The 109,067-nt window shown below is 71.0% G+C and carries 113 protein-coding genes, 3 tRNA genes, 1 other RNA gene and 1 pseudogene; 75 read left to right on the top strand and 43 right to left on the bottom strand.

Translation table 11 applies throughout. The features are described from left to right. Positions 1–398: 398 nt before the first annotated feature. Genes IRX98_RS16730 through IRX98_RS16745 form a run of 4 tightly spaced genes read right to left on the bottom strand, consistent with a single transcriptional unit; the run spans position 399 to position 4,629 of the window. The gene (locus tag IRX98_RS16730; RefSeq protein ID WP_224278691.1) at positions 399–2,189 is read right to left on the bottom strand and encodes an AAA family ATPase; all 1,791 of its coding nucleotides are present in this window, start codon (positions 2,187–2,189) and stop codon (positions 399–401) included. Beyond that, entirely contained in the window at positions 2,182–3,288 is a 1,107-nt protein-coding gene (locus IRX98_RS16735) for a hypothetical protein (RefSeq protein ID WP_224278692.1), read from the bottom strand. The genes IRX98_RS16730 and IRX98_RS16735 overlap by 8 nt, the downstream gene beginning before the upstream one ends. Then, on the bottom strand, positions 3,285–4,241 hold the full coding sequence (locus IRX98_RS16740) for a hypothetical protein (RefSeq protein WP_224278693.1): 957 nt from the start codon (positions 4,239–4,241) through the stop codon (positions 3,285–3,287). The genes IRX98_RS16735 and IRX98_RS16740 overlap by 4 nt, the downstream gene beginning before the upstream one ends. A 1-nt stretch (position 4,242) precedes the next feature. Beyond that, entirely contained in the window at positions 4,243–4,629 is a 387-nt protein-coding gene (locus IRX98_RS16745) for a hypothetical protein (protein WP_224278694.1), read from the bottom strand. A gap of 326 nt (positions 4,630–4,955) precedes the next feature. Here IRX98_RS16745 and IRX98_RS16750 point away from each other — a divergent pair, with 326 nt between their 5' ends. The 4 genes from IRX98_RS16750 to IRX98_RS23590 all read left to right on the top strand — a co-directional run bounded on the left by IRX98_RS16750 (position 4,956) and on the right by IRX98_RS23590 (position 9,141). After that, positions 4,956–5,186 (top strand): hypothetical protein, encoded by a 231-nt coding sequence (locus IRX98_RS16750; RefSeq protein ID WP_224278695.1) that lies wholly within the window; start codon positions 4,956–4,958, stop codon positions 5,184–5,186. Between the two features lie 2 nt (positions 5,187–5,188). Beyond that, on the top strand, positions 5,189–6,949 hold the full coding sequence (locus IRX98_RS16755; protein WP_224278697.1) for a ThiF family adenylyltransferase: 1,761 nt from the start codon (positions 5,189–5,191) through the stop codon (positions 6,947–6,949). After that, complete coding sequence (locus tag IRX98_RS16760; RefSeq protein ID WP_224278699.1) at positions 6,946–7,299, top strand: Mov34/MPN/PAD-1 family protein; 354 nt, start codon at positions 6,946–6,948, stop codon at positions 7,297–7,299. Before IRX98_RS16755 ends, IRX98_RS16760 begins: the two co-directional genes overlap by 4 nt. Before the next feature lie 708 nt (positions 7,300–8,007). Next, entirely contained in the window at positions 8,008–9,141 is a 1,134-nt protein-coding gene (locus IRX98_RS23590) for a DUF5677 domain-containing protein (protein WP_224278701.1), read from the top strand. A gap of 72 nt (positions 9,142–9,213) precedes the next feature. Here the strand turns inward: IRX98_RS23590 and IRX98_RS16770 are convergent, their stop codons facing one another. The 4 genes from IRX98_RS16770 to IRX98_RS16785 form a co-directional block, all read right to left on the bottom strand. Beyond that, on the bottom strand, positions 9,214–10,374 hold the full coding sequence (locus tag IRX98_RS16770; protein WP_224278703.1) for a helix-turn-helix domain-containing protein: 1,161 nt from the start codon (positions 10,372–10,374) through the stop codon (positions 9,214–9,216). Further along, the gene (locus tag IRX98_RS16775) at positions 10,371–10,988 is read right to left on the bottom strand and encodes a hypothetical protein (RefSeq protein WP_224278705.1); all 618 of its coding nucleotides are present in this window, start codon (positions 10,986–10,988) and stop codon (positions 10,371–10,373) included. Before IRX98_RS16775 ends, IRX98_RS16770 begins: the two co-directional genes overlap by 4 nt. A gap of 312 nt (positions 10,989–11,300) precedes the next feature. Continuing rightward, on the bottom strand, positions 11,301–11,456 hold the full coding sequence (locus IRX98_RS16780) for a hypothetical protein (RefSeq protein ID WP_224278707.1): 156 nt from the start codon (positions 11,454–11,456) through the stop codon (positions 11,301–11,303). Positions 11,457–11,538: 82 nt separating this feature from the next. Continuing rightward, the gene (locus IRX98_RS16785) at positions 11,539–12,255 is read right to left on the bottom strand and encodes a hypothetical protein (RefSeq protein WP_224278710.1); all 717 of its coding nucleotides are present in this window, start codon (positions 12,253–12,255) and stop codon (positions 11,539–11,541) included. 677 nt (positions 12,256–12,932) lie between these two features. On the opposite strand from IRX98_RS16785, the gene IRX98_RS16790 reads away from it, so the two are divergent. Then, positions 12,933–13,448, top strand: a complete 516-nt coding sequence (locus tag IRX98_RS16790) for a hypothetical protein (RefSeq protein ID WP_224278712.1) — start codon at positions 12,933–12,935, stop codon at positions 13,446–13,448. Between the two features lie 116 nt (positions 13,449–13,564). Here IRX98_RS16790 and IRX98_RS16795 read toward each other — a convergent pair whose 3' ends face one another. Continuing rightward, complete coding sequence (locus tag IRX98_RS16795; RefSeq protein ID WP_224278714.1) at positions 13,565–16,144, bottom strand: hypothetical protein; 2,580 nt, start codon at positions 16,142–16,144, stop codon at positions 13,565–13,567. A gap of 189 nt (positions 16,145–16,333) precedes the next feature. Between IRX98_RS16795 and IRX98_RS16800 the strand changes: the two genes are divergently transcribed. From IRX98_RS16800 to IRX98_RS16905, 22 genes are all read left to right on the top strand, one after another. Beyond that, positions 16,334–16,621, top strand: a complete 288-nt coding sequence (locus IRX98_RS16800) for a P-loop NTPase family protein (protein WP_224278715.1) — start codon at positions 16,334–16,336, stop codon at positions 16,619–16,621. Next, complete coding sequence (locus tag IRX98_RS16805; protein WP_224278716.1) at positions 16,621–17,475, top strand: type II secretion system F family protein; 855 nt, start codon at positions 16,621–16,623, stop codon at positions 17,473–17,475. The genes IRX98_RS16800 and IRX98_RS16805 overlap by 1 nt, the downstream gene beginning before the upstream one ends. After that, entirely contained in the window at positions 17,472–18,413 is a 942-nt protein-coding gene (locus tag IRX98_RS16810) for a type II secretion system F family protein (RefSeq protein WP_224278717.1), read from the top strand. The genes IRX98_RS16805 and IRX98_RS16810 overlap by 4 nt, the downstream gene beginning before the upstream one ends. Positions 18,414–18,465: 52 nt before the next feature. Further along, positions 18,466–18,663, top strand: coding sequence for an RNA-binding protein (locus tag IRX98_RS16815; protein ID WP_224278718.1), 198 nt, complete (start codon positions 18,466–18,468; stop codon positions 18,661–18,663). An 8-nt stretch (positions 18,664–18,671) separates the two neighbouring features. Beyond that, on the top strand, positions 18,672–19,073 hold the full coding sequence (locus IRX98_RS16820) for a TadE/TadG family type IV pilus assembly protein (protein WP_224278719.1): 402 nt from the start codon (positions 18,672–18,674) through the stop codon (positions 19,071–19,073). Then, on the top strand, positions 19,070–19,537 hold the full coding sequence (locus IRX98_RS16825) for a hypothetical protein (RefSeq protein WP_224278720.1): 468 nt from the start codon (positions 19,070–19,072) through the stop codon (positions 19,535–19,537). The genes IRX98_RS16820 and IRX98_RS16825 overlap by 4 nt, the downstream gene beginning before the upstream one ends. Continuing rightward, positions 19,534–19,974 (top strand): pilus assembly protein TadG-related protein, encoded by a 441-nt coding sequence (locus tag IRX98_RS16830; protein WP_224278722.1) that lies wholly within the window; start codon positions 19,534–19,536, stop codon positions 19,972–19,974. Before IRX98_RS16825 ends, IRX98_RS16830 begins: the two co-directional genes overlap by 4 nt. A 215-nt stretch (positions 19,975–20,189) precedes the next feature. After that, positions 20,190–21,755, top strand: a complete 1,566-nt coding sequence (locus tag IRX98_RS16835) for a M20/M25/M40 family metallo-hydrolase (RefSeq protein ID WP_224278724.1) — start codon at positions 20,190–20,192, stop codon at positions 21,753–21,755. A gap of 184 nt (positions 21,756–21,939) precedes the next feature. Next, positions 21,940–24,120: a glycogen debranching protein GlgX gene (gene glgX / locus IRX98_RS16840; RefSeq protein ID WP_224278726.1), complete on the top strand. Its 2,181-nt coding sequence runs from the start codon at positions 21,940–21,942 to the stop codon at positions 24,118–24,120. Next, positions 24,117–26,426 (top strand): malto-oligosyltrehalose synthase, encoded by a 2,310-nt coding sequence (treY, locus tag IRX98_RS16845; protein ID WP_224278728.1) that lies wholly within the window; start codon positions 24,117–24,119, stop codon positions 26,424–26,426. The genes glgX and treY overlap by 4 nt, the downstream gene beginning before the upstream one ends. Before the next feature lie 5 nt (positions 26,427–26,431). Further along, entirely contained in the window at positions 26,432–28,168 is a 1,737-nt protein-coding gene (gene treZ, locus IRX98_RS16850) for a malto-oligosyltrehalose trehalohydrolase (protein WP_224278729.1), read from the top strand. 61 nt (positions 28,169–28,229) lie between these two features. Beyond that, the gene (locus IRX98_RS16855; protein ID WP_224278730.1) at positions 28,230–29,006 is read left to right on the top strand and encodes a hypothetical protein; all 777 of its coding nucleotides are present in this window, start codon (positions 28,230–28,232) and stop codon (positions 29,004–29,006) included. Positions 29,007–29,151: 145 nt separating this feature from the next. Beyond that, positions 29,152–30,267 (top strand): peptide chain release factor 2, encoded by a 1,116-nt coding sequence (gene prfB, locus IRX98_RS16860; RefSeq protein WP_224278731.1) that lies wholly within the window; start codon positions 29,152–29,154, stop codon positions 30,265–30,267. Between the two features lie 61 nt (positions 30,268–30,328). After that, a complete protein-coding gene (gene ftsE / locus IRX98_RS16865; RefSeq protein ID WP_224278732.1) occupies positions 30,329–31,018 on the top strand; it encodes a cell division ATP-binding protein FtsE in 690 nt (229 codons plus the stop codon). Between the two features lie 57 nt (positions 31,019–31,075). After that, positions 31,076–31,987, top strand: coding sequence for a permease-like cell division protein FtsX (gene ftsX / locus IRX98_RS16870; RefSeq protein ID WP_207082249.1), 912 nt, complete (start codon positions 31,076–31,078; stop codon positions 31,985–31,987). A gap of 54 nt (positions 31,988–32,041) precedes the next feature. Continuing rightward, a complete protein-coding gene (locus IRX98_RS23595; protein ID WP_224278733.1) occupies positions 32,042–33,325 on the top strand; it encodes a peptidoglycan DD-metalloendopeptidase family protein in 1,284 nt (427 codons plus the stop codon). Positions 33,326–33,356: 31 nt separating this feature from the next. Further along, entirely contained in the window at positions 33,357–33,836 is a 480-nt protein-coding gene (gene smpB, locus IRX98_RS16880) for an SsrA-binding protein SmpB (RefSeq protein ID WP_224278734.1), read from the top strand. A gap of 4 nt (positions 33,837–33,840) precedes the next feature. Beyond that, positions 33,841–34,719, top strand: coding sequence for an amidohydrolase family protein (locus IRX98_RS16885; RefSeq protein ID WP_224278735.1), 879 nt, complete (start codon positions 33,841–33,843; stop codon positions 34,717–34,719). A gap of 34 nt (positions 34,720–34,753) precedes the next feature. After that, positions 34,754–36,514, top strand: a complete 1,761-nt coding sequence (locus tag IRX98_RS23600) for a hemolysin family protein (protein WP_224278736.1) — start codon at positions 34,754–34,756, stop codon at positions 36,512–36,514. A gap of 76 nt (positions 36,515–36,590) precedes the next feature. Continuing rightward, positions 36,591–36,960: a transfer-messenger RNA gene (ssrA, locus tag IRX98_RS16895) on the top strand. Positions 36,961–37,136: 176 nt separating this feature from the next. Next, on the top strand, positions 37,137–37,628 hold the full coding sequence (locus IRX98_RS16900) for a peptidase associated/transthyretin-like domain-containing protein (protein WP_224278738.1): 492 nt from the start codon (positions 37,137–37,139) through the stop codon (positions 37,626–37,628). An 18-nt stretch (positions 37,629–37,646) separates the two neighbouring features. After that, entirely contained in the window at positions 37,647–39,734 is a 2,088-nt protein-coding gene (locus tag IRX98_RS16905) for a prolyl oligopeptidase family serine peptidase (RefSeq protein WP_224278740.1), read from the top strand. A gap of 58 nt (positions 39,735–39,792) precedes the next feature. Here IRX98_RS16905 and IRX98_RS16910 read toward each other — a convergent pair whose 3' ends face one another. Both IRX98_RS16910 and IRX98_RS16915 read right to left on the bottom strand, forming a co-directional pair. Beyond that, positions 39,793–41,079 (bottom strand): glycosyltransferase, encoded by a 1,287-nt coding sequence (locus IRX98_RS16910; protein ID WP_224278742.1) that lies wholly within the window; start codon positions 41,077–41,079, stop codon positions 39,793–39,795. Between the two features lie 13 nt (positions 41,080–41,092). Then, positions 41,093–43,210 carry a glycosyltransferase gene (locus IRX98_RS16915; protein WP_224278744.1) on the bottom strand — a complete coding sequence of 706 codons (2,118 nt, stop codon included), beginning with the start codon at positions 43,208–43,210 and terminating at the stop codon, positions 41,093–41,095. Between the two features lie 89 nt (positions 43,211–43,299). On the opposite strand from IRX98_RS16915, the gene IRX98_RS16920 reads away from it, so the two are divergent. Continuing rightward, on the top strand, positions 43,300–43,791 hold the full coding sequence (locus IRX98_RS16920; RefSeq protein ID WP_224278746.1) for a GNAT family N-acetyltransferase: 492 nt from the start codon (positions 43,300–43,302) through the stop codon (positions 43,789–43,791). Positions 43,792–43,798: 7 nt separating this feature from the next. Here IRX98_RS16920 and IRX98_RS16925 read toward each other — a convergent pair whose 3' ends face one another. Continuing rightward, entirely contained in the window at positions 43,799–44,986 is a 1,188-nt protein-coding gene (locus IRX98_RS16925) for a glycoside hydrolase family 6 protein (protein ID WP_224278748.1), read from the bottom strand. Positions 44,987–45,171: 185 nt separating this feature from the next. Here IRX98_RS16925 and IRX98_RS16930 point away from each other — a divergent pair. Then, positions 45,172–45,542, top strand: a pseudogene (locus IRX98_RS16930) (PH domain-containing protein). A gap of 26 nt (positions 45,543–45,568) precedes the next feature. Further along, the gene (locus IRX98_RS16935) at positions 45,569–46,066 is read left to right on the top strand and encodes a hypothetical protein (RefSeq protein WP_224278750.1); all 498 of its coding nucleotides are present in this window, start codon (positions 45,569–45,571) and stop codon (positions 46,064–46,066) included. 21 nt (positions 46,067–46,087) lie between these two features. On the opposite strand, the gene IRX98_RS16940 is transcribed toward IRX98_RS16935, so the two are convergent. Then, a complete protein-coding gene (locus IRX98_RS16940) occupies positions 46,088–46,960 on the bottom strand; it encodes a cobalamin-binding protein (protein WP_224278752.1) in 873 nt (290 codons plus the stop codon). A gap of 77 nt (positions 46,961–47,037) precedes the next feature. Here IRX98_RS16940 and uvrA point away from each other — a divergent pair, with 77 nt between their 5' ends. Continuing rightward, positions 47,038–49,470: an excinuclease ABC subunit UvrA gene (uvrA, locus tag IRX98_RS16945; protein WP_224278754.1), complete on the top strand. Its 2,433-nt coding sequence runs from the start codon at positions 47,038–47,040 to the stop codon at positions 49,468–49,470. A 16-nt stretch (positions 49,471–49,486) separates the two neighbouring features. Continuing rightward, a complete protein-coding gene (locus tag IRX98_RS16950) occupies positions 49,487–49,903 on the top strand; it encodes an HIT family protein (RefSeq protein WP_224278756.1) in 417 nt (138 codons plus the stop codon). On the opposite strand, the gene IRX98_RS16955 is transcribed toward IRX98_RS16950, so the two are convergent. After that, positions 49,900–50,946, bottom strand: coding sequence for a phosphatase PAP2 family protein (locus IRX98_RS16955; protein WP_224278758.1), 1,047 nt, complete (start codon positions 50,944–50,946; stop codon positions 49,900–49,902). The two genes, IRX98_RS16950 and IRX98_RS16955, sit on opposite strands and share 4 nt — an antisense overlap. A 71-nt stretch (positions 50,947–51,017) precedes the next feature. On the opposite strand from IRX98_RS16955, the gene fabG reads away from it, so the two are divergent. The 3 genes from fabG to IRX98_RS16970 all read left to right on the top strand — a co-directional run bounded on the left by fabG (position 51,018) and on the right by IRX98_RS16970 (position 53,814). After that, positions 51,018–51,785, top strand: coding sequence for a 3-oxoacyl-ACP reductase FabG (gene fabG, locus IRX98_RS16960; RefSeq protein ID WP_224278760.1), 768 nt, complete (start codon positions 51,018–51,020; stop codon positions 51,783–51,785). A 372-nt stretch (positions 51,786–52,157) separates the two neighbouring features. Continuing rightward, positions 52,158–52,715 carry a C40 family peptidase gene (locus IRX98_RS16965; protein ID WP_224278762.1) on the top strand — a complete coding sequence of 186 codons (558 nt, stop codon included), beginning with the start codon at positions 52,158–52,160 and terminating at the stop codon, positions 52,713–52,715. 88 nt (positions 52,716–52,803) lie between these two features. Then, the gene (locus tag IRX98_RS16970; RefSeq protein ID WP_224278764.1) at positions 52,804–53,814 is read left to right on the top strand and encodes a DUF3048 domain-containing protein; all 1,011 of its coding nucleotides are present in this window, start codon (positions 52,804–52,806) and stop codon (positions 53,812–53,814) included. Here IRX98_RS16970 and IRX98_RS16975 read toward each other — a convergent pair. Then, complete coding sequence (locus IRX98_RS16975) at positions 53,798–54,427, bottom strand: TetR/AcrR family transcriptional regulator (RefSeq protein ID WP_224278766.1); 630 nt, start codon at positions 54,425–54,427, stop codon at positions 53,798–53,800. The two genes, IRX98_RS16970 and IRX98_RS16975, sit on opposite strands and share 17 nt — an antisense overlap. Positions 54,428–54,542: 115 nt before the next feature. On the opposite strand from IRX98_RS16975, the gene IRX98_RS16980 reads away from it, so the two are divergent. The 6 genes from IRX98_RS16980 to IRX98_RS17005 all read left to right on the top strand — a co-directional run bounded on the left by IRX98_RS16980 (position 54,543) and on the right by IRX98_RS17005 (position 59,797). Next, on the top strand, positions 54,543–55,073 hold the full coding sequence (locus tag IRX98_RS16980) for a hypothetical protein (protein ID WP_224278768.1): 531 nt from the start codon (positions 54,543–54,545) through the stop codon (positions 55,071–55,073). A gap of 13 nt (positions 55,074–55,086) precedes the next feature. Next, positions 55,087–55,641, top strand: coding sequence for a YqgE/AlgH family protein (locus tag IRX98_RS16985; protein ID WP_224278770.1), 555 nt, complete (start codon positions 55,087–55,089; stop codon positions 55,639–55,641). A gap of 177 nt (positions 55,642–55,818) precedes the next feature. After that, on the top strand, positions 55,819–57,039 hold the full coding sequence (locus IRX98_RS16990; RefSeq protein ID WP_224278771.1) for a hypothetical protein: 1,221 nt from the start codon (positions 55,819–55,821) through the stop codon (positions 57,037–57,039). Positions 57,040–57,050: 11 nt separating this feature from the next. Further along, a complete protein-coding gene (locus IRX98_RS16995; RefSeq protein WP_224278772.1) occupies positions 57,051–57,332 on the top strand; it encodes a DUF3039 domain-containing protein in 282 nt (93 codons plus the stop codon). Beyond that, entirely contained in the window at positions 57,329–59,107 is a 1,779-nt protein-coding gene (locus IRX98_RS17000; protein WP_224278773.1) for a DEAD/DEAH box helicase, read from the top strand. The genes IRX98_RS16995 and IRX98_RS17000 overlap by 4 nt, the downstream gene beginning before the upstream one ends. A 54-nt stretch (positions 59,108–59,161) precedes the next feature. Further along, entirely contained in the window at positions 59,162–59,797 is a 636-nt protein-coding gene (locus IRX98_RS17005) for an IclR family transcriptional regulator (protein ID WP_224278774.1), read from the top strand. Positions 59,798–59,806: 9 nt separating this feature from the next. Here IRX98_RS17005 and IRX98_RS17010 read toward each other — a convergent pair whose 3' ends face one another. Further along, positions 59,807–60,286, bottom strand: coding sequence for a winged helix-turn-helix transcriptional regulator (locus IRX98_RS17010; RefSeq protein ID WP_224278775.1), 480 nt, complete (start codon positions 60,284–60,286; stop codon positions 59,807–59,809). Between the two features lie 55 nt (positions 60,287–60,341). Here IRX98_RS17010 and IRX98_RS17015 point away from each other — a divergent pair, with 55 nt between their 5' ends. Beyond that, positions 60,342–60,872: a PaaI family thioesterase gene (locus IRX98_RS17015; protein ID WP_224278776.1), complete on the top strand. Its 531-nt coding sequence runs from the start codon at positions 60,342–60,344 to the stop codon at positions 60,870–60,872. Here IRX98_RS17015 and IRX98_RS17020 read toward each other — a convergent pair. Continuing rightward, positions 60,853–61,338 (bottom strand): Lrp/AsnC family transcriptional regulator, encoded by a 486-nt coding sequence (locus IRX98_RS17020; RefSeq protein WP_224278778.1) that lies wholly within the window; start codon positions 61,336–61,338, stop codon positions 60,853–60,855. The two genes, IRX98_RS17015 and IRX98_RS17020, sit on opposite strands and share 20 nt — an antisense overlap. 82 nt (positions 61,339–61,420) lie before the next feature. Between IRX98_RS17020 and hppD the strand changes: the two genes are divergently transcribed. The 4 genes from hppD to IRX98_RS17040 all read left to right on the top strand — a co-directional run bounded on the left by hppD (position 61,421) and on the right by IRX98_RS17040 (position 64,527). Next, positions 61,421–62,653 (top strand): 4-hydroxyphenylpyruvate dioxygenase, encoded by a 1,233-nt coding sequence (hppD, locus tag IRX98_RS17025; protein WP_224278779.1) that lies wholly within the window; start codon positions 61,421–61,423, stop codon positions 62,651–62,653. Positions 62,654–62,830: 177 nt separating this feature from the next. Beyond that, positions 62,831–63,463 (top strand): DUF2975 domain-containing protein, encoded by a 633-nt coding sequence (locus IRX98_RS17030; protein ID WP_224278780.1) that lies wholly within the window; start codon positions 62,831–62,833, stop codon positions 63,461–63,463. Beyond that, the gene (locus tag IRX98_RS23175; protein WP_224278781.1) at positions 63,463–63,717 is read left to right on the top strand and encodes a helix-turn-helix domain-containing protein; all 255 of its coding nucleotides are present in this window, start codon (positions 63,463–63,465) and stop codon (positions 63,715–63,717) included. Before IRX98_RS17030 ends, IRX98_RS23175 begins: the two co-directional genes overlap by 1 nt. Positions 63,718–63,729: 12 nt before the next feature. Then, positions 63,730–64,527 (top strand): helix-hairpin-helix domain-containing protein, encoded by a 798-nt coding sequence (locus tag IRX98_RS17040; protein WP_224278782.1) that lies wholly within the window; start codon positions 63,730–63,732, stop codon positions 64,525–64,527. Positions 64,528–64,542: 15 nt separating this feature from the next. Here the strand turns inward: IRX98_RS17040 and IRX98_RS17045 are convergent, their stop codons facing one another. Continuing rightward, entirely contained in the window at positions 64,543–65,142 is a 600-nt protein-coding gene (locus tag IRX98_RS17045; RefSeq protein WP_224278783.1) for a LysE/ArgO family amino acid transporter, read from the bottom strand. 72 nt (positions 65,143–65,214) lie between these two features. Here IRX98_RS17045 and IRX98_RS17050 point away from each other — a divergent pair, with 72 nt between their 5' ends. The 3 genes from IRX98_RS17050 to IRX98_RS17060 all read left to right on the top strand — a co-directional run bounded on the left by IRX98_RS17050 (position 65,215) and on the right by IRX98_RS17060 (position 67,619). Continuing rightward, the gene (locus IRX98_RS17050) at positions 65,215–66,126 is read left to right on the top strand and encodes a LysR family transcriptional regulator ArgP (protein ID WP_224278784.1); all 912 of its coding nucleotides are present in this window, start codon (positions 65,215–65,217) and stop codon (positions 66,124–66,126) included. A 110-nt stretch (positions 66,127–66,236) separates the two neighbouring features. After that, positions 66,237–67,043: a hypothetical protein gene (locus tag IRX98_RS17055; RefSeq protein WP_224278785.1), complete on the top strand. Its 807-nt coding sequence runs from the start codon at positions 66,237–66,239 to the stop codon at positions 67,041–67,043. A 36-nt stretch (positions 67,044–67,079) separates the two neighbouring features. After that, positions 67,080–67,619 carry a DUF1697 domain-containing protein gene (locus IRX98_RS17060; RefSeq protein WP_224278787.1) on the top strand — a complete coding sequence of 180 codons (540 nt, stop codon included), beginning with the start codon at positions 67,080–67,082 and terminating at the stop codon, positions 67,617–67,619. A gap of 3 nt (positions 67,620–67,622) precedes the next feature. Here IRX98_RS17060 and IRX98_RS17065 read toward each other — a convergent pair whose 3' ends face one another. Both IRX98_RS17065 and IRX98_RS17070 read right to left on the bottom strand, forming a co-directional pair. Continuing rightward, on the bottom strand, positions 67,623–68,198 hold the full coding sequence (locus IRX98_RS17065; RefSeq protein ID WP_224278789.1) for an isochorismatase family protein: 576 nt from the start codon (positions 68,196–68,198) through the stop codon (positions 67,623–67,625). 22 nt (positions 68,199–68,220) lie between these two features. Further along, complete coding sequence (locus IRX98_RS17070; protein WP_308045298.1) at positions 68,221–69,534, bottom strand: nicotinate phosphoribosyltransferase; 1,314 nt, start codon at positions 69,532–69,534, stop codon at positions 68,221–68,223. Between the two features lie 26 nt (positions 69,535–69,560). On the opposite strand from IRX98_RS17070, the gene clpS reads away from it, so the two are divergent. The 3 genes from clpS to IRX98_RS17085 are packed head-to-tail and all read left to right on the top strand — an operon-like array spanning position 69,561 to position 71,645. Continuing rightward, positions 69,561–69,857: an ATP-dependent Clp protease adapter ClpS gene (gene clpS, locus IRX98_RS17075; protein ID WP_224278793.1), complete on the top strand. Its 297-nt coding sequence runs from the start codon at positions 69,561–69,563 to the stop codon at positions 69,855–69,857. Position 69,858: 1 nt separating this feature from the next. Continuing rightward, a complete protein-coding gene (locus tag IRX98_RS17080; RefSeq protein ID WP_224278795.1) occupies positions 69,859–70,449 on the top strand; it encodes a DUF2017 domain-containing protein in 591 nt (196 codons plus the stop codon). Continuing rightward, on the top strand, positions 70,446–71,645 hold the full coding sequence (locus IRX98_RS17085; RefSeq protein WP_224278797.1) for a DUF429 domain-containing protein: 1,200 nt from the start codon (positions 70,446–70,448) through the stop codon (positions 71,643–71,645). The genes IRX98_RS17080 and IRX98_RS17085 overlap by 4 nt, the downstream gene beginning before the upstream one ends. Here the strand turns inward: IRX98_RS17085 and IRX98_RS17090 are convergent. Further along, positions 71,632–72,189, bottom strand: a complete 558-nt coding sequence (locus IRX98_RS17090; protein WP_224278799.1) for a hypothetical protein — start codon at positions 72,187–72,189, stop codon at positions 71,632–71,634. The two genes, IRX98_RS17085 and IRX98_RS17090, sit on opposite strands and share 14 nt — an antisense overlap. Positions 72,190–72,341: 152 nt before the next feature. Then, on the bottom strand, positions 72,342–73,592 hold the full coding sequence (locus tag IRX98_RS17095) for an MFS transporter (protein ID WP_224278802.1): 1,251 nt from the start codon (positions 73,590–73,592) through the stop codon (positions 72,342–72,344). Between the two features lie 86 nt (positions 73,593–73,678). On the opposite strand from IRX98_RS17095, the gene IRX98_RS17100 reads away from it, so the two are divergent. The 4 genes from IRX98_RS17100 (at position 73,679) to IRX98_RS17115 (ending at position 77,022) form a co-directional block, all read left to right on the top strand. Further along, a complete protein-coding gene (locus IRX98_RS17100) occupies positions 73,679–74,131 on the top strand; it encodes a M67 family metallopeptidase (RefSeq protein WP_224278804.1) in 453 nt (150 codons plus the stop codon). Continuing rightward, positions 74,131–74,427 carry a MoaD/ThiS family protein gene (locus tag IRX98_RS17105; RefSeq protein WP_224278806.1) on the top strand — a complete coding sequence of 99 codons (297 nt, stop codon included), beginning with the start codon at positions 74,131–74,133 and terminating at the stop codon, positions 74,425–74,427. The genes IRX98_RS17100 and IRX98_RS17105 overlap by 1 nt, the downstream gene beginning before the upstream one ends. Next, positions 74,427–75,392, top strand: a complete 966-nt coding sequence (locus IRX98_RS17110) for a PLP-dependent cysteine synthase family protein (RefSeq protein ID WP_224278808.1) — start codon at positions 74,427–74,429, stop codon at positions 75,390–75,392. The genes IRX98_RS17105 and IRX98_RS17110 overlap by 1 nt, the downstream gene beginning before the upstream one ends. An 85-nt stretch (positions 75,393–75,477) precedes the next feature. Further along, on the top strand, positions 75,478–77,022 hold the full coding sequence (locus IRX98_RS17115) for a CotH kinase family protein (RefSeq protein ID WP_224278809.1): 1,545 nt from the start codon (positions 75,478–75,480) through the stop codon (positions 77,020–77,022). Positions 77,023–77,025: 3 nt separating this feature from the next. Here the strand turns inward: IRX98_RS17115 and IRX98_RS17120 are convergent, their stop codons facing one another. Beyond that, positions 77,026–77,868, bottom strand: coding sequence for a DUF3152 domain-containing protein (locus IRX98_RS17120; protein ID WP_224278810.1), 843 nt, complete (start codon positions 77,866–77,868; stop codon positions 77,026–77,028). Between the two features lie 14 nt (positions 77,869–77,882). Further along, entirely contained in the window at positions 77,883–78,929 is a 1,047-nt protein-coding gene (locus IRX98_RS17125; RefSeq protein ID WP_372456095.1) for an alkaline phosphatase family protein, read from the bottom strand. A gap of 104 nt (positions 78,930–79,033) precedes the next feature. On the opposite strand from IRX98_RS17125, the gene murI reads away from it, so the two are divergent. Together murI and IRX98_RS17135 are read left to right on the top strand one after the other, a co-directional pair. Beyond that, positions 79,034–79,846, top strand: a complete 813-nt coding sequence (murI, locus tag IRX98_RS17130; RefSeq protein WP_224278864.1) for a glutamate racemase — start codon at positions 79,034–79,036, stop codon at positions 79,844–79,846. Further along, positions 79,843–80,613 (top strand): MBL fold metallo-hydrolase, encoded by a 771-nt coding sequence (locus IRX98_RS17135; protein WP_224278811.1) that lies wholly within the window; start codon positions 79,843–79,845, stop codon positions 80,611–80,613. The genes murI and IRX98_RS17135 overlap by 4 nt, the downstream gene beginning before the upstream one ends. A gap of 1 nt (position 80,614) precedes the next feature. Here the strand turns inward: IRX98_RS17135 and IRX98_RS17140 are convergent, their stop codons facing one another. Both IRX98_RS17140 and IRX98_RS17145 read right to left on the bottom strand, forming a co-directional pair. Further along, the gene (locus tag IRX98_RS17140; protein WP_224278812.1) at positions 80,615–81,283 is read right to left on the bottom strand and encodes a response regulator; all 669 of its coding nucleotides are present in this window, start codon (positions 81,281–81,283) and stop codon (positions 80,615–80,617) included. After that, on the bottom strand, positions 81,262–82,431 hold the full coding sequence (locus IRX98_RS17145; RefSeq protein WP_224278813.1) for a sensor histidine kinase: 1,170 nt from the start codon (positions 82,429–82,431) through the stop codon (positions 81,262–81,264). The genes IRX98_RS17140 and IRX98_RS17145 overlap by 22 nt, the downstream gene beginning before the upstream one ends. Positions 82,432–82,662: 231 nt before the next feature. Here IRX98_RS17145 and rph point away from each other — a divergent pair, with 231 nt between their 5' ends. After that, a complete protein-coding gene (gene rph / locus IRX98_RS17150) occupies positions 82,663–83,394 on the top strand; it encodes a ribonuclease PH (protein WP_224278814.1) in 732 nt (243 codons plus the stop codon). Then, positions 83,391–84,005 carry an RdgB/HAM1 family non-canonical purine NTP pyrophosphatase gene (gene rdgB, locus IRX98_RS17155; RefSeq protein ID WP_224278816.1) on the top strand — a complete coding sequence of 205 codons (615 nt, stop codon included), beginning with the start codon at positions 83,391–83,393 and terminating at the stop codon, positions 84,003–84,005. The genes rph and rdgB overlap by 4 nt, the downstream gene beginning before the upstream one ends. On the opposite strand, the gene IRX98_RS17160 is transcribed toward rdgB, so the two are convergent. From IRX98_RS17160 to bcp, 3 genes are all read right to left on the bottom strand, one after another. Continuing rightward, a complete protein-coding gene (locus IRX98_RS17160) occupies positions 83,997–84,869 on the bottom strand; it encodes a bile acid:sodium symporter family protein (RefSeq protein WP_224278819.1) in 873 nt (290 codons plus the stop codon). The two genes, rdgB and IRX98_RS17160, sit on opposite strands and share 9 nt — an antisense overlap. A gap of 54 nt (positions 84,870–84,923) precedes the next feature. Beyond that, positions 84,924–84,999 (bottom strand) — tRNA-Leu (locus tag IRX98_RS17165). 10 nt (positions 85,000–85,009) lie between these two features. Continuing rightward, on the bottom strand, positions 85,010–85,480 hold the full coding sequence (bcp, locus tag IRX98_RS17170) for a thioredoxin-dependent thiol peroxidase (protein WP_224278820.1): 471 nt from the start codon (positions 85,478–85,480) through the stop codon (positions 85,010–85,012). A gap of 169 nt (positions 85,481–85,649) precedes the next feature. Here bcp and IRX98_RS17175 point away from each other — a divergent pair, with 169 nt between their 5' ends. The 9 genes from IRX98_RS17175 to IRX98_RS17215 all read left to right on the top strand — a co-directional run bounded on the left by IRX98_RS17175 (position 85,650) and on the right by IRX98_RS17215 (position 90,866). Continuing rightward, complete coding sequence (locus IRX98_RS17175) at positions 85,650–86,339, top strand: energy-coupling factor ABC transporter permease (protein ID WP_224278822.1); 690 nt, start codon at positions 85,650–85,652, stop codon at positions 86,337–86,339. Then, positions 86,336–86,656: a PDGLE domain-containing protein gene (locus tag IRX98_RS17180; RefSeq protein WP_224278824.1), complete on the top strand. Its 321-nt coding sequence runs from the start codon at positions 86,336–86,338 to the stop codon at positions 86,654–86,656. The genes IRX98_RS17175 and IRX98_RS17180 overlap by 4 nt, the downstream gene beginning before the upstream one ends. Beyond that, positions 86,656–87,339, top strand: a complete 684-nt coding sequence (gene cbiQ, locus IRX98_RS17185; RefSeq protein ID WP_224278827.1) for a cobalt ECF transporter T component CbiQ — start codon at positions 86,656–86,658, stop codon at positions 87,337–87,339. The genes IRX98_RS17180 and cbiQ overlap by 1 nt, the downstream gene beginning before the upstream one ends. After that, on the top strand, positions 87,336–88,091 hold the full coding sequence (locus tag IRX98_RS17190; protein WP_224278829.1) for an energy-coupling factor ABC transporter ATP-binding protein: 756 nt from the start codon (positions 87,336–87,338) through the stop codon (positions 88,089–88,091). Before cbiQ ends, IRX98_RS17190 begins: the two co-directional genes overlap by 4 nt. Next, on the top strand, positions 88,088–88,336 hold the full coding sequence (locus IRX98_RS17195) for a DUF3618 domain-containing protein (RefSeq protein WP_207082198.1): 249 nt from the start codon (positions 88,088–88,090) through the stop codon (positions 88,334–88,336). Before IRX98_RS17190 ends, IRX98_RS17195 begins: the two co-directional genes overlap by 4 nt. Before the next feature lie 17 nt (positions 88,337–88,353). Beyond that, positions 88,354–88,653: a GroES family chaperonin gene (locus tag IRX98_RS17200; RefSeq protein ID WP_207082197.1), complete on the top strand. Its 300-nt coding sequence runs from the start codon at positions 88,354–88,356 to the stop codon at positions 88,651–88,653. A 31-nt stretch (positions 88,654–88,684) separates the two neighbouring features. Further along, positions 88,685–90,058, top strand: coding sequence for a flavin-containing monooxygenase (locus IRX98_RS17205; protein WP_224278831.1), 1,374 nt, complete (start codon positions 88,685–88,687; stop codon positions 90,056–90,058). Beyond that, positions 90,045–90,605 carry a 1-acyl-sn-glycerol-3-phosphate acyltransferase gene (locus IRX98_RS17210; RefSeq protein WP_224278832.1) on the top strand — a complete coding sequence of 187 codons (561 nt, stop codon included), beginning with the start codon at positions 90,045–90,047 and terminating at the stop codon, positions 90,603–90,605. The genes IRX98_RS17205 and IRX98_RS17210 overlap by 14 nt, the downstream gene beginning before the upstream one ends. A gap of 117 nt (positions 90,606–90,722) precedes the next feature. After that, positions 90,723–90,866: a GPGG-motif small membrane protein gene (locus IRX98_RS17215; RefSeq protein ID WP_207082194.1), complete on the top strand. Its 144-nt coding sequence runs from the start codon at positions 90,723–90,725 to the stop codon at positions 90,864–90,866. 72 nt (positions 90,867–90,938) lie between these two features. Here the strand turns inward: IRX98_RS17215 and ulaA are convergent, their stop codons facing one another. From ulaA to IRX98_RS17255, 8 genes are all read right to left on the bottom strand, one after another. Continuing rightward, the gene (gene ulaA, locus IRX98_RS17220; protein ID WP_308045308.1) at positions 90,939–92,471 is read right to left on the bottom strand and encodes a PTS ascorbate transporter subunit IIC; all 1,533 of its coding nucleotides are present in this window, start codon (positions 92,469–92,471) and stop codon (positions 90,939–90,941) included. A 19-nt stretch (positions 92,472–92,490) separates the two neighbouring features. Continuing rightward, entirely contained in the window at positions 92,491–93,306 is an 816-nt protein-coding gene (locus IRX98_RS17225) for a PTS sugar transporter subunit IIAB (protein ID WP_224278834.1), read from the bottom strand. Then, a complete protein-coding gene (locus IRX98_RS17230) occupies positions 93,303–94,586 on the bottom strand; it encodes an alcohol dehydrogenase catalytic domain-containing protein (protein ID WP_224278836.1) in 1,284 nt (427 codons plus the stop codon). The genes IRX98_RS17225 and IRX98_RS17230 overlap by 4 nt, the downstream gene beginning before the upstream one ends. After that, on the bottom strand, positions 94,573–96,051 hold the full coding sequence (locus IRX98_RS17235) for a PTS mannitol transporter subunit IIBC (protein ID WP_224278838.1): 1,479 nt from the start codon (positions 96,049–96,051) through the stop codon (positions 94,573–94,575). The genes IRX98_RS17230 and IRX98_RS17235 overlap by 14 nt, the downstream gene beginning before the upstream one ends. Next, a complete protein-coding gene (locus IRX98_RS17240) occupies positions 96,051–96,806 on the bottom strand; it encodes a nucleoside/nucleotide kinase family protein (protein WP_224278840.1) in 756 nt (251 codons plus the stop codon). Before IRX98_RS17240 ends, IRX98_RS17235 begins: the two co-directional genes overlap by 1 nt. Before the next feature lie 156 nt (positions 96,807–96,962). Beyond that, the gene (locus IRX98_RS17245) at positions 96,963–97,898 is read right to left on the bottom strand and encodes a sugar-binding transcriptional regulator (RefSeq protein WP_224278842.1); all 936 of its coding nucleotides are present in this window, start codon (positions 97,896–97,898) and stop codon (positions 96,963–96,965) included. 75 nt (positions 97,899–97,973) lie between these two features. Beyond that, a tRNA-Lys gene (locus tag IRX98_RS17250) sits at positions 97,974–98,049 on the bottom strand. 55 nt (positions 98,050–98,104) lie between these two features. Continuing rightward, positions 98,105–99,676, bottom strand: coding sequence for a phytoene desaturase family protein (locus IRX98_RS17255; protein ID WP_224278844.1), 1,572 nt, complete (start codon positions 99,674–99,676; stop codon positions 98,105–98,107). A 137-nt stretch (positions 99,677–99,813) separates the two neighbouring features. On the opposite strand from IRX98_RS17255, the gene IRX98_RS17260 reads away from it, so the two are divergent. Then, positions 99,814–100,734 (top strand): universal stress protein, encoded by a 921-nt coding sequence (locus tag IRX98_RS17260; protein WP_224278845.1) that lies wholly within the window; start codon positions 99,814–99,816, stop codon positions 100,732–100,734. Between the two features lie 131 nt (positions 100,735–100,865). Here IRX98_RS17260 and IRX98_RS17265 read toward each other — a convergent pair whose 3' ends face one another. The 4 genes from IRX98_RS17265 to IRX98_RS17280 are packed head-to-tail and all read right to left on the bottom strand — an operon-like array spanning position 100,866 to position 103,636. After that, entirely contained in the window at positions 100,866–101,051 is a 186-nt protein-coding gene (locus IRX98_RS17265) for a DUF8730 family Cys-rich protein (protein ID WP_224278846.1), read from the bottom strand. Between the two features lie 40 nt (positions 101,052–101,091). Beyond that, positions 101,092–101,922, bottom strand: a complete 831-nt coding sequence (locus IRX98_RS17270) for a sulfite exporter TauE/SafE family protein (RefSeq protein WP_224278847.1) — start codon at positions 101,920–101,922, stop codon at positions 101,092–101,094. Then, positions 101,922–103,319: an MBL fold metallo-hydrolase gene (locus IRX98_RS17275; protein ID WP_224278848.1), complete on the bottom strand. Its 1,398-nt coding sequence runs from the start codon at positions 103,317–103,319 to the stop codon at positions 101,922–101,924. The genes IRX98_RS17270 and IRX98_RS17275 overlap by 1 nt, the downstream gene beginning before the upstream one ends. After that, positions 103,319–103,636 carry a rhodanese-like domain-containing protein gene (locus tag IRX98_RS17280; protein WP_224278849.1) on the bottom strand — a complete coding sequence of 106 codons (318 nt, stop codon included), beginning with the start codon at positions 103,634–103,636 and terminating at the stop codon, positions 103,319–103,321. The genes IRX98_RS17275 and IRX98_RS17280 overlap by 1 nt, the downstream gene beginning before the upstream one ends. A 140-nt stretch (positions 103,637–103,776) precedes the next feature. Here IRX98_RS17280 and IRX98_RS17285 point away from each other — a divergent pair, with 140 nt between their 5' ends. Together IRX98_RS17285 and IRX98_RS17290 are read left to right on the top strand one after the other, a co-directional pair. Beyond that, a complete protein-coding gene (locus IRX98_RS17285) occupies positions 103,777–104,040 on the top strand; it encodes a metal-sensitive transcriptional regulator (protein WP_224278850.1) in 264 nt (87 codons plus the stop codon). Positions 104,041–104,097: 57 nt separating this feature from the next. Next, positions 104,098–105,213 carry an FUSC family protein gene (locus tag IRX98_RS17290; protein ID WP_224278851.1) on the top strand — a complete coding sequence of 372 codons (1,116 nt, stop codon included), beginning with the start codon at positions 104,098–104,100 and terminating at the stop codon, positions 105,211–105,213. Between the two features lie 51 nt (positions 105,214–105,264). Here IRX98_RS17290 and IRX98_RS17295 read toward each other — a convergent pair. After that, a tRNA-His gene (locus IRX98_RS17295) sits at positions 105,265–105,340 on the bottom strand. 46 nt (positions 105,341–105,386) lie between these two features. Next, positions 105,387–106,031 (bottom strand): oligoribonuclease, encoded by a 645-nt coding sequence (gene orn / locus IRX98_RS17300; RefSeq protein WP_224278854.1) that lies wholly within the window; start codon positions 106,029–106,031, stop codon positions 105,387–105,389. 75 nt (positions 106,032–106,106) lie between these two features. Between orn and IRX98_RS17305 the strand changes: the two genes are divergently transcribed. Genes IRX98_RS17305 through IRX98_RS17315 form a run of 3 tightly spaced genes read left to right on the top strand, consistent with a single transcriptional unit; the run spans position 106,107 to position 108,436 of the window. Continuing rightward, positions 106,107–106,643 (top strand): MauE/DoxX family redox-associated membrane protein, encoded by a 537-nt coding sequence (locus IRX98_RS17305; protein ID WP_224278856.1) that lies wholly within the window; start codon positions 106,107–106,109, stop codon positions 106,641–106,643. Further along, on the top strand, positions 106,609–107,382 hold the full coding sequence (locus IRX98_RS17310) for a DsbA family protein (RefSeq protein ID WP_224278858.1): 774 nt from the start codon (positions 106,609–106,611) through the stop codon (positions 107,380–107,382). Before IRX98_RS17305 ends, IRX98_RS17310 begins: the two co-directional genes overlap by 35 nt. A 22-nt stretch (positions 107,383–107,404) precedes the next feature. Continuing rightward, the gene (locus tag IRX98_RS17315) at positions 107,405–108,436 is read left to right on the top strand and encodes an adenosine deaminase (RefSeq protein ID WP_224278860.1); all 1,032 of its coding nucleotides are present in this window, start codon (positions 107,405–107,407) and stop codon (positions 108,434–108,436) included. Positions 108,437–109,067 lie beyond the last annotated feature (631 nt).

The raw sequence follows: 109,067 nt of genomic DNA on the forward strand, positions 1-109,067 counted from the left end.
GGGTTCTACAACCACCAACGCCGGCACAGCTCGGCGGGCATGATGAGCCCGGTCAACTACGAGGACACAGCGGCCCCCGACCGGGAAGCCGCATAGAGAAGCCCTCCACGATTCGGGGGGAACCACACTTCGGTGCGAGCGCGCACCTGCGGCTTGCGCAGACTCGAACAACGCAGCGTCGAAGCGTGTCGGCGTGGTGGACGTAGTGGCCACTGGAACCTCCCGGGGCGTCTAGCTGCTCACAAGCGTAGCAAACTGCTACAACTTTCAGGCGTGAATGAGTCGGTGGGCGCCGACGCGGGATAGATCACCAAGCTCCCTCTCCCACACGATGACGTGTGGGCATTGAGATTGCCCGACTTCGGGCGCGACCGATACGAGATGCCCCTCGACATGGCTCAGCCGTGATCGTCGCGGCGCTCGAGCATCGCCGTGAGCAGCGCATAGGAGTCGTGAGCCGCCTCCTCGAAGAAACCGGCCGGCCACGTCGCCATGGATCCGTCTCGAGCCGGAGCCGCTTCGTGGTAGCTGGTTACGCCGTTCGTTCTCTCCGCAAACACCACCCGGATGAGCTCCTGAGTCGACTCGTCGTCGTCCTCGGCTGCCCTCAGCCGCAGTCGGGAAACCAGATAGTCGCTGTGAGTCTCGAGGAGAAGTTGCCGCCCGCTTCGAGCGATCGCCAAGAAGAAGTCTGCGAGCCGCTGCTGGACGCCCGGGTTGAGGTGCAACTCGGGCTGCTCGATGAGCAGCAGCGACCCAGGCGGAGCATGAAGGCACATCACCAGCACCGGCAATAGCTGGCTTACGCCAGTCCCGACGCTGGTCAAGTCGAGCTCGATGTCGACGTCGGGTTGCTTGACGAACAGCTGTAGACCCAACCGGCCCTGGTCGGTGGTCTCGAACGAGTCTCCGATGCCAAGGTGCGCGGCCCAGGCATTCACTGCTTGGGACAACGTCGGCCTGTGGTGGCGCGGCGCAGACCAATCGGGCGGCATGGGCGCGCCGGAGGTCATCTGGCGCCCGCTGGTCTGAAGAACAGACGCGGAGTACTCACCCTTGGCGCCGATGAACCCCGGCTGCGATGCCGGTGACGACCGGTAAACCACCTGAGGGTCCATACGAAGCGGACCGAGGTGTTGCACCCGGTTCGCGAGAAAGAAACGCACTTCATCCAACGCGTCGTCCATGAGGTCGGGCATGGACATCGAACGCGTGCCGCGAGCGTGCCACCCAAGCCGTTCCGAGACGGCGGTCGCCACCTTGACCACCAGGTCTGTGGTCCAACTGACCGAGACCGGATCGGAGTAGATGAGTTCTCTCAGTCGCACGCTCAGCAGACGCTCTGCGGTGTGTCGCGACGCCGCCTGAGGCGAATCGTCGACGGCCTTCCTCAGATCACTCACGATCCGGTCGACCAGGACGCCTTCATCCACCTCACGCGGCTCGGCGCGCTCTTCAGACCCAGCGAGCCTGCTGACGTTCGAGCGGACAGACAGGCTTTGCGTTTCCTGCCACTTCCAGAACAGGTCGTTGGCCAAGTCGACTTCCCTGAGCAGCTCCTGCGGGAAACCTCCACTCAGACTAACGTCCTCCACCGGCTCGAAGTGCTCGCCATAGTTGACGGTACCCGTGTACCGCTGGTCACGTCCGAATCCGCGGTCGCGTGCTCCGCGAATCGCGTTCACAGTCAGCTCGACGTGGAGTTCTTCACCCTGTGACGCGGTGACCTTTACAGCCTGCACATTGGTCGCCGCCGACTGGTCCGCCGGCGTGCCGTGGAGATTGAGGTGCCAGCTCAGTTTCACGTCTTCGTCGCGTCGACGCCTAGGACGATGCCGGTTGACGTACGGGCCCGCGTTTGTGGACCGCTCGAAGTAGCCCGAACGGAACGGACCGAGGTTGAACTCCCCACCGATCTCGATTGGTTCTGCTTCCTCGGCGCCGGCGAACCGAGTCTCTGCGAACGTGCCCGGCCTGAACTGCTCACCATTGAGGGGAAAGACGGACAGGTCCGAATTGGCGGCCTGTGAAGCGACACGAATCGATTGGAGCAGGGTGCTCTTCCCGGCCGAGTTACCGCCCACGACGACGGTGAGCGGCGCCAACTGAACCGTCGCTTCTCTGACGGACTTGAAGTTGCCCAGGCGCCACGACCGCAGCGTCAGGCCTTCGAACCACACCTCAGGCATGTGCGGGCCGCCTGGTCTTGAGGTGCCCGCTCGCAGTGGTGGTCTGAGCATCGGTCTCGTCGACTGCATGAACGACAAGTTGGTGTCGCCGTCCACTGACAAACATCTCCCAGACCCCCGAGGTGGCGCGTTTGAGGTGCAGCGTTGATTGGGCCGAGGTCTCCCACGCATTGAGTGTCTCGCCTTGCCACAGCGAGCCCAATGTGAACAGTCCCAGCGACCGGTACGTGTTTGGCATCTTCTCCATGACCGCGCTCAGAGCGACTACGAGCTGGTCGTTGTTGATGTGTGCTCGAGGGGCAATGGGAAGCCGGTCGAGGGGTTCAGCAATGACGAGGTCGTCATGTCGTGGGACGAGTTCGAGCAGGCAACGAACCGATTCCCAGTAGCGCGATTGAGGGTCGACCCGGTGCGCGTCGAGCTTGCGCAAGGCCTCTAACGGCATGCAGAGCCGGCCCCGATCCATCAAGGGTGCTGTTGCGCGCACGATAAGGGCGAGTTCAACGTCGGAAACAGCCTCGAGGTCAAGAGCGGCGGGGTCGACGAAGTTGTCCACCCCTTCGTCAACTATCTGGCGCGCGCATTCCCCGCTAAGCCGAACGAGTGAATCGTGCTCGTCTTGCTTCCAGTTCCAGCGTGCATCCTCGGGCCCGGCCACTGGTGTGCCAGCTGGTGGCAGGAACTCGATTTCGTCGAGGTCGATGGTCGCCAGAACGGGTCCCAGTTGGACATACCAAGCCGGGGCGGTGACGTCGAAGAGAGCCAGCACGTCGTACGGAAGGCCCGTGAGATCTGGCGTGAGTCGGGTGTCTCGATCGCTGCCCATTTCCGACTCGTTGGTTAGCAGCACCACCTGCACGGCAGCTGAGCTGGAGTCAGCATTGACGACGAGGACCAAACGGGCTGCAGTTCCGTCGGCGTCCATCGGCTCAAGACGGCGGATCTGGCCCTTGGCAGGCTCATTGGCCAAAGCGTAGGTGGCGCCACTGGCCTGCGCTGGATCCGCCGTGTCGACGGCATTCACGTCGGCATTGGTCGCGGATAGATGGGCGGCGGTGGCGTCGCTGAGCCACGACGGAAGGGAAGGTGAGGAAGTCATTCGTGTGTCTCCTGCGTCGGAGCTTGGCGGTCACTGTTGGAGGCGGGGATGGGTAGATCGGCTTCGAGTCGGTAGGGGAGTTCGCGTAGCACGGCGTCTTGCACCCGTGTGGGTAGGTCGACGACCGCGGTCTCGATGAACTTCGCCGCTTCACGAAACCGCTTGGCCGCAGTTGGGCGTGAGATGCCGAATTGGTGGGCCACCTCAGTGTCGGACCGGTCGGCGAGCTTCATCGCGACAACCGTGCGTTGGTCCTGGCTCATCGAGGAGAACAGTTCGGAAAGGACATCTGCGACAACCGCTTCTTGGTCGGGGCCTAGTTCTGGTGAGGGTGCATGCGTACGTGCGTCGATCTGTTCAAGGGCGCTTGGCAGGTAGCTTGTCAACACGTGTTCCAGAATTTTGGCCAAGTCGCGTTCGCTGAAGCTTGAGCCGAGGTGGTCCTGTGCGATCTGCAGGATGTCCCGAAGCGAGTCCGTTGTGTACACAGAGGGGGCTCGCTCCTCCTTATGAATACCCACTCGGGGGATTCGTGCAACGTGCCTGACGGCCTCGAGCAGCCGCTCGTTGCTTGGGCCGGGTCCGCTGGTGCTCTCGAACGAGTGAAGGGTTCGGCAGCGATCGAGGATGTTGTCGATGACGGTACGCCGGCGGTTGTAGGCGAGCGTTCGTCGCACGAGTCGGTGCAGCAGCGCGGTGGCCATGGAGGTGCTGGTGGAGGAGTCGACGATGTAACTGAGCTGATGTTGTTCGAGCAGCTGGTGGACGGTTACGTCCTGAACGAGGTTCTCGCGGGCGTGCTGGTTCCACTCGCCGGTCTCGGAGTAGACGCTGGGCGGGTAGCGGGGGGTGACACTGCGGACGACGTCCTCGAGCAGCTTGAGCCACAGAGGACCCATGACGAGCGTTCGGTGCTCGTCGAGAAGTTGGTCCCAGGCGGGGTTGTCGGTCATGTCATCCACCGCCAGGGATCGGTGCGGCGAGTACTGCGGCAGTGGCCTTCTCGTCGGGCTCTGCACACATCGAGTGGCGATCGTCAAGAAGTTGCGTCTTGACGGTGAGGGGCCACTCGGTGACGATCTTCGCTCTCTTGTTGAGCCAGCATTTCTCGAACTCTTCGGTGTGCGCGTGAGCGTCGTGCCCCCATCCTCGCCTGCTGGTCGCCGAGCGCGCGAACACGTAGGTCATGGGGTCGGTGGCCCGCCACGCCCGGACGATGACGGCGCGGTGGCGCGGTGCCTTCTGAGGGGCGAATCCGACGTCTGCTTCGTCGAGGCTGAACCAAGCGACACCGGGCTCGGGTCCGAAGCCGAGTTTGGCTCTGATCAGTGAGACGTCCATGGACCTTCATAGGTAGAGGCTGTCGAGGGACACGGTGTGGGAGGTGGTGCCAGATTACGCCTGCGCGGCGGGAGGCGCGGTGACCTGCTCACGGGATGGCGCGCGGGGCGCTTGCGACTCGAAGGTTGCGGCCGTGACCGGGGTGTCGACACGACGACGACAGGCCGAACGTACGTGGATGGCGTTCTGGCGGCCGTGAGGGCAGCCTGCGCCTGTTCGCCCTCCTCGATCTCTGGGTGACAAGGGTTGACATCTGGGCGGTCAAGGGTCCTTTGACGTGGTGAAGGCCCCACGCGGCACGCCCCCATTTCCTCAAGGGAGGAACCATGACCCCCAAGCCCGAGCACCCCGACAAGCCGGACCACCCCGACAAGCCGGACCACCCCGACAAGCCGGACCACCCCGACAAGCCGGACCACCCCGACAAGCCGGACCACCCCGACAAGCCGGACCACCCCGACAAGCCGGACCACCCCGACAAGCCGGACCACCCCCCGCACCCGCCGACTCCCGGCCCGGTAGACCCCCCGCGACCGCCGCACCGGCCCGTGGCCTGACCGTGTGGTTCCGCGACCGCCCCGACCTCCTCCAGCGCGAACTCGACGCGCTGGAGGAGGCGGACATCCCGTTCGTCCTCGACGAGGAGCAGCGGGACGATCGAGGCATCATTTGCCTCACCGCCGAGGTTCCGATCGACGGCGTGACCCGCGGCTTCACCGCCACTTACCCCGACAACTTCCCCTACTTCAAGCCTTTCGTCACTGGCCCTGACCTCGGCTACCGGCACCATGTGAGCCCGACGACAGGGGAGTACTGCCTACTCGAGACTGGGCGCGGGGCGTGGGAGCCTAGCCACACCCTCGCCTGGCTGCTCACTGTCCAGCTGAACAAGGTCGTCGAGGCGAACCAGGCCGATGTGGGGAGCGCAGGACCCGAACTGGAGGTGCAGCAAGCCGAGCCGTTCAGCGCCTACCTGCGCCCGGACGACCTCGAAGAGATGGTCGTCGTCGACTCATCTCTCGTGCCCGGTGACGCACGTTTCGGGACAGCTGACCTTGCCTACACGCGGGGAGCGTACGGCACCCCGCTCCGCGGACACGTGTACGCACTGCGCGACGCGGGTGGCCGCGACGTCAGTACTCCCGTTGACCCGCCGATGCGCGATGCGGAGGCGAACCGTTTGGGGGAGGTCCGCATCGCTTGGGCGCAGTTGGACCACCAGCCGCCGGCCGATGACCCGAACTCGTGGTGGGCGGCGGCCGGAGGAGTGTTCCCCGGAATGGAGGATCTCCTCCAAGGGGTCCCCGGCCGGCCGCGGAACACTCAGGCGAGCGCCCTGCAGATCCTGCTCGTCGGATTTCCCGAGGAGTCTGCCCACCGACGTACTGGCCAGGGTTGGGTGGTCCTTGTCCGGCATCGCGACCGAGCACGGAAGCCGTGGCGGCGGCCGCGATTCGTTCGTGTCGAGCGCGCCGGTCACTATGACCTGTATACGCGCGAGCCGCGTTTGACCTCAATGCAGCATGCGCGCATCGCGCTCGTCGGGCTCGGTGGCCTTGGCGCACAGCTGGTGTCCCTGCTCGGTTGCATGGCGCCGGCGAAGATGTACCTGATCGACGGCGACTACATGAACGCAGCCACCGCGATCCGAAACGCTGGTGCCTTCGCAACGACGGGACGTGCCAAGGCAGCACTCGCGGCACAGACCGTCCACGCCACCCAGCCCTACACCGAACTGGCAGGGCTGGTACGTCAGGTCGGGATGCCGCGCTTGTCGCGGGACCGAGCCCAGCAGCAACACGAGGACGCCGAGCTCTCGATGACCGAGATCGTTCGAGATGTCGACCTGGTCATCGACGCCGCGGCGGACCTCAGCGTTCAGCACTTCCTGTCCGACACCGCCAGCGCGAACGGGGTCGCGTACCTGCGCGCCGAGGCACTGCCGGGCGTCCGGTCCGGAGTGGTCGCACTGCAGCGTCCTGACGGCGGCGTCTGCTGGATGTGCTGGCAGAACCATCTCAGCACCACGATCGCCCCGCTCCCCGCCCACGAACCTCCTGGAGGCGTTCAACCGCCAGGGTGCCCAGACCCGACCTACACCGGCGCCGGATTCGACCTTGCTGCCATCGCGGCACAGACGGCGCAAGTAGCCGCCAGCTTTCTCACCGGACCGGACGGGTACGGCACTCTTCCCGCGGACGTGTTCACAGTCCGCTTCGTCGATGACTCCGGCAACCCGACGCCGGCGAGCTGGCACGCTCATGCACTGGACCGCCACCCCGACTGCAACAACGACCTCGCCCACAGGTCGACTTCATGAAGGCGTGGGTTTCCGGCCAGGTCGCCGCAGAGATCGCACACGAGGCGGGCGAACACGAGCCGCTCGAGGCCGGCGGGATGCTCCTGGGCTACTGGTCCGGAGACGACGTCGTCGTGACGAGTTGCATTGCATCCGGTCCCCGGACCAAGCGCGGCACCACCTGGCTCGTACCGGACCAGGAGTGGCAGATGGCACGGTTGGGCGAGGTGTACGAGGCGTCTGGGCGACTCACGACCTACCTCGGAGATTGGCATACCCACCCAGGTGGCGCGCCCTATCCAAGCTGCGCGACCGTCGGACGCTTCGTGCTGTTCGCCGCTCGAAGGACGCACGGACACCTCGCCCGCTGATGATGATTGTCGGACCGCGCGCGGAAGATGCGCCCTTCCTGTGGTGCCTGACTGGTGGGCTCAAGCCCATCGCCGTTGTGCTCGAGGTGTTCGAACCCCGCGTTCAATAGGGCGGACGTCGCCAGAACCCGGACGGGTCTGCTGCACGGTCTGGCGACTGTCCCCTCCCGGTGAGGACTGCGCGGGGCGTTGAAGTTGACTGGCGACGGAGGTGCACATCCCCAATTCGATTGTGGCGGGCGAGGATTAGGCACGTGGTTCGAGCGTGAAACTGCACACTTCCCATGTTGAGTCCGCGTACGCCCGGCCGTGCTCAGGCCCACGCCTCAAGGCTTCGCTGGCAATGGGCGCCGACCCACGTGACGCTCGCCGGCCCCGCCCAGCGAACGGAGGAAGCGGGGAACCCGGTTGTGGCAAGCACGTCGTGTGCCGCAACTCTTGCCTGCGTGCGCAGTCGTCGAGGCTCGCACTTGGCTTTGACCCGGCACAGCACGGCCACCAGCATCGCGTAGCTCGCAGGCGAACCGCTTGCTGTACGCACTTGAGGTACGCGGGGCGCGTCAAACGCTCGGTAGACGACTCAGGCGGGCAGCAGCGCAATGTATCTGCACCCGTCCGCATGTGACTGGGCGAATCCTTCGACCCTCGGACACGCGAACCAGCGTGCCGAAGCGGCAGGCAAGCCGTCTGACGGGCACCCTTGGTTTTGTGGAAGACGAGGCTGCGGCCGCTGAGGAGTGCGCAACGCCCCGAGACGCGGGTTCGAGCCTGCTCGCGTCGCTGGACGGCATGAGCCAGGCGCTGTGGGACACCCTGGACGAGGCGGTTTCGAAGATCGAAGGAAAACAGGCTCAGGAAAGAGTCCTGGAGAAGTTCGCCGAGAACGTCCCCGCTGTCTTCGACGAAACAGCGGAACGAATAGTTGCCACCCTGCGCGCGACGGCGTCCAACATGCTCGCCGAGTACGCGGCGCTCGACGCCGCTCAGGCCGCCGAGGTGCAGGAAAGGTGGGGCGACGCGCTCGCTGCCTACCGCACCCTGTGGGTCTCCAGCCACGAGGTGGGCGAGGCGTTCAGCCGACGCCACTTCACCCCGGCAGGGGTCTCGCCCTCGGCGATGGTGCACGCGCAGATCGGCCTCCAGGCCAGAGCCTGCCGTGTCGGCTCCGAGGTGTTTGCCTTGTTGCGCGCAGGTCTGGGCGCCGGCGCCCTGGCTCGCTCCCGCACCTTGCAGGAGATCGCAACGATCTCTACCGTCCTCGCCCAGCATGGTGGTCCAGATGGGGATCACCCTGACCTCGCAGAGCGCTACCTCCGGCATGCCGACGTCGTCAGCTGGATCGACGCAGTCGAGTACCAGGAGGTCGCGCCGAAGCTCGGCTATGCACCACTGAGCGCCGCGGAGATGGACGAGCTGCAGGAGCCGCGTGACGAGGCGGTCGCCCGGTACGGCGACGCCTTTGGCAAGCCGAACGGGTGGGCGGCCCGCGTGATGCGCAACCAGAAGGCACCCCGGTTCAAGGATCTGGAGGTGCTCGCAAGCGCCGACCACATGCGCATGCACTATTCATGGGCCAGCCACGAGGTCCACGCCGACGCCAAGTCCTGGGTGATGAACCACGAGACCATCGGCGACGTCACCTACAGGAACACCGGACCCTCATCACGAGGTATGGCCGATGCCGGCCAGTTGGCGCTCATGGCGTTGACCCAGGTCACCGAGAACGCGTTGTACTCGGCGCCGGACGTGGCCGAACACCCAGCCGACATCATCGCTGTGATGGTCTTGGACAAACTGCTCGACCGCGCTTGGGTCGCCTTCTCCAAGGCCGATGGCGCATAGTCCGACGGCCCGACTGCCCGACGGGTCAGCCGGCGTAGCCCAAGACTCCCGCCCAGTGAGCCACCTCGTCCGTTACCGCAGCGGGATGACCTGAGCGTCAGTCGCCGGGGGAGCGGGGGTGGAGGGCTCCCAGTCAATCCAGTCCTCGAAGTAGGAAGCATCGAGGTAGGTGTCATTCGCGGCTTGGGCCACGGCAGCGGCGACGTCGCCGGACGCGGTCTCGGCCAGGGAGCTGCGCAACCAGATGGCTGTCTCGTTGGGGACCTCGACCGGTTCTTGCCGCGTCCAGCCGCGAGCAGAGATCTGCTTGTAGAGACTGCGCGCCTGGTCCTCGTCGATGACTCCCAAGTCCCGGAACCTGCCCACCAGCATCTTGATCGACACGCCCCAGCGCGACTTGATCTCGGCAAGCAACTTCAGGGTCACTCGACCCCGGTTGGAGTCGAGCTCCTCGATCATCACTTCCGCAGGCGTGAGGAGGGCGGCGCCGAAGCGGAACGCTTGGCGTTCGACCTCACGGGCGGCACGTGGACCGTCTGGGACTGAGGTTCCTGCGTGGAGAACCAGATGGGCCAGCTCATGGGTGACGGTCAGTCGCTGTCGGTCTCCCGGGACATGCCACTGGGGCACGCGAGAGGGCCTACCCACGCAGATCACGTTGATGTCGCCGAAGTGAGTCGACAACCCCAGGTGCCGGCCCAGTTCCCCCGTCATGGGTAGCACGACACAACCAAGGCGTTCAGCGAGCCGAGTCGCGTTGCCCACCACCGCAGCGGGCTCCAGGTCGGCGACCACTCGAACGTGGGCCGCGAACTCCTCGATCGCTTCGCTGTTTTCGAGGTCGCCGTCGAAGACCGGCAGCCGGTTCGGGATCCGACGCAGCCGTAGGTGGCGGATGACGTCCACGACCGTCGTTGCTTCGCCGAGGTGCCGATCGAGCTCCTTCTTCGGCGCGTCGGCATAAGCGCGCAGCAATGGAGGGGCCGCCTCCATCGTCGTGCTCATCTCGGTGAAGAACTCCGGTCGGCAGCGCAGCGCCCTCGAGATGAGGTCAAGCGGTTCAGGAGGGCACGAAGAGCGACCGGTCTCGATGTGGGACATGAGCCCGGCCGAGATTCCGGCGCGCACCGCCAGGTCGGCTTGGTCGAAGCCGTTGACTATGCGCATCCGCCGGATCCGGCGGCCGATCTCCGCGGTCCGGTCGAAGGACTTGGGCTGCGGAGTGGGACTCACTGCCAGCCGGCCCCGAGGTCGTCGTCGGCGTCGCCGTCGAACCCAGGCAGGCCCTCGTCGGGTCCGCCCTCGAACCGAGGCGTGGTGTCGGTATCACTCGGGGGAGCCTTGAAAAGGGTGTGGCGAGGTCCGAGCTGGAGGTAGGTAGCGCCCCGGGGGGTGGGGAGGACCCGTGCCACGAAAATCTCGTCGACTCGCTCGTTGCAGTCGAGGTGCCAGCCGAAGACCCACTGCTCGATGTGGCCGAACAGGACGGCGTCTTCCGGCTCCTCCAAGCCGACCAGCGCGGAGTCTGAGTTGGCGCGTACCTCCAGCTCGCCCCGGATCCTGCACGCCCTCTTGATGCGGTAGCGCCGGTCAGCGCGACCGACCGTCGCACGCAGCTCGCGGCCCGTGCCGTTAATTGCTTGGCACTCGACGGTGCCGAGGCGGCCGGCTGCGGCCACCGCGGCCGCAACGACCAGGTCACGCATGAGAAGGGCGCGCGCCTGAGGGTTCTCGAAGTCGTCGTTGATGTCCATCGCGAGGTCGACGGTGTAGGCCTTCTCCTCGACGGCCTGTTCGACCTCGGACGCCACCTCAGCGAGGTTGGCCATGTGGAGTTCATGTGACATACCGATGAGGATAATAGTCAGAATGTCACACCGTCAATCGCGAACCCGTTTCCCGGCATCAGTGCATCATGACGACGGCGCGCCGCGGCCACCACCACGCCGAAAAGCGAACCGCGAGCCCGGAAAACCGCAGCGAAGGCTCTGTGAAAGTGGGGCGCTCCCGACAACTACGAGTCTTCCTGAGTGCGAGAGGCCCCAGTGACTCCCAGTAGCCTCAACAGCTTGGTGGCAGCTGTCCAGCACGATTGCCCGCGGTATGGAAGTCGGTGTCGGGAACGCAGCCCCCGTCCGTAGGGTGCTACCAGAGGCGGGTCAGCCAGCGATCGCGCGCTTGCGGCGCCGCTGCACGGCCGCCGACTCCTGGCGAACGACCCGTGAGGCCTCCGCCCAGATGCGCTGCACAGCGGCCGGCGAGGTGACGTCCTCGACCTTGCGAGGCGTGACCTTCGTCAGACGTACCTTCGACATCGCTACCTCCTGTACTTTCGAACACATCGTAGCCGTACTGTGCACGACCCCACCGACATCAGCCACACTCTTGCCAACGCGTCTACGTGCGGTCTGCTTCGGCGAACGCGATGGCGAGAAGGTCCGCCACGAGGAGCACGATCTGGCGGTCGGTCTCAACCAAGTCGCCCGGGTTGGGTGCGTCCACCGTCACCATCCCGAACCCGTCGGTGTCCGAACGGATGGCGGCCGAGATGTACGTCTGGTAGCCCGCGCCGCTGCCGGCGTACGCCTGGTTCGTCGCCGCGGACGTGTCCTTCTCGAACCAGTCCTTCCCGTCGGACACCATCTTGAGAGCGAGGTCGCCGCGCGGCGTCGCCTTGAGGAACGGTGAGGGCGTGTCGGCTCGGCCGTGGTAGGCGACCGCCGTCATGTCGCCGCTGTCCTGCAACTGGTAGACGACCGCCCGGAGCCGGTCCACGTCCTTCAGCAGCAACGTCAGGGCACCCGTTGCCTGGGTGGCAACCTTCTCCGCTTCGGCCTCACGCTGGCGCTTCGTCTTGGCCGGCATTGCCGCGATCAGCTCTGCCACGGGCTGCAACGCGTCCTTCATCGCCACGTACAGCCGACCCGCCTCAAGCTCGGACGCTGCCCGCCAGGTCCTCACGCCCGACTCCCGCAACCACATCAGCGCGCCCGCGGCCAGGCAGAGGCCGAAGCCGACAAGAGCCCAAGCCCAGTCCCTTCCGTCGTCGAGGTCTTGCCCCACCGTGATGAGGAAGGCCCCCAGCACGGGTGCAATTGGCACGAAGGAGGGCACCAGCCGCTTCGATGACGCGACCCGCTCAGCGACGACGTCCAAGATCGGCGCAGAGGCGGGAGTAGGCACGGGCGCACCTTAGCGACACAACGCGACACCGCAGCAGGGTTCTCCGCAGAGAGCGCGTCCGACGAGAGCGGAGTGAACCCCGGGTCTTCTGGTCTCACGGCGAGATCCCGATCCTCTGGTCCCGGCCAGGGTCATAGCAATGCCCGGACTCGCCCGCCCTGCGGCGCGCCGCCGGACGGTCACTGCAACGACCGCGATCACCTGTGCGCGTGCGCGCGTGCCACCTCGTTAACGTCGCAGGGCTACCAGGCCCACCACCGGCTCGACCCCTTGCTTGAAGCGGCCATAGACGCCGAGGCCGCACGCCTGCACGCGATTGAGGACCCCCTGCAGGCAGTCCAGGCGGTGAACGAGTTCTATAGCCAGTCCGCCAGCTGTGGCCACCGCGGCATTGGGATGGCCTGCCGCGCCGGCCGCCCTGGCATCTTCATCATCTTGATGGCGGAATGATTTGCGAGTTATAGGTGCGGGACCGCGACCAGCCCTAGCAAGCCTTCCGCGGTCCCGCTGAGATCTCCTGAAACAAGACCCCGCAAGTGATCGTAGTGAATCTCAAGCGCAGCATGAGACGCCTCGTCGAGCAGGTCCGTCTCGGTATCCCCGACGACGTGCTGCTCGAGCAACTCGAGCGCGACACCACCGCAGAGTGGGCCGGCGTGAGCAGTGAGGCGCTGTACGAGTACGGCGGCACCGGATCGACGGACTACCTCGTCGGCGTGTACCGCGACCAGATCGTGTCGATCTACTACATCAGAGGCTGGCACGCCGGCGAGCAGCCTGGCCGAGTCGTGTTCGACGTGCAGCCCGCAATGGAGATGGCCGCGGCCATCGGCCAGCCGGTGCCCGGCAACCCGTGGAAGCGGGGCGAGGCCCGTCCGGTGCGCTACTTCGACACGCGCACCTTCGTGCGCGATCTCGACGACAGGGGCGTGCTCAACATCTACGACGACGCGGGGGACGACGCGGTCGACCGCTGCATGGTCGCGGTGATCCGCGACCTCGCCAGCCCGGCGGCGCAGTCGCCTCTCGCTGGGGTTGAGGTCGCGGCCGATCCCCGCGGTGGCATCCGCGTGACGGTCCCGCTCGGGACCAAGGTCACAATCGTCCAGCGCGCCGGCGGCTGATTCCGGCGGGAGCATCGGCAAACGAGGTTCACACTCTCGGGGTGCGACCTCTGTGCTCTAGAACGGCCGCCCGGGCCTGCGTGAGTGCCGCACGTGCGTGACGCCTCGGAGCGCGCTCAGTCGTCGGGCCGAATGCGGTTCTGGGTGAGCCGTTCCGCGATCTGGGAGGGAAGGCATCCGAACGCAGTGAGGACGTCCCGGACGCGCGCCCGCAATGCGCGAGTGTTCTGCACGCCTGCCGCCGTGGTGAGGAAGTCGGTCCACGCGGCCGAGACGTCGGCGGCGATCTCGGCAACCACCTCGGGCGTTGCGAGATACACGTTTGGGTTCGCAGTTGGAGCGTGCTGAGGATCGACCGATTGCCGGTCGGAAACTATGACTGAGACACTCCCCGCCGGCGCATAGTTGAGACCCCGATCGTGCGCGAGCTGCTCGAGCTGCGTGTTGGCCTGGCGCACGTACCGCAGCGCAACGACGCCTTCCTCATCCTGCTCCGACTTGGCCTCGACGGTCATCCAGAACGCGGTGTCCCAGACCCACGCTGAATCGCATCGTCCGTCGCCCTCGGGCTTGTACGACTCTGCTCCGAGGAAGCCTCCAAGGAGGATGAGGCCGGACTCGTAGGCGGCTGCCTCGTCCTGGTCGAGATTCATGCGCATCTGGTCGAGTGACGCGATGACCTTGTTGGGCTTGAGCTGCCCGGTCAACCGGGTAACGATCGCGTTAACAGCGACGACGTCCATGCCCGACAGCTCGATCTCGTCGGCGCCGGGGAGGTCGCGCAATTCGCGCAGCCAGGTGCCACGGTTCGCTGCGGCCGCCTCGGCCTGCCGGACAAGCGCGCGAGCTCGGGAGCGCTGCGCCTCGTCAGCAGCTCCTTGAAAAAGCCACACTCCGGCTAGGTACAGTAGGACGCCACGGTATCCCCGCGTTGCGTCGCCGCCCTGACCCACGACCCGAGCAGCTTCGACGGCCTTTTCGGATGCGGTCAACCATGCGCCGGAGTACGCCGCCTCCCAGGCCGACACTTCATTCGGGGCGGCCTCACCAAGGGCAGCTGAACCGGGCGGGTCGACCTTTACGGCGTCGCGACGGAACTCTGCGAGGGCCGGCTCGCCGCCGTCGCGCCAGTCCGGGCCGTGCTCGAGGAAGACGCGGACGTTGTCGAGGATCTCGGCGGGTTGGGCGCCGGTGCTGTTACGCCATCCGAAGTCGATCTCAGCTTGGAGCTCTGGTTCTAGCGAACGACGGTTCTCGAACTTGCTGAAGTACCTGGTGATGTCAGAGCCGCGCACCACGACGACGGCATAGTCGTTTGGTCCGCGGGTGCACCGGCCGGCGCCCTGGACGATGCGAGTGCGGAGCCGTTCGGCGAGCGCTGACCCGGCGTCGGCGCGTTCGCCGAGGAACTTCTCCTGGAGGTTCGTCGCATCGGGCTTTCCCGCGAGCACTACGACCCGGCATGCGTCCCCAGGGAGGTCGAGCCCGTCGTATCGATTCGCCAGCCCGAGCACGCCTCGTTGCGCGGCCGCGAACGGACCGAGATCGTGCTCGACCTGAGCCTTCCCGAACACTGGCACCCCGTTGCGTGCCAGCGCGCGTGCGGTCTGCTCTGTCTTCTCGATCGTGTCCTGAGCAAGGACGAGGGCCTTGTCGGTGACGGCCACGATCTGCTTCGTCAGGGTGTCCGGGTCTCCGCCGGCCGCGAGGTCGGGGAACACGAAGAGGCGACGGCCTGATCGAGGCGGCGTCTTTGTGGGGAGTGGCATGCGGGTGATGTGGCTGCGCCCGAACGCGCGCTCCAGCTCGCCGCCACCGCCGAGGGTGGCGGAAAGGTAGATCCGTTGTTTCGCACCGTTAAAGACTTTGTTCTCGAATGTGGGCGGGATCATCGGCCGGATCTGGATGCCGCCGTAGGAGAGGTACACGCAGCAGGACGCAAGTCCGGCGCGGATCATGGAGAAGGCGTAGCTGAGGTTGCCGGTGACCTTCGACAGAGCACTGTCTAGGGCGGCCAACACAGTCGGGTCGAGCGCCGGAACAACGAGCCGGACTTGGTGGTGTGCGCCTGGGTCCGGCTCGCCTCGGAGCCGCTGGATCAGTAGTCCCGACAGGAACGGGCTGATGGCGTCAAGCACCTTGTCGTACGCGTCGGACTCGTTGTAGCGGCTGATGGTGACCCCGTACTCGGCTCCCGCGAACTGCTCGCCGGCGTGGGCGTCGTCGAGGAGGAGCAGCCGAGGGATGGGGGGCTTCGGGCTGCTGTTGAAGACGGTGGAGTAGTTCGTAATCCCGATCGCCTCGCCGCCTTCGACGGCACTCTCGTCAACGGGCGGCCAGTCGCGCCAGCTGCCGACCAAGAGAACGGCGGGGATGCCTTCACGCGTTGCGGTTGCCAGAACCTGTCGCGCGAGCTGCGTGGTGGGCGCCGCGTACAGGATCGGGCCCTCCTCCTTGCGGCGTACCCACTCGCCGATGAGCAGGCCGGGAATGGTCTTGCCCGTACCGGTAGGGAGTTCGAGCGCGAGATCGGCGGTGTCCTGGTGGTCCTCGGCGTACTTACGGATCACGTCGCCCTGGTGCAGCCAGAGCGCGGGGACTGCCTCCGTGGTGCGCTTGAGCGCGCCGCTGAGGTACATCTCCTCGGGGGAGGTGAACGTCTCGTGCGACTGCTGTGCCTTGCCCCTGAATGCCACTAAGCCCTCCTACGCGCCGACCGCCACCGCAGATGATGCTTGACTTCTCCGACGAGTGCACAGGCTTATCCGCACGCGGCGTGTCGGACTTCGCCAAGGGAGCTGCAGCGCAGTCCTGTGCCGTTTGCGCCGCGTGCCTTGTTTCAGCGCCGGAGCCGGCGCGGTGAGGTGACGCACATCCCCTTTGGCGTGTTGGCGGGTGACAACATCTCGGCACGGTTCGTCGTGCCGACGGTCGCGAGCTCGGTGGACCTGGTCGTCCACCTCGGCCTCGGCGCCGACGGCGTACGCCGCGTCAACGAGATCGTCGCGGTCCCGGGTCGCGTCGAGGCGGACGTCATCGAGGTGGAGCCGATCTTCGTGCGCGAGGGCGCAGAGCTGCGCCGCACCGGGGGAGTGCCCGCACATGTCGAGCGCTACGAGCGCGTCGGCATCGACATCCACCAGGTCCTGGCGAGCACGGCCGGGGAGCGCTGATGGGGGCGCTGGTCGGCCTCGGCGTGGGCGTGGGGCTTCTCCTGGTCTGGTCGGCCTTCGCGCTGCCGCGCCAGCCGCGCACCTCGACCCCGACGTCGACGGCGCTGGGGAGGCTGCTCGGCCGGGCCGGGTTGGGGGACGTCACCTCCGCGAGCGTCCTGTCGCTGTGCGCGGTCCTCTTCGTGGTCGCCTTCGTGCTGGTGCAGGCCGTCTCCCGCACCGCCCCGGTGGCCTTCGTCTTCGCCGCGATGGCGGCCTACCTGCCGATCGCGGTGCTGCGCCAGCGGGCCGCTCGGCGCCTGCGTGACTTCGCCGAGGTGTGGCCCGAGGCCGTCGACAACCTCGCCAGCGCCGTACGCGCCGGACTGTCCCTCCCCGACGCCGTCGCAGCGCTCGGCACCACCGGCCCCGAGGCGCTGCGGGCCGACTTCGCCCGCTTCGCCCTCGACTACCAGGTCACCGGTCGCTTCGGCGAGTGCCTCGACCGGCTCAAGGACCGTCTCGCCGACCCGGTCGGGGATCGCGTGGTCGAGGGCCTGCGCCTCGCCCGCGAGGTCGGCGGGGGCGACCTCGGCCGCCTGCTGCGCAACCTCTCCGGGTTCCTGCGCGACGACGCGCGCACCCGCTCCGAGCTCGAGTCGCGCCAGGCATGGACCGTCAACGGTGCCCGGCTCGCGGTCTCGGCGCCGTGGATCGTGCTGCTGCTGATGTCCTTCCAGACCACGGCGATCCGCCAGTACGCCTCTCCCGGCGGCGTGATCGTGCTGGGGATCGGCGCCGGCGTCTGCGTGCTCGCCTACACCGCGATGATGCGCATCGGCCGGCTCCCGGTCGAGAAGCGGATCCTGTCGTGAGCGCCGCGATCTGGGGTGGGGCGCTCGGCGGCGTCGCCGCGGTAGGCCTCCTGATGGTCGTGCTCCGGGTGGTGGTGCTGCGGCGCCCGCAGCTCGACGTGCGGGTCCTGCCCTACCTCCGTGACGTCCCGCTCCGCGACCAGCCTCGGGCGCTCCACCCCGCGCCGAGCAGCCCGACGTCGGCCGCGGCCGGGATCTTCGGGCCCGTGCTGCACTCGGCCGCCGACCTCGTCGAGCGCGTCCTCGGCGGCAGCACGTCCGTACGCCGTCGTCTCCAGCGCGCCGGGCTCGACCGGTCCGTGCAGGACTTCCGCATCGAGCAGGTGGTGTGGGGGCTGACCGGCTTCGGTGCGGCCGCCGCGATCGCGCTGCTCCGCGCCCTGGGAGGCGTCGGCGGCGTCGGGTCGGCCGTGGTGTTCTGTCTCCTCGGCTTCGTCTGCGGTGTGTTCCTGCGCGACAACCGGCTCAGCACCCAGGTGAAGAACCGCGAACGCCAGGTGCTCACCGAGTTCCCCACCGTCGCCGAGCTGCTCGCGCTCTCCGTCGCGGCGGGCGAGAGCCCGGTCGCCGCGCTCGACCGGGTCGTGCGCCGCAGCCACGGCGCGCTGTCGGAGGACCTGGCCAAGGTGCTGGCTCGGATCCGCACCGGGGAGCCGGTCGGCCAGGCCTTCGAGTCGCTCGCCCGCTCCACCGGTCTGCCGATCGTGGCGCGCTTCGCCACCGGCATCACCGTCGCGATGGAGCGCGGCACGCCCCTGGCCGACGTGCTGCACGCCCAGGCCGCCGACGTACGCGAGGCCGGGCGCCGACTGCTCATCGAGACCGCCGCGCGCAAGGAGATCGCGATGATGGCGCCCGTCGTCTTCTTCGTGCTGCCGGTGACCATCCTGTTCGCCTTCTACCCCGGCGTGCTGGGGCTGCGCCTCACCACGCCCTGACGCCCTCCTCGCTCCGCCACCACCGACCTGTCGCCCCCTGAAAGGACACGACATGCACCGCCTCATCTCGGGACTCCTCCTCCAGATCGCCCTCCCGGCGGTCGACCGACCACGCGACGACCGGGGGGACGTCCCTGGCTGGGTGATGGTCACCCTGATGACCGCCATCGTGGTCGCCGCGCTGACGCCGTTCGTGAGCGACGAGCTCATGCGGCTGCTGCGCCAGGCCTTCTCGATGGTGCAGGGCTAGGCCGGACCGTGTCGGCTCGCGCCCGGTCCGGCGAGCGCGGGGCGGCGGTCGTGGACTTCGTCCTCGTCCTGCTGGTCCTGCTGCCGCTGGTCCTCGGCATCCTCCAGCTCGCGCTGGTGCTGCACGTGCGCAACACCCTCGCCTCCGCCGCGTCCGAGGGGGCGCGCCACGCCGCCGTCGCGGGATCGTCGGCGCCCGCCGGTGCAGCCAAGGTGCAGGAGCTGGTCGACGGCGCGCTGTCCCCGGAGTTCTCCCGCTCCGTCAGCGTGCGACCGGCCCTGGTCGGTGGTGCCCCGGGCTACGAGGCGGTCGTCGAGGCGGAGGTGGCCGTCCTCGGCCTCGGCGACGCGGGGATCCGCGTCCGCGTCGAGGGCCACGCCATCGCCGAGCAGACTGCGGTGCAGCCGTGAGGCGCCGCGACGACTCCGGCTCCGCGCTGGTCGAGTTCAGCTGGCTGGCGATCATCCTGATCGTCCCGCTGGTCTGGATCATCCTGTCGGTCTTCGAGGTCCAGCAGGGCGCGTTCGCCACGACGGCCGCCGCACGGGCGGCCGGACGGGCGTACGCTCTCGCGCCCGACGACGCGACCGGCCAGGCGCGGGCCGAGGCGGTGGTGCAGCAGGTCCTCGCCGACCAGGGCGCTCCGGGCCAGCGGGCGCGCGTGCAGGTCACCTGCGAGTCGCCGACCGGCAGCTGCCACGCCGGCACCGCTGTCATCACCGTGCGGGTCGACTCAGGCGTCGACCTGCCGCTCTTCCCGGCGATCTTCGATGAGGAGGGCGCGCCCAGCTTCTCCCTCGACGCCACCCACACCGTGCCCATCGGCCAGTACGTCGAGAGCGCGCCGGACGACGACGGGGAGCTGGACCCGTGAGGCGGCGGGTGCGCGACGAGGCCGGCCAGGTCACGATGCTGATCCTCGGGTTCGCCGGCATCCTCGTGATGGCCATCGTGGTCGTGGTGGACGCCTCGGCGGCGTACCTCCAGCGACAGGGGCTCGACAACCTCGCCGACGGGGCCGCGCTCTACGGCGCGGACCTCGGCTCGGCCGGCGTCTACGAGCAGGGCCTCGACGGACAGCGGCTGCTCCAGCAGGAGGCCGCGGTCGAGGCGGCCGTGCGCGACTACCTCACCCGGGCCGAAGCGGGTGCGAAGTACCCCGGCATCGACGTGGCCGTCCGGGTCGACGCGACCGGCCGCTCGGTGACGGTGCTGCTGCGCGCGCCCCTCGACCTGCCGCTGCGGATCCCGGGGTCGCCCGCCAGCCCCAGGATCGGGGCCAGCAGCACGGCTGCTGTGACCGTGCGCTGACCTACCCGCGGGGTGACGCCGCCGCTGGTCCGGTCGGGTGGTGCGCCATGGCCCGAACGGGCTGTTGTGGCACTAGTCACAGTCGGGCTGAGTCACTAGGTTGCGTCCACGGGCAACACCCCGAATGCCCGGTGCTCCACAGATGAGTGACGAAGGAGTCCTCCATGGTCAGCAAGCGTTCTGGACGATCTCTAGGCGCCGCGGCAGCCGGTCTCATGGTTGCCACAGCAGGACTGGCGGTGCCGCTCGCGGCTTCGCCCTCGGTCGCGGCCCCCAGCAACAAGGCCTGCGACAACCGCAACAACAACACGTACTCCAAGCTCCTCGGGTGCGTCTCTGCCCCAGGTGTCACCAAGCACCTCGAGGCCTTCCAGGCCATCGCCGACGCCAACGGCGGCACGCGCGCCACCCGGACCCCCGGCTACCGGGCCAGCGTCGACTACGTGGTCGACGTGCTCGAGAAGTCGGGCTGGTCGGCCGAGATCGTGCCGTTCACCTACAACGCCACCGACACGGTGTTGCAGCAGCTCACGCCTACGTCGGTGGCGCACGCCCACACCGGGGCGACCGGCACGGGCGAGGGCGACGTGTCCAGGCCCGTGGTGGCAGTCGACATCAACCTGGTCGGCACCCGCGCGAACAGCAGCGGCTGCGAGACGGCAGACTTCGCCGGCTTCCCGGCGGGCTCCATCGCCCTCCTCCAGCGCGGCTCGTGCAACTTCTCGGTCAAGGCGATCAACGCAGAGGCGGCCGGTGCCTCTGCCGTCATCATCTTCAACCAGGGTGACACGGCGGCCGCCGATCGCAACGGCGTGATCAACCCGACCCTCGGGCCGACCCCTGAGAACCCGACCGTCGTCGACATCCCCGTGGTCGGCACGAGCTTCGGCGCGGGCCAGTCCCTGGCCCAGCCCGGGTCGACGGCCCGCGTGGCCGTCGCCTTCAGGCAGGTCACCGACTTCAACGTCATCGGCGAGCTGAAGGGCGAGGTCGACGACAACGTCGTCATGGCCGGCGCCCACCTCGACTCGGTGCCCGCCGGCCCGGGCATCAACGACAACGGCAGCGGCTCGGCCGGGCTGCTCGACGTGGTCGAGGCGATGAGCAACCACAAGCCCCACAACACCGTGCGCTTCGCGTGGTGGGGTGCCGAGGAGATCGGCCTGCTCGGCTCGTCCGCCTGGGTCGCCCAGCGCACCCAGGCCGAGAAGGACGAGATCGCGCTCTACCTGAACTTCGACATGATCGGCTCGCCGAACTACTACCTCGGCATCTACGACGCCAACGAGTCGAGCTTCGTGGCGCCGGTCCCGGTGCCGGAGGGCTCGGAGGACATCGAGCGCACGCTCGAGTCGTTCTACACGGTGCGCAACGCCCCCTACGACGACTCGGCGTTCAGCGGTCGCAGCGACTACCAGGCGTTCATCAACAACGGCATTCCGTCCGGTGGTCTCTTCACCGGAGCCGAGGTCGTCAAGACCGCCGAGCAGCAGGCGATCTGGGGTGGTGTCGCAGGTGAGTCCTTCGACCAGTGCTACCACCAGGCCTGCGACACGATCGACAACGTCGACCAGGAGGCGCTGGACGTCAACTCCGACGCCGTCGCGTTCGCGGTGCTGACCTACGCCTACTCGACCGAGGGCGTCAACGGCGTCCAGGGACGCGAGGTGCCGGGCAACTTCACGATCCCGACCCCGGCCGGTCCGGAGTACACGTTCGCCGGGCCGCTGGGTGGCGACGACGGGCACGATCACGACCACGAGCACACCGAGATCAGCTGATCCCGGCCGTGCCTCACCTGTCTCCCGGGTGAGGTCCTTCACCTGCCAGCACCGTTCGGCCGGGGAGGGCGACCACCGTCGCCCGCCCCGGCCGAGCACCCGCCGCGGTGACGGTCGTCACCGGCACCACCTGACGGGGTGGACGAATAGCCGGTGTCCCGGGGGTCGCCGGTAGCGTCAGAGCATGACCGAGACCTGGCCCGGCACCGCCTACCCCCTGGGTGCCACCTTCGACGGCAGCGGCACGAACTTCGCGCTCTTCAGCGAGGTCGCCGAGCGCGTCGAGCTGTGCCTGTTCGACCCCGACCCGGACCACCCCGGCAGCTTCGTCGAGACGAAGCTCGAGGTCACCGAGGTCGACGCCTACGTCTGGCACTGCTACATCCCGACCGTGCAGCCCGGCCAGCGCTACGGCTACCGCGTCCACGGCCCGTGGGACCCGACGCAGGGGCTGCGCTGCAACCCCAACAAGCTCCTCCTCGACCCCTACGCCAAGGCCACGGCCGGCGAGATCGACTGGGACCAGTCGCTCTTCGCCTACAACTTCGGCGACGAGGACAGCAAGAACGACGACGACTCCGCGGCGCACATGACGCACGGCGTGGTCATCAACCCGTTCTTCGACTGGGAGGGCGACCGCCGCCTCTCCATCCCCTACAACGAGTCCTTCATCTACGAGGCGCACGTCAAGGGCCTGACCCAGCTGCACCCCGACGTGCCCGAGGAGCAGCGCGGGACGTACGCCGGTCTCGCGCACCCCGCGATCACCGCGCACCTCGCCAAGCTCGGCGTCACCGCCATCGAGCTGATGCCGGTGCACCAGTTCGTCCAGGACTCCACCCTGCTCGACCAGGGCCTGCGCAACTACTGGGGCTACAACACCCTCGGCTTCTTCGCCCCGCACGCCGACTACGCCTCGAGCCAGCAGGGTCAGCAGGTCCAGGAGTTCAAGGCGATGGTCAAGGCCATGCACGCCGCCGGCATCGAGGTCATCCTCGACGTGGTCTACAACCACACCGCCGAGGGCAACCACCTCGGCCCGACGCTGAGCTTCAAGGGCATCGACAACGCGGCCTACTACCGCCTCGTCGAGGACGACCAGCGCTACTACATGGACTACACCGGCACCGGGAACACCCTCAACGTGCGCCACCCGCACTCGGTGCAGCTGATCATGGACTCGCTGCGCTACTGGGTCACCGAGATGCACGTCGACGGCTTCCGCTTCGACCTCGCCGCGACCCTGGCCCGCGAGTTCTACGACGTCGACAAGCTCTCCACCTTCTTCGAGATGGTGCAGCAGGACCCGGTCGTCAGCCAGGTGAAGCTGATCGCCGAGCCGTGGGACATCGGCCCCGGCGGCTACCAGGTCGGCGGCTTCCCGCCCCAGTGGACCGAGTGGAACGGCGACTACCGCGACACCGTGCGCGACTTCTGGCGCGGCGAGCCCTCGCTGGGCGACTTCGCCTCGCGCCTGTCGGGCTCGTCCGACCTCTACGAGCACTCAGGTCGTCGGCCCTTCGCGAGCATCAACTTCGTCACCGCCCACGACGGCTTCACGCTGCGCGACCTGGTGTCCTACAACGAGAAGCACAACGACGCCAACGGCGAGGACAACAACGACGGCGAGAGCCACAACCGCTCGTGGAACCACGGCGTCGAGGGGCCCACGGAGGACCCGGAGATCCTCGGGGCGCGCGCCCGCGAGCAGCGCAACTTCATCGCCACCCTGCTGCTCAGCCAGGGCGTGCCGATGCTGCTGCACGGCGACGAGCTCAGCCGCACCCAGGACGGCAACAACAACACCTACGCCCAGGACAGCGAGATCAGCTGGGTCCACTGGGACAAGGCCGACAAGCCGCTCATCGAGTTCACCGCCGCGGTCGCCAAGCTGCGCGCCGAGCACCCGACCTTCCACCGCAAGCGCTTCTTCACCGGCAACACCGTGCGCACCGGTGACGGCGAGCGCCTCAACGACATCGTGTGGCTCGACCTCGACGGCGAGCCGATGGAGGACGGCGACTGGGAGGGCGGCAAGGCCATCGGGATGTACCTCAACGGCGACGGCATCGCCGGCAAGGACGCCCGCGGCGGCGCCATCACCGACGACCACTTCCTGCTCTACTTCAACGCCGACGGCGACGCGCAGGTGACGCTGCCGACGGAGGAGTACGCCGCCGCGTGGGACGTGGTGATCGACACCGGCGGTGACGCCGACGCCGAGGCGACCCTGGAGGCCGGCGGCACGTTCGCGCTCGGCACCCACAGCCTCGTCGTGCTCCGCGAGCACTCCGAGCCCGAGGCCAGCCCGGACCACTCGGTCGCCGCATCGCTGGCCGCTCGGTCGGGTACGGACGCCCCGTGACCGATCCCGCCAGCGCGATGCGTACGCCCCACAGCACCTACCGGCTCCAGGTCAGCCAGGACTTCGACCTGCACGCCGCAGCAGGGGTGCTGCCCTACCTCCACGACCTCGGCGTGGACTGGGTCTACCTCTCGCCGATCCTGGCGTCCGAGCCGGGAAGCACCCACGGCTACGACGTCGTCGCCTTCGACCACATCGACGAGGAGCGCGGCGGTGAGGCCGGCCTGGCCGCGGTCTCGGCCGAGGCGCGTCGCCTCGGCATGGGGATCCTGGTCGACATCGTGCCCAACCACGTCGGCGTGGCCACGCCGAGCGAGGACCCGTGGTGGTGGGACGTGCTGCGGCTGGGCCGTGCCTCCGAGCACGCCAACGCCTTCGACGTCGACTGGGCCGCGGGTGACGGCCGCATCGTCATCCCTGTCATCGGTGACGACGACGAGGACGCGATCAAGGTCGTGCCCTCGGCCAGGGGTGGGGGCGAGGTCCGCTACCACGACCAGCGCTTCCCGCTGGCGCCCGGCACGACCACGCTGGAGGAGCAGCACTACGAGCTGGTCAACTGGCGCGCGGCCGACGAGGACCTCAACTACCGCCGCTTCTTCGCGGTCAACACCCTCGCCGCGGTGCGCGTCGAGGACCCCGAGGTCTTCGCCGAGACCCACGTGGAGATCAAGCGCTGGTTCGACGAGGGGCTCGTCGACGGCCTCCGCGTCGACCACCCCGACGGCCTGCGCGACCCCAAGCGCTACCTCGACGACCTCGCCGCGCTGACCGGCGGGGCCTACGTCCTGGTCGAGAAGATCCTCGAGCCGGGGGAGGAGCTGCCGTCCGAGTGGGCGACCGCCGGCACCACCGGCTACGACGCGCTCGCGCTCGTCGACCGCGTGCTCACCGACCCCGCCGGCGAGGCGCCGCTGACGGCGCTCGAGGACCGGCTCCGCGGCGACTCCGTCGACTGGGCCCGGATGGTCCACGACAACAAGCGCGCGGTCGCCGACGGGATCCTGCACTCGGAGGTCCTGCGGATCTCCCGCGAGGTGGCCACCTACCTCGAGGCCCGGGACGAGAGCGCCGACGAGGACGCCGTCGCCGACGCCATCGGTGAGCTGCTCGCCTGCTTCCCGGTCTACCGCTCCTACCTCCCCGAGGGCCGCCACCACCTCGACGAGGCCTTCGCCGCCGCGCGCGCCGAGCGGCCCGACCTCGCGGGGACCTACGACGTTCTCGAGCCGGTGATGAACGACGAGTGGGGCCAGCCGGCCCGCCGCTTCCAGCAGACCTCCGGCATGGTGATGGCCAAGGGCGTGGAGGACTGCTCGTTCTACCGCTGGTCGCGCCTCACCTCGCTCAACGAGGTTGGCGCCGACCCGTCGGTCTTCTCCGTCGACGTCGCGACCTTCCACGACGCGATGGCCGCCCGCCAGCGCGACTGGCCGGTCTCGATGACCACCCTCTCGACCCACGACACCAAGCGCGGCGAGGACGTCCGCGCCCGCATCACCGTGCTGGCCGAGGAGCCCGGCCACTGGGAGCAGGCGCTCGACGAGCTGCTGCGCCTCGCGCCCGTCCCCGACCCCGCCTTCGGCTCCCTGCTGTGGCAGGCCGTGCTCGGCGCGTGGACCCCCGACCACCTGCCCGACCTCCCCGAGCGCCTCCACGGCTACGCCGAGAAGGCGATGCGCGAGGCCGGCGACCACACCACGTGGACCGAGCCGGACGAGGCGTACGAGGCCGCGGTGCACGCCGCCGTCGACGCGGTGTTCGCCTCCGACGAGGTTCGCGCGGTGCTGACCGACCTCGCCGCCCGCATCGACGCACCCGCGCAGGCCAACTCGCTGGCGGCGAAGCTGCTGGCCCTGACGATGCCGGGCGTGCCCGACGTCTACCAGGGCAGCGAGCTGTGGGAGACGTCGCTCGTCGACCCCGACAACCGCCGCCCGGTCGACTTCGACCACCGCGCCGCCGTGCTCGCCGGCACGGCCGAGGACGATGCCGCCGCCAAGCTGCACGTCACCTGCTCGGCGCTGACCCTGCGCCGTGAGCGGCCCGAGCTGTTCACCGGCTACACACCCGTCGCCGCGACGGGCTCCGCCGCCGGCCACGCCGTGGCGTACGACCGCGGTGGTGCGATCACGGTCGTCACCCGGCTCCCCGTCGGCCTCGAGGCCGCCGGCGGCTGGGGCGACACGACGCTCGACCTCCCGCCCGGGACGTGGCACGACGTGCTCACCGGGCTCGACACCGACGGCCGGCTGGCCGACCTGCTGGCGGTGCACCCCGTCGCCCTGCTGGTGAGGAAGGACTGATCCAGATGCGTGGTCCGTACGACGTCTGGGCCCCGCGGCCCGAGCGTGTCCGCCTGCAGGTGGCCAACGAGGTCGTCGCGATGACCCGCGGCGACGACGACTGGTGGACGCCGGCCGGCCCGGTGCCCGACGGCGCGGTCGACTACGGCTACCTCCTCGACGACGAGCCGGACCCGCGGCCAGACCCTCGCTCGCGCCGCCAGCCCGACGGCGTGCACGGGCTCTCGCGACGCGACGCGACGACGTACGAGTGGCAGGACTCCGACTGGACCGGACGCCAGCTCGCCGGGTCCGTGATCTACGAGCTGCACGTCGGCACGTTCACCCCCGGCGGCACGCTCGACTCCGCGATCGAGCGGCTCGACCACCTCGTCGACCTCGGTGTCGACCTCGTCGAGGTGATGCCGGTCAACGCCTTCAACGGCACCCACAACTGGGGCTACGACGGCGTGGCGTGGTTCGCGGTGGCCGAGCCCTACGGCGGGCCGGACGCCTACCGCCGCTTCGTCGACGCCTGCCACGCTCGCGGCCTGGGCGTCGTGCAGGACGTGGTGCACAACCACCTCGGGCCCTCGGGCAACTACCTCCCGCTCTTCGGGCCCTACCTCAAGGCCGGGCGCAACACCTGGGGCGACCTGGTCAACCTCGACGGCGAGGGCTCGGCCGAGGTGCGCCGCTACATCCTCGACAACGTGCGGACGTGGTTCGAGGACTTCCACGTCGACGCCCTCCGCCTCGACGCCGTCCACGCGCTCAGCGACACCTCGGAGGTCCACCTCCTCGAGGAGATGGCGATCGAGACCGCCGCGTTCTCGGCGCACGTACGACGGCCGCTGACGCTCATCGCCGAGTCCGACCTCAACGACACCACCCTCGTCACCCCGCGCGAGGCCGGCGGCCGGGGCCTGGACGCGCAGTGGAGCGACGACTTCCACCACGCCGTCCACGTCGCGCTGACCGGCGAGACCACCGGCTACTACGCCGACTTCGAGCCGCTCGAGGCGCTGGCCAAGGTGTGCGAGAAGGGCTTCTTCCACGACGGGACCTTCTCGTCCTTCCGCGGCCGCGACCACGGCCGGCCGGTCGACACCGCGCACATGCCCACGTGGCGCCTGGTGGTCGCCAACCAGAACCACGACCAGGTGGGCAACCGTGCCCGCGGCGACCGCCCGGCCGAGCACCTCGACGACGACCAGGTCGCCTGCGCCGCGCTGCTGACGCTGGCCGGGCCGTTCACCCCGATGCTCTTCATGGGGGAGGAGTGGGCGGCGTCCTCGCCCTTCGCCTTCTTCACCTCCCACCCCGAGCCGGAGCTCGGCAAGGCGACGGCGGACGGCCGGATCGCGGAGTTCGAGCGGATGGGGTGGGACCCCGACGAGGTGCTCGACCCGCAGGACCCCGAGACCTTCCACCGCTCGCGCCTCGACTGGGACGAGCGCGCCCGCGGTCGGCACGCCGTCGTCCTCGACTGCTACCGCCGCCTCGGCCGGCTGCGGCGCGAGCTGCCGCAGCTCACCGACCCCGACTTCGGCGCCGTGTCGTGCACCGTGGACGGTCGGCTGTTCACCATGCGGCGCGGCGATCTGCTCGTCGTGGTCAACACGGGTGGCTCGGCGACCGAGGTCGAGGTCGGTGAGCGCGAGGTCCTGTTCGAGACGCCGGCGGGGGTCAGTCTCGACGGCGGGAATCTGACAGTTCCCGGCCACGCCGGAACACTGCTGGGCGCCGTCGCAACTTTCTGAGTGCCGCCGTAGTCTCCCTCGTGAACGGCCCGCACTCAGGGCCCACACGACGGGGAATCCCATGAACCGCATCACCGCACTCGCCGCCACCGTGGCACTCACCGCCGGCTCGCTCGCCCTGACCGCTCCCGCCGCCCAGGCGGCGCCGGCGAAGTACAAGGTGACCGCCAAGGCCAACACCGAGATCGTCATCGTCAAGGAGGACACGGTCAAGATCCGTGGCCGCGTGACCCCGAAGGCCGCTGGCCAGAAGGTCGTCCTCCAGCAGCGCGTGGGCAACAAGAAGTCCTGGAAGGTCACCGCGAGCGCGAAGGTCAAGGGCAACGGCACCTACGTCCTCAAGGACAAGCCGACCACGCCCGGGTCGCGCGAGTACCGCGTGGTCAAGGCGGCGAGCAAGGGCATCAAGAAGGGCATCAGCAAGTCGATGCCTGTCGAGGTCTACGCCTGGGAGAACCTCACCTCGCGCAACCCCGGCCCGATGACCAACATCGCCCCCGCCGGCGTCAACATCGGTGCCGAGTACTACGGCTCGAGCCTGGCCACCACCACCGCCGGCACGCCGTCGTCGGTGGAGTACACCCTGGGCCGCAAGTGCATCGAGATGCGCGCCTCCTACGCGCTGACCGACGAGTCCGCCTCGGGCGCGACCGGCCTGGTCGCCGTGTCCGCTGACGGCACCGTCCTGGCCAGCCACGCCCTGGCCGTCGGCTCCCTCGTGGCCGACGAGACCCTCGACCTCACCGATGTCTTCCGCCTGAAGATCGACGCCACCACCAGCGCGACCCCGGCCGCGACCGTCGCCGTCGCCACCCCCGAGGTCCTCTGCACCCGCTGACCGGGAGCAGCACGGTCCGCAGCGGCGGGCGCCACCGGGAATCACAGGCCCCGGTGGCGTCCGCCGTTGCCTGTGCCTGTCCCGATCGCCGGCGCCGGACCGCCGATCAGCAGCGCGCGTGGGTTTGCCCGTAGGCTTGGCTCTTGTGGCAGGCATCGACTACGAAGCAGAGATCAAGCAGCTCCAGGCGACGATGAAGACCATCGGCTCGGTGCTGAACATCGACCGGATGCGCGGCGAGATCGCCGACCTCAGCGAGCAGGTCGCCGCGCCCGACCTCTGGGACGACGTCGAGAGCGCGACCCGCATCACCGGCCGCCTGTCCGCGCTCCAGGGCGAGCTCGACCGCTTCACCGGTCTCGAGTCCCGCATCGAGGACCTCGGCCTGATGGTCGAGATGGCCCGGGAGGAGGGCGACGCCGACTCGCTCGCCGACTCCGAGCGGGAGCTCAACCGGATCAAGAAGTCCGTGGAGTCCCTCGAGATCCGCACCCTGCTGTCGGGCGAGTACGACGAGCGCGAGGCGATCGTGACGATCCGCTCGGGCGCCGGTGGCGTCGACGCCGCCGACTTCGCCGAGATGCTGATGCGGATGTACACGCGCTGGGCCGAGCAGCACAAGTACGGCGTCGAGGTCTACGAGGTGTCCTACGCCGAGGAGGCGGGCATCAAGTCCGCCGAGTTCGCCATCCACGCGCCCTACGCCTACGGCACCCTCTCCGTCGAGGCCGGCACCCACCGCCTGGTGCGGATCAGCCCCTTCGACAACCAGGGCCGCCGCCAGACCTCGTTCGCAGCGGTCGAGGTGGTGCCCATGCTCGAGCAGACCGACGAGATCGAGGTCGACGAGAACGAGATCCGCACCGACGTCTTCCGCTCCGGCGGTCCCGGCGGCCAGTCGGTCAACACCACCGACTCCGCGGTCCGGCTCACCCACATCCCCACCGGCATCGTCGTGTCCTGCCAGAACGAGAAGTCGCAGCTGCAGAACAAGGCGTCCGCGATGGTCGTGCTCAAGGCCAAGCTCCTCGCCCGCAAGAAGGCCGAGGAGGCCGCGCTCAAGAAGGACCTGAAGGGCGACGTCCAGGCCAGCTGGGGCGACCAGATGCGCAACTACGTCCTCAACCCCTACCAGGTCGTCAAGGACCTCCGTACGGGCCACGAGTCCGGCAACCCCAGCGGTGTCTTCGACGGTGACCTCGACGACTTCATGGAGGCCGGCATCCGCTGGCGTCGCGGGGCGGACAAGGCCGACGCCTGAGTCCGGCAGCGCCCCGGGCGCGTTTCGGGTCTGCGTCCACCACTGACGTAGCCTCGACGCCGTGATTCGCTTCGAGAAGGTCACCAAGGCCTACCCCGGCCATCCCCACCCCGCCCTGGACAACATCTCGGTCGACGTGGAGAAGGGGGAGTTCGTCTTCCTGGTCGGGTCCTCGGGCTCCGGCAAGTCGACCTTCCTGCGGCTGGTGCTCCGGGAGTACCGACCCACGTCGGGTCGGGTCTACGTCGCGGGCAAGGAGATCAACCGGCTTGCCAGCTGGAAGGTCCCGCGGCTGCGCCGCGACATCGGCACCGTCTTCCAGGACTTCCGGCTGCTGCCCAACAAGACGGTGACCGAGAACGTCGCCTTCGCGCTCCAGGTGATCGGCAAGTCGCGCAAGGAGATCAAGGACCTGGTCCCCGAGACGCTCGAGCTGGTCGGGCTCAGCGGCAAGGGCGACCGGATGCCCGACGAGCTCTCCGGCGGCGAGCAGCAGCGCGTGGCCGTGGCCCGCGCGTTCGTCAACCGGCCGATGATCCTGATCGCCGACGAGCCGACCGGAAACCTCGACCCGACCACGTCGGTCGGGATCATGAAGCTCCTCGACCGCATCAACCGCACCGGCACCACCGTGGTCATGGCGACCCACGACTCCGGGATCGTCGACCAGATGCGCAAGCGCGTCATCGAGCTCGAGAACGGACACGTCGTGCGCGACCAGGCGCAGGGCGTCTACGGCCACCAGACCTGACCGGACCCGGCGGTCACCCCCAGATCTCCGACGCAACAGATCGAGAGCCTTCCCTCCATGCAGCTTCGCTACGTCTCCTCCGAGCTCGGCCAGGGCCTGCGGCGCAACGTGTCCATGCACCTCGCCGTGGTGCTGACCCTCTTCGTCTCGCTCACGCTCGTCGGCGTCGGCGTCCTGTTCAACCAGCAGGCGTCCAAGGCGGCCGACCACTGGGGCAACCAGCTCCAGATCACGGTCTACCTGTGCCGGGTCAACGACAGCAGCGCGGTGTGCCCCAACGCGGTCACCGACGCGCAGAAGACCGAGATCGCCGCGGTCGTCGAGGACAACCCCGAGGTCGCGGACTACCACTTCGAGTCCAGCGAGCAGGCGCTCGGGAAGGCCCGCGAGCTCTACGGCGACGAGCTCTTCACCGGTGAGAACCCCGCGATCACCGCCGAGGACATGCCGCAGACGTTGTGGATCACCCTGCAGGACCCGGACGAGTACGAAGGCATCACCAGTGCGGTGCAGGGCCTCGACGGCGTCTCCAAGGTGCGCGACATGCGCGAGCAGGTCGCCCCGATCCTGGAGTCGATCAACATGCTCCAGTGGGTCGCGCTCGGCACTGCGGCCTTCCTGGTGTTCGCCGCCCTGCTCCTGGTGGCCAACACGATCAGGCTCGCGGCCTTCGCGAGGCGCAAGGAGATCGGCATCATGCGGCTGGTGGGCGCCTCCACGCTCTACATCGCGCTGCCCTTCCTCCTCGAGGCCCTGGTGACCGCGCTGATCGGCGTCGTGCTGGCCGGCGGTGCGCTCTGGGGCTTCATGTACTTCGGCATCGACGAGCTCTCCGCGAACCGGCTGAAGTTCGTCCCGTGGATCGGCTGGGACGAGTTCTGGCTGGCCGCAGGGTCGGTCGCGATCCTCGGTCCGCTGCTCACCTTGCTCCCGACACTCGTGTTGACGCGCAAATACCTCAAAGTGTGATCCGCGGGGGTTAGCGTCTGGGTGTTCCCTTCCCCGAACACAAAGGCTTCCCCGGTGCGTTCCTTCCCCCGTACCGCTCATCGCCGCACGGCTGCAGCACTTGTCGCCGTCATGGCCCTGGGTGTCTCCGCCGCGCACGCCGACGACCTCAAGGACAAGCAGGACAAGGTCGAGCGGCAGCTCGAGAGCGCCCAGGACGACCTCGGCGAGTCGAGCTCGCAGCTGCGGCGCGCCAGTGCGCGCCTCGAGGCGGCCCAGGCCCAGCTCGCCGACGCCAAGACCCAGCTGGCCACGGCGCGCGGCAAGGTCGAGGTCGCCCGCGAGCGTGACGCCCAGATGCAGGCAGAGCTCACCGCCGCCGAGGCCGAGCTGGCGTCCGCCGAGGCCGCGCTGGAGCAGGGCCAGGTCGATCGCGAGGAGCAGCGCGAGCGCGTGGCGTCCACGATCGCCGACATGTACTCCGAGGGCGACCCCGAGCTGATCGCCTTCTCATCGCTCATCGACGCCGAGACGACCGAGGAGCTCACCCGCCGCGACGGCGTACGCGACGTCATCGTCGGGCAGGAGGCCCGGGCGTACGACGAGCTCACGGCCGCCGAGGTGCTCCTCGAGGTCCGCGAGCAGCAGGTCACCGAGGCCCGCGACGACGTGGCCGCCAAGCGCGAGGCTGCCGCCGAGCACCTCACCCTCATGCAGCAGCTCGAGGCCGAGGAGCAGTCGGCCAAGGACTCCGTCGTCTCGATGGTCGTCGAGCGCCGCGACGCCCGGGTGGGCGCCCGCGAGGCCCGTGCGGCCGACGTGGCCAAGCTCCGCAAGCTCCAGCAGGAGCAGGAGCGGATCGAGGAGATGCTGCGCAAGCGCGCCCTCGCCGCCCTGCGCCGCCAGCGCGCGAAAGCAGCGAAGGCCCGGTCACAGGCGCGCTCGCAGGCGGCCGCCCCGAGCCCCGGGCTGCTGGCCTACCCGGTCGACGGCTACGTCACCTCGCCGTTCGGCTACCGCACGCACCCGATCTACAAGTACTGGGGCCTCCACGACGGCATCGACTTCGGGGGAGGCTGCGGCACCCCGCTCCGCGCGTCCGCGCCGGGACGGGTCGTCGCGTCGTACTCGAGCTCGGTCTACGGCAACCGGCTGATCATCGACCACGGCGTGCTCAGCGGGCGCGGTGTCGCCACGATCTACAACCACGCCAGCGGCTACAACGTCGGCGTGGGCGACCGGGTGGCCGAGGGACAGGTCATCGGCTTCGAGGGCAGCACCGGCTGGTCCACGGGCTGCCACCTGCACTTCACCGTCATGGCCAACGGTCAGGCCGTCGACCCGATGAACTGGATGTAAGGCGCTGGACACCGCCTGAGAGAATGGCTCCATGGCGAAGGAGCAGGGCCAGAAGATGGTCGCGCAGAACAAGAAGGCCCGCCACGACTACCACATCGAGGACACCTGGGAGGCCGGGCTGGTCCTCATGGGCACCGAGGTGAAGTCGTTGCGCCAGGGCCGCGCGTCCCTCGTCGACGGCTTCGGCGAGATCGACAACGGCGAGGCCTGGCTGCTCGGCGTGCACATCCCGGAGTACAGCCAGGGCACCTGGACCAACCACTCCGCGCGTCGCCGCCGCAAGCTGCTGCTCAACCGGTCCGAGATCGACAAGATCGAGCGCAAGATCACCGACAAGGGCTACACGATCGTCCCGCTCGCCCTCTACTTCAAGGACGGCCGCGCGAAGGTCGAGATCGCGCTCGCGAAGGGCAAGAAGTCCTACGACAAGCGCCACACCCTCGCCGAGCGCACGGCCAACCGCGAGAAGGTGGAGGCGGTGCAGCGGAGGCTCAAGGGTCACCGGGACTGACCCGGTGAGGGACCCTGCCGCGTTCACCGAGTCGCTCGGGCTCCCGGGCCTGCTCGACCTCCACACCCACTTCGTGCCGCCGCGGGTGATGGCCAAGGTGCGCGCGCAGTTCGACGCCGCCGGCCCGCTCATCGGCCGACCGTGGCCGCTGCACTACCGCGACTCCGACGAGGTGCTGGTGGAGACGCTGCGCTCGTTCGGCGTACGCCGATTCACCGCGCTGCCCTACGCCCACAAGCCCGAGATGGCCGAGTTCCTCAACGACTGGGCCGCCGGTTTCGCCGCGCGGGTGCCCGAGGCGCTCGTGTGCGGGACCTTCTTCCCCGAGCCCGGCGTGGCGGCGTACGTCGCCTCCCGCTCCGCCCCTTCAGCGCACCGGGTGGAGGTCTGGAAGGTGCACGTGCAGGTCGGCGCGTTCGACGTCACCGACCCGTTGCTCGACGAGGCGTGGGGGATCGTCGCCGACACCGGCACCCCGGTCGTGCTCCACGCCGGGAGCGGCCCCGTGGCCACCGAGCACACCGGACCCGCGCCGGTCGCCGCGCTGCTGGCGCGCCACCCGCGGCTGCGGCTGGTGATCGCGCACGCCGGCGCACCGGAGTACGCCGAGTTCCTCGCCCTGGCGGAGGCCCACGAGCGGGTGGCGCTGGACACCACGATGGCCTTCACGCCGTTCTTCGAGGAGATGGGCGGCGCCTACCCTCCGGCGCTGCTGCCGCGGCTGCGGGACCTCGGGCTGGCCGGCAAGGTGCACCTCGGGAGTGACTTCCCCAACATCCCCTACCCCTACTCCATCCAGCTCGACGCGCTCGAGCGGCTGGACCTGGGCGAGGAGTGGCTGCGCGCGGTGTGCTGGACCAATACCGAGGCCCTGCTCGGATAAGAGCCCTCTCAGGATCCGTCGATAGGTTCTCCGGGTGGAACCTGGCACCTGGATCGACATCCTTCTCGTCCTCGCGTTCATCCTCGTGGGCGGTGTGTTCGCCGCGACCGAGATCGCGCTGGTCTCGCTGCGCTCCGGACAGGTGGACCGGTTGGAGACCGAGGGCGGGCGCGGTCACTCCGTGGCGTCGCTGGCCCGCGACCCCAACCGGTTCCTCTCGGCGGTGCAGATCGGCGTCACGGTGGCGGGCTTCTTCTCGGCCGCCTTCGGCGCCTCGACCCTCGCGCCGTCCTTCGCGCCGGTCTTCGAGGGTCTCGGCCTCCCGGGCCCGGACACGGTGTCGCTGGTCGTGACGACCCTCGTCGTGTCCTACCTCTCGCTCGTGCTCGGCGAGCTCGTGCCCAAGCGGCTCGCGCTCCAGCGCTCGGTGGGCGTGGCCAAGCTCTTCGCCCCGCCACTGGGCCGCTTCGCCACCGTGATGACGCCCGTCATCTGGCTGCTCTCGCTCTCGACCAACCTCCTCGTCCGCCTGCTCGGCGGCAACCCCGACGCCTCAGGAGACGAGGTGGACGAGGAGGAGCTGCGGATGATGATCTCGGGCCACGAGGACATCCCGGAGGGCGAGCGCCGCCTCGTCGACGACGTCTTCGAGGCCGGCGACCGCTCGCTGAGCGAGGTGATGAAGCCGCGCGGCGACGTCGCCTTCCTCGCCGGTGACCTCACCCTGGCCGAGGCGGTCGCGGTGATCGTCACCGAGCCCTACACGCGCTACCCGGTCACGGGGGAGTCGTTCGACGAGATCCTGGGCTACCTCCACCTGCGCGACGTGCTCGGGCGTGCCGACGACCACAGCACCCCGGTGGCCGACATCGTCCGTGACCTGCCGGTGCTGCCGCGCACGAACCGCGTGCTGCCCTCGATCGACCAGCTGCGCAGCCAGGGGGCCCACATCGCGCTGGTCGTCGACGAGTACGGCGGCACCGACGGCATCGTGACCCTCGAGGACCTCATGGAGGAGCTCGTCGGCGAGATCCACGACGAGTACGACCGCGACGCCGAGATCGCCGCCTCGGCCGACCCCGAGACGGTCGACGCGGGCCTGACAATCGAGGAGTTCAGCGACCGCACCGGTGTCGAGCTGGTGGACGGGCCGTACGAGACGGTGGCCGGCTTCGTGCTCCACCGCCTGGCCCGGATGGCCGACGTGGGCGACAAGGTCCCGGTCGCCGAGCACACCCTCGAGGTGGCCGAGGTCGACGGGCACCGCATCACGCGCGTACGCGTCCACGAGCCGGTGGAACCCGGCGTGCCCGCCGAGGTCGGCGACGCCCACCTGGGCGCCCAGCAGGTCGCCTTCGCCCGCCACTTCGCCGTGTGGGGGCTCTTCCTTCCAGACGAGGCGGTGGCGAACCACGCCGACGGTCACGTGCACGGCCACGGCTGGCTGGTCCGCTTCCGCTGGCAGCCCGATGGTGGCCTCCTGGTGCGCGCCGACCACCGGATGACGAGCGAGCGGCTCTTCGTCATCACCCCCGACGGCCGGGAGGAGTCCGCCGACCTCGACGTCCCCGCCGAGGCGATGGTGACCCCGCCGGAGGCCACGTCCGAGGAGAAGGCGGCCATCGAGCGCGACTATCGCACCGCCTGGACGGGCTACCACCACGCGATCGCGGAGCGGGGGCTGACCTTCGACACCGGCAGCGTCCCGCACACGCTCCCGTCCGGCTCCGACCGCCAGGTCTGGCGCCTCGACGACGGTGAGTGGCACAGCGATCCGGTGCTCGCGGCGGAATAGCGTTCGCCGCCTGTCGGTTGAGGCACGTAGACTGTGGGTGCAGGCCAGCGCCACCGGTCTGCTTGACAACACAAGAGGGGCTGATCGGTTTCGACTTGGGACGTTAGTTCCAGGAGAAGCGGGTCGAGAAGCCAGCGTCATCTCGTAAACGACCGCTGGAAACCACAGTTGCCAACACCAATCGCAACGACTTCGCTCTCGCTGCCTGAGCAGTGATCGAAGGGTCTGACCGGGCATCCGTCTCCGTCCCGGACCCAGGCCTCATCTAGGAGACTTGCTGGTCGCTCTCTGTCAGGAGGGGCGGCCGGGACTCAATCCTGACTGAGCCTGTCGGTGACCTGTCCGTGGGAGCACCGAGGCCGAGAAAAGCGACATCACGGACTGCACCCGGAGAAGACCTGGATCGACGCTCGAGGACCGGGGTTCGATTCCCCGCAGCTCCACGCGCAGCCCTCTTGACGAGAGCCGTCCCGACACCAGTCGGGGCGGCTCTCGTGCGTGGTCTGCCGCAGGGTTCCGGTCATCGTGCGTCGTCCCCGGGTGGTTCCTTACCCAACTCGGGCGAAGCGGCCGAGACAGCCGCGATGGAGTGTGGGAGACCCCACCCGAGAAGGCCCCCGCCATGATCCGACCCGCTGCCTCCATCCCGCTCCTCGCCCTGGCCGCCGCGCTCCTGTCAGCGCCTGCCGCGACAGCCGAGCCTCCCACGCCCACTGATCCGACGCCCGAGATCATCGCTGCCGGAGACGCGTGCTCGTTCCCACTGTCGGTGGTGGCCACGGGCAAGGAGGGATTCAACGACCTGCCTCACAACCCCCAGTTCTCCGCGATCGCCCCGGCCCCCGGGCTCAGGCTCACGGTCACCAATCTCAGCGACCCCGACAACGCGGTCACGGTCAACGCCTCGGGAGCGTTCCGGTTCGTCGACCTGGCTGACGGGAGCACCGAGATCAGGGCGAGCGGGCACAACTTCCTCTACGCCGAGACCGACATCGGCGCGACGGCTCTCGCCACCACGGGGCCGGTCGTCCTCCAGATCTCGGCAGACGGTGACTTCGTGGGGATGGACGTCAGTCGGGCACGGGTCAGGGACCTGTGCGCAGAGCTGGGCTGAGCGCCCCAGGACGAGACCATGAGCCGACAGCCTCCGCCCGCGATCGACACTCCGCGCGAGCCGGTCACCACGACCTACCACGGTGAGGACGTCACCGAGGACTACCGGTGGTTGGAGGAGAGCTCCGAACGCTCCCGGGAGTGGACGGCTGCACAGGATTCCCGGGCGCGCGCCCATCTCGAGTCACTGCCCTTCCACGAGCACGTCCGCGGCCGGGTCGAGCAGGTCCTGAAGGCCGAGTCGACGGCGTACGCGCGGTTGACGCGTGGAGGCTCGTCGTACTTCGCCCTCAAGACCCAGCCACCGCTCCAGCAACCTCTGCTCGTGGTGCTGCCGACGCTCGACGACCTGGGTGGTGAGCGGGTCGTGGTTGATCCGAACAAGATCGACGAGTCGGGTGCCACCACGATCGACTGGTACGTCGCCTCCCCGGACGGCGCTCACGTCGCCGTGTCGCTGTCATCGCACGGCACGGAGGACGGCACGCTCCACGTGTACGACGTGGCGACGAGTGAGCTGTCCGACGCCGTGATCCCGCACGTGAACAGCGGTACGGCCGGCGGGTCGCTCGCATGGCGGCACGACGGGCAGGGGTTCTGGTACACCCGACATCCTGCGCCCGGCACCGTGCCCGACGAGGACCTCGGGTTCGACCAGGACGTGTGGTTCCACCGCCTCGGAAGCAACCCGAACGACGACGAACGCGACCTCTCAGGGGTGTTTGCGGACAGCAGGATCACAGAGAACTTCCTCTCGTCCTCGGCCGACGGGCAGTGGGTGATGGACCATGCCCAGAAGGGCGACGGGGGAGAGTGGCAGCTCTTCGTGCGCCGTCAGGTCGAAGGCTCCGGATGGCGGCTGGTGGCTGACATCGAGGACAGATGCATCCGCGCTGCGTACGGTGGCGCGTCGCTGTTCCTGCTGTCGCTGAAGGACGCACCCCACGGACAGGTGCTGCGCATGGACCTGGGCGACGATGAGGGGGTCGCCGATGCGCACGTCGTCGTACCGACGGGCCCCGTCACGATCGAGGAGATCGCGGCCACCACCGGGCGGCTGTGGGTGGTCGACATCGTCGGTGGGCCGTCGGCGATCAGGTGCTTCGACCACGACGGCACCGCCCTTCCCGAGGTCGCCTCGCCGCCGACGTGCTCGGTCGAGTCGATGACCGGACTGGGCGTCGACCAGGCCGGCTGGGCGGTGGAGACGTTCGTGTCCCCGCGGCGATGGTGGGTGCAGGGCGACCTCGACCCCGAGCCGCGCCCCACCGCCCTGGACACCGTCACGCAGGTGCACTTCACCGACATCGAGGTCGAGCGGGTCTTCGCCACGTCCAGGGACGGGACCCGGGTCCCGATCAACCTGCTCTCGAGGAGGGGCACACCGCAGGACGGCACGGCTCCCACTGTCCTGTACGGGTACGGCGGATACGCCATCTCGCTCAAGCCGTGGTTCGACCCGTCCTGGCTGCCGTGGCTCGAGCAGGGGTGCGTCCTGGCGATAGCGAACATCCGGGGTGGAGGCGAGTACGGCCAGGACTGGCACCACGCCGGACGGCTCGCCACGAAGCAGAACTGCTTCGACGACTTCATCGCCTGCGCCGACCACCTCGTCGAGACCCGGGTGACGAGCCGCGACCGGCTGGGCCTGATCGGTGGCTCCAACGGCGGACTGCTGGTGGGAGCGGCGCTCACCCAGCGACCTGACCTGGCAGCCGCCATCGTGTGCGCGGTGCCGGTGCTCGACGCCCTGCGCAGCGAGCTCAGCGCCAACGGCGCCTTCAACGTGACCGAGTTCGGCAGCGTGAGCGACCCGGCGATGTTCAAGGCGCTGCGCGCGTACTCGCCGTACCACAACGTGCAGGACGGCACGCCGTACCCGGCCGTGCTGTTCACCGCGGGCGAGCTGGACCCGCGAGTGCAGCCCCATGACGCGAAGAAGATGACTGCTCGACTTCAAGCAGCGTCGTCGTCGGAGCAGCCCATCCTGCTCCGGATGGAGCACGGGGGTCACGGCATCGGGCAGTCACTGGACCAGCAGGTCGGGGAGGTCGCCGCCTACCTCACGTTCCTGTTCGACCGATTGGGCGCGTCCTACCGCTCCTGACCGCCTTGACTTCGATCGGGACGGATCTCGCGCTGTGCCTGCGGGCCGTCCGGGTCGTTCAGCCGAGCAGGGCCGAGCGGGCCACGTGGCGGCCCGGTGTCCGGCGCAGCTCCTCGCCGAGCGTGCGGGCCAAGCCCGGCGCGGGGCCGTCGAGGACGCCTCGCACGGCGGCGGTCAGCTCCGCGGCCGTCGCCGTGTTCGGGGCGAGCGCCGTCCCCAACCCGGCCGCCTCGATCGCGGCTGCCCCCGCGAACTGGTCGGTGGAGAACGGCAGGACCACCATCGGCACCCCGGCACTGAGCGCCTCCGTGACGCTGTTGTTGCCGCCGTGCGTGACCGCCACCGCCGCGCGGTCCAGAAGGGCGACCTGCGGCAGGTAGGGGCGCACCAGCCAGTCCTGCGGCACGTCCGGCAGTCCAGTGGCGGACCCAGTGGCGACCGCGACCCGGAGGCCGAGCGGGCGCAGGGCCTCCAGCACCGTCGCCAACACGTCGCCGCGTGCGGAGAGGAAACTGCCGAAGCTCACGTAGACCACCGGCCCGTCGTCGGCCGCGAGCCAGTCCCGTACGTCGTCGTCCGCGGGCTCGGCACGCACCGCGGACCCGAGGAAGGCGTGCGGCGACAGCTTCGCCGTACGAGCCGGGTCGTGCAGGGCCGCCGGGTAGTTCAGCAGCAGGAGGTCGCCGTGCTCCGCGAACGCGTCCTGCGACGGCGCGACGCCGGGTGCGAGCACGTGCATGACGGCGTTCCACTCCTCGGTGAAGGCGTCGCGGACCTCGCAGCACAACCGGTGCAGCGCACTGAGCTCGGACTCCGGCGCGTCGAGGGCGGCGGGCCACGCAGTCGGGTAGCCGTACACCTCGTCGCCGACCGGGAGCGCGGACGGGTGGCCCAGGACGACGTCGGCGTGCGGGACGCCCGCCGCGGCCAGTGCGATGCGGGCGCTGAAGGCAAGGTGGTCGACGACGACCTGGTCGGGCCTGACCCGGTCGACGACGTCGAGGACTGCCCGGGCCCGGCCCACCGGGTCCCACAACAGGTCGTTGCGCCGGACCTCGGCCTGGTAGCGCAGCGTCGCCACCATGCCGCGCCGGGTGGCGTCGAAGAAGCCACGCAGCGCGTCGTCCTCACCGGGTGGTTGCTGCTCGGCCCGGATGACACCGGGGTTCGAGCCGCGGCCCAGCACCAGGTCGGCGCGGTCGAAGCCGAAGTCGGCGACGATGCCCGCGGTCGCCGGCCCGGTCGCCACCACCACCGACTCGCCGGCGTCGCGCCAGGCCGTCGCGAGGGTCGCCAGCGGCAACAGGTGCGAGGCGTAGTCCGGGCTGATCACCAACAGGGTCATGAGGGCAACGCTGTCACGAGCGGGCGGCGGTCCGGACAGCGCCGGCGTAGATGGTGCTCAGCCGGTCGGCCATCGCCTGGACGGTGAAGTCGGCCTCGATCCGCTCCCGGGCCCGGCTCATCCTGTCGGCCTGGTCCGGCGCGGTGGCGAGGTCGAAGGCTTCCTTGATCGCGCGTGCCACCTCGTCGGGCCGGCGGGTGTCGACGAGCACCCCGGTGACCCCGTCGTCGATGTAGGTGGCCGGACCGCCTGCTGCCGGACCGACCACGACGAGGCCGGAGGCCAGGGCCTCCAGGAGGGCGAGGCCGAACTCCTCCTTGAGGCTGCTGCAGACGTAGACCCCGGCCGGGCCGATGCCGCCCGCCCGTCCCTCGCGGGCGGCCGCGAGCCACACGGCGACGACGTCGTTGGGGCGGTGACCGGGCATCAGCAGGCCGTCGCCCGCCCCGGGGAACCGTGCGAGCACCTCGGCGATGCGGTCGAGCTGCTCGCGCTCGTCCTGGGACGGGTCGGCGAGGTCCCCGCCGACGACGAGCAGGTTGCAGCGCTCGGCCAGCTCCGCATCACCGGCCCACGCCTCGACCAGGGTCGCCATCCCCTTGACCCGGTGCAGGCGGCCCACGCTGATCACCAGCGGCAGTCGTCGGCGGTGCTCGGGCAGCGCGGCGACGAGCGCGTCGAGCTCGGCCAGTGCCGGGCCGGCCGCTCCGGCTCGCTCCAGCTCGGCGGCGGCCGCGGCGCTGATCCCCAGGTCGATGCCCTCCGGCACGACGGTGAACCTGCCGGGCTGCCCGGCCACGTCGAGGCCGAGCAGCTCGCGCATGTCGTGCTGGAGCTCGGGGCGGGGGAAGAGGACGACGTGCGCGGCGTCCTCGGCCAGCCGCTGCACGAGCCGGGCGCGGAACCAGTAGTGCTCGCGTTCGTCCTCGGTGCCGAAGTTGCCACGGTGCAGGCCACCGGTCATGTCCAGGGCATGGACGACGGCGTGCGGGTCGGGCGCGAGGGTGAACACCACCGGGATGCCCAGCTCGCGCGCGACCTCGGCGGCGGCCAGGCTGCCCACCTCGGCCATCCGCAGGTGCAGGACGTCGGCGCGGTGCGTGCGCAGCACGCGTCGGATCCCGCGTTCGGCCGCGATCCGTGACGGCCAGGCCTGCGGGGCGGAGGTGGCCTCGGCCAGGAGGGGCACCGGCGTCAGCAGGTGCCCGTCGGCAGGCGCCAGTGCGTCGAGGGCGTCACGCGCGGTGCCGCGGGACAGGGTCAGCACCCGGTCGACACCCGGCTGCGCCGCCAGCGCGTCGCCCAGCCGGACCAGCAGGGTGGCGACGCCCCCGTTGTCGCCGGCGCCCGCCCGGCTGATGTCGCGGTCGATGTCGGCGTGCAGGAAGAGCTGGGCGACGGTCAGGCCGGTGGCGGGCTGGCCGTGCTCGACGACGTCGAGGCCGAGGCCGAGGTCGATCGCGGCGAGCCGCGCGACGTCGCCGAGGTCACCCTCGGCGGTGCCGAGGTCACGGACCACCGCCTCTGCGGCGGCGTCGTACGGGCGGTCGCCGAGCGCAGCGACGGCAGCCGACCGTGCCGCCGGGTGCTCGGCGGGATCGGTCGCGTGGGCGAGCAACGCACGGTCGGCGAGCGGACCCGGCACGAGCCCGAGGGTCTCGACCAGCCTGCCGCGGACCGACGGACCGGACGCGCCGGCGAGCGCACCCTCGACGGCCAGCGCGACCTGCTCGGGTGCACAGTCGCCCCACTGGCCGAGCGTGCGCTGCGCGAGGACGCCGGGGAACCCCCCGGCGACCACGACCCCGACCAGCCTGCCGATCGCATCGATCCGGGGGAGCCGGCGTTGGAGGGCCCAGCTCGCGTGCTCGCGCAGGAAGGGCCGAGGGTGCGAGAGCAGCTCCGTCAGCACGGCGTCCGCACCGTCGTCGAACACCCGGGCGAGCGCGTGCACGGCCGCGACCGCGGTCAGCTCGTCGGGATCCTGGACCACCGAGGCGAGCAGGCGGACCGCCTCCGGTCCGTCTGCGCCGACCGCGGCAGCCGCCAGACGATCCCCGCTGCGCAGCACGTCCACGACGAACGGCGCCTGCTGGACCTCGTCGAGGGCGCGCTGAAGAGACTGAGCCATGTGCGGTGTTCGGCGCCGCAGCGACATCGGATGGCCGCGATCGACTGGTCTGGACCAGTTCTCCGTGGGCCTGGTGGGAGCATGCCTGCGTGTCCCTCCTCGTCGACCCTGCGTCCATCCGCATCGCGCCGCTGAGCCGCGCGCACGCCGAGGACGTCGCGACGTGGCGCTACGCCGCGCCGTACGACGTCTACGACATGACGGACGCCGATCCCGACGAGCTGCTCGACCCTGTGCTGGGCTTCCACGCGGTCCTCGCAGGAGAGGAGCTGATCGGCTTCCGGTCCTTCGGACCCGACGGCCGGGTGCCCGGCTGGGACTACGACGACGCGGCGCTCGACACCGGGGGAGGCCTGCGGCCGTCGCTGACCGGGCAGGGGCTGGGCAGGTCGGTGATCGCGGCCGGGCTGGACTTCGGGCGCGCGCGGTTCGCGCCGGCCGCCTTCCGGGTCACGGTCGCCTCCTTCAACGCCCGCGCGCGGCGTACGGTCGAGTCGCTCGGCTTCGAGGTGGTCGGGTCGTTCGCCGCCCGTCGCGATGGGCAGCCGTTCGACGTGCTGGTCCGCGACGAAGGCCGCTGACGGGTCGTCAGCGCGGGCCGGTGGCCGTCCAGGGCGTGGTGCGGGCCATGTCGAGCGCGCGACGCGCCACGAACGGGTCGGCCTGGTTGTAGAGCCACGGGCGGCCGAACCAGACGAAGCCGTCGACGGACTTCGCGGCGACCGCGCGCTGCTCCGGCGGCAGGCCCCACTGCGGGTCGGCGGGGCGCGGGGTCGGCGGGATCCCGAGGGTGACGCAGCGCTTCATCGTCCTGGTCCGGCAGGTGCGCGCGTTGTCCTTCAGGTCCCGCTTCGACGCCGGGACCATGTCGCGCCACAGGGTGGGCCGGCCGGACTTCGCGGTGTCGACGATGAAGTGCTTCTCGCCGTAGCCGGCGGCCTCGAGCAGGGCCAGGATCTCGCTGCCGCGGTCGATGTTCTCGACCGGACCGGCGTAGTGGGTGGAGTCGAGCGCGAAGCCGCGGGCGTACTGGATGCCGGAGAGCTTCAGGATCTCCGCGCAGCGGAAGGACTCCTGCGCGGTGCCGTTCTCGCACCAGTCGGCCGCGCCTGCGTCGATGTAGACGCTGGTGTTCGGCAGGGCGCTGAGTGTCTGGGTGGCCCACGTGAGCAGCTCGGACTTCGCCGCCCGGTCCGGCGCGCAGAGCAGGAACGGCCCGTCGGGCTGCATCACCACGAGCGTGTGCGCGCTGCCGATGCCGGCGGCGAGCTCGGTGATCCAGGCGCGGTAGCTCGCCGCCTCGGCGGGCGTCGTCGGGCGCTTGCAGGCCTCGCCCTCCCACGGCTTCATCCGGAAGACGGCCATCTGGGCGAGGGTCTCGGGGTTGCCGTCCTGCGCGGACGCGATGTAGCTGGTCACCGTCGTGCGGATGCGGTGGTCGGGAACGAACGCGCCGTACCACTTGGTGCGCGGCCGCTCGGCGATGGTGGCCAGTGCCTCCCGCTTGCGTCCGGTCGCCTGCGTGAAGGGTCGCCACACCTGGTCCTGCGGACCCTCGTAGACGCCCCACAGGCGTCCCGCGAGCGGGTTCGTCGGGTTCTCGGCGTGGGGGCTCACGGGCGCGACCCAGACCGGCAGCGACGACGTACGGGCCGGGTCCGGGACGGCGTCAGCCACCGTCGTGGCCGGTGCGGCGGGACTCGCGCCGGGCACGGCCAGCGGCGCCGCCACCAGGACGGCGGCAGCGAGGGCGCGGACGAGCGGGGTGAGGAGCATGGTGCGCCCATGGTGCGCGAGTGCGGCGACGGCCGTCGGCGTTTTCGTGATTTACGACCCTCGGTCGCAGGCGTCGCCACCGACTCCGACCTCCGGCGCCCGATACCCGCAGGTGTCAAGGAGTCCCTGTCCGACTTTGTCCGATCCGCTGCGCACCGACGCTGCGTTCTGTGACGCTCTCGCCCATGGAAACCGCAGCGATCACGTCATGGACCCTCGTGCAGGAGATCCCCGTCCCCGCAGACGTCACCGACCTCCTCGTCGACGGGGAGCAGGCCGTCGCGGCCTACAAGACCTTCCGCGACTCGGCGATCTTCACCACCAAGGCCTGATCGTCCGGGACGCCCAGGGGATCACGGGCAAGAAGGTCGAGGTCTACTCGCTTCCCTACAGCCGCATCGACATGTGGTCCTCCGAGAACGCCGGCAAGCTGCTCGACTTCAACGCCGAGCTCGAGCTGTGGACCCGCGCCGGTCACATCAAGATCAAGCTCGACAAGAAGGTCGACATCCGCCGCCTCGACAAGCTCATCGCCTGGGCCGTGCTCAACGCCTGATGCGCGAGGGATGAGAGGCTCCTGTCGTGAGCGTCACCCTCCTCTTCGTGCTCGTCCCTGCGGCCGTGGCCATCGGCTTCGCACTGATCATCGGCATCATCCTGCTCGCCTCGCGCCGCCGCCCGGAGCAGCACGGATGGGTGGCGACGCCCGCCGGCGGACAGGGCACGTGGAACGCCGAGGTCCTCGGTGAAGGCGGTCTCGGGGCCCTCGGCGGCACCCTGGCCAGCACCTTCGGCACCTTCCGGCTCGAGGCGGGGGTGCTCACCTTCACCCCGGTCGACGCAGCAGCCCCGGCGTGGTGGGCACACTGCCGCGACCTCGCCGTCGGTCGGCGCGGGTTCCTCGAGATCGACGGTGCCGACCTCCGGCTCGTCGGGCCCATGGGCGACCTGCGCTGCAACGTCAGCCTCGAGCGGATCAACCGGATGAGCCGCAACACGATCAAGGACCTGCGCGAGCGCGACTACGCCGCGCAGTTCGTCGAGGTCCTCGTCGGACACGGGGCGCGCCCGCTGTCGTGAGTGGCACGACCGGGCGGAGCGTCAGACCTGTCGAGCGTCCGGCGACGGCGCCTGGACCTCCGGGTGCAGGATGCCGGCCAGCACCTCGACCCCGTCGACCAGTCGCGGACCGGGGCGGGCGAACTGGCCGTCGGCGTCGACGGCCCACACGGGCACGCCGGGGAAGCGGTGGCGTACGTCCTCGGCGAGCGCCGCGCTGCCCTCGAGGTCGAAGCCGCAGGGGGCGCAGACCACGACGTCCGGCTGCGAGCCGGTGGCGTCGTCCCACGTGATGCGGGTCGACTTCGTGCCTGCTGTGCCGATGGTGGGCTCGCCGCCGGCGCGCTCGACCATCTCGGGGATCCAGTGCCCCGGGGCGAAGGGCGGGTCCGTCCACTCCAGGACCAGCACCCGCGGCCGCGGTCGGCCGTCGACCTCGGCGGCCACGGCAGCGAGACGTCCCTCGAGCGAGCGCACCAGCTCCGCAGCTGCGGACTCACGACCGGTCAGCCGGCCGACCTCGGTGATCGATGCCAGCACGTCGTCGAGGGTGTGCGGGTCGATGGTCGCGACCTCGGCGCGGCAGCCCAGGTGGGAGAGGGCGTCGTCGACGGTGGACACGTCGACGGCGCATACCGCGCACAGGTCCTGGGTGACCACGAGGTCCGCGTCGATCTCGGCGAGCGCACCGGCGTCGAGGCGGTAGAGGTCCTCGCCCGCAGCCATCGCGGCCCCGACGAAGTCGTCGATCTCCTTCGGCGTCAGCCCCTCGGGCATCGCCGAGGTCGATACGATCCGCCGCTCGCGCGCCGCCGGCGGGTGGTCGCACTCGAAGGTCACGCCGACCACGTCGTCGCCGGCACCGACCGCGAAGAGGATCTCCGTCGCGGAGGGGATCAGGGAGACGATGCGCATCCCGCGAGCCTAGGTGAGCCGCGAGGAAGTGGCCTCCCGGCCGCGTCGGCGATTTCCCGGGCGAGTAGGAATGTCGGGTGACCCATGACCCGACGGACCACTTCGTCCACGTCCGCGGGGCGAGCGAGAACAACCTCCGCGACGTCGACCTCGACCTCCCGCGCGACGCGATGGTGGCCTTCACCGGCGTCTCCGGGTCCGGCAAGTCTTCCCTCGCCTTCGGCACCCTCTACGCCGAGGCGCAGCGGCGTTACTTCGAGTCCGTGGCGCCGTACGCCCGTCGCCTGCTGCAGCAGGTCGGCGCCCCGCACGTGCAGGAGATCACCGGCCTGCCACCCGCCGTGGCCCTCCAGCAGCGGCGCGGCGCGCCCAGCTCGCGCTCGAGCGTCGGGACGCTGACCACGCTGTCGAACCTGCTCCGGATCCTGTACTCGCGGGCCGGCACCTATCCGGAGGGAGCCGAGAGGCTGGCGGCCGAGGCGTTCTCGCCCAACACCGCTGCAGGAGCGTGCCCGACCTGCCACGGACTGGGGCAGGCGCACGACGTCGCCGAGGACCTGCTCGTGCCCGACGAGTCGCTGAGCATCCGCGACGGTGCGATCGCCGCCTGGCCCGGCGCCTGGCAGGGCAAGAACCTGCTGCGGGTGACCAAGGCAGTCGGCATCGACGTCGACGTGCCGTGGCGCGAGCTGTCCCGCAAGGACCGCGACTGGCTGCTCTACACCGACGAGCAGCCGCGCGTCCTCATCGACCGGCGCGGCGAGGCCGACGACACGACCGGTCGCGACTACCACGGCACCTTCTGGAGCGCGCGCAAGCACGTGCGCCACACCCTCGCCGACACCAAGAGCCAGATGATGCGCGACAAGGCGATGCGCTTCGTCCGCAGCACCGTGTGCCCGGTCTGCCACGGCTCCGGGCTGCGGCCCGAGTCCCTCGCGGTGACCTTCCAAGGACTGAGCATCGCCGAGACCAACGCCCTCTCGTTCGTCGAGCTGGTGGCCCTGCTCCGCCCGGCGGCCGAGACCGGCGAGACCGAGGTGGCCGTACGGCTCTGCACCGACATCGTGGAGCGCGTCGGGGTGCTGCTCGACCTCGGGCTCGGCTACCTCGCCCTCGGGCGGAGCTCGACCACGCTCTCGCCCGGGGAGGCCCAGCGGCTCCGGATCGCGACCCAGCTGCGCTCGGGCCTGTTCGGGGTCGTCTACGTGCTCGACGAGCCGTCGGCCGGGCTGCACCCCGCCGACGCCGCGCCGCTGCTCGACGTGCTCGACCGGCTCAAGCGCTCGGGCAACTCCCTGTTCGTCGTCGAGCACGACCTCGACGTCGTACGCCGTGCCGACTGGATCGTCGACATCGGTCCGGGGGCCGGCGAGGCCGGGGGACGGGTGCTCTACTCCGGCCCGGTGGAGGGGCTCGAGCAGGTCGAGGAGTCCGTGACGGGGGCCCACCTGTTCGGCCGGGCGGCCCCGCTCGAGCGCCACGGTCGCACCCCGCACGGCTGGCTCCACCTGCGCGGCATCAGCAGGCACAACCTGACCGACCTCTCGGTCGACCTCCCGCTGTGCGTGCTCACCGCGGTCACCGGCGTCTCCGGGTCGGGCAAGTCCACGCTGGTCACGCAGGTGCTCGCCGAGCTCGTACGCCGCCACCGCGGCCAGGCCCCGGACGACGCCGAGGAGAGCGAGCTCGAGATCGACGTCGACGACGTGACGGGTCTGGAGGCCTTTGACCGTCTCGTGCGGGTGGACCAGCGTCCGATCGGTCGCACGCCCCGGTCCAACCTCGCGACCTACACCGGTCTCTTCGACGCCGTCCGCAAGGTGTTCGCCGCCACGCCCGAGGCGAAGGCGCGCGGCTACGGCGTCGGCCGGTTCTCCTTCAACGTCGCCGAGGGGCGCTGCGAGACCTGCCAGGGCGAGGGGTCCGTCTCCGTCGAGCTCCTGTTCCTCCCCGGCACCTATGCGCCGTGCCCGACCTGCCACGGCGCGCGCTACAACGCCGAGACCCTCGAGGTCACCTGGCACGACCTGACCGTCGCCGACGTGCTCGGTCTCACCGTCGAGCAGGCGGCCGACGTGCTGGCCGACGTGCCGGCTGCGGCACGCAGCCTCCAGACCCTGCAGGAGGTCGGTCTCGGCTACCTCCGCCTGGGCCAGCCGGCCACGGAGCTCAGTGGTGGCGAGGCGCAGCGGATCAAGCTCGCGACCGAGCTGCAGCGGGCACGCCGCGGCCACGCGCTCTACCTGCTCGACGAGCCCACCGCCGGCCTGCACCCCGCGGACACCGCGCTGCTGCTGCGCCAGCTCCACAGGCTGGTCGACGCCGGCAACACCGTGGTGCTCGTCGAGCACGACCTGGACACCATCGCCACGGCCGACTGGGTCATCGACCTCGGCCCCGGCGGCGGCGACCGGGGCGGCCGGGTGGTGGCCACCGGGACACCGGACGACATCGCCGCAGCGCCCGGCAGCGCCACCGGGTCCTACCTGGCCCGGCACCTGGCCTGACGGGCACACTGGCGTCATGGCTGACTGCGTCTTCTGCCGGATCGTCTCCGGCGACCTGCCCGGTCACCTCGTCCTCGAGACCGACGACCTCGTCGCCTTCCTCGACACCCGGCCGGTCTTCAAGGGCCACGTGCTACTCGTCCCGCGCGAGCACGTGGAGACCCTCCCGGACCTGCCGGCCGGGTTGCGCGACGGCTTCCTCGCCGCCGCGCAGCGGATCGCGACCGCGGTCAAGGACGGCCTCGGCGCGCAGGGATCCTTCGTCGCGATCAACAACACGGTCAGCCAGTCCGTGCCGCACCTGCACCTCCACGTCGTCCCGCGCACCAAGGGCGACGGGCTGCGCGGCTTCTTCTGGCCGCGCACGAAGTACGCCGACGGCGAGGAATCGGCGTACGCCGAGCGCCTGCGCGACGCCCTCGCGCAGCCCTAGCCTGCGCGCGTCACCTCGTCCGCCGGCTCCGTCCGCAGGGTCCACGCCTCCTCGCGCCGTCGCAGCGGGTTGCCGGTGACGCGGGCGGCGAGGGCGACCGACGCGCACCCGACGGCGATCCCGCCGAGGACGTCGACGAAGAAGTGCCAGCCGAGGTAGACCGTCGCCACGATGGTCAGCGCGAGGAAGGTCCAGCTCGCGACCCGCACGACGAGCGGCAGCCGGATCAGCTCGCTCACCAGGCAGATCGTCACCATCACCGCCACGTGCAGCGAGGCGAAGGCCGCGATCGTCTGCACGGCCGAGGTGTCCCAGGGCCCGGCCAGCACCTCGACGCGGTCCGACAGCAGCAGGTCGCGCACCGAGGTGTTGGGGGTGCGGGCCAGGTCCGCGAACCACCCGGGGGAGGAGTACGTCGGTCCCAGCGACGGCAGGGCGTAGTAGAGCAGTGCGCCGAGGCACCAGTTCAGCGACGTGGCCGTGACGTACCACGCGCCCGCCGTCGAGCGCCGGGTCCACACCAGCGCGATGGCCAGGGTCGCCGGCACCAACCCGATCCACACCAGGTAGACCGCCGCCATCACCCAGTTGGCCCACCCGGTGCCGAGGGTGTCGTGCAGCACGAGCGCCGGGTCGTGGCCGAGCCACATGAAGCGGTCCAGCCGGGCCAGCTCCTCGTCGTGGAGGCGGTCGGTGACGAAGGGGACGTAGCCCTTGAGGTTGCGGAACGCGACGTAGGCGACGTACCAGGTGAGCAGGCCACTGGCGGTGAACCGGACCTGGTCGCGGTCCCAGCGCTCGCGCACGACCTCGCGCAGCGTCGCCCGGGCCGCCACGCCCCGGCTGCGCAGCAGCAGCGCCCACCGCGCCAGCACGTCGAGCGCGACCGCGGACGCGACGATCACCGGCAGCCGGAACCACGTGGGCAGGTTGGCGCCGTCGGGGTCGCGCAGCGGCAGGTGGTGGGTCCACGCGACCAACCCGGCCGCGAGCGCCATCACGGCAGCGACGACCGCAGCGGCGCGGAACTCCCCCCGACCCATCTGCCCACCGTAGCGACTAGCCTCGGCCTCGATCTGTCTCCCGACCTCCCACATACCCCAAGGAGTTCCCCATGGGCCGGTTCGACCGCCGCGTCGCCGTCATCACCGGAGCAGCCCGAGGCATCGGCTTCGGCATCGCCCAGCGCCTCGCCAGCGAGGGCGCGTCCGTCGCGATCCTCGACCTCGACGAGGCCGCAGCCGCCGACGCCGCCGGCCGCCTCGACCTCGCCGACGGTGCCCGCGCGGTCGGCATCGGGTGCGACGTCGTGGACTCCGCCGCCGCGGAGACCGCGGTGCAGCGCGTGGTCGACGAGCTCGGCGGGATCCACGTCCTGGTCAACAACGCCGGCGTCACCCGCGACAACCTGCTCTTCAAGATGACCGAGGAGGACTGGGACATGGTCATGAACGTCCACCTCAAGGGCGTCTTCAACATGACCAAGGCCGCGCAGTCGCGCTTCGTGCAGCAGAAGTACGGCAAGATCCTCAACCTCTCCAGCGTCTCCGCGCTGGGCAACCGCGGCCAGGCCAACTACTCCGCCGCCAAGATGGGCATCCAGGGCCTGACCCGCACCCTCGGCATCGAGCTCGGCCCGTTCGGGGTCACCGCCAACGCCATCGCGCCGGGATTCATCGTCACCGAGATGACCGACGCCACCGCGCGCCGGCTCAAGATGGAGCCCGAGGAGCTGCAGCGGCTCAACGCCGAGGCCACCCCCGTGCGCCGGGTCGGGCAGCCCGAGGACATCGCCGCGGCCGCCGCCTTCCTGTGCAGCGACGAGGCGTCCTTCATCACCGGCCAGACGTTGTACGTCGACGGCGGGCGCAAGCTCGGCTGAGCGTGATCCCGGCCACGGCCCACGCCCGTCGGGGCGTGGCCGGGTTTGCACGGCTCGGGGGGCTCTGGCACCTTGGCGGCGGAGTCGAGAGACCCACAGGACGGCTCGGGTCGCCCTGCTGGCGTCGGTCTCCGTGACTAGATCGTGTCTGACGACACCCGCCCCGGGCGACGCCGAGTCCTGCCCCGCCGGAGCGGCCCCCCGAGAAGATCGAGGGCAGGAGTGGGGGACCCACAGGTTCCACTGCCGGTGCGTGCAGCCGCACGCCACGGCTCGGGGTGAAGCCACCCCCTCCTCCGGGAGGACGGCGGCGGGACACCTTCCAGTCCCAACCCGACAGCTCACCTCACAGGCGTGGGAAAGGACCACCTCATGCCTGCGACCCCTCGCACGCTGCGCACCTGCGCGCTCGCCCTCGCCGGGCTCGGACTCTCCGCGTCGACGCTGACGGCGCTGCCCGCCACTGCGGCCGACGGCGACCCCGGCTCGACCACGACCACCACGACCACCACGACCGCGACGAAGACGACCGCGAAGCGCACCGCCGCCCGTCGCGTGTCCGCCCGCGTGCTCAGCGCCCGCGACATCGCCATGCGACAGCGCGGCGACGCCTACGCGTACGGTGCCGCCGGCCCGGACCGCTTCGACTGCTCCGGACTGATCCGCTACAGCTACGCCCGCGCCGGCTTCGACGTGCCGCGTACGTCCAGCGCCCAGGCCGGCCACGCCCGCCGCGTGGCGAAGAAGGACCTGCGCGCCGGCGACCTGATGTTCTTCTACGGCAGCGGCGGGGTCTACCACGCCGCGATCTTCCTGCGCTGGTCGAACGGCCACGCGGTGATGCTGCACTCGCCCGGCTCGGGCCAGCGCGTCCGCATCGCCGCTCCGTGGACCTCGCAGTGGTTCGGTGGGACCCTGCGCCGCCGCTGATCTACCCTGTGGCGCGCCTTCCCCGAACGGGGAGGGCGCGCCTCCACACTTTCAAGGCAGAGTTCCCCCGCTCGATCGGAGTTCCCCCGTGCGTCACCGTCTCCACACCTCCGTCGCCGCGCTCGTCGCGGCCTCGCTCCTCCTGGCCGGCTGCGGCGGAGGGGACGAGCAGGAGGCGCCCGCGGACGCGGCTCCTTCCTCGGAGCCGACGGCCTCCGCGACGAGCGAGCCGCCGGATCCGACGTACTGGCCCCTGACCGGGCTCGAGCGCACCGGCAAGGCCCCCAAGCACCCGGTGATCGTGACCAAGGTCGACAACACCTCCTCGAGCGCGCCCCAGGTCGGCCTGGGGGCGGCCGACCTCGTCGTCGAGGAGCTCGTCGAGGGCGGCTACACCCGCCTCGCGGCGTTCTACTACTCGAAGGTGCCGGCCAGCATCGGCCCGGTGCGCTCGATGCGTGCCAGCGACATCGGCATCGTGCCCGAGGGCGCCACCGTCGTGACCAGCGGCGCGGCCCCGATCACCATCAAGCGCATCAACGGCGCCGGCATCCCGTGGATCACCGAGGGCGCCGCGGGCGTCTACCGCGAGACCACGCGCTCGGCGCCGTACAACCTCTTCGCCCGCCTCGGCGAGATCTCCCAGCGCCTCAAGGCCGAGGAGGAGCCGCCCGCCTACCTCCCGTGGGGCACGCCGGCCGACCTCCCGAAGGGCGCGAAGGCGCGCACGCTGACCGCCGACTTCGGCGCCCACTCCACCAGCTGGCAGTTCCAGGGCGGCGGCTACGTCAACACCGACTCCTACGCCGCCGAGGGCGACCAGTTCCCGGCCGACTCCGTGCTCGTGCTGCGGGTGCAGGTCGGCGACGCCGGCTACCGCGACCCCGCGGGCTACCCCGTCCCGGAGACGAAGTTCGAGGGCAAGGGCGCCGCGCTGCTCTTCCACGGCGGTCGCGTCATCCGCGGCACCTGGACCAAGGACGGCCTGACCGGCGCGATCGAGCTCGCCACCAAGGGCGGCGAGCTCACCGTCCCGGCCGGCAAGGTCTGGGTCGAGCTCGTGCCGGCGGTCAACGGCAACGTCACCTTCGCGAAGTAGCGCCACTGTCGAGGAGCTGGCGCAGCCCGGCCATGATGGTGCCGATGGCCAGCTCCACGCGTGCGGCCGCGGCCGCCGGGTCCTGGCTCACCGCGACGGCGCCGCCGGCCGCCGACATCGCCCCGAAGAAGATCCGGGTGAAGGTGTCGAGCATCGCGTCGTCGAGGTCGTAGGCGTCGGTGCCGAGCGCGGAGCGGACGATCTCGTCGACGATGGCGTAGGTCGAGCGCTCCTCCTGCTCGCGGAACCGCTCGTGCCCGAGCACCGAGGGCCCGTCGGAGATGACGACCTGGCGGTAGGCCGGCTCCTGCACGGCCTCCAGGAAGGCGCGCAGACCTGCCTGCGCCTTCTCCCACGGGTCGTCGTGCCCCTCCGTCGCGCGTGCGATGCCGCTGCTCGCGCGGGACTCGACCCGCTCGAAGGCGGCCTCGAAGACCGCCTGCTTGCCGCTGAAGTGGTGGTAGAGCGCGCCCTTGGTGACGTCCGCGCCGGCGACGATGGCGTCGAGCGAGGTGGCGGAGTAGCCGTGGGTGGTGAAGAGCTGCTCGGCGACGTCGACGAGTGCGCGCTTGGTCGAGTCCGAGTAGCGCTGCCGGCGCGTCCTCACTGGCATGTCCCCATGGGCGCAGCCTAGGTGACCCGGCTCACGTGCGGAGTCGTTGGAGCGCGGGGGAGCGCTGGGCATACTGAAAGTACGTACCGCCGGTATGTCACCTGAGGAGACCGCCATGACCTGGACGTCCCACCACCGACGCGCGGACGTGCTCCGCGACGTGATCAGTGCCGCCGACGCCCGCCTCGACGGCCGCCTGCCCCTCGACGTCGAGGGGGTCGCCGAGACCTTCGGCGACGACCTGACCCTGCTGGGTGCGCTTCAGCTGCGCTGGCACACCCGCCTGGCCGGCCACATCGAGCGCGAGCTCGCCGACCAGCCGCTCGACCTCGAGAACGCCGTCGCCGTCGCGTGGTTGCGCGCCGCCGAGGACATGCCGGGGATCCGCGTGGTCCTCGACCACCACGTCGCCCACCCGACCGGCCCGGAGATGGCCCGCGCCACGGCGCTCGCGACCGGCAAGGAGCACGAGATGCTCGCCCTCATGGCCGGACGCGCGAGCGCCCCGGGGGACGCCGCCCAGCGCGTCGGCCGTGCGATCGAGCGCGCCGCGCGGACGTCGTACGTCCCCCGGACCACGCCCCGCAGGGCCCCCGGGGAGGGCACCTCGCTGGTCAAGCGGCTGAGGGCGGTGCTGGCCGCCTGACATAGTGGACGGCATGCAGCTGGCATCGGGGATGCTGCTGGTGGCGACACCGGCCCTGCAGGATCCCAACTTCGTCGACACGGTGGTGCTGCTGCTCGACGTCACCGACGAGGGCGCCCTCGGTGTCGTGCTCAACCGCCCCTCGCAGGTGCTGGTGGCGGACGTGCTCGAGCCGTGGAGCGACGTCGTCGCCGCGCCGGAGGTGCTCTTCCGCGGCGGCCCCGTCGGCACCGACGGTGCGCTCGCGGTGGCCCAGCTGCGCGACCCCGACGAGCCGCCGGTGGGTTGGCGCCCGGTCGCGGGCCCGGTCGGCATGGTCGACCTCGACACCCCCGCCGAGCTCGTCGACGGCTCGCTCGCCGCGATGCGCGTCTTCGCGGGCTACGCCGGGTGGGGCGTCGGGCAGCTGGTCGGCGAGGTCGAGGAGGGCAGCTGGTACGTCGTCAGCGGCGAGGCCGGCGACGCATTCCGCGGCGAGACGAGCGGGTTGCGCCGAGACGTCATGCGACGTCAGCCCGGCATGCTCGCCTGGCACGTGAACCGGCCCGTCGATCCGGACATGAACTGACCCGTGACGCATCGCAACCGTTCGGCTGTCCGCGGCGTCTCCTGAGGCATGAGGACGATCGTGCGCGGTGCGGCTTGCCTGGTTGCCACTGCGCTGTGCGCTGGTCTGGGAGTGTCGGCGGCGGAGGCGCGATCTGCCCAGGACGACCGTGCTGGCAGCGCGGCGACGGTCAACCGGGTGGCTGACACGGTGCTGCGGAAGGGTCGCTACGACTACCAGCGCCAGAACTGGCGGATCCGCGAGGCCGACGGTCTGCCCGCCTGGCTGCGCCTGCGCGACGGCCGCCTCTCCGGGACCGCGCCCCGCCTCGGACGGTGGCGGATCGAGCTCGAGGAGCGCGGGGTGCGCAAGCAGCGCGGCGAGGTCCGTCGTACGACGCTGGTGCTGAAGGTGGTGACGCAGCGGGCCGTGCACGGCACGGTCCTCGTGACCCGCGGCATCGACGGGCGCCCGGCCGACGGCGGGAGCGGCAACGTGACGGTCTCGGGGGACGGCAGCACCGTGGTCTTCTCCTCGTCGGCCACCAACCTCGTCGCCGACACCCTGCAGCCGGACGTCAGCCGGCTCCATGTCTGGGACGCTGCGACCGGGCGCGTGTCGCTCCTCCACCCGGAGGGCTGGGCGCAGGTCGAGGGTGTCAATCGTGACGGCCGTCGCGTGCTGCTCGACCTGACGGCCGGTCTCTTCCTGCTCGACCGCGCGGACGGCTCCCTGACCCAGGTGGCCGAGCGGGCGGTCGGCGCCGCGCTGACCGAGGACGGCGGGCGTGTGCTCTACCAGGACCGGTTCTACGAGCTGGCCTCCCCGGCACCCCGGCTGGTCGAGTGGACCGCCGCCGGGGCCACGCGGACCGTGGTCCCGGACATGCAGACCCGGACGTTCGCCGGCATGTCGGGCGACGCTCGCCACGTCCTCCTCGTCGACTACGACCGCAGCACGCTGCTCGACACCGTCACCGGTTCGATCCGTGACCTCGGCCGCCTCGGGACGGAGTTCGGCGGCAACAACCGGGCCGACGTGTCGGACGACGGTCGGCTGGTGTCCCTGGTCGGCACCGGGCTGCCCGGTGGCAGCGGCCACGGCGGTGACCCCGTGGGTGGCGTCCACGACGCCGTCCTCGGCACGTCGCGAGGTCCCTCCCGGGGCAACCTCGGCGCTGCCATCACTCCCGACGGCGGCCACTACGCGGTGGCGACCTCGCGGCGGCCCCTGCGCCTCGTCGACACGGCCACGGGCGTTCGTACGTCGCCCTTCACGGCACGGCCCAGCGGACAGGAGGGAGGGGTGTCGCTGAGCGACGACGCCTCACGTGTCGCCTACTCCAGTGACGGCCACGACCTTCTCCGTGGCACCCGCCGCGGCGTTGCCAACGTCTACGTCTGGGTCCGTCCGCGTTAGGCTTGTCCATCATGAGCACCATCGGATTCTCCCCGGGCAGCCAGACGGTCGAAGAGCGTCAGACCGTCCCGACGGACGAGGGTGACCACGAGCGGTTCTCCCACTACGTCCCCAAGGACAAGCTCACCGAGGCGATGGTCATGGGCACCCCCGTGATCGCGCTGTGCGGGAAGGTGTGGGTGCCCTCAAGGGCGCCGGAGAAGTTCCCGGTGTGCCCGGACTGCAAGGAAGTCTGGGAGTCCATGAAGTCCGGGGACGGCTCGGGTTCGGACGGCTCGGGTCCCGAGGCGTGACGGGGCGCCCCGACGCGCCGCTGCCCCCCGCGTGGCCCGACAGGGCCGCCTGGGGCACCGCGCCCTCGCTGCGTGCGTGGCAGCAGGCGGCGATGGACCTCTACACCTCGCGTCAGCCGCGTGACTTCCTCGCGGTCGCGACCCCCGGTGCCGGCAAGACGACCTTCGCGCTGACCGTCGCCGCCGACCTCCTCGGACGCCGCGTCGTCGACCGCATCATCGTGGTCGCCCCGACCGAGCACCTCAAGACCCAGTGGGCCGAGGCCGCCGCACGTGCGGGCATCCCGATCGACCCCGCCTACTCCGCAGGCAAGGGCCGCACGTCCGACGACTACGTCGGGATCGCGGTCACCTACGCCGGTGTCGCGGTCAACCCCCTCGCGATGCGGATCCGCACCGAGCGCTCGAAGACCCTGGTCATCCTCGACGAGATCCACCACGCCGGCGACGCGCTGTCGTGGGGTGAGGGCGTGCGCGAGGCGTTCGACCCGGCGACCCGCCGGCTCTCGCTGACCGGCACCCCGTTCCGCTCCGACATCAACCCGATCCCGTTCGTCACCTACGCCCCCGGCGACGACGGCATCCCCACCTCGGTCGCCGACTTCACCTACGGCTACGCCCACGCGCTGTCGGACCACGTCGTGCGCCCGGTGCTGTTCATGGCCTACTCGGGCGAGATGCAGTGGCGCACCCGTGCCGGCGACGAGATCGTCGCCCGCCTCGGCGAGCCGCTCACCAAGGACATGCACGCCCACGCGCTGCGTACGGCGCTGGACCCGAAGGGCTCCTGGATGCCGGCGGTGCTGCAGGCGGCCGACAGGCGCCTGGCTGAGGTACGCCGCCACGTCCCCGACGCCGGCGGGATGGTCATCGCCAGCGACCAGGAGACCGCGCGCGCCTACGCCGGGCTGCTGAAGAAGATCACCGGGGAGTCGCCCACCGTGGTGCTCTCGGACGAGAAGGGCGCGTCGAAGAAGATCGCGACCTTCACCGACTCCGACCAGCGCTGGCTGGTGGCCGTGCGCATGGTCTCCGAGGGCGTCGACGTGCCGCGTCTCGCCGTCGGCGTGTGGGCGACCACCACCTCGACACCGCTGTTCTTCGCCCAGGCCGTGGGTCGCTTCGTGCGCGCCCGCTCCCGCGGCGAGACCGCGTCGGTGTTCCTGCCGTCGGTGCCGCACCTGCTCGAGTTCGCCTCCGACATGGAGGCGCAGCGCGACCACGTGCTGGGGCGCCGCGTCAACGACGAGGGCGACATCTTCGCCGCCGAGGACGACCTGCTCGCCCAGGCCAACGCCGAGGAGGGGATCTCCGAGGAGCTGGAGATGTCGTGGGAGGCGCTGGGGTCCACCGCGTCCTTCGACCACGTCCTCTACGAGGGCGCTCAGTTCGGCCACTCCGGCGAGGTGCACGCGGGCTCGGAGGAGGAGATGGACTTCCTCGGCATCCCCGGTCTGCTCGAGCCCGACCAGGTGCGCGAGCTCCTGCACTCGCGCCAGAGCGAGCGGGCGCGCAAGCAGCGCGCCGACGGCGGGGGAGACCGCGTCGTGGAGTCGGTGGCGCAGATGAGCACCCACCAGCAGCTCGGGGTGCTGCGCCGCGAGCTCAACGGCCTCGTCGCCGCGTGGCACCACCGCACGGGGCAGGCCCACGGCATCACCCACTCGGCGCTGCGCAAGGAGTGCGGCGGCCCGCCCGCCGCGGTCGCCAACGCCGAGCAGCTGCACGAGCGGATCAACCGGATCCGCGAGTGGGCGATGCGCCAGACGTCCTGACGCGCCCCTCGCGACGCCGGATGCGACTCCGTCGCCCCCGGCTAGGCTCGTGACATGGCCTCGGAGACCTCGCAGACGCTCGACCGCGGGTTGAGGGTGCTGCGGGTCCTCTCCGAGAGCCCCGACGGGCTGACCGTCACCGAGCTGTCGGTGCGTCTCGAGGTCAACCGCACCGTCGTCTACCGGCTCGTCAGCACCCTCGAGCAGCACGGGCTCGTACGCCGCGACGCCCGGTCGCGGCTCTTCGTCGGGCTCGGCGTGCTGCACCTGGCCAGCGGGGTCCAGCCGCTCCTGCGCGACCTCGCGATGCCGGTGTTGCGCCGCCTCGCCGAGTCGGTCGGCTCGACCGCGCACCTCACCGTCGCCGACGGTGACGAGGCGCTGGCCCTCGCCGTCGTCGAGCCGACGTGGACGGACTTCCACGTGTCCTACCGCGTCGGCGCCCGCCACCCGCTCTCGCAGGGCGCCGCAGGCAAGGCGATCGCGCTCACGGACCCGGCCGGGTCGGCGTACGCCGTCACGAGCGGCGAGCTGCAGTCCGGCGCCCGCGGCCTGGCCGCCCCGGTGCTCGGCGTCGAGGGCCTGCACGCCAGCGTGGGCGTGGTGACCCTGGACGGTGCGATCGACGAGGACGTCGTGGCCCCCCAGGTGCTGGCCGCCGCGCACGAGGTGACCGAGCGGCTGCGGTGACGGCCCCGCTCAGGCGTCGAACGGCCTGATCCCCGGTCCCGGGCGGGTCACCACGTCCCGAGGCTGCGTGATCGCGTGGCCCTCGGTGCAGTGCACGGTGACCTCGACCTGCGCGCCGCAGTCACGGTGCGCGAACTCGACCGGGGGCCCGTCGTCGTCGGCGTAGTGGCGATCGCCCCACTCGGCGACGGCGATGATCACCGGGAACAGCCCGAAGCCCTTGTCGGTGAGGCGGTACTCGTGGCGCTCGCGCTGGCCCTCCTCGCGGTAGGCCACGCGGCGCAGGATGTCGTGCTCGACCAGCAGCGCGAGCCGGTCGGTGAGCACCTGGCGCGGCATGCCGGTGTGGCGGCGCATGTCGTCGAAGCGTCGGATGCCGTTGGCCACCTCGCGCACGACCACGAAGGTCCAGCGCTCGCCGAGGACCGCCATCGCCCGACCGATGGTGCAGTTGTCGGTGGAGAAGGCGAGGGCGGGGGGAGAGGGCATGCCGGCATGCTAGGTCCAGTTGACAGACTCAGGCAAGGGACCGCATGCTGGGTCCATGACGCAGACCAAGCCCTCCTCGCCGGGCGCGTTCGCGACCGAGTCCCGCACCTTCTCCTGGGCCACGCCGGGGCAGGGCGACCTGTCCCGGATGCTCGAGCTCGACGGGCTCCAGCAGCTGGAGGCGATGGTCGCCGGCGAGCTGCCGCCCCCGCCGATCATGGACACCCTCGGCTTCACCGACATGCGGCCCGAGGCCGGGCGCGTGGTCGTGGAGATGCCGGCCGCGGAGTTCCACTACAACCCGCTCGGCACGGTGCACGGCGGGGTCATCTCCACGCTGCTCGACACGGCGGCCGGCTGCGCGGTGCACACCACGATGGCGGTGGGCGAGGTCTACACCTCCGTCGACCTGACGGTGAAGTTCCTCCGCCCCGTGACGGTGGACTCCGGCCTGCTGACCTGCGAGGGCACCGTCATCCAGCGCGGACGGCGTACGGCCCTGGCGCAGGCGCAGCTCACCGACGGGGCCGGCAAGCTGGTCGCCCACGCCACGTCGACCTGCCTGATCATGCAGGTGGGGGACTGACCGCCGACCGCGCCAGCGGCAGCACCCGGTGGGGGATCTGGGTGGCCAGCGCGATCACGGTCGTCGACCGGTCGATCGCGGGCTCGGTGAGCACCAGGTCGATCACCCGCTGGAGGTCGGCGTTGGACCGCGCGACGACGCGCGCCCACATGTCGCCGGCGCCGGTGATCGTGTAGGCCTCGAGCACCTCGGGGATCTGTGCGAGGTGGGCCGCGACCGCGTCGTGGCCGCCCGCGCTGCCCGAGCCCTGGCGGATCTCCAGGGTCAGGAAGGCCATCACCGGGTAGCCGAGCGCCTCGGGGGACAGGTCCGGGCCCCAGCCGGTGATGACGCCCGAGGCGGCGAGCTTGTCGAGCCGGGCCTGCACGGTGCCGCGCGCGATGCCGAGCCGACGGCTCGCCTCCAGGACGCCGAGCCGGGGCTCGTTGGCGAACAGATCGATCACCTTGCCGTCGATCTCGTCCATCTTCTGCTCCTCGACTGTGCAACCTGCCCAACGTTTCGGCGTACTGTTGCACACCTTGCCTGTCGTTGGCAGGGTGCGGCCCATGACGACTGACATCGCCTCGACCGGTGGCGCCCTGACCGTGGACGAGATGAAGGCCGACCTCTCGCTGGAGCAGCTGCGCCAGCTCGTCGGCCTCGTGGAGTACGACGCCGACGCCGACCCCTTCCCGGTGACCGGGTGGGACGCGATCTGCTTCGTGGTCGGCAACGCGACGCAGGCCGCCCACTACTACGCCTCCGCCTGGGGCATGGAGCTGGTGGCCTACTCGGGCCCCGAGAACGGCCACCGCGACCACAAGTCCTTCGTGCTGAAGTCCGGGTCCATCAAGTTCGTGCTCAGCGGCGCGGTCTCGCCCGAGAGCGACCTCGTGCAGCACCACGCGCGCCACGGTGACGGCGTCGTCGACATCGCGCTCGAGGTGCCCGACGTCGACCAGTGCATCGCCCAGGCCCGCGCGGCCGGCGCGACGGTGCTGCAGGAGCCGACGACCGTCACCGACGAGCACGGCTCGGTGCGCATCGCCGCGATCGCGACCTACGGCGAGACCCGCCACACGCTCGTGCAGCGAAGCGTCGACGGAGTGACGTACGCCGGCCCCTACCTCCCCGGCTACGTCGCCGTCGCGCCGCGCTGGGAGAAGAAGGACGACCAGCCGAAGCGCCTGTTCCAGGCCCTCGACCACATCGTCGGCAACGTCGAGCTCGGCAAGATGGACGAGTGGGTCACCTTCTACAACAAGGTGATGGGCTTCGTGAACATGGCCGAGTTCATCGGTGACGACATCGCCACCGACTACTCCGCGCTGATGTCGAAGGTCGTCGCCAACGGCAACCACCGCGTGAAGTTCCCCCTGAACGAGCCGGCCGTCGCGAAGAAGAAGTCGCAGATCGACGAGTACCTCGAGTTCTACAACGGCCCCGGCGCCCAGCACCTCGCGCTCGCCACCGGGGACATCCTCGCCACCGTCGACGCCCTGCGCGCCAACGGCGTGGAGTTCCTCAACACCCCGGACTCCTACTACGAGGACCCCGAGCTGCGCGCGCGCATCGGCGAGGTCCGCGTGCCGATCGAGGAGCTCAAGAAGCGCGGCATCCTGGTCGACCGCGACGAGGACGGCTACCTCCTCCAGATCTTCACCAAGCCGCTCGGCGACCGGCCGACGGTCTTCTTCGAGCTCATCGAGCGCCACGGCTCGCTCGGCTTCGGCAAGGGCAACTTCAAGGCGCTCTTCGAGGCCATCGAGCGCGAGCAGGACGCCCGCGGGAACCTCTGACGAACCCTGCCTCGACCCATTCCTGGCGGATCAGCGGTGCGTGGAGCAGCTTCTGCCGCTGCAGGACCTGCCTCACGCACCGCTCCCGGACTCGTCGTGCGTCCACCCCGTTGACGTATCGAAAAACGATGCCCTATCGTTTGTCGACAACATCGACATTCGACATGCGGGGGATCCATGGACGGCACGCGCGGCAACGACCCACTGAAGGTCCTCGAGGCACTGGTGGGACTGGTGGTCACCGTGATGGCGGTCCTGGCCGTCGCCACGGTCGCCGGCACGATCTTCGGCACCGGCTCGATCCCGGGGGTCAACGCGCAGGTCTGTGCGTCGGGGTCGGGCGACGAACCGGCCTTCCAGCGCGTCGACGGTGAGCTGACCGGACCGGTCGACCTGCGAGACGGCATCACCTGGAGCCCTGTCGAGGTGCAGGTGTGCGACCCCGAGCCCGACGGCGCGACGCGGGCGCTGGCCGGAGCAGGCCTCCTCGTGTGGGTCGGTGGCCCGGCCGTCTTCTTCGTGATGCTGTGGCGGTTCCTGCGCCGGGCGCGCCGGGAGGGTGTCTTCGCCGACCGGGTCCCCGGCCAGCTGACGACGCTCGGGCGCATCCTCATCGGCTGGGCGGTGCTGGACTTCGTGCTGTCGGGGTGGATCAACGCGATGCTGCTCAACCGCATGAGCGACAGCACGCTGATCCTCACGGCGACCGTCCCGTGGCTGCCCGTGCTGCTGGGCATCGCGCTGCTGGCGCTGGCCCGGGTGATGGCGCAGGCCGTCGACCTGCGGCGCGACGCCGAGGCCACGATCTGATGGCGCGACGAGCCTCGGGCCGGCCCGCGGCCGAGCCGGAGCCCGACGAGCAGCACGGTGTGAGCGTGCACCTCGACGAGGTCCTGGCCGCGCGGGGGATGACGCTGACCGAGCTCGCGGAGCGGGTCGGCGTCACGGTCGTCAACCTCAGCGTGCTGAAGAACGGGCGGGCCAAGGCGGTGCGCTTCAGCACCCTCACCGGGATCTGCCGTGCCCTGGACTGCCAGCCGGGAGACATCCTCCGGGTGGACTGAGAAACTGCGACCATGATGATCCGCCCGGCCGAGCTGGCCGCCATCAAGGCCGGCACCGTCGACCTCGCCTTCCGTCGCTGGGCCAGGCCGCGCGTGGTGGTCGGCACCAGGATGCGTACCGCGGTCGGGCTGCTCGAGGTCACTTCGGTCGAGCAGGTCGGCGTCGCGAGCCTGCGTGCCGAGGACGCCCGTCGCGCCGGTGCCCCGTCGCTGGCCGCGCTCAAGCAGGCGCTCGCAGCGCGACCGGACGACCCGGTCTGGCGGATCGGGCTGGCGTACGCCGGTCCCGACCCGCGGGAGCTGCTGCGCGAGAGCGTCCCGGACGCCGACGAGATCGCCGCGATCAACGCGCGGCTCGACCGCCTCGACGCCGCCTCCGCCCACGGGGCGTGGGCGCGCGAGACCCTCGACCTGATCGACCTCAACGGAGGCGTGCGCGCGCCCGACCTCGCCGCGCGGGTGGGCCGCGAGACGCCGGACTTCAAGAAGGACGTGCGCAAGCTCAAGGAGCTCGGGCTGACCGAGTCCCTGGCGATCGGCTACCTGCTGTCGCCGCGGGGCCGGGCCGTCGTCGACGCCGGCCTGCCCGAACCCCGCGTACGCCGACCGCGCGAGGAGGGCACCCCGCTGCCGCGCGGCATCGGCGCCCCGGCCACCCGCGCACTGCGGGAGGCCGGGTTGACCACGCTCGAGCAGGTGGCCACGCGCTCCGCCGCGGAGCTGGCCGCCATGCACGGGGTCGGGCCGATCGCGATCACCCGGCTGCGCGAGGCGCTCGCCGAGCAGGGTGCGGGGCTGGCGGGGGAGTGACCCGCGCCGGGGTGCTCAGTGGGCGATCAGGCCCACGCCGAGCACGCCCATGAAGACGGCGATGCCGGAGTCCAGCACGCGCCACGCGCTCGGACGGGAGAAGACGCCGCGCAGCAGGCGGGCGCCGTAGCCGAGGCCGAAGAACCACAGCACGCTCGCCACGAGGGTCCCGGAGACGAACCACCACCGGTCGTCGCCGAAGCTGTTGGCGACCGTGCCGAGCATGAGGACGGCGTCGAGGTAGAAGTGCGGGTTGAGCCAGGTCAGCGCCAGCGTGAGCAGGACGGCCTTGCCGGGGGTGAGGGCGGTGCCCTCGCCGGTGTCGAGCGCGGTCGGGCGCCACGCGCGCATGGCGGCGTGCAGGCCGAAGGCGATCAGGTAGATCCCGCCGAGGACCTGGGCGACCGGCAGCACCGACGGCCAGCGCTCGAGCACGACGCCGAGGCCCGCGACGCCGGCGGTGATGGCGACGACGTCGGAGACCAGGCAGGTCAGCACGATGGGCAGGACCTGCTCGCCGCGGATCCCCTGACGGAGCAGGAACGCGTTCTGTGCGCCGACGGCGATGATGAGAGCGAGTCCGGTGAGCAGACCGGTGAGAGCAACCTGGAACATGCGATCAACGCTAGGTGCCGGACGTGCTTCAATCCAGCGAACTATTTTCACTAATCATTAGGATGTCTAAGTATGAAAGACATCGCCCAGCTCGACCCTGTGGCGCTGCGCACACTGGCCGTGGCGGTGCGCCTCGGCACGTTCGAGGCGGCCGCCCGCGAGCTCCACGTCACCCCCTCCGCGGTGAGCCAGCGGATCAAGGCCCTGGAGACCCGGATCGGCCGGGTCCTGCTCCACCGCGTGAAGCCGTTGGAGCCCACCGAGGCCGGGCTGGTGCTGGTGCGACTGGCGACCCAGACCGAGCTGCTGGAGCGCGAGGCCGTCGCCGAGCTCGTGGAGGAGGACGACGGCGACGGGACGTCGTACGCCTCCCTGCCGATCGCGGTGAACGCCGACGCGCTCTACGGATGGTTCGTCGACGCGCTGGCCGAGGTGCAGGGCAGGCACCGGGTCGTCTTCGAGGTGGTGCGCGAGGACCACACCCGCACCGCGGAGCGGCTGCGCCGCGGGGAGGTGGTGGCGGCCATCACGGGGGAGCCCAAGCCGGTCCCGGGATGCCGGGTGGTGCGGCTCGGCCGGCTGCGCTACGCCGCGGTGGCGACGCGCGACTTCCACGCGGCCCACTTCGCCGACGGTGTCGGGTCGGCCTCGCTCGCCGAGGCGCCGATCGTGGCCTTCGACCGCAGCGACTCCCTCCAGCACGACTTCATCCGGCGCGTGACCCGTCGCCACCTGGCCCCTCCGGTGACCTACCTGCCGTCGGTGCGCGAGTTCGACCGCGCCATCCGGGTGGGCATGGGGTGGGGGCTGCTGCCCGAGTCCGACGTCGCAGGGCAGCTGGCGAGCGGGCACCTGGTCGAGCTGGTCCCGGGCCGACGTCCGGAGGTGGCGCTGTTCTGGCAGCACTGGCGCCTGGGCTCGTCGCTGGTGGACGACCTGACCGATGCCGTGGTCGGCGCGGCCCGCGGCTGGATGGCCGGCTGAGCGTTGACTTGACGAGATCTTCGGTTCGCCTGACAGGTTCCTCCGGGCGGTCCTAGGCTCCGGGCGGGATGGAGCACGGAGCTCATCACGGACCGGAACGGGGAGACCCTGTGGCACGTCGCAGCAGCGCAGCATGGGCCGGGGCCCTCGGGGCCGGTCTCCTCGTCGCCCTGACCGGGTGCGGCGGGTCCGGCGAGGCCGCGGCCAGCAAGGGCGACACGGTCGTGCTGGAGGGCGAGCAGCTCGAGGGCCTGGTCGCGCAGGTGAACAAGATGGGCATCGTGGAGTGGCACGGCCAGCTGCTCACCAAGAACCCCGACAACGGCGGCAAGCGCATCTTCGACCTCGACGGCCGCTTCAGCCCCTCGACGGGCTACAGCGAGCTCTCGATGGACTCGGTCATCGACGGCAACGCCCAGCAGGTCGACTACCTCGTCGTTGCCGGGCGCACCTACTTCAACAGCGAGTCGTGGGGCCCCAACGCCGCCACCTGCTACGTCGACATCACCGACGACGCCGATCGCAGCTGGGCGCTCCCGACCGACCTCGACCCCACCTGGCCGGTCACCGCTGCCCGGGCGATCCGCCTGGCTGGCGACGGCGTGAGCGTCGGCGTACCCGCGAAGGACGTCATCACCGGCATGCCGCGCGGTCTGTTCCCCGGCGTCCCCGCGGCGCTCGACGGCGTCGAGGCGAAGGCGGTCATCACCCCGCACGGCCACCTCATCGAGGTCGGCGTCGACGTGGTCAACATGTGGGGCGAGGTGCCCCCGGCCGAGCTCGCCAGGATCGACACGCGCAAGGCCGGCTGGTGGGCGATGACGATGAAGGAGTCGCAGAACGGCGCCAACATCGTGCCCCCGCAGCACGTCTTCGACCCCGCCGTGACCCCGCCCAGCCAGTGCAAGCGCGCCTGAGCGACAGGTCTCCGTCGCGCGGGGCATGATCGGGCCATGCCCACCTACGTCGCGTTCCTGCGCGCGATCAACCTCGGCGCGAGGCGCAAGTTCCCCAAGGACGCGATCAGGGCCGCCACGGAGGCCGCCGGCGGCACCGGGGTCGAGACCTACATCAACACCGGCAACGTCCGCCTGACGCACCCGGCGCGGTCATCGGCGAAGGTGCGCGCGGCCCTCGAGGAGGCGTACGCCGCCGAGGCCGGCTTCGAGGTGCCGACGGTCGTCTTCACGACCGCCGAGCTGGCGGTGCTCACCGCACGGGCCGAGGAGCTGCACGACGGTCATGCCGGCGAGATCGGCAACCACTACGTCACCCTCTTCTCCGACCCGCCGACCGCTTCCGCGGTGGAGGCCGCGCACGCCCTCGAGCACGCGGGGGAGACGGTGGTGGTCGAGGGCCGGGCGGCCTACGTGCTGCTGGCAGGCGACATCCACACCTCCAAGGTGCTGTCCAGCAAGCAGTTCAACGCGCTCGGCCAAGGCACCGCGCGCACCGTGAAGGTGCTGCGGACCGTCACCGGGAAGTGGTGCTGAGGCTCACGCGATCTCGACGCCCGCGCCGCTCATCTCGGTGATCGCGGCCGCCGTGGAGTCCTCGGCCACCCCGGCGCAGAGGGGGAGCAGCACGCGGGTGGCGAAGCCTGCGCCCGCGCTGTCCAGCGCCGTGGCCCGCACGCAGTGGTCGGTGGCGATGCCGCACACGTCGACCTCCTCCACCTGCCGGGCCCGCAGCCAGTCCGTGAGCGCCTCGCCCGACGACGTACGCCCCTCGAAGCCGCTGTAGGCCGCCTCGTGCTCGCCCTTGTAGAACACCTCGTCGAAGGGCTGCGGGTCGAGGTTGGGGTGGAATCCCGCACCCTCGGTGCCGACCTTGCAGTGCACCGGCCAGGACTCGGCGAAGTCCGGCTTGAGCGACCAGTGGGCGCCGGGGTCGACGTGGTGGTCCTTCGTGGCCACCACGACGTCGTACGCCGGTGCGTCGGTGGCCTTCGAGTGCCAGCGGTGCAGCAGCGCACCGATGTCGGCGGCGACGCGCGCGCCTCCCGCCACGGCGAGGGACCCGCCCTCGCAGAAGTCGTTCTGGACGTCGACCACGATCAGCGCTCGGCTCATGTCCGGAGACTAGCCGTGGCGGCTACTGCTCGAACACCGTCGGGATCACCGGCTCCCCGGCCGACATCATGGTCACCGCGCGCGGCAGCTCGGCGACCGATGCACGGTGGCGCGCCCTGGCCTCCTCGAGGCTCGCGCGCCCGACCACCTCGCCGGCCGCGACCAGCGGCACGAGCAGCGACCGGTCACTGGTGCCTGTCGGGGTGGCGTCATCCTCGGGCCGCTCCCCGATCCCGACGACCTCGGCCTGCGCGGTGCCGCTGGCGGAGACCCGGCGCAGGGCGTACTTCCGCCCGCCGACCGATGCCTTGTCGGTGGAGCGCTTGGCGACCGGGACCAGCTCCCCGTCCGGGCCCTCGCGCGCGACGAGCTTGTAGACGAAGCCGCACGTCGGGTGGCCCGAGCCGGTGACGAGCTGGGTGCCGACGCCGTACGCGTCGACCGGTGCGGCGGCCAGGGCGGCGATGGCGTGCTCGTCGAGGTCGCTGGTCACCACGATCCGGGTGGACGTCGCGCCGAGGGAGTCGAGCTGGGCCCGCACATCGCGGGCGACGAGCCCGAGGTCCCCGGAGTCGAGGCGCACGGCGCCGAGGTCGGTCCCGGCCACCTCGACGGCGAGGCGCACGGCCTCGGTCACGTCGTAGGTGTCGACGAGGAGCGTGGTGCCCACGCCGAGGGTCTGCACCTGCGCCCGGAAGGCGTCGGCCTCGGTGTCGTGCAGCAGGGTGAAGGAGTGGGCGGCGGTGCCTGCCGACGGGACGCCGTACGCCGCCCGCGCGGCCAGGTTGCTCGTCGCGTCGAACCCGGCGACGTACGCCGCCCGCGCCGCCGCGACGGCCGCCTGCTCGTGGGTGCGCCGCGAGCCCATCTCGATGCAGGGGCGACCGCCCGCGGCCAGCGTCATCCGCGACGCGGCCGAGGCGATGGCGGAGTCGTGGTTGTAGACGGACAGCAGCACCGTCTCCAGCAGCACCGCCTCGGCGAAGGTGCCCTCGACGACGAGCAGCGGCGAGTGCGGGAAGTAGGCCTCGCCCTCGGCATAGCCCCACACGTCCCCGGAGAAGCGGTAGGACGCGAGCCACTCGAGCATGTCGGCGTCGACGACGCCCTCCAGGGCGGCGAGCGCGGCGCCGTCGAAGCGGAAGGCCTCGATCGCGTCGAGCGCGCGGCCGACGCCCGCCACCACGCCGTACCTCCGCCCCTCGGGCAGCCGACGCGGGAAGAGCTCGAAGACAGAGCGCCGGCCGGCGGTGCCCGCCTGCCGGGCGGCCTGGACCATGGTGAGCTCGTAGTGGTCGGTCAGCAGCGCAGCAGACGTCGGGGGTGGGCTCGTCACGACCGACACTGTGCCACGATGGCCCCGTGTCAGCCGCCAGTCCCGTAGAGGTCGAGCCGACCCTGACTCCCGACGAGATCACCTTCCTGGCCAAGCCGTGGGTGACGCTGGTCTGGGACGACCCGGTGAACCTCATGTCCTACGTGTCCTACGTGTTCCAGAAGTACTTCGGGTATGACAAGAAGAAGGCCGAGAAGCTGATGCTCGAGGTGCACACCGAGGGCCGCTCGGTCGTCTCGACGGGCACCCGCGAGGAGATGGAGCGCGACGTCCAGGCGATGCACGAGTACGGCCTCTGGGCGACGATGGAGAAGGCGTCCTGAGGTGAGCGGTTTCGAGCGTCACCGGCGGTCCGCGCGCGTCATCGCCACCTTCACCGGCTTCGAGGCCGACCTGCTGCGCTCGCTCGCCTCGCAGATGGTGGAGCTGCTGCGCAACGAGCGTGCCGAGCCGGCTGCCCCCTCCGCCGACGCCTTCGAGGCGCTGATGGCGGAGTTCTCCGGTGCCACCACCATCCCCGAGGACCCCGTGCTGGCGCGGCTGTTCCCGACGGCCTACCCCGACGACGAGGAGGCGGCCGCGGACTTCCGCCGCTTCACGGAGGGCGGTCTGCGCGACGGCAAGGCCGGCGCGGCGGCGCTGATCATCGACACCCTCGAGGACGCCGGCCTGCCCGAGGAGCTCCGCGAGGACGGCCTGGTGATCGACGTCGAGCTGACGCCGGACGAGGCCGAGACGTGGATGCGCGCCTTCACCGACATCAGGCTCGCGCTCGCCACCCGCCTCGGCGTCGAGGCCGGCGACGAGGACTACTGGCACTCCCTGCCCGAGGACGACCCGCGGGCCCAGGCGCACGACATCTACGAGTGGGTCGGCTACCTCCAGGAGACGGTCGTCGAGGCGCTGATGTCGTGAGCCCGGTCCCCGACTTCGTGATCGCGATCCGGAAGAAGATCGGCCACGACCCCCTGTGGCTGCCCGGCGTCACCGCGGTGGTGCGCCGTGGTGACCACGTGCTGCTGGTGAAGCGTGCCGACAACGGGCACTGGACGCCCGTCACGGGGATCCCGGACCCCGGCGAGGAGCCTGCTGTCGCCGCCGCGCGCGAGGCGCTGGAGGAGACCGGGGTGCGGATCCGGGTCGACCGGCTCGCCTCGACCGCCGTCCACGGCGAGGTCGTGCACGTCAACGGCGACCGCGCGACCTACCTCGACCTCACCTTCGCCTGCACCTGGCTCGAGGGGGAGGCCCACGTCGCCGACGACGAGTCGAGCGACGTGCGGTGGTGGCCGGTGGCCGCGCTCCCGGAGATGTCGGACGTGATGCTCGAGCGCATCGCGGCGGCGTTCAGCGAGGATCGCGAGGCGCGCTTCGTGACGCCACCCGGCCAGTCCGCGCCGGTCGAGCTGCTGGCCCCGGACGTCCCGGTCCTCGGGGTGGACGCCTGCCCCGCCGGCTGGGTCGGCGTGCTGATCGACATCGCCGGCCGCGCGTCGGTCTTCGTCGACGCCACCATCAGCGGGCTGGTCGCGCTGGTGCGCGAGACCACCCCGGTCGACGTCGTCGCCATCGACATCCCGATCGGCCTGCCCGACGCCTCGGGCCGGCTCGCGGACGTCGAGGCCCGGCGAGTGCTGGTGGGCAAGTCGTCCTCGGTCTTCTCCATCCCCACCCGAGCCGCGCTCGAGGCGGACTCGTACGCCGCCGCCCGCGCTGCCAACCTGGCCGCCACCGACGGTCGTACGAGCGTCAGCGCGCAGGCCTACGCACTGCGGGAGAAGGTGCTCCAGGTCGACGCGTGGGTGCGCTCACGCCCCGGAGCCACGGTCATCGAGGTGCATCCCGAGGTGAGCTTCGCGCGGATGGCCGGAGCTCCCGTCCTGGCGCGCAAGAAGGACGCCGACGGCGTACGGGCGCGCCGCGAGGCGCTGGCCGCGCACGGGATCGTCGCGCCGCCGTGGTTCCGCGGCGCCGGCTTCGGTGAGGACGACCTGCTGGACGCGTGTGCGGCCGCGTGGTCCGCCGTACGCCACTCGCTCGGCGTCTCGGAGTCCTTCCCCGCGACGCCCGAGGTCTTCTCGGACGGGATCCCGGCTGCTATACGCGTCTGAATCCGTGGACGAAGGTGAGGACCAGCTCCACCTCGCGTTCGAGGCTCTCGAGCTCGTCGCGACGTGACGCCTCGAGGAGCCCGCGGGTCAGGTCCCTCTCCCTCGATCGGATGGCAGTCACGGAAGAGCCGATCGCATCGTCCCAGCGGCCGGCCTCGACGATGGTCGACCAGATGCCGTCGAACACCTCCTCGAGCCACGACTGCGGGAGGAGGGCCAGTGCGACGTCCGGGACGGTCAAACCGGCCCCGCCCGAGGATGCCGAGAACGTGCGGGCCCGTGCGAGGTTGCCTCGCTCGCGGATCCATCGGTCACCGTAGACCGCCGCAACGGCCGCACGCATCGCCGCCACTGAGGGGAACCATGCGGCGATGGCCTGCGGCGTGACGTTGGCGGCAGCCGCCACGTTGCGCAGCGTGAGCGCCGACCAACCGCCGTCGGCCAGGATCGGGATGGCGAGGTCGGTGGCCATCTGGGCCTTCGCAGGGCTGCTCCTGGAGAACATCGGGCCCGAGCGGGGGATGAAACGGGGTTCGGCGTCCATGGCAGCCAGCACACCAGACAGAGTGGTCGTGGCGAGGCCCCCATCCACAGGCCCGGTGAAGCCCCGTCTGCGAGTTGAATTGACTTCAATTCAACTCGCGATCGCGGGCTGCGGTGGTCGGCGGGAGCCGGGCGGGGGCCGGGTGGTCAGTGCTAGCCCGAGTGGGTCAGCACGCCGTAGCGCTCGCGGGAGGCCAGCGCCCAGCGCGACACCGGCACCGACACCAGTGCGATGGCCATCATCATCCCCGCGAGGATCAACCAGCCGGTCTCGCCCATCTCGACGCAGAGCAGCGTGACGACCGGCGGTCCGATGACCGCGACCACGCTGAAGCCGAGGCCGGCGAAGCCCTGGTACTGGCCCTGCCGCTCGTGGGGTGCGAGCCCCATCTGGAGCCCCCACTGGCCGCCGGAGCCGATCATCTCGCCGACCACGTGGACCAGCGAGCCGATGACGAGCACCACGATCGCGAAGGTCGCGTCGCCGCGGTCGGCCAGCGCCACGATCGCGAAACCGGCGGCGATCCAGACCGCGCCGCGCACGAGGGCGCGTGCGCCGGCCTCCACCGAGTCGGCCCGCCGGGACAGGCGGACCTGGAAGAGGGCGACGGCCGCGGTGTTGACGACGAGCAGGATCGCCACCATCACCGGCGGCGCGGACGTCCGCTCGGAGATGTAGAGCGCCAGGCCGAGCTCCATGACGAAGAAGTGCATCGAGAACAGGCCGGTGATCGCCACCACGACGACGTAGGGCCAGTCGCGCAGCACGGCGAGCCGCGGCTCGCCCTCGATCCGCACGTAGGGCGGCAGCTCGGGCAGGCGCGTGCTGTTCCACGCGGCGAAGCCGGTGAAGACGGCGTTGAGGACGAAGACCGCGACGTAGGCCCAGGTCTCGTCGATCACCAGCGCCGCGCCGCCGAAGACCGAGCCGAGGCCGATGGCGGTGTTGGTGACCGCGCGGAGGTAGGCCTTGAAGAGCACGCCGCGCCCGCCTGTCGCGAGCTGGGCGATCACGCCCTGCTGCACCGAGCCGGCGGACCGCTCGAAGAGCGCCAGCAGGCCCAGGAGCAGCGCGAGCTGCCACGGCGTACGCGCCAGGACGGGCAGCGCGCTGGTCAGCGCGGCGCCGACCATGCACCAGGTGAGCACGCGGCGCGGGCCGCGGGTGTCACCGAGGTGCCCGGCAGGGACCTGGACGACGATGCCGACGATCGCGGCCACCGACAGCGCCAGCGCCACCTCGGCGGCGGAGAAACCGACCTGGCGGGTGAAGTAGAGGGCGCTGGTCGTCATCACCGCGCCGGCACCGAACCGGTTGGCGAAGGAGCCGATGGCCAGCACCCGCAGGTCGCGCTCGAGGGGGATGCCCCGTCGCGTCAGTGGCGGAGCCTCGTGCAGCGTCATGCGAACCTTCCCCCGGATCTCTCGACGTCAAGACTAAGCCGTGAGACGTGTGCGGGGCACTTCGGTCGGCTGCCTAGGGTGGAGCAGTGCTGACCATCGCCCAGGAGACGTACGACGCCATCGTGGCGCACGCCAAGCGCGACCACCCCGACGAGGCGTGCGGCGTGGTCGCCGGCCCCGAGGGCAGCGACCGCGCAGATCGTTTCATCCCGATGGTCAACGCCGCGGGCAGCCCGACGTTCTACGAGTTCGACTCCGCCGAGCTGCTCGCGCTCTACAAGGACATGGACGCCCGCGACGAGGAGCCGGTGGTCGTCTACCACTCCCACACCGCCACCGAGGCCTACCCGAGCCGCACCGACATCGGGCTGGCCAGCGAGCCGAACGCCCACTACGTGCTCGTCAGCACACGCGAGCACGGGAATAGTGAGGGCCCGGTGGAGTTCAGGTCCTACAGAATCATCGACGGAGTCGTGACCGAGGAAGAGGTCACGATCACGCCCACCGGCACCCCAGACCAGAGAGAGAGCACCCCCTGATGGCCATCGAGGTCCGGATCCCCACCATCCTGCGCACCTACACCGACGGCGCCAAGGCCGTCGAGGGCTCGGGCGGCACCCTGTCCGCGCTCATCGACGACCTCGAGGGCAACCACCCCGGCATCAAGGAGCGCCTCGTCGAGGACAAGTCCGGCTCGGTGGACCTGCGCCGCTTCGTCAACGTCTACATCAACGACGAGGACGTCCGCTTCATCGGCGGGCTCGACGCCGAGCTCTCCGACGGCGACCAGGTCGTCGTCCTGCCCGCCGTGGCCGGCGGGGCACTGCCCGCCTGATGACCCGCTACGACGACCTGCTCGCCTCCGTCGGCAGCACGCCGCTGGTCGGCCTGCCGCGGTTGTCGCCCGGCCGCCAGCCCGACGGCACCGAGGTACGCCTCTGGGCCAAGCTCGAGGACCGCAACCCGACCGGCTCGATCAAGGACCGCCCGGCCCTGAAGATGATCGAGCAGGCCGAGGCCGACGGCACGCTGCGACCGGGCTGCACGATCCTCGAGCCCACCAGCGGCAACACCGGCATCTCGTTGGCGATGGCAGCCAAGCTCAAGGGCTACCGCATCGTGTGCGTGATGCCCGAGAACACCTCCGAGGAGCGGCGCCAGCTGCTGCGGATGTGGGGCGCCGAGATCGTGTCCTCGCCCGCCGCGGGCGGCTCGAACGAGGCCGTGCGCGTCGCGAAGAAGATCGCGGGGGAGCACCCCGACTGGGTGATGCTCTACCAGTACGGCAACGAGGCGAACGCGCTCTCCCACGAGGAGGGCACCGGCCCCGAGCTGCTCGCGGACCTGCCGTCGATCACCCACTTCGTCGCCGGCCTCGGCACCACCGGCACGCTCATGGGCGTCTCGCGCTTCTTCCGCCGGGCCAAGGCCGAGGTGAAGATCGTGGCCGCCGAGCCGCGCTACGGCGAGCTCGTCTACGGCCTGCGCAACCTCGACGAGGGCTTCGTGCCCGAGCTCTACGACGCCTCGCTGATCGACTCGCGCTTCAGCGTCGGCCCGCGGGACGCCGTACGCCGCGTGCGCGAGCTGCTCGAGCTCGAGGGGATCTTCGCCGGCATCTCGACCGGTGCGATCCTCCACGCCGCGCTCGGCCAGGCGGCCAAGGCGGTCAAGGCGGGGGAGTCGGCCGACATCGCCTTCATCGTGTGCGACGGCGGCTGGAAGTACCTCTCGACCGGCGCCTACGAGGGCACGGTCGACGACGCGGAGGACGCCCTCGACGGCCAGCTCTGGGCCTAGCACCCCTCCGGGCGCGCGTGGAGACCCCTGTCACCTTCGCGGTGTACGGTGCGCGCTCCACGACTTCTCCACCCCGGGGGCCCGCATGATTCGCACGTCGTCCGTCGTCGCACTGGTGGTCGCGCTCGCGCTGCCACTCGTGCCCTCCTCCACCGCCGCGGCGGCTCCGAGCGCCGCGCAGACGAAGGCGCCCGCGTCCGTGTGGCCGCCGGCGCCCCCGACGCAGCTCGTCATCACCACCGAGGGCGGCGCGGAGGTCGTCAGCAAGGACGACTACCTCGACGCGACGATCAGCCTCGACGGCGTCGAGCACGTCGGTGAGATCAAGGGCCGCGGCAACTCCACCTGGGGCTGGGCCAAGAAGCCCTACAAGCTCAAGCTGGAGGAGGACGCCGCCCTCGTCGGTGAGCGCGAGTACGACGAGTGGGTGCTGCTCGCCAACTACGCCGACCGGAGCGCGCTGCGCACCGCCGCCGCCTTCGCGATCGCCGAGCGCACCACGATGAAGTGGACGCCGCAGTTCCGTTTCGTCGAGGTCGTCGTCAACGGCCAGCCCCGTGGTCTCTACCTGCTCACCGAGCAGGTGGAGGAGGGCGAGGGTCGCGTGGACCTGCCCGACTCCGGGTTCCTGCTGGAGATCAACCAGCGCTACCTCCGTGACGACGAGCCGGGCTTCCGCACGAGGCGGGGCATCCCGGTCGCGTTCAAGGACCCCGACGAGGTCACCCGCAAGCAGCGGCGCACGGTGCGGCGCGCGGTCCGCAAGTTCGAGAACACGCTCTACAGCCCGGGCTTCGCAGACCGCAAGAAGGGCTATGCAGCCCACGTCAACGTCAAGAGCGTCATCGACTGGTACCTGGTGCAGGAGCTCTTCCGCAACCAGGACTCCAACTTCCAGTCCAGCGTCCACTTCAGCTGGAAGCCGGGCGGTCGCTTCCGCTTCGGCCCGGTGTGGGACTTCGACCTCAGCGGCGGCACCCGCTTCGGCGCGCAGGACCCGCCCCAGGGCTGGCACACGCGCATCGGCCGCCACTGGATCAGCCGCATGCTCGAGGACCCCACCTTCTCGGCCCGGGTCAAGAGCCGATGGGCGCGCCTGAAGCCGGTCGTCGAGCAGATCGTGGGCGAGCTGCCCGCAGCGGGTCGGACGCTGGCGCCGGCGGCGCAGGCCGACTGGCAGCTGTGGCACGCCGACGGCAGCGACCTGCCGTGGAGCCGCCACGCGGACGACCACGCCGGCGAGGTCGAGTTCCTGCGTTCGTGGCTGACCGTGCGCTCGCGCTGGCTCAGCAGGAACGAGGTCCGCTTCGGGACCGACCTGATGCGGACGCCCGAGCGTGCCCGCACCGTCTGGGTGCCGGTGCAGCTGCAGTCGCCGGCCCCTCGGGACCTCACCGTCGACTACCGCGTGCTGACGGGAACGGCGACCGCCGGTGCGGACTTCGAGCCCGGCCCCGGGCGCGTGCAGTTCGCAGCCGGTGACAAGGTCCGCTACATCCCGCTGCAGATCCTCGCCGACTCGCTGGTGGAGGGCACGGAGACCATCGTGCTCGGGCTCGACGAGTCGCGGACCGACCCCGTCGTGGGATCGCCGCGCGTCGTCCGCGTCAAGATCGACCCGCCTCGCTGAGGCTCAGCGCTCCCGGGGCAGCGGCCAGGGGTTGAACGTGCAGGCCCCGGTGCCCTTGGACTGCTGCATCATCACCGGGGCAGGTCCCGATCCCGGGCAGCCCACGTGTCCGCGGCCGAGCCAGTGGCCGGTCTCGTGGTTGACCACCAGGTGGCGGTAGTCGCGCAGGCTTCGTCCGGCGCGGTTCCAGGCGGGCGAGGCGTTCTTCCAGCGGTCCTGGTTGATGATGACGTTCCTCCCGACGCGGCACGACCACATGGCCGAGCACGACGGTGAGAACGACGGCACCAGCCGCGCCTCGGACAGCACCAGCGTGAAGTCGCCCCCGCGCCGGACCCGGCGGAACTGCACGCCACCGGCGCGCCAGCCGCGCGCGTCGTCGTACGTCTCCTGTGCGAGGCGCGCGAAGGCCCGCACGCTGGTGGTGATGCGCCCTCGCGTCGCGACCGACCAGGTCACGCGGCGTCGCACGGGGGTGGCGTGGTCGACCCGTGGTGTCGCAGCGGACACCGCGGTGGTCCACGCGTGCCCCGGGGCTCGCACCCGCACCTGCACGCTCATGCGCGCACCGACGTCGAGCGCCGTGAGGCGGTGGCGCCGCTCGCGGGCGCCGCGGACGGGCTCCCCGTCGCGCAGCCAGCGGTAGCGCGTCTGCTCGCGCCGGGGCTGCCAACGCCCCGGGAACGCCCGCAGCACCTGGCCCGCGCGCGGCGTGCCGCTCACCTCGGGTGCCTCCACGGTGACGAGTGCGGGGAGCGGGTCGTCCGCGAGCGCACCGCCTGCGGGGGCGATGCCGGCCAGCAGCAGCGCGAACGCAGTGGCCAGGCCGGCCGTGAGGCGGATCACGGACCGAGCCTAGGTCACCCGGCCGGGGTGACGTCCAGGCCGAGCGTCGCGTTGTGCTCGCTCCCGGGCACCGCGTCCAGGTCGAGCAGGTCGAGCGCCAGGTTGGCGAGGTCGCCGTTGCGGACCGGCTGGAGCGCGTCGGCGTACGTCGTGCGCCGCGCGCCCGGGTCCTGCAGGTCGTCGGGGTTGAGCGCGTAGAGGTCGGTGCCGGGCACGACGCCCGGACCGGAGACCATGAAGGCGATGCGGTAGTTGGGCAGGCGTCGGGCGTCGGAGTGGCTGGTGCCGAGGCCGCCGTGGTCGCTGGTGAGGATGATCGCCGTGCTGCCGTCGAGCCCCGGGTCGGAGTCCACCGTGTCGACGAGGATGCCGACCAGCTCGTCGACCTGCTTCACCGCGCGCAGGTAGGGCTTGGACATGAAGCCACGTGCGTGGCCGACCTGGTCGGGGAGCGAGAAGTGGACGAAGCGGAAGGCGCGGTCGCGGCGCTGCAGGTCACGCCGCACCGTGCGGGTCAGGACGGTGTTGTCGAGCCGGATCCGCGTCGTGTCGATGCTCAGCGGCCAGCTGCGCTTCCACAGGGTGAACTTGGTCTTGCTGGCGAAGAGCGCGGTCGAGCCGCCGGCGTCGTGGACGGAGGTGAAGACCGACTCGACGCGCTTCCCGGCAGCTGCCTGGACGGTCGAAGGACGGCGGCGGTCGTCGTTCCAGGTCACGCCGTGGCCGCCCGTCGCGGCCTCGACCCGCCGTCCGGTGACCATGCCGGTGTGGTTGGGCAGCGTGATGGTGAGCTCGTGCTCGGTGCGGGCGTTGAGCGTGGAGGCGCCCGAATCCATGAGGGCGTGCAGGTTCGGGGTGCCGTTGCGGCCGAGGATGCGCAGCGCCTCGGGGTTGAGCCCGTCGAGGGAGATCGCGAGCACGGACTCCACCGCGTCGTCGGCCGACACGCGTGTGGCACCGGCGCTCGGACCGCCGGCAGGAACCTGGGCCTGGGCCGCGGTCATGCAGAAGCCGACTGCGGAGCAGGCGAGGACGGAGGCGAGCACAGAACGCAGGGTCACGCGCGGAACCCTAACCCGGCGAGGGCGGTGTGACGGGTCCGACGCTCGCAACGGCGTGACCGGTGACGGGGCGAGCGCCTAGCCTGCTGCCTGTGCCGACTCCCATGCCGCGGTTGACCGCCGACGCCCCGATCGGCATCTTCGACTCCGGCTTCGGCGGCCTGACGGTCGCGCGGTCGGTGATCGACCAGCTGCCCCACGAGTCGGTGGTCTACCTCGGCGACACCGCCCGCCAGCCCTACGGCCAGAAGCCGATCGGCGAGGTCCGCGAGTACGCCCTCGAGTGCCTCGACCACCTCTACGCCGAGGGCGTCAAGGCGCTGGTCATCGCGTGCAACTCCGCGAGCGCCGCCATGCTCCGCGACGCGCGCGAGCGCTACGACGTACCGGTCGTCGAGGTGATCCTGCCCGCCGCGCGCCGGGCCGCGGCCGCCACGCGCAACGACCGCGTCGGCGTGATCTGCACGCGCGCGACCGCGAGCTCGATGGCGTACGACGACGCCTTCGCCGCCGCGCCCCACCTCGACCTGCACATCCAGGCCTGCCCGAGCTTCGTCGACTTCGTCGAGCAGGGCGTCACCGGCGGCGAGGAGCTGCTCGCCGCCGCCCACGACTACCTCGACCCGCTCGCTGCCGCGGGGGTCGACACCCTCATTCTCGGCTGCACCCACTACCCCCTCCTCACGGGCGTCATCTCCTACGTCATGGGCGACGGCGTGACCCTGGTGAGCTCGGCAGAGGAGTGCGGGAAGGACGTCTACAAGATGCTCGCGCGCACCGGGCTGATGCGCGAGGGCGGGGAGCCGGCCTACACCTTCTCGACCACCGGCAGCCCCCAGGACTTCGCCACGATCGGTCGGCGCTTCCTCGGCTCTGAGCTGCTCAGCGCCACCCAGTTCGCCGGAGGAGTGCGATGAGACTCACCGTGGTCGGCTGCTCCGGGTCCTACCCCGGACCCGAGTCGCCCGCCAGCTGCTACCTCGTCGAGGCCGAGCACACGGACGCGTCGGGGGAGACCCGCACGTGGCGGATCCTGCTCGACCTCGGCAACGGTGCGCTGGGCCAGCTGCACCGCTACGCCGACCCGCTCGGGATCGACGCGGTCTTCCTGAGCCACCTCCACGCCGACCACTGCCTCGACCTCTGCGGCTACTACGTCATGCGCAAGTACCACCCCACCGGCGCACAGCCGCCGATCCCGGTCTGGGGGCCGGCCGGCACGGCCGAGCGGATGGCGCGCGCCTACGACCTGCCGCTGGAGCCCGGCATGACCGAGGAGTTCGACTTCACCGAGCACGACGGGCCCGTCGAGATCGGCCCCTTCCGCGTCGAGGCGCGCGAGGTCGTCCACCCCGTCACCGCCTTCGCTCTCAGCGTCACCGCCGACGACCGCACCCTCGTCTACTCCGGCGACACCGGCCCGTGCGCGGCGCTCGACGAGGCCGCCGCCGGTGCGCACCTGCTGCTGGCCGAGGCGTCCTTCCGCAGCGTCGACGACAACCCGCCCGACCTGCACATGACCGGCGCCGACTGCGGGCGTACGGCGGCGCGCGCCGGCGTGGAGCGCCTCGTGCTCACCCACGTCCCGCCGTGGCACGACCCGGCCGACGCGGAGGCCGAGGCCAGGTCCGAGTGGTCCGGCCCGGTCGAGCTGGCACGGGCCGGCGCGACGTACGAGGTCTGAGTCAGACCAGCCCGGCGTCGTGCACGACCATGGCCACCTGGACGCGGTTGGTGCTGCCGAGCTTGGTCAGCAGCCGCGAGACGTGCGACTTCACCGTCGGGATCGAGAGGTAGAGCTCCGAGGCGATCTCGGAGTTGCTGAGGCCGCGGCCCACGCAGACCGCGACCTCGAGCTCGCGCTCGGTGAGCACGGTCAGCCGGTCGACGGCGTGGGTGACGCGGTCGTTGGCGGTCATGCCCCGCAGGCGTGACACGAGGCTGCGCGTCGCCGACGGCGAGAGCATCGCGTCGCCGGCCGCGACGGTGCGGATGGCGCTGACGATGTCGCCGGGCGGGGTGTCCTTCAGCAGGAAGCCGTCGGCGCCGGCGGCGATCGCGCGGACGACGTGGTCGTCGGCGTCGAAGGTGGTCAGCACCACCACCGACGGTGGAGAGGGTCGCTCGTGGAGCGCCTGCGTGGCCTCGAGGCCGTCCATGACCGGCATCCGGATGTCCATGAGCACCACGTCGGGCTCGAGCTCGCCCACGAGCGCGAGGCCGGCCTCCCCGTGCGCGGCCTCGCCCACCACGTCGATGTCGGACTGGCCGCCGAGCATCAGCGACAGGGCGGAGCGCACGAGCGGGTCGTCGTCGACGAGCAGGACGCGGATCACGCCGACCACGGTAGCCATGCCTCCAGCACGAACGCCGAGCCCTCGGTGCGCTGGTCGAGTCGTCCGCCGCGCAGCTCGGTGCGCTCGCGCAGCCCGACCAGGCCGAGTCCGGCCCCCGGGGCGCCGGTCGGACGGTGACGCTCGGCGAGCGGGTTGGCCAGCGTCACCGTGATGCCCGAGCGCGGGTCGCCCGACGAGCGGATCGCGACCGCGGATCCCGGCGCGTGCTTGCGGACGTTGGTGATGCCCTCCTGCACGATGCGGTAGACCGTGCGGCCGGTCGCCGGGGGCACCGGGGTCGTGGGGTCCAGGTCGTCGGCGAAGTCGACGTCGAGGCCGAGCGACCGCGCCTCGTCGACGAGCGCGGCGATGTCGGCGTACGTCGGTTGGGGGCGGGCCGTGGGGGTGCCTGGGTCGTCCTCGCGCAGCACCCCGAGCACGTCGCGCAGCTCGTGGAGGGCGTCGTTGGCCTGACCCTGGATCTGGGCGAGCCCGTCGCGCAGCCGGTCGCCGTCGAGGTCGTCGCGGAAGGCCAGGGCGCCGGCCTGCATCGAGACCTGGGTGATGCGGTGCGCCAGCACGTCGTGCATCTCGCGGGCGATGCGTGCCCGCTCGGTGGTGCGCGCCTGGGACACCCGCAGCTCCTGCTCGCGCTCGGCGCGCTCGGCACGGGTGCGGAGGGTCCAGATGATCTCGCGGCGCGAGCCGATGTAGAGGCCCCAGCCCATCATCCCGGCGTTGACCGCGATGTTGACGAGCGTGGTGATCACGGGGTCGTTGTCGCTCAGGCGGGCGATGGAGGTGTAGGTCTGCGCGGCCGCCAGGTTCGCGGCGCCGACGGTGATGACCTGGCGGGGGTCGCGGCGTGTGGCGACGGAGACGGCCGCGAGCGTCGCCGGACCTGCGGCCACGCCCGAGAGCGCGCTCATCGCGGCGATCGCGAGCGCGATCGGCACGGGGGCCCGGCGGCGGAAGTGGACGAGGACGTAGGCGCACGCACCCAGGACGAGCTCGGCGACGAACAGCAACCGCTGCTCGCGCCACTCGATCGCCGCGACCGACTGCCACACCGCGGCCGAGATCGCCAGGCACAGTGCGTAGCGCCACGCGTGCCCGGCCCGCGTGAGCGCGGGCTGCGTCTCGGCGAGGCTGGGACGGGGCTCCACGGCGCACAGCGTAGCCACCGCGATTCCTACTTTGGTCGGGGTCGCGGGGGCCTCAGGGACGATGCGCCGCGTCGTCGCGGCGGCTCACTCTGGGGGGACCACCGCGCGGGGGAGCCGCGCGGAGCGGGACCGCGCACCGATGGCGGGACCGCCGGGGAGGGACATCGAGCCGGGTCCGGTGACACACGGGGGTGACCGGACCCGGCTCTGTCAGCCCTCTACCCTCGTGCCATGACTTCTGCTGCGCCCCGCGCCGACGGCCGGTCCGACGACGAGCTCCGCCCGATCACCATCACCCGCCACTGGCTCGACCACGCCGCCGGCTCGGTCCTGGTCGAGTTCGGCGGCACCAAGGTGCTGTGCGCGGCGTCGGCGTCCGAGGGCGTGCCGCGCTGGCGCAAGGGCTCGGGCCTGGGCTGGGTCACCGCGGAGTACGCGATGCTGCCCGCCGCCACCAACACCCGCTCGGACCGCGAGTCGGTCAAGGGCCGCATCGGCGGACGCACCCATGAGATCTCGCGCCTGATCGGTCGCTCGCTGCGCGCCGTCATCGACTACGAGGCGCTCGGCGAGAACACCATCGTCCTCGACTGCGACGTCCTCCAGGCCGACGGCGGCACCCGCACCGCGGCCATCACCGGGGCGTACGTCGCCCTGGCCGACGCGGTCGCGCACCTGCGGGGCAACGGCGCGCTGACGGGCGAGCCGCTCACCGGCTCGGTCGCCGCGGTCAGCGTCGGGATCATCGACGGCGTGCCGCGCCTCGACCTGCCCTACGTCGAGGACGTGCGCGCCGAGACCGACATGAACGTCGTGATGACCGGCGACGGGAAGTTCGTCGAGGTCCAGGGCACCGCCGAGGGCGCCGCCTTCGACCGCGCCGAGCTCGACGCCCTGCTCGCGCTTGCCGAGAAGGGCTGCGCCGACCTCACCCGCATGCAGCAGGAGGCCCTCGCCCGATGAAGGTCTTCCTGGCCTCGGCCAACGCGAAGAAGATCCTCGAGATGCAGCGCATCCTCGCCGAGCACGTGCCCGACATCGAGGTGCTCGGCATCGGGGACATCGACGGCTACGTCGAGCCGGTCGAGGACGAGCCGACCTTCGAGGGCAACGCGCTGCTCAAGGCGCGTGCCGGCGTCGCCGCGACCGGGCTGCCCTCGATCGCCGACGACAGCGGCCTGTGCGTCGACGCCCTCAACGGGATGCCCGGCGTGCTGTCCGCGCGGTGGTCGGGTCCCCCCAAGAGTGACGACCGGAACAACGAGCTCCTGCTCGCCCAGCTCCACGACGTGCCGGACGAGCGTCGCGGCGCTCACTTCGCGTGCGCGGTCGCGTGGGTGCTGCCCGACGGGCGCGAGCGCGTGGTCGAGGGCCGCATGGACGGCCACATCATCCGCGAGGTGCGGGGGAGCGGCGGGTTCGGCTACGACGTCGTCTTCGTCGCTGTCGAGCACGCCGCCGAGGGGCTGACCTCGGCGGAGCTCGAGCCCGGCGAGAAGGACCTCATCTCCCACCGCGGGCGGGCGCTGCGCGAGCTAGCCCCGCAGGTCGCCGCGGACCTCGCCTCAGACTGAGGCGGTCTCCCGCTCGGTCACCTGCCGCGAGACCCACGTTCCCCACAAAGCCGCGAAGAGGAACATCACGAGCGAGTAGACCGCCGCCGGCACCGAGATCTCCACCTCGTCGAGCACCTCGACCGCCACGAAGATCGCGAGGGTGGCGTTGTGCACGCCCACCTCCATCGACGAGGCGATGGCCTGCGGTCCGGTCACCCCGAACGCCTTCGGCACGTAGAACCCCACGACGAGGCTGATCGCGCAGAAGAGCGCCGTGATCAGGCCGACGTCGGCGAGGTAGTCGCCGACGTTCTCACGCTGGTCGAGCAGGATGCCGAGCACGAGGACGGCCAGGATCAACGCCGAGCCGATGCGCACCGGCTTGTCCATGCGCCGGGCGAAGGCGGGCGCCCGGTTGTTGACCACCATCCCGATGCCGACGGGCAGCAGGATCAGGGCGAAGACCTTGACGATCTCGACCAGCGGCATCGTCACGTCGTCCTGGCGGTCGTAGAACGCGATCGCCAGGCCGGTGATCAGCGGCAGGGTGACGACCGCGATCACGGTGTTGATCGCCGTCAGGGTGATGTTGAGCGCGACGTCACCGCGGAAGAGGTGGCTGAAGAGGTTGGCGGTGGTGCCGCCCGGCGACGCGGCCAGCAGCAGCATGCCGATCCCCAGCAGGGCCGGCAGGTCGAAGAGCACGACCAGCCCGAAGCAGATGGCCGGCAGCAGGACGACCTGGCACGCGAGCGCGACGGCGACGGCCCTCGGTGCGCGCCCGACCCGCTTGAAGTCGGCGACCGTCAGGTCGAGGCCGAGGCCGAACATGATGATCGCCAGCGCGAGCGGCAGCCCGACGGTGGTCAGTGCGGAGTCCATGCGCGGACCCTAGTGGTGACGGGGGTCACATGGGAGGGACTCGCGGTGGAACGGTGGTGCGCTCGGAGAGATTCGAACTCTCACTGGCCACGACCTAAACGTGGTGCCTCTGCCGTTGGGCTACGAGCGCTGGCTGGTGATCAGTCCAACCCTAGGTCCCGGCGCAGCTTGGCGACGTGGCCGGTCGCCTTGACGTTGTACTGCGCGAGCTCGACCTTGCCGTCCTCGTCGATCACGAAGGTCGAGCGGATGACCCCCTCGACCTCCTTGCCGTAGAGCTTCTTCGTGCCGAAGGCGCCGTAGGTCCGGTGCACGTCGAGGTCCTCGTCGGACAGCAGCGTGAGGGTGAGCGCGTCGCGCTCGCGGAACTTCGCGAGCTTCGCCGGCTTGTCCTTGGACACGCCGAGCACCTCGTAGCCGGCGCCGCGCAGCGAGTCGAGGGACTCGGAGAAGTCGCAGGCCTGCTTGGTGCAGCCCGGGGTCATCGCAGCGGGGTAGAAGTAGAGGATCACCTTCTTGCCGCGCAGGCCCGAGAGGCTCACCTCCTCCTCGGTGTCGCTGGTCAGGGTGAAGTCGGGGGCGGCGTCGCCGGGGGCGAGGCGGTCGGTCATCGCGTTCCTTCTCTCGTGCCGCGGACGGGGTGCGGGAAAAGTCGCACCAATCCGATCTGTTGGCTGTTGCGAACTGCTTGCAATAAGGTGATGGTGGCGGTCGGCACCGGGGGGAGCCGGCCGCCACCATCCAAGCACCAGGCCGATGCGGCCAGGACGGACGAAGCCGATGCACGTACCCGACGGATTCCTCGACGCACCGACGTCGCTGGCCACAGGCGTGGTCGCCGCGACCGCGGTCGCGGTGTCGCTGCGCGCCGCCCGGCGCGAGCTCGACGACCGTACGGCGCCCATGGCGGGCCTGGTCGCGACCTTCGTCTTCGCCGCCCAGATGATCAACTTCCCCGTCGGTGCCGGCACGAGCGGGCACCTGATGGGTGGCGCGCTCGCGGCCGTGCTCGTCGGGCCCTGGACGGCGGTGCTGTGCCTGTCGGTCGTGCTCGTCGTGCAGGCGCTGCTCATGGCGGACGGCGGCATCACCGCCATCGGGACCAACATCTCCCTCATCGGGATCGTCACCGTCGCGGTCGGCTGGGGCGTGTTCGTCCTGCTGCGCAAGGTGCTTCCCGCCCGGATCTCCATCGTGGCCCCGGCCGCCGCAGCAGGTGCGCTGCTCAGCGTGCCGGTGGCCGCGCTGGTCTTCACCGGGCTCTTCGCCATCGGCGGCAACGCGCCCGTCGACCTCGCCGCCGTGACCGCGGCGATGCTGGGCTGGCACACCGTGATCGGCATCGGTGAGGCCGCCGTGACGGGACTCGTCGTCGCCAGCGTCGTCGCCGCGCGCCCCGACCTCGTCCACGGTGCGCGCCCGCTCCTGGCCGAGCGCGTCCTCGAGACCCGCGCGGCGGTGACCTCGTGAGCCGCCGCCGCTTCTTCGTCGTGGCTCTCCTGGTGAGCCTGCTCGTCGCCGGTGTCGCGAGCTACTACGCCAGCTCGCACCCCGACGGCCTGGAGTACGTGGCCGAGCAGACCGGCTTCATCGACTCTGCCGAGGACTCCGCCACCAGCGACAGCCCGCTCGCGGACTACCAGACCACCGGCATCGACGACGCCCGGCTCAGTGGCGGGCTCGCGGGGGTGGTCGGGGTCGTGGTGATGCTGCTGTTGAGCACCGGGCTCTTCTGGCTGATCCGGCGCCGCGACGGCAGCGACGCCACCCACGACTCGAGGGCCTGATGGGCGCCGGGCACGGGCACCGCCTCCACTTCCACGGCCACAGCGCCGTCCACCGGGCCCCCGCGCACCTGAAGGTGCTGGCCCTCCTGGGCTTCATGCTGGTCGTGGTCGCGACCCCGCGCGAGGCGTACGCCGTCTTCGCGCTGTGGGCAGTCGTCCTGCTCGGCGTGATCGCCCTGTCGCGAGTGCCCCTGACCTACCTGCTGCCGCGGATGGTCGTCGAGGTGCCCTTCGCGATCTTCGCGGTGCTGATGCCCTTCATCTCCCACGGCCCGCGCACCGAGGTCCTCGGCCTCAGCGTCTCCGAGCCGGGCCTGGTCGCCGGCATCGCGCTGCTCGTCAAGGGCAGCATCGGCGTGCTGGCCTCCCTCACCCTCGCCGCCACCACCGAGCCGCAGGACCTGCTGCGCGGCCTCCAGCGGCTGCGGATGCCCGACCTGGTCGTGCAGATCATGGGCTTCATGATCCGCTACCTCGACGTGGTCACCGCCGAGCTCGGCCGGATGATGACCGCCCTGCGCTCGCGCGGCTGCGACCCGCGCTCGCCGCGCCACTGGCCGGTCCTCGCGCGGTCGCTGGGGGCGCTCTTCATCCGCTCCTACGAACGCGGCGAGCGGGTGCACCTCGCGATGCTGTCGCGCGGCTACGACGGCTCCCTCCCGCAGGCGGGGGAGGCGCGATGAGCGTCCCCGTGCTCGAGGTCCACGACCTCGCCTTCGCCTACCCCGACGGCCACCAGGCGCTCTTCGGCGTCGACCTCCACGTCCACCGCGGCGAGCGGGTGGCGCTCCTCGGTCCCAACGGCGCGGGCAAGACCACCCTGGTGCTCCACCTCAACGGCATCCTCGCTGCCGGTCGCGGCACGGTGTCCGTCAGCGGCCTGCCGGTCGCCAAGGAGCACCTCAAGGAGATCCGGCGCCGCGTCGGCATCGTCTTCCAGGACCCCGACGACCAGCTCTTCCTCGGCACCGTCCGCCAGGACGTCGCGTTCGGCCCGGCCAACCTCGGCCTCAAGGGTGCCGCGCTGGACCGCCGGGTGATGGAGGCGCTGGACCGCGTCGGCATGGCCGACTTCGTCGACCGCCCCCCCCACCACCTGTCCTACGGCCAGCGCCGCCGCGTCGCGGTCGCCACCGTGCTGGCGATGGAGCCCGAGATCCTCGTGCTCGACGAGCCGTCCTCCAACCTCGACCCCGCCTCGCGGCGCGAGCTCGCCGACATCCTGCGCAGCCTCGACGTGACGGTGCTGATGGTCACCCACGACCTGCCCTACGCCCTCGAGCTGTGCCCGCGCAGCGTGGTGCTGAGCAGGGGAGTGGTGGTGGCGGACCGCCCGACGCTGGAGGTGCTGACCGACGACGAGCTGATGGGTGCCCACCGGCTCGAGCTGCCGTGGGGCTTCGACCCCCGGCGCATTGATAGCCTGCCCGCGTGACCCAGGACATGCGCGCGCTCGAGCGCGAGATCGAGGAGACGCGCCAGCGCCTCGCCTCGACCATCGACCAGCTCGCCCACCGCGCCCACCCCAAGACGATCGTCGGACGCCAGGTGACGACGGTGAAGTCGCACTTCGTCGAGCTCGACTCCGGCGCCCCGCGCACCGACAACATCCTCAAGGTCGCCGGTGCCGTCGTCGGCGTCGTCGTCCTGCTCGCCGTCGTCCGCAAGGTCGCCCGCTGAGCACCGCCCCGATCAAGATGCTGCACGACCGCCTGCTGGTCGAGGTCGACCAGGAGGCGGGCGAGCGGCGCTCCTCCGGCGGCATCGTCATCCCCGCGACCGCGGCGATGGGTGCGCGGCGGCTGGCCTGGTCGCGGGTGATCGCGGTCGGACCGCACGCCCGCGCCGTCGAGGTCGGCGACCGGGTGCTCTTCGACCCCGAGGACAAGGCCGAGGTCGAGGTGCAGGGCGAGGTCTACGTGGTCATGCGCGAGCGCGACGTCCACGCGGTCGCCGCCGAGCGCCTCGAGGCCGGCTCGACCGGGCTCTACCTCTGACTGCGCCGCCGATCGCCACCCAGGAGGGCTGATGGGATACCTCGTCAAGCAGTCGCACCGCGCTCCGGCCAACGGGCCCGCGCCGGCCGACGAGTCGCTGCCGCGCGCGTGCGTCATCGGGGCCGGCTCGTCGGGCATCGCCGCCGCCAAGCACCTGCACCAGGCCGGCGTGCCCTTCGACTGCTTCGAGATGGGCAGCGACATCGGCGGCACGTGGGTGCTCGACAACTCCAACGGCCAGTCGGCCTGCTACGACACCCTCGAGATCAACACCTCGTGCGAGCGGATGGCCTACTCCGACTTCCCGATGCCGGCCGACTACCCGGCCTACGCGCGCCACGACCAGGTGCGCGCCTACTTCGAGCAGTACGTCGACCACTTCGGATTCCGCCACACGATCACCTTCGACACGACCGTCGAGGACGTCTCCCGGACCGCGGACGGACGCTGGGACGTACGCATCAGCGGGCCCGACGGCACCGCGACCCGCACCTACGACGCCGTGCTGGTCGCCAACGGCCACCACTGGGACGCGCGGTGGCCCGAGCCCGCCTATCCCGGCACCTTCGACGGTGAGCAGATCCACGCCCACGACTACCGCTCCGGCGACCAGCTCGACGGCCGTGACGTCGTCGTGGTCGGGGCCGGCAACTCCGCGATGGACATCGCCGTCGAGGCGTCCTTCCGCGCGCGTACGACGACGTGGTCGGTGCGGCGTACGGAGTGGGTGCTGGGCAAGTGGTTCCTCGGCAAGCCCAGCGACCAGGGACTGCTGCCGCCCGGCTGGGTGCCGTGGTGGGTCACTGCGTTGCGGCTGCGGATCGGGGCGACGGTGGCCGGCGGCAGCATGGAGGAGTACGGCCTGCCCCGGCCGCAGCACTCGCCCGGCCAGTCCCACCCGGTGCAGTCGGAGCGGATCCGCGAGCGCCTCGCGGCGGGCGCGGTGACCGCGTGCCCGGCGATCGAGCGGCTCGACGGTGACCGGGTCGTCTTCGTCGACGGCACGAGCGCGCCGGCCGACCTCGTCGTGTGGGCCACCGGATACCGCGTCACCTTCCCGTTCCTCGACCCCACGTTGGTCTCGGCGCAGGACAACGACCTGCCGCTGTGGAAGCGCACCGTGCACCCCGACCTCCCGGGCCTCTACTTCCTCGGGCTGCTCCAGCCGCTCGGCGCGGTCATGCCGCTCGCCGAGGCCCAGGCGGCGTGGATCGCCGAGACGCTGCGCGGCGACTACGTGCCGCCGTCCGCCGGCGTCGTACGCCGCCAGATGGCCGCCGAGCACCGGCGCGACACCCGCCAGTTCTACGACTCCCCGCGCCACACGATGGAAGTCGACTTCGACCACTACCTGTGGGACCTCGCGCGCGAGCGCAAGAAAGGACGTGCCCGTGCTTCGTCGTAGGATCGCCGGCCTCGCGCTGCGCGCCGCCCGCTGGAAGGCCGTCGGCGACGTGCCCGAGCGCGGCGTGCTGGTGGGCGCACCGCACACCTCCAACTGGGACTGGGTGCTCACGATGCTCCTGGCCTGGCGCTACGGCATCACGATCCGGCTGCTGGTCAAGCAGGAGCTCTTCGTCGGCCCGCTGGGCTGGCTGCTGCGCCGCACCGGTGCGGTCGAGCTGGACCGCAAGAACCCGGCGGCCACCATCAAGGAGCTGCTGGCCGAGTCCGAGGGCGGCGACCCGTGGCTGATCGGCATCGCCGCGGAGGGCACCCGCTCGCGCGGCACGCATTGGAAGTCCGGCTTCTACCGGATCGCCCGGCAGACCGGGCTGCCGATCACGCTGGCCTTCATCGACACCCCCTCGCGCACCGTCGGCTGGGGCCCCACGTTCCACCCCACCGGCGACGTCACCGCCGACATGGACCTCGTCCGCGACTTCTACGCCGACAAGACCGGCTTCCGGCCGGAGAACTTCACCCCGCCGCTGTTGCGCGAGGAGGGCTGAGACCCGTCCGTCCACGCTTCCCGGGGCCGGTGTGTCCGCTATCCGAAAGGGTGTGGGCCACTTTCCGCGAGAGCCGGAGATGGCTAGGTTGAAAGTCCCAAACGAAGGGAGCATGACATGGCTTTGCTGCTGTGGATCCTCGCCGTCATCCTCGTGGTGTCCGGCATCGTCTCGCTGATCCGGGGCCAGATGCTGTGGGGAATCGTCCTCATCATCATCGGCCTGCTGGTCGGCCCCGGTGGGGTCAGCATCTTCACGTAGGCCCCCATCAGGGAATGAACGCAGGGAGTCGGTCCGTCAGGACCGGCTCCCTCGCGCGTCCGGGGTGGCGCGTCAGTCCGGCGGAGGGGGTGGGGTCGGGGCGCCGCGGGGCGCGGCGATCTTCGTGGCCAGGGTGCGCTCGGGCGCGCCCTTCGCCTCGCCGGCCGCAGCGTCGCGGACCGCGCGGTGGGGCGCCGGGTCCCACCCCGTGTCGACCACGCGCTTCTGCCACAGGATCGCCGCGCCCAGGATGGCGGCGCCGACCAGGACGATGAGCGGGATGCCGGCGGCGCCGAGGAGCGCCGGGTAGCCGGTGGCGATGCCGACCCAGCCGAAGTCGGTGTCGCCGAACGTGGTGTTCGCGTCGCCGAAGTCGCCCAGCACCTCGAGCAGGAGCGCCGGGAGGAACGTGATCATCAGCCCGTTGAGGAAGCCGCCGACGACGGCACCGATGCGCCCGCCCGAGGCGTTGCCGTAGACGCCGGCGGCGCCGCCGGTGAAGAAGTGCGGAACCAGGCCGGGCAGGATGAGGGCCAGGCCGAGCCACGGGTTGAGCCACAACGACAGCACGGCCAGCCCGATCAGCCCGCCGGTGAAGCTCGAGAGGAACCCGATGAGCACGGCGTTCTGGGCGTAGGGGAAGACGATCGGGGCGTCGAGGGCGGGGATCGCTCCGGGCACGGCCTTGTTCGCGATGCCCTGGAAGGCCGGCACGAGCTCGGCCAGGATGGTCCGGACGCCGAAGAGGATGACCGCGACGGCGACACCGAACTGGAGCCCCTGGGTGACCGACTGCATGACGTAGTCGCCGACCCCGGTTGCGCCGCCCTCGAACGCCGCGAAGGCGGTCTCCTGCCCGCGCCGGGCCAGGAACGTGACCGCGAGCACGACGTACATGATCACCATCGACAGTGCGGTCGCGACCATCGAGTCGCGCAGGAAGCGGAGCGACTCGGGCAGCCGGAGGTCCTCCGTGGAGCGGCTGTTGCGCCCGATCCGGGCGCCCACGGCCCCGGCAGTGACGTAGGCCGCGGTGCCGAAGTGGCCGATGGCGATGCTGTCGTCGCCGGTGATCCGACGCGTCCACGGGTGGGCGAAGGCCGGCAGCGACACCATGAGGATGCCGAGGATGACGCCACCGAGCCCGACGACGAGGGCGGGTGCGTAGTCGGCGGAGGCGAGCACGATCGTGAGCAGGGTCGCCATGAACAGCATGTGGTGCCCGGTGAGGAACACGTAGCGCAGGGGCGTGAACCGGGCGAGCAGGAGGCTCACCGCGAAGCCGAGGATCATCAGCCACGAGACCTGCGCGCCGTACTGCTCCTGGGCGATGCCGGCGATCGCCTCGTTGGTCGGCACGACGCCCTGGGCCCCGGTCGCGCCCTCGATCATGAGCCCGAGGGGCGTGAGCGAGGCCACGACCAGGGTGGCTCCGGCCCCGATCAGCAGGAAGCCGAGCGTCGCCTTGAGGGCGCTGCCGACGACCTGGCCGACGGGTCGGCGCAGAGCTGCGAGCCCCGCTGCGGTGATGATGCCGATGAGGAAGGCCGGGACGCTGAGGACCTCGTTGACGAGGAACTGCGCGGCGCTGAGGAGCCAGTCCATGTCGATCTCCTTGCTGCCTCTAGATGTCGTACGACGCGCGGAGGGCTGCGTCGATCTCGCGCTGGCTGGTGAAGTTCTCGATCACGACGACCGGTACGCCGACGTCCCCGAGCGCACGGGCGATCTCGCCCGAGGTGAGGATCAGGTCGGCGTCCTTGGCCTTGCCGCGCGCCGAGACGGTGTCGGTCGCCTCGACCGTGATCAGCCGGCCCCAGCCCCACCGGTCCAGGACCTGCTCGAGGGTGTTCTTCAGGAACAGGCTGGTGCCGAGCCCGTTGCCGCACACGGTGAGGATGTGGTCGCGGGTGCGGCCTGCACCTCCACCTGCGGGGGGCGCAGGCTCGGCGCCGTCGGACGGGGCGGCGGCAGCAGCAGCAGCGGGGGAGTCGTCCCCGCGCAGGATGGCGTGCACCTCCGCCGGCGTCGTCGCCGCGTCGAGCGAGGCGCGCAGCGAGGTGTCGGTGAGCACCGTCGCGAGCGAGGCCATCGCCTGCTGGTGCGTGGAGCTGTCGGTGGCCGCCAGCGCGACCACGAGGGTGACGGGGTCGTTGGCCTTGCTCCCGAACTCCACCGGGGACGCCAGGCGCACCCACGACATCCCGGTCCGGTGCACGGCCTCGGAGGGCCGGGCGTGGGGGAACGCGAAGCCCGGGGCGAGCACGATGTAGGGCCCGTTCTGGTGCACGCTGTCGACCATCGCCTGGGTGTACGCCGACTCGGCGATGCCGGCCGACTCGAGCAGGCCGCCCGCGAGGCGGATGGCGTCCTGCCAGTCGTCGGCCTCCTCGTCGAGGGCGATCGTCTCGTGGGTGAGGAGGTCGCTCAGCGCCGTCACGTGCGCGCCTCCGCCGCGAAGGCCCGGAGCACGTAGTCCTCGGCGGCGTGGTTCCAGATGTCGTCCCGGTCGGCGCAGAGCCGCGCCAGCCGCTCGAAGCGGGGATCGTGGCGGCCGAGCTCGTCGAAGTCAGCGATGGCCGTGAGGTCCATGTCGATGTGCGGGTAGATGAGGATCTTTCCTCCGGTGAAGGTCGGCAGGTCGGACAGCGCGTCCGGCACGGCGTCCAGCCCACCCACGTGCGTCACCATGCGCGACGGGTTGATGGCGCCGGACGCGGACAGCTCCAGGCTCTCCTCCATGTCGCTGCGGGAGCCCCCGGAGGTTCCGACGAGGTGGGTGCTCTCGTAGTGGATGTTGTAGAGGTTCAGCGAGGCGGAGAACTCCCGGTCGGTCGGGCCGGCGAAGAAGTTCAGGCAGCCGTCGTGGGCGAGGATCGCGTCGCCGGCCTCGACGAGCTGCGTGATCGCCGCGAACACGACGACGTCGTCGAAGCCGTCCGGGGAGATGGCGCGCAGCAGCTCCACGGTGTCCTGGCCGCTGGCGTCCACGACCTCGAAACGGCACCCGCGCCGCTCGGCCTCCTCCGCGGGGAAGAGCCGCCGGAGCCGGTCCAGCCGCTCCGGGTCGACGTCGACCGCCACGATCAGGCTGGGCGTGAACGGCCCGTTGAGGGCGTAGTCCAGCGCCCCGATGCCCATCGCGCCGCCGCTGCCGAGCAGGGCCAGGCGCCCGCCCGGCCTGAGGCCCATCTGGTGCTCCCACACCAGCGGCTCGGTGTGGTAGTTGGACCGGAAGGCGCCGATGATGCACGACATCGGCTCGGCGAGAGATCCGTTGGCGTAGTAGCCGTCGTCGTACGGCAGCACGCAGCCCTTCTCCACCGCGATCGCCGGGACGATGCAGTAGGTCGCGTCGCCGCCGAAGTGGGGATAGCTGTAGCCCGGGGACCAACCGCTCGGCAGGCCCATGGTGGGCAGGATCGCCACGCTCTGCCCGACGGTGAAGCGGTCCGCGAGGTCGTCCCCGACCTCCTCGAGCACCCCGGCGAACTCGTGGCCGGTGATGACGGGGTCCGTCGAGATCGTGTCGGGGACGCGCTTGTGCTCGCTGCCCAGCGACATGGCCTTGTAGGTCGAGAGGCACATGCTGCTGCTCACGACCCGCAGCAGCAGCTCGTCGGGCCCGATGTCGGGGAGGCCGAACTCGCTCACGGCCACCTTGTGGGTCCCGTGGATGCGGGCCGCCCGGGTGAGGCGTCCGTGGTCACTGGTCGGCATCGCTGGTGGTCCTCTCGGTCAGGCGGTCGTTGAGCGTGTCGAGTGCGGGGTCGCCGAGGTAGCTCTGGATGGTGACGATCTCCACGTCCGGTCGCGCCGCCTTCGCCCGGCGGGCGAGGTCCTGGTGCACGACGACCAGGTCGGCGTCGCTCGGCACGGACTCGATCGCTGCGTGGGTGACGGTGATGTCGTCGCGGCCGGCCTGGCGCAGCCGCTTGCCGAAGGCGCTGGCGCCCATCGCGCTGCTGCCCATGCCGGCGTCGCAGGCGAAGACGATCCGGCGTACGTCGCTCGCGCCGGCGTCGCTGCCCGAGCCGCCCATGGCGCCGGTGAGCACCGCGCTGCCCTCGGCCTTCATCGCCCGGGAGCGCTCGGTGTGCTCCTCCAGGCCCGACTCGTCGTCGTCCGCGTTGCTCCCGAGCTTCAGGATGGCAGCCGTGATGACGAAGCTGACCGCGGCCGCGACGAGGACGCCAGCGATGACGCCGACGTGGTCGCCGGGGGGAGTGAGGGCCAGGTAGGCGAAGATCGAGCCCGGGCTGGGGCCGGCGGTGAGGCCGACGCCGAAGGCCATGAAGGTCGCGATGCCGGACGCACCGCCGGCGATCATCGCGATGATGGTGGACGGCTTCATGAGCACGTAGGGGAAGTAGATCTCGTGGATGCCGCCGAGGAAGTGGATGATGATCGCTCCCGGCGCGCTGTCGCGGATCACCCGGTTGTGGCCGAAGAGCCAGAAGGCCAGCAGCAGGCCGAGGCCCGGCCCGGGGTTGGACGCCACCATGAAGAAGATCGACTTGCCCTCGTCGGCGGCGACCTGCAGTCCGAGCGGGTAGTAGATGCCCTGGTCGATGACGTTGTTGAGGAACAGGACCTTGGCCGGCTCGTTCAGCAGCGAGAGCAGGGGGAGGGCGCCGGTGTCCACGAGCGCGTTGATCCCGCGCAGGAGCTGGTCGTTGAGCGCGCTGATGACCGGTCCGATGACGCGGTAGGTGGCCACGATCAGGCCGAGGCCGAGGAACCCCAGGGTGAAGTTGTTGACGACCATCTCGAAGCCGGAGCGGATCCGGGGTGCGAGGACGCGGTCGACCTGCTTGATGAGCCAGGCGCTGAGCGGGCCCATGATCATGGCGCCGAGGAACATGGGGATGTCGGCGCCGACGATGAGGCCGATCGTGCCCACCGCCCCGGCGACGCCGCCGCGATGCCCGTGCACCAGCTTGCCGCCCGTGAAGGCGAGGAGCAGCGGCAGCACGTAGGTGATCATCGGCTCGACGGGCTCGGCGAGGTCCTCGTTGGGCAGCCAGCCCGTGGGGATGAACAGTGCGGTGAGCAGGCCCCACGCGATGAACGCCCCCACGTTGGGGATCACCATCGCGGTCAGGAACCCGCCGAACGCCTGGATGCGTGCGCGCAGGCTCGTCCCGGACTCGGCCGGGAGGCCGCCGTCGATCGATTGACTCATCACATCTCTCCTTGCTGGATGGATCCGTCGGCCTGGACCACCAGCGTCAGGTCGACCTTGCTGAAGTCGGAGGAGCCCATGACCCGCTGCACGTTGAGCCGGTCACTGCGCTCGTAGAAGTCCTCGGCCTGGGCCGGGGAAAGGCCGCCACGGACCTTCCGCTCGACGAGGCGATCGCGCAGCAGCGCGGGATCGGCCGTGAGGAGGACGACGTAGTGGGCGTGGTCCGCGAGGTCGCGCCAGCCCGGCTCGTCGAGCAGCAGCCAGTTGCCCTCGACCACCACCAGGTCGGCGCTGAGCGGGTGCGTGCCCGCCACCACGTCGTGCACGCGGCGGTCGTACGTCGGCCACACCACGTCCTGGTCGGCCGAGGCGGCGAGGTGCTGGGCGAGGCCCTCGACGTCGAAGGTCTCCGGCGCACCCTTGACGGAGCTGAGCGGGACCGTCCCGCGCGAGGTGCGCAGGTGGTGCGACTCGAGGTGGCGCTGGGGGAGGTGGAAGCCGTCGATGCCGACGACGTCCACCGCGGTGGGCGTCGGGCGGGCGGCGGAGGCGTCGGCCAGCACCGCGGCCAGCGTCGACTTCCCGACTCCGGGAGGCCCCACCAGGAAGACGAACGCCCGTCGCGAGGTGCGCGGACGCGCGGCCGCCTCGTCCAGTGCGGGGAGCAGCGTCTCCTCGACCAGCCGTCGGTCGACGTCGACCTCCACCTCCAGGCCGTTCACGAGCATCTCGGCGAACCTCCATGCGCTCATTTGAGCATTGCTGCACGTTTGAGAGTGACATGGATTACAGCACTGCTCCGCCGGCCAGTCAAGGGCGCGCTGACGAGCACCCGGCCGACCGCGTGGCGGTCTCGGGGTGCGGGGAGCCTCTGCTCGGCAGGGGCTCGGCGGTGGGTCCGTGCCGGGTCAGCGAGGGGGCAGGCGCAGCAACGCCGCGGCTGCGCGGTCGTCGGTGACGAGGCTGCTCAGGAGCCCGGAACGGCAGACCGCGGCGATGGCGTCGGCCTTCTCGGCCGAGCCCGCGACGGCCATCACGCGGGGCGATCGCCTCAGCTCGTCGGCGCTCACCGAGATGCGGCGGCGGCTCAGGTCGGTCTCGATGACCGAGCCGTCCGCGCGGAAGAAGATGCCGGCGACCTCGGCCACCACGCCCTCGCGCTCGAGCTCGGCGCGCTCGTGGTCCCGCAGCAGCGGTCCGAGCTGGGTGATGGGCGGGTCCCACGACCCGACGGCCACCACGGCGAGGGAGAGGTCGGCGTAGCGGCTGAGCGCGGCCTCGATCGAAGGATCGCTCCGGAAGGTGTCGGCGGCGCCCTCCGAGGCGGCGAAGAGGGGCGCGAAGACGGCCACGGCCTCGACGCTGGACCTCCCGCTGATGCGGCGGATGACCTCCACGGGGGACTGGCGCAGGTCGTTGCCGACGGTGCCGGTCAGCTGGATGACGGTGCTCGGTGGGAGCGCCGGGAGCTCCTCGCCGATGGCCACGAGCGTCCGGCCCCAGGTGAGGCCGAGGACGTCGCCCTCGCGGATGCTGCGTGCGATGCGGGGCGCCGCGGCCCGGGCCAGGCGACGCCTGTTGTCGTCACCGGTGTCGCCGGCCGTGACGACCACGCACTCGTCGAGACCGAGGTGGGCGGCCAGGTCGGCGGACAGCGCGTCGCGCGGCTCGTCGCGGTCGTGGATCTCGATCGTCACCACGCCCTGCTCGCGGGCCTGCTGGAGGAGCCGGGCGACCCGGAAGCGACTGATCGAGAACTCGTCGGCGAGCTCGGTCTTGGAGGCGTCCTCGAGGTAGAAGCGGCGTGCGATCGACGACAGCAGCCGCCACTGCGCCTCGTCCATCCGGGACCCCCGCCTGCTCGTGCCTCGTCCGACGACAGAAGGCCAGGTCCCGGTCGGGGCCTGGCCTTCGTCGAGTGGTACGCCATCAGGGACTCGAACCCCGAACCCGCTGATTAAGAGTCAGCTGCTCTGCCAATTGAGCTAATGGCGCGTGCGGTGAAGCGAGGAAAACCTTACCCCGTGTCGACCGTTGGGCGAAATCGAGGTCAGAGCTCGGCGAGCACGGCCTGCGCGGCGTTGTGGCCGCCGAGCCCGGAGACCGCACCGCCACGACGCGCGCCCGACCCGCAGAGCAGCACCGAGTCGTGCCCGGTCTGCACGCCCCACTGCTGGGCGGGGGTGTCCAGCCGCGAGCGGTTGGGCGCCCACGGCCACTCGAGGTCGCCGTGGAAGATGTGCCCGCCGGGCATGGCGAGGTCCTTCTCCACGTCCTGGGGGACCTTGGCCTCGATGCACGGGTTGCCGTCGGAGTCGCGGGCCAGGCAGTCCTCGATCGGCTCGGCCAGCACCGCGTTCAGCGAGGCGAGGGCGCGCTGCACGGCCACGTCGCGGGCGGACGGGTCTGCGTCGAAGAGCGCGGCCGGGGTGTGCAGGCCGAAGTAGGTCAGCGTGTGCGCCGAGCCGGCCCGCTCGCCCAGGATCGAGGGGTCGCTGAGGCTGTGGCAGTAGACCTCGCCCGGCAGCGGGTCCGGCACCGAGCCGCCGGCCGCGGCGGCGTACGCCTGCTCGAGGCGGCTGTAGTCCTCGTCGAGGTGGAGGGTGCCGGCGAACGCGACGGCCGGGTCGGCGCCGGAGCGCAGCGCGGGCAGCCGGTCGAGCAGGAAGTTGATCTTGAGCTGCGAGCCGGCGGGCTTGCTCGCCGCGTCCTCTCCCTCGCCGAGCAGGATGCGCAGCACCCACGGCGCGACGCCCGACAGCACGCGGCGACCGGTGACGGACCGGTCCCGGGTGCCGTCGTGGAAGGTGACCTCGGCGCCGTCGGGGCCGGGCGTGATCGCGCTGACGCCGGCGTCGGTGATGATCTCCGCGCCGGCCTCGACCGCGGCCCGGGCGAGCGCGTCGGTGACCGCGCCCATGCCGCCGACCGGCACGCGCCACTCCCCGGTGCCGTTGCCGATCAGGTGGTAGAGGAAGCAGCGGTTCTGGATGAGCGAGGGGTCGTCCATGGAGGCGAAGGTGCCGATGAGCGCGTCGGTGGCCACGACCCCGCGCACGGTGTCGTCGGCGAAGCGCGAGGCGATCGCGCGTCCGAGCGGGTCGGTGACGACGTCGGTCCAGATCCGGTCGTCGACGAGGGCACGCACGTCGCGCTCGAGCGGCAGCGGCTGCATCAGGGTGGGGGCGACGACCTCGGCGAGCTGACCGACCTCGGCGTAGAACGCCTGCCAGGCGGCGTACTCCTCGTCGCTGCCGGTGAGCTCGCGGAACGACGCACGCGTCGCCTCGCCCTCGGGGCGCTCGACCAGCAGGCCGCCGGAGCGTCCGTCGCGCGCCCAGGGGGTGTAGGACGCGGTGGTGCGCGAGGTCAGGCGCACGTCGAGCGCCAGGTCGGCCATCAGCTGCTCGGGCATCAGGCTGACGAGGTAGGAGTAGCGCGAGAGACGGGCCGGCTGGCCGGCGAAGGGCTCGATGGAGACGGCAGCGCCTCCGGTGTGGCCGAGGCGCTCGAGCACGACGACCGAGAGGCCGGCGCGTGCGAGGTAGGCGGCGCTGACCAGGGCGTTGTGGCCGCCGCCGACCACGACGACGTCATAGGTGCTGTGGGTGCCGGAATTCACCGACCCAACGTAGACCCTGACGCCGCCGCCGGGCCCTTTGCCGCGGGCCCTCGGGCCGAACGGCCCTTCGTGGCCGGCTCGGAGCGGCGAAGAGTGGAGGTGCGGGCCCACCGCGCCGCGCCACCCAGGAGGACGCCATGACCGAGAGCACAGCCATCCCCGCCAGCATCCCCGCCAGCACCCCCGTCATCGTCGTCGGGGTCGGCCCCGAGGAGGTGGAGTCGGCGCTCGACTTCGCCGCCGAGGAGGCGATCCGCGCGCGCTGCGGCCTGCACCTGGTGCACGCCGTCCACGTGTCGCCCCCGGGACCGGAGAACGCCCTGCTGACCGCGGTCGACGTCGAGAAGTGGGGCCGCGAGGTCCTCGACCTCGCCGTCAAGCGCGCGGAGGACCTGGTCGACGGCGCCGTGCCGGTGACCCACGAGCTGCACCGCGGGGCACCCGTCCACGTGCTGGTCGAGGCGGGCCGCTCCGCGCGGATGGTCGTGCTCGAGCACCGCCACCTCTCGCGGCTCTCGCGCATCGTGAACCGCACCGTCGCCGGAGGTGTCGCTGCCCGGCTCCCCGTGCCGGTCGTCGCCGTGCCGAGCGGCTGGACGCCGACGGACGGCCCGAAGGTCGTCGTGGCCGGCGTCGACGTGCCCGAGCGCTCCGACGAGGTGCTGCGCACCGCCGTCGCCGAGGCGCACGCCCGCGGCGCGTCGCTGAAGGTCGTGCACGCCTGGTCCTGGCCGGCGTACGACGCGGAGGCAACGTCGTACAACGACGAGCGCCAGCGCTGGTCGGACCGCTCGCGCGCCGAGGTGCGCGCGGCGCTCGACCGGCTGGGCGATGAGTCGGTGGCGATGGAGGCCGACGTCGAGGTCCACCCCGGACGCGTCATCGAGGCGATCCTGGGGGCCTCGGAGGGCGCCGACCTGCTGGTCATCGGGCGCCACGACCCTCTCGTGCCGGTCGGCTCGCACATCGGACCTGTGGCCCGGGCCGTGCTGCGCGAGGCCGCGTGCCCCGTGCTCCTCGCGAACCCGCGACCGCACCGGGCGGTCTACCACCCCTGAGGGTCTTCAGCCGACCCGGCCGCGTCGGGATCCCCGGTCAGCCGGGGATCCCCGAGGTTGTCAGGCTCTGCAAGGCCTGACAACGTACGGGAGAGCCGGTCAGCCGGGGATCCCGAAGCCGGGGGAAGGCCTCAGCCCTTGCCGAAGAGCCGGGAGAGGAAGCCGCTGCCGGAGCCGGCGGCCTGCTTCTCCGCAGCAGAGTGCTGGCCGTTGCACCACTCCTTGGCGGGGACGCCGGCGCGGACCTGCCCGACGTGCTGGCCGCAACCGGCCCAGGTGGTCTTGCCGCAGGTCTTGCATCGCACTGCTCGGCACATGTGGATCTCCTTCTGTGGGGGTGATGGGGTGGGAATCGCCTCAGACGAGTGCGGGGAGTGCGGTGGCCGCGGTCCAGGCGGCGACGACCAGCACGAGGGCGGTGAAGGCGGCCGAGAGCCGGCGGGTGTCGATGTGTGCCGCGAGGCGCGCGCCGGCGACGGCGGCCAGGGCGGCGGCGACGGTGAGGGCGGCCACGAGGGTCCAGTCCGGGCCGGCGCCGGCCCCGGCACGTGCTGCGAGGGCGACGGTGCTGGTGATCGTGATGACCACGAGCGAGGTGCCGGCGGCGAAGTCGATCGGGAGGCTGAGCGCGACGAGGAGGGCGGGGACGACCAGGAAGCCGCCCCCGACCCCGAGGAAGCCGGTGAGCAGGCCGACGGCGGTCGCGGTGACCAGCACCTTCAGCGCACGCGGGCACTGGCAGGCGAAGGTCGGGCCGAAGGTGATGATCGGGTCGTCGAAGCCGCTCGGACGCTCCGACGGGCCGTCGGAGCCCCGACGACCCCGCCACTGGCGTACGGCCAGCAGCACGCCGACCCCCAGCATCAGCACGGCGAAGGCACCGAGCAGCACGGGCTCGGCGACCAGCGTCGAGGCCCGCGCCCCGGCGACGGCGCCGCCGGTCGCGACCAGCCCGAAGGTCAGGCCGCGCGCCAGCAGCACGTTGCCGGAGCGGTACGCCGTCAGCGCGCCGGCCAGCGACGTCACCGCCACCACCACCAGGGACCCGGTGGTCGCCTGCGCGGGCCCCTGGCCCAGGGCCACGAGCACCGGGACGGCGAGGATGGAGCCGCCACCGCCGAGCGCGCCCAGGCTGAGCCCGATGAGTGCGCCGGCGACGACGGCCATCCCGACGGTGGTGGCGAGCATCACGCCTCGGGCCCCGCCAGGACCAGGTGGAGGCCGACCTGCTCGGCGTTGTCGAAGGAGTCGTCGATGGCCACGAGGGTGCGACCCGCTGCATCGAGCATCGACGCGGCCACCGACGCGCGGTAGCCGCCGGCGCAGTGCACCCAGACCTCGCCCGCGGGCACCTCGTCGAGGCGGTCCATGAGCTCGTGCAGCGGGACGTTGACGGCGCCCGCGATCCGGGCCGCGTCGTGCTCGTCGGCACGGCGTACGTCGAGGACGACGACCTCGCGGTGGTGGCGCACCTGGGCCAGGTCGGCGAAGGTCGCGGTGGGGAAGGAGCTCAGCGGCTGGTCGCTCCAGTCCTCGGGCTTGCCGGTCGCGTGCGCGGCAGGGCGGTCGATGCCGATCCTGACCAGCTCGCGCTGGGCCTCGGCCACGTCCTCGGGGCTCTCGCCGAGCAGCGTGACCGGGGTGCCCCAGCTGATGAGCCACCCGAGGTAGGTCGCGAAGCCGCCGTCGAGCCCGAAGTTGAGCGTGCCGGGTGCGTGCCCGGCGGCGAAGGCAGTGCGGTTGCGCAGGTCGACGACCCACTCGCCGTCCTCGATGCGGCGGCGCAGCTCGACGGCGTCGGCGAGCCCGGGCGGGCTGAGGTCGGGCTCGGACGGCCCGGCGGCGTTGGCCGGTGCCATGTGCGCGTAGTAGGCGGGCCACGCGCCGAGGCCGGCCAGGAGCTCGTCGACGTAGGTCTGCTCGTCCTGGGTCAGCACCGGGTTGGCCTGCTTCTCCTGCCCGATCGTCGAGGAGGTCGCGTCGGACTGGGTGGCCGAGCAGAACGAGCCGAAGCCGTGGGTCGGGTAGACCTCGGCCTCGTCCGGGAGCAGGTCGGCGAGCCGGTGCGCCGAGGCGTGCTGGTGGTGCACCAGGTCGTGGGTGTGCTCGGGGCCGAGCAGGTCGGGACGACCCGTCGCGCCGAAGAGCAGCGAGCCTCCGGAGAAGACGCCGACGGCCCGGTCGAGGCCGTCCTCGCCGCGACTGCCGGCGTCGGTCAGGGCGTAGGAGAGGTGGGTGAACGTGTGGCCGGGGGTTGCCAGCGCAGTGATGCGCATCCGTCCACCCACCTCGACGACCTGTCCGTCCGCTACGGGGGTGCGGGTGAAGGACACGTCGTCCTCGCCATTGACGAGGTACTGGGCACCGGTGCGCTGCGCGAGGGCGAGGCCACCGGTGACGTAGTCGTTGTGGATGTGGGTCTCGAAGACGTGGGTGAGGCGCACGCCGTGCTCGTCGAGCAGGGCCAGCACCCGGTCGATGTCACGCTGCGGGTCGACCACCAGCGCCACCTCGCCGTCGTGCACGAGGTAGCTGCGGTCGCCGAGCGTCGGGGTCTCGACGGCGATGACGGTGAGGTCGGACATCACAGACCCACCCCCACGGCGCGACCGGAGGCGATCCAGGCCTGCGTGCCGCCGGCCACCGACACCGCGTCGAAGCCCTGGGCCACGAGCAGGTCGGTCATCGCCTTCGAGCGGTTGCCGGAGGCGCAGATGACGTGCACGCGGGACGAGCGGTCGATCTCGCCGAGGCGCGAGGCGAGCTGGCCCATCGGCACCAGGACGGCGCCGGGCACGTGGGCCTGGGCGTACTCCACGCGTTCGCGGACGTCGACGGTCGTGCCGTGGTCGCGCTCGCTGGCGTAGTCCTCGATCGAGATCTCGGGCGTCTGCTGGGACATGCGATTCCTCTCCTGGGAGTGGGTCCGGGCTGTTGGGACATACCCTAGGGGGTATCGGATCGAAACACAAAACACCCCCGGGGGTATGCTGGGAGAACCGCGGCCCTCGCCGCCCTGTCCGCCCCGCCCGAGGAGAACCGATGGAGCTCGACCCGACCCAGATGACGCCGGTCATCAACCGCATCAAGCGTGCCCAGGGGCAGCTCGCCGGCGTGCTGCGCCTGCTCGAGGAGGGGCGCGAGTGCGAGGACGTCGTGACCCAGCTCGCCGCGGTGTCCAAGGCGCTCGACCGCGCCGGCTTCGCGATCGTGGCCAGCGGGCTCCAGCAGTGCCTGGCCGAGGGCGACGGCGTGGACAGCGTGGACGTCAAGAAGATGGAGAAGCTCTTCCTCTCCCTCGCCTGATCGTGGCCAGACCCGCCGTCACCCGTAGTGTCGGTCGGCGGGAGAGGGAGGCACGACATGAGGGAACGACTGAGGAAACGCATCGACGACCGGCTCGGCGACCCGATCTTCTGGAACGACGTCCTGCAGCTGGCCAAGACGGTGCTGGCCGCGGTCGCGGCCTGGGTGATCGCAAAGAGTGTCCTGGACCTGCCCCAGCCCTTCCTGGCGCCGTGGGCCGCGCTGCTGGTGGTGCACGCGACCGTCTACCGCACCTTCTCCAAGGGCACCCAGCAGGTCGCCGCGACCGTGGTCGCGGTGCTGCTGGCCACCGCGGTGGGGGAGTCCTTCGGGCTCTCGACGTGGGCGGTCGCGCTGCTCCTGGTGCTCGCCCTGCTGCTCGGCGCCGTGCCGTGGCTGGGCGCCGAGGCCACGACGATCGCCACCACCGGGCTCGTGGTCCTCACCACGGGCTTCGAGAGCGACACGCTGCTCATCTCGCGGCTGATCGACACGGCCATCGGCGTGGCCGTCGGCCTGCTCGTCAACGTCATCGTGTGGCCTCCGCTGCGTCGGCGTACGGCGGCCGAGGCGATGGACCGCATCGACGACGGGATCGGCGAGCTGCTGGTCGACATCGCCGGAGGACTCGGCGACGGGTGCCAGGACGAGGACGTCACGGGCTGGATCGACCGCACCCGCGACCTGGACGGCGACCTCGACAACGCGTGGGCCCTGGTGCGACAGGCGCAGGAGAGCGCCCGGATGAACCCGCGTCGCTCGGCACGCGAGATGAAGAACCCCGAGCAGTGGCACGAGCTGCTGCGCCGCATGGAGCAGGCCGTCGCAGAGACGCGCAGCCTGGCGCGCACGCTCGGCGGCCAGCAGGCGCACCGCGAGACCTGGGGCGAGGCGTTCGCCGACCCGTGGATCTCGATGCTGGGCGACGCCGGCCGCGCCGCGGGCGAGGCCGACCCCGCGGCCCTCACGGACGTACGCCGTCGCCTCGAGGCCTTCACCGAGGAGCTGCGGGCCACCGAGCGCTCCCCGGAATGGCCGATCTACGGCGCGCTGATCATCAACCTGCGCAACATCGTCGACGCCATGGGCAAGGTGGCCGAGGCGAACCCGATCCGCGGGAACCGGCTTCCCCTGCAGGTCCCGCAGATCCGGGGGAGCGCGGCACCCGGCTGAGCCGGAGACGGATCGAGCCCCCGACCGATGCGGTCGGGGGCTCGATCTGACTGGGGTGAGTAACGGGACTTGAACCCGCGACATCCGCCACCACAAGGCGGCGCTCTACCAGCTGAGCTATACCCACCATGCCTGCTCGCCGAGAGGCGAGGACGACGAGAAGTGTAGGGCAATCAGGCCTCGGAGCCGGAATCGGCCCCCGTGTCGGGACCGAGGCCGGTCAGCTGGCCTCCGTGGCGGGCCGCGATCTCCTTGGCCTGGGCGCTGTCGGGGCCGGGCTGGGGCACGAAGACGGCCTCGCGGTAGTAGCGCAGCTCCTCGATGCTCTCCTGGATGTCGGCGAGCGCGCGGTGGTTGCCGCGCTTGGTCGGAGCGGAGAAGTAGGCGCGGGGATACCACCGCCGCGAGAGCTCCTTGATCGAGGAGACGTCGACGATCCGGTAGTGCAGGAACGACTCCAGCCCGGGCATGTCGCGGGCGAGGAACGCGCGGTCGGTCGCGACCGTGTTGCCGGCGAGCGGCGGACGGCTGCCGTCGGGGCAGTGCTCCTTGATGTAGGCCAGCACCTGCTCCTCGGCCTCGGCCAGGGTCGTGCCGCTGGCGAGCTCCTCGAGCAGGCCGGACTTCTCGTGCATGCTCTGCACGAACTCGACCATCTGGTCCAGCGCCTCCTGCGAGGGCTTGATGATCACGTCGACGCCCTCGCCCAGGACGTTGAGCTCGAAGTCGGTGACCAGGGCCGCGACCTCGATCAGCGCGTCGGCGCCCAGGTCGAGGCCGGTCATCTCGCAGTCGATCCACACCAATCTGTCGTTCACGGTCGGCACCCTACCCACCGCTGCCCGCGCGGCCCTCTCAGCCTCGATTCAGGCTGACCTCCTAACCTCAGGGGTGTGAAGGACTGGTTCGGGCTCGTCGCGCGCCTGGTGACGGGCGGCGTGTGGATCGTGGCGGGGGCGCTCAAGCTGCCCCACCCCGACGAGAGCGTGCGCGCCGTACGCGCCTACGACCTGCTGCCTGAGGCGATCGTCCCGGCGGTCGGTCACCTGCTCCCGGTCCTCGAGGTGGTCATCGGGCTGTGCCTGGTGCTCGGGGTGGTGGTGCGCGGGACCTCCGTGGTCTCGGCGCTGCTCTTCGTGGCCTTCATCATCGGGATCGCCAGCGCGTGGGCGCGGGGGATGTCGATCGACTGCGGCTGCTTCGGCGGCGGCGGTGAGATCCCCGACGCGGCCGCCAAGTATCCGGGCGAGATCGCCCGCGACGTCGGTCTCCTCGCCCTGAGCCTCTGGCTCGTGGTGCGGCCCGCGTCGCGCCTGGCCCTGGAGAACGTCCTGTTCCCCACCTCGACCACAGACGACACCGACGACGACATCCCCGACGACGAAGGAAGCCTCCATGGCGCAGAAGAAGACCTCGCACAGGACCGCTGAGGAGAAGGCGGCGACGCAGGCCAAGCGGGAGGCGCGCCGCGCGCGCACCGAGCGGGCCCGCGCCGAGGCCGAGGAGCGCCGCAAGGCCGCCAAGCGCAAGGAGCAGCTCACCCGCGCCGGCCTGATCGCCGGTGTGCTCGTGCTGGTCGTCGGCGGCTTCTTCCTGATCACCAACCTGGGCTCGGACAAGCCCGACACTCCGCCCGCAGGTGCCACAGACTCCTACGGCCTGCGCATCGGCGAGGCCGACGCGCCCAAGGAGATCGTGGTCTACGAGGACTTCCTCTGCCCCTTCTGCGGCCAGCTCGAGCTGACCGTGCGCGACCAGCTCGACGCCGCGGTCGAGGCCGGCGAGGTGAGCGTGGAGTACCGCCCGCTTGGCTTCCTGGAGGGGATCGACGACTACTCGCCCGAGGCGGCCAACGCGTTCGCGGTGGTCCTCGACGAGTCCGGTCCCGAGGTCGCCAAGACCTTCCACGACCTGCTCTTCGACAACCAGCCGCCGGAGTCCGGCCCCTTCCCTGACGCCGACGACCTCGTCGACCTCGCCGTCGAGGCGGGCGCGACCGAGGCCGACGTACGTCCCGGCATCGAGGACATGGCCTTCGAGGGCTGGGTCGACGCCGCCAACGACGCCGCCTCGCGCGAGGGTGTGAACTCCACGCCGACGGTGCTCGTCGACGGCGAGGTCGTCGAGGGCGAGACGCTGCAGGAGATCGCCGCCCAGATGGTCGGTTGAGGTCTCTGCGACACTGCGGGGCGTGAGCCTCGCACCCTTCATCGCCGGCCTGCCCAAGGCCGAGCTCCACGTCCACCACGTCGGGTCGGCGTCGCCGCGGATCGTCTCCGAGCTCGCGGCACGCCACCCCGACGCCGGGGTCCCCTCCGACCTGGAGGAGCTCCGGGACTTCTTCATCTTCCGCGACTTCGCCCACTTCATCGAGGTCTACCTCGCGGTCGTCGACCTCATCCGCACGCCCGAGGACATCCGGCTGCTGACCTACGAGGTCGCGCGCGAGATGGCGCAGGGCCAGAACCTGAGGTACGCCGAGCTCACCTGCACGCCGTACACGTCCGTGGCCCGCGGCATCGCCATCGAGGCCTACACCGAGGCCATCGAGGACGCGCGCGTCGCGGCGGAGCGCGACTTCGGCCTGGTGCTCCAGTGGATCTACGACATCCCCGGCGAGTCGGGCGTCCCGGCCGCCGACGCGACCCTGGCGTACGCCCTCGAGCACCGCACCGACGCCCTGGTCGGCTTCGGCCTGGGCGGGCCGGAGATCGGGGTCCCGCGCGCGCAGTTCGAGCCGCACTTCACCACCGCCCGGACCGCCGGCCTGCACTCGGTGCCGCACGCGGGGGAGACCACCGGGCCGGACACGATCTGGGAGTCCGTGCGCCTGCTGGGCGCCGAGCGCATCGGTCACGGCTGCTCGGCCGCGGAGGACCCGGAGCTGCTGGCCCACCTCGCGCAGACGGGCGTCGTGCTCGAGGTCTGCCCGACGTCCAACATCGCGACCCGCGCGGTCGACCGGATCGAGGACCATCCGCTGCGCACGTTCGTCGACGCGGGCGTCACGGTGACGATTAACTCCGACGACCCGCCGATGTTCGCCACGACGCTGAACAACGACTACGAGGTCGCAGCCGGGCTGCTCGACCTCGACGAACGCGGGGTCGCCGACCTGGCGCGTGCGGCCGTCGACGCGTCCTTCGCCCCCGCCGAGGTGAAGGCGCGCATCGCCGCCGAGATCGAGGCGTACGCCGCCGACACGAGCCGCCCGACGGCCTGACCGGCGTGTCGGGCCCGACACGCCGGGCACCCTGAGAAAGCCCGCTCGGGCCCTTGCGCGGCACCCGCCGCAGGCGTAGAACGGAGGTGTCGGAAGGACTTCGGTCCAGAAGACATCGAAGCCCCACCAACTCATACTTGGTGGGGCTTCACCTATTTCTCGCGCGGGACGTTCGTCGGGTCGAGCGCTGCCAGCAGGACCAGCAGCGCGGCGAGGCCGGCGAGGACGCTGATCACGGTCAGCAGTCCGGTCCCCAGGTCATCCACCATCGTCGTGCTCCATCTCGCGGTTGCAGGAGACGTGGTCGTACCCGGTCGCGGCACACCCATGAGTCGACTTCACCCCTGGGAGGGGGCGTCGGGCCCGGCGGCGGAGAAATGTGTGCGGCCCCGCTACCTCATACGTGGCGGGGCCTGGTCACATCCTGCGGCGGTGGGGAGCCGCTGCGGTGGAGGGTCGCCGTGTGTCGCTGATGACTTGCGACATCACATGGCGCCCCCGGCAGTGTGTTGGTTCAGGACATCGGAATGGGGTGTCTCAGGACATCGGAATAGGGATGTCTCACGACATCGGCATGGCGTCGTCACAGGCTGGTGCGCCCACCCGAGGCTGCGAGGTGTCGAAACGTCGC

Origin of the sequence: Nocardioides lacusdianchii (genome assembly GCF_020102855.1) — a bacterium.
GTDB lineage: Bacteria > Actinomycetota > Actinomycetes > Propionibacteriales > Nocardioidaceae > Nocardioides > Nocardioides lacusdianchii.

Coding starts and splice junctions, on each gene's coding strand:
- IRX98_RS16730 (WP_224278691.1), bottom strand. CDS start 2,189: ATGCCTGAGGTGTGGTTCGAAGGCCTGACGCTGCGGTCGTGGCGCCTG.
- IRX98_RS16735 (WP_224278692.1), bottom strand. CDS start 3,288: ATGACTTCCTCACCTTCCCTTCCGTCGTGGCTCAGCGACGCCACCGCC.
- IRX98_RS16740 (WP_224278693.1), bottom strand. CDS start 4,241: ATGACCGACAACCCCGCCTGGGACCAACTTCTCGACGAGCACCGAACG.
- IRX98_RS16745 (WP_224278694.1), bottom strand. CDS start 4,629: ATGGACGTCTCACTGATCAGAGCCAAACTCGGCTTCGGACCCGAGCCC.
- IRX98_RS16750 (WP_224278695.1), top strand. CDS start 4,956: ATGACCCCCAAGCCCGAGCACCCCGACAAGCCGGACCACCCCGACAAG.
- IRX98_RS16760 (WP_224278699.1), top strand. CDS start 6,946: ATGAAGGCGTGGGTTTCCGGCCAGGTCGCCGCAGAGATCGCACACGAG.
- IRX98_RS16775 (WP_224278705.1), bottom strand. CDS start 10,988: ATGTCACATGAACTCCACATGGCCAACCTCGCTGAGGTGGCGTCCGAG.
- IRX98_RS16780 (WP_224278707.1), bottom strand. CDS start 11,456: ATGTCGAAGGTACGTCTGACGAAGGTCACGCCTCGCAAGGTCGAGGAC.
- IRX98_RS16805 (WP_224278716.1), top strand. CDS start 16,621: ATGGGGGCGCTGGTCGGCCTCGGCGTGGGCGTGGGGCTTCTCCTGGTC.
- IRX98_RS16815 (WP_224278718.1), top strand. CDS start 18,466: ATGCACCGCCTCATCTCGGGACTCCTCCTCCAGATCGCCCTCCCGGCG.
- IRX98_RS16835 (WP_224278724.1), top strand. CDS start 20,190: ATGGTTGCCACAGCAGGACTGGCGGTGCCGCTCGCGGCTTCGCCCTCG.
- glgX (WP_224278726.1), top strand. CDS start 21,940: ATGACCGAGACCTGGCCCGGCACCGCCTACCCCCTGGGTGCCACCTTC.
- treZ (WP_224278729.1), top strand. CDS start 26,432: ATGCGTGGTCCGTACGACGTCTGGGCCCCGCGGCCCGAGCGTGTCCGC.
- IRX98_RS16855 (WP_224278730.1), top strand. CDS start 28,230: ATGAACCGCATCACCGCACTCGCCGCCACCGTGGCACTCACCGCCGGC.
- ftsX (WP_207082249.1), top strand. CDS start 31,076: ATGCAGCTTCGCTACGTCTCCTCCGAGCTCGGCCAGGGCCTGCGGCGC.
- smpB (WP_224278734.1), top strand. CDS start 33,357: ATGGCGAAGGAGCAGGGCCAGAAGATGGTCGCGCAGAACAAGAAGGCC.
- IRX98_RS16900 (WP_224278738.1), top strand. CDS start 37,137: ATGATCCGACCCGCTGCCTCCATCCCGCTCCTCGCCCTGGCCGCCGCG.
- IRX98_RS16905 (WP_224278740.1), top strand. CDS start 37,647: ATGAGCCGACAGCCTCCGCCCGCGATCGACACTCCGCGCGAGCCGGTC.
- IRX98_RS16910 (WP_224278742.1), bottom strand. CDS start 41,079: ATGACCCTGTTGGTGATCAGCCCGGACTACGCCTCGCACCTGTTGCCG.
- IRX98_RS16915 (WP_224278744.1), bottom strand. CDS start 43,210: ATGGCTCAGTCTCTTCAGCGCGCCCTCGACGAGGTCCAGCAGGCGCCG.
- IRX98_RS16925 (WP_224278748.1), bottom strand. CDS start 44,986: ATGCTCCTCACCCCGCTCGTCCGCGCCCTCGCTGCCGCCGTCCTGGTG.
- IRX98_RS16940 (WP_224278752.1), bottom strand. CDS start 46,960: ATGCGCATCGTCTCCCTGATCCCCTCCGCGACGGAGATCCTCTTCGCG.
- IRX98_RS16950 (WP_224278756.1), top strand. CDS start 49,487: ATGGCTGACTGCGTCTTCTGCCGGATCGTCTCCGGCGACCTGCCCGGT.
- IRX98_RS16955 (WP_224278758.1), bottom strand. CDS start 50,946: ATGGGTCGGGGGGAGTTCCGCGCCGCTGCGGTCGTCGCTGCCGTGATG.
- fabG (WP_224278760.1), top strand. CDS start 51,018: ATGGGCCGGTTCGACCGCCGCGTCGCCGTCATCACCGGAGCAGCCCGA.
- IRX98_RS16965 (WP_224278762.1), top strand. CDS start 52,158: ATGCCTGCGACCCCTCGCACGCTGCGCACCTGCGCGCTCGCCCTCGCC.
- IRX98_RS16975 (WP_224278766.1), bottom strand. CDS start 54,427: ATGCCAGTGAGGACGCGCCGGCAGCGCTACTCGGACTCGACCAAGCGC.
- IRX98_RS16980 (WP_224278768.1), top strand. CDS start 54,543: ATGACCTGGACGTCCCACCACCGACGCGCGGACGTGCTCCGCGACGTG.
- IRX98_RS16985 (WP_224278770.1), top strand. CDS start 55,087: ATGCAGCTGGCATCGGGGATGCTGCTGGTGGCGACACCGGCCCTGCAG.
- IRX98_RS16995 (WP_224278772.1), top strand. CDS start 57,051: ATGAGCACCATCGGATTCTCCCCGGGCAGCCAGACGGTCGAAGAGCGT.
- IRX98_RS17005 (WP_224278774.1), top strand. CDS start 59,162: ATGGCCTCGGAGACCTCGCAGACGCTCGACCGCGGGTTGAGGGTGCTG.
- IRX98_RS17010 (WP_224278775.1), bottom strand. CDS start 60,286: ATGCCCTCTCCCCCCGCCCTCGCCTTCTCCACCGACAACTGCACCATC.
- IRX98_RS17015 (WP_224278776.1), top strand. CDS start 60,342: ATGACGCAGACCAAGCCCTCCTCGCCGGGCGCGTTCGCGACCGAGTCC.
- IRX98_RS17020 (WP_224278778.1), bottom strand. CDS start 61,338: ATGGACGAGATCGACGGCAAGGTGATCGATCTGTTCGCCAACGAGCCC.
- hppD (WP_224278779.1), top strand. CDS start 61,421: ATGACGACTGACATCGCCTCGACCGGTGGCGCCCTGACCGTGGACGAG.
- IRX98_RS17030 (WP_224278780.1), top strand. CDS start 62,831: ATGGACGGCACGCGCGGCAACGACCCACTGAAGGTCCTCGAGGCACTG.
- IRX98_RS23175 (WP_224278781.1), top strand. CDS start 63,463: ATGGCGCGACGAGCCTCGGGCCGGCCCGCGGCCGAGCCGGAGCCCGAC.
- IRX98_RS17040 (WP_224278782.1), top strand. CDS start 63,730: ATGATGATCCGCCCGGCCGAGCTGGCCGCCATCAAGGCCGGCACCGTC.
- IRX98_RS17045 (WP_224278783.1), bottom strand. CDS start 65,142: ATGTTCCAGGTTGCTCTCACCGGTCTGCTCACCGGACTCGCTCTCATC.
- IRX98_RS17050 (WP_224278784.1), top strand. CDS start 65,215: ATGAAAGACATCGCCCAGCTCGACCCTGTGGCGCTGCGCACACTGGCC.
- IRX98_RS17060 (WP_224278787.1), top strand. CDS start 67,080: ATGCCCACCTACGTCGCGTTCCTGCGCGCGATCAACCTCGGCGCGAGG.
- IRX98_RS17065 (WP_224278789.1), bottom strand. CDS start 68,198: ATGAGCCGAGCGCTGATCGTGGTCGACGTCCAGAACGACTTCTGCGAG.
- IRX98_RS17090 (WP_224278799.1), bottom strand. CDS start 72,189: ATGGACGCCGAACCCCGTTTCATCCCCCGCTCGGGCCCGATGTTCTCC.
- IRX98_RS17095 (WP_224278802.1), bottom strand. CDS start 73,592: ATGACGCTGCACGAGGCTCCGCCACTGACGCGACGGGGCATCCCCCTC.
- IRX98_RS17105 (WP_224278806.1), top strand. CDS start 74,131: ATGGCCATCGAGGTCCGGATCCCCACCATCCTGCGCACCTACACCGAC.
- IRX98_RS17110 (WP_224278808.1), top strand. CDS start 74,427: ATGACCCGCTACGACGACCTGCTCGCCTCCGTCGGCAGCACGCCGCTG.
- IRX98_RS17115 (WP_224278809.1), top strand. CDS start 75,478: ATGATTCGCACGTCGTCCGTCGTCGCACTGGTGGTCGCGCTCGCGCTG.
- murI (WP_224278864.1), top strand. CDS start 79,034: ATGCCGCGGTTGACCGCCGACGCCCCGATCGGCATCTTCGACTCCGGC.
- IRX98_RS17135 (WP_224278811.1), top strand. CDS start 79,843: ATGAGACTCACCGTGGTCGGCTGCTCCGGGTCCTACCCCGGACCCGAG.
- IRX98_RS17140 (WP_224278812.1), bottom strand. CDS start 81,283: ATGGCTACCGTGGTCGGCGTGATCCGCGTCCTGCTCGTCGACGACGAC.
- rph (WP_224278814.1), top strand. CDS start 82,663: ATGACTTCTGCTGCGCCCCGCGCCGACGGCCGGTCCGACGACGAGCTC.
- rdgB (WP_224278816.1), top strand. CDS start 83,391: ATGAAGGTCTTCCTGGCCTCGGCCAACGCGAAGAAGATCCTCGAGATG.
- IRX98_RS17160 (WP_224278819.1), bottom strand. CDS start 84,869: ATGGACTCCGCACTGACCACCGTCGGGCTGCCGCTCGCGCTGGCGATC.
- bcp (WP_224278820.1), bottom strand. CDS start 85,480: ATGACCGACCGCCTCGCCCCCGGCGACGCCGCCCCCGACTTCACCCTG.
- IRX98_RS17175 (WP_224278822.1), top strand. CDS start 85,650: ATGCACGTACCCGACGGATTCCTCGACGCACCGACGTCGCTGGCCACA.
- cbiQ (WP_224278827.1), top strand. CDS start 86,656: ATGGGCGCCGGGCACGGGCACCGCCTCCACTTCCACGGCCACAGCGCC.
- IRX98_RS17190 (WP_224278829.1), top strand. CDS start 87,336: ATGAGCGTCCCCGTGCTCGAGGTCCACGACCTCGCCTTCGCCTACCCC.
- IRX98_RS17200 (WP_207082197.1), top strand. CDS start 88,354: ATGCTGCACGACCGCCTGCTGGTCGAGGTCGACCAGGAGGCGGGCGAG.
- IRX98_RS17205 (WP_224278831.1), top strand. CDS start 88,685: ATGGGATACCTCGTCAAGCAGTCGCACCGCGCTCCGGCCAACGGGCCC.
- IRX98_RS17215 (WP_207082194.1), top strand. CDS start 90,723: ATGGCTTTGCTGCTGTGGATCCTCGCCGTCATCCTCGTGGTGTCCGGC.
- ulaA (WP_308045308.1), bottom strand. CDS start 92,471: ATGGACTGGCTCCTCAGCGCCGCGCAGTTCCTCGTCAACGAGGTCCTC.
- IRX98_RS17230 (WP_224278836.1), bottom strand. CDS start 94,586: ATGCCGACCAGTGACCACGGACGCCTCACCCGGGCGGCCCGCATCCAC.
- IRX98_RS17235 (WP_224278838.1), bottom strand. CDS start 96,051: ATGAGTCAATCGATCGACGGCGGCCTCCCGGCCGAGTCCGGGACGAGC.
- IRX98_RS17240 (WP_224278840.1), bottom strand. CDS start 96,806: ATGAGCGCATGGAGGTTCGCCGAGATGCTCGTGAACGGCCTGGAGGTG.
- IRX98_RS17245 (WP_224278842.1), bottom strand. CDS start 97,898: ATGGACGAGGCGCAGTGGCGGCTGCTGTCGTCGATCGCACGCCGCTTC.
- IRX98_RS17260 (WP_224278845.1), top strand. CDS start 99,814: ATGACCGAGAGCACAGCCATCCCCGCCAGCATCCCCGCCAGCACCCCC.
- IRX98_RS17265 (WP_224278846.1), bottom strand. CDS start 101,051: ATGTGCCGAGCAGTGCGATGCAAGACCTGCGGCAAGACCACCTGGGCC.
- IRX98_RS17270 (WP_224278847.1), bottom strand. CDS start 101,922: ATGCTCGCCACCACCGTCGGGATGGCCGTCGTCGCCGGCGCACTCATC.
- IRX98_RS17275 (WP_224278848.1), bottom strand. CDS start 103,319: ATGTCCGACCTCACCGTCATCGCCGTCGAGACCCCGACGCTCGGCGAC.
- IRX98_RS17280 (WP_224278849.1), bottom strand. CDS start 103,636: ATGTCCCAGCAGACGCCCGAGATCTCGATCGAGGACTACGCCAGCGAG.
- IRX98_RS17285 (WP_224278850.1), top strand. CDS start 103,777: ATGGAGCTCGACCCGACCCAGATGACGCCGGTCATCAACCGCATCAAG.
- IRX98_RS17290 (WP_224278851.1), top strand. CDS start 104,098: ATGAGGGAACGACTGAGGAAACGCATCGACGACCGGCTCGGCGACCCG.
- IRX98_RS17310 (WP_224278858.1), top strand. CDS start 106,609: ATGGCGCAGAAGAAGACCTCGCACAGGACCGCTGAGGAGAAGGCGGCG.